Origin of the sequence: Cronobacter sp. EKM101R, assembly GCF_963888145.1 — a bacterium.
GTDB classification, from domain to species: domain Bacteria; phylum Pseudomonadota; class Gammaproteobacteria; order Enterobacterales; family Enterobacteriaceae; genus Cronobacter; species Cronobacter turicensis.
Genome location: NZ_CAWPHW010000012.1, coordinates 579,854 through 663,493 on the forward strand (window position 1 = coordinate 579,854; position 83,640 = coordinate 663,493).

The 83,640-nt window shown below is 56.7% G+C and carries 86 protein-coding genes and 2 pseudogenes (1 of these 88 running past the window's edge); 21 read left to right on the forward strand and 67 right to left on the reverse strand.

Going from position 1 to position 83,640, the window contains the following annotated elements; genetic code table 11:
- On the reverse strand, positions 1 to 2,328 hold the 5' portion of the coding sequence (gene hrpA, locus AACV31_RS11315) for an ATP-dependent RNA helicase HrpA (protein ID WP_165154204.1). The gene continues 1,578 nt to the left of window position 1, outside the view; only the first 2,328 of its 3,906 coding nucleotides appear in the window; its start codon is at positions 2,326 to 2,328; the stop codon falls past the left edge of the window.
- Positions 2,329 to 2,533: 205 nt separating this feature from the next.
- On the opposite strand from hrpA, the gene azoR reads away from it, so the two are divergent.
- Positions 2,534 to 3,139: an FMN-dependent NADH-azoreductase gene (gene azoR / locus AACV31_RS11320; RefSeq protein ID WP_105539278.1), complete on the forward strand. Its 606-nt coding sequence runs from the start codon at positions 2,534 to 2,536 to the stop codon at positions 3,137 to 3,139.
- A gap of 60 nt (positions 3,140 to 3,199) precedes the next feature.
- On the opposite strand, the gene AACV31_RS11325 is transcribed toward azoR, so the two are convergent.
- The 4 genes from AACV31_RS11325 to AACV31_RS11340 form a co-directional block, all read right to left on the reverse strand.
- Entirely contained in the window at positions 3,200 to 3,526 is a 327-nt protein-coding gene (locus AACV31_RS11325) for a hypothetical protein (RefSeq protein WP_075198694.1), read from the reverse strand.
- Positions 3,527 to 3,605: 79 nt separating this feature from the next.
- Positions 3,606 to 3,926, reverse strand: coding sequence for a YdbL family protein (locus tag AACV31_RS11330; protein ID WP_075198695.1), 321 nt, complete (start codon positions 3,924 to 3,926; stop codon positions 3,606 to 3,608).
- A gap of 12 nt (positions 3,927 to 3,938) precedes the next feature.
- Positions 3,939 to 4,130, reverse strand: a complete 192-nt coding sequence (locus AACV31_RS11335) for a YnbE family lipoprotein (RefSeq protein WP_075198696.1) — start codon at positions 4,128 to 4,130, stop codon at positions 3,939 to 3,941.
- Positions 4,127 to 6,769 carry a YdbH family protein gene (locus AACV31_RS11340; RefSeq protein ID WP_165154206.1) on the reverse strand — a complete coding sequence of 881 codons (2,643 nt, stop codon included), beginning with the start codon at positions 6,767 to 6,769 and terminating at the stop codon, positions 4,127 to 4,129. The genes AACV31_RS11335 and AACV31_RS11340 overlap by 4 nt, the downstream gene beginning before the upstream one ends.
- Before the next feature lie 211 nt (positions 6,770 to 6,980).
- Here AACV31_RS11340 and AACV31_RS11345 point away from each other — a divergent pair, with 211 nt between their 5' ends.
- Complete coding sequence (locus tag AACV31_RS11345; protein ID WP_165154208.1) at positions 6,981 to 7,970, forward strand: 2-hydroxyacid dehydrogenase; 990 nt, start codon at positions 6,981 to 6,983, stop codon at positions 7,968 to 7,970.
- A 53-nt stretch (positions 7,971 to 8,023) separates the two neighbouring features.
- On the forward strand, positions 8,024 to 8,446 hold the full coding sequence (gene hslJ / locus AACV31_RS11350) for a heat shock protein HslJ (protein ID WP_165154210.1): 423 nt from the start codon (positions 8,024 to 8,026) through the stop codon (positions 8,444 to 8,446).
- Here the strand turns inward: hslJ and AACV31_RS11355 are convergent, their stop codons facing one another.
- Positions 8,447 to 8,713, reverse strand: coding sequence for a putative hemolysin (locus AACV31_RS11355; protein ID WP_032804641.1), 267 nt, complete (start codon positions 8,711 to 8,713; stop codon positions 8,447 to 8,449). It lies immediately after the preceding gene.
- 278 nt (positions 8,714 to 8,991) lie between these two features.
- Between AACV31_RS11355 and nifJ the strand changes: the two genes are divergently transcribed.
- Positions 8,992 to 12,513, forward strand: coding sequence for a pyruvate:ferredoxin (flavodoxin) oxidoreductase (gene nifJ / locus AACV31_RS11360; protein WP_165154212.1), 3,522 nt, complete (start codon positions 8,992 to 8,994; stop codon positions 12,511 to 12,513).
- Between the two features lies 1 nt (position 12,514).
- On the opposite strand, the gene AACV31_RS11365 is transcribed toward nifJ, so the two are convergent.
- The 3 genes from AACV31_RS11365 to exaC all read right to left on the reverse strand — a co-directional run bounded on the left by AACV31_RS11365 (position 12,515) and on the right by exaC (position 16,494).
- The gene (locus tag AACV31_RS11365; protein ID WP_165154214.1) at positions 12,515 to 13,558 is read right to left on the reverse strand and encodes a hypothetical protein; all 1,044 of its coding nucleotides are present in this window, start codon (positions 13,556 to 13,558) and stop codon (positions 12,515 to 12,517) included.
- 351 nt (positions 13,559 to 13,909) lie between these two features.
- Complete coding sequence (adhP, locus tag AACV31_RS11370) at positions 13,910 to 14,941, reverse strand: alcohol dehydrogenase AdhP (RefSeq protein ID WP_165154216.1); 1,032 nt, start codon at positions 14,939 to 14,941, stop codon at positions 13,910 to 13,912.
- Between the two features lie 32 nt (positions 14,942 to 14,973).
- Positions 14,974 to 16,494: an acetaldehyde dehydrogenase ExaC gene (gene exaC, locus AACV31_RS11375; protein ID WP_165154218.1), complete on the reverse strand. Its 1,521-nt coding sequence runs from the start codon at positions 16,492 to 16,494 to the stop codon at positions 14,974 to 14,976.
- 270 nt (positions 16,495 to 16,764) lie between these two features.
- Here exaC and AACV31_RS11380 point away from each other — a divergent pair, with 270 nt between their 5' ends.
- Positions 16,765 to 18,570, forward strand: coding sequence for a sigma-54-dependent Fis family transcriptional regulator (locus AACV31_RS11380; protein WP_165154220.1), 1,806 nt, complete (start codon positions 16,765 to 16,767; stop codon positions 18,568 to 18,570).
- Here AACV31_RS11380 and AACV31_RS11385 read toward each other — a convergent pair.
- From AACV31_RS11385 to AACV31_RS11395, 3 genes are all read right to left on the reverse strand, one after another.
- Positions 18,551 to 19,621, reverse strand: coding sequence for a class I mannose-6-phosphate isomerase (locus AACV31_RS11385; RefSeq protein WP_165154222.1), 1,071 nt, complete (start codon positions 19,619 to 19,621; stop codon positions 18,551 to 18,553). The two genes, AACV31_RS11380 and AACV31_RS11385, sit on opposite strands and share 20 nt — an antisense overlap.
- Before the next feature lie 16 nt (positions 19,622 to 19,637).
- A complete protein-coding gene (locus AACV31_RS11390; protein ID WP_015741396.1) occupies positions 19,638 to 20,495 on the reverse strand; it encodes an SDR family oxidoreductase in 858 nt (285 codons plus the stop codon).
- Positions 20,496 to 20,903: 408 nt separating this feature from the next.
- Entirely contained in the window at positions 20,904 to 22,016 is a 1,113-nt protein-coding gene (locus AACV31_RS11395) for an endonuclease/exonuclease/phosphatase family protein (RefSeq protein ID WP_165154224.1), read from the reverse strand.
- Positions 22,017 to 22,299: 283 nt separating this feature from the next.
- Here AACV31_RS11395 and ttcA point away from each other — a divergent pair, with 283 nt between their 5' ends.
- Positions 22,300 to 23,232 carry a tRNA 2-thiocytidine(32) synthetase TtcA gene (gene ttcA, locus AACV31_RS11400; RefSeq protein ID WP_165154226.1) on the forward strand — a complete coding sequence of 311 codons (933 nt, stop codon included), beginning with the start codon at positions 22,300 to 22,302 and terminating at the stop codon, positions 23,230 to 23,232.
- Positions 23,233 to 23,271: 39 nt separating this feature from the next.
- Here ttcA and AACV31_RS11405 read toward each other — a convergent pair whose 3' ends face one another.
- From AACV31_RS11405 to AACV31_RS11420, 4 genes are all read right to left on the reverse strand, one after another.
- Positions 23,272 to 23,397: a hypothetical protein gene (locus AACV31_RS11405; protein ID WP_255491233.1), complete on the reverse strand. Its 126-nt coding sequence runs from the start codon at positions 23,395 to 23,397 to the stop codon at positions 23,272 to 23,274.
- Between the two features lie 338 nt (positions 23,398 to 23,735).
- Positions 23,736 to 24,719 carry a zinc transporter ZntB gene (gene zntB, locus AACV31_RS11410; RefSeq protein ID WP_075198708.1) on the reverse strand — a complete coding sequence of 328 codons (984 nt, stop codon included), beginning with the start codon at positions 24,717 to 24,719 and terminating at the stop codon, positions 23,736 to 23,738.
- 61 nt (positions 24,720 to 24,780) lie between these two features.
- Positions 24,781 to 24,984, reverse strand: coding sequence for a hypothetical protein (locus AACV31_RS11415; protein WP_165154228.1), 204 nt, complete (start codon positions 24,982 to 24,984; stop codon positions 24,781 to 24,783).
- A gap of 78 nt (positions 24,985 to 25,062) precedes the next feature.
- Positions 25,063 to 25,236, reverse strand: a complete 174-nt coding sequence (locus AACV31_RS11420; protein WP_007761753.1) for a GhoT/OrtT family toxin — start codon at positions 25,234 to 25,236, stop codon at positions 25,063 to 25,065.
- Positions 25,237 to 25,437: 201 nt separating this feature from the next.
- Between AACV31_RS11420 and AACV31_RS11425 the strand changes: the two genes are divergently transcribed.
- The 4 genes from AACV31_RS11425 (at position 25,438) to AACV31_RS11440 (ending at position 28,963) form a co-directional block, all read left to right on the forward strand.
- Complete coding sequence (locus tag AACV31_RS11425; protein ID WP_041923604.1) at positions 25,438 to 25,761, forward strand: hypothetical protein; 324 nt, start codon at positions 25,438 to 25,440, stop codon at positions 25,759 to 25,761.
- 73 nt (positions 25,762 to 25,834) lie between these two features.
- Entirely contained in the window at positions 25,835 to 26,026 is a 192-nt protein-coding gene (locus AACV31_RS11430; RefSeq protein WP_007761756.1) for a hypothetical protein, read from the forward strand.
- A 202-nt stretch (positions 26,027 to 26,228) separates the two neighbouring features.
- A complete protein-coding gene (locus AACV31_RS11435) occupies positions 26,229 to 27,980 on the forward strand; it encodes a sensor domain-containing diguanylate cyclase (RefSeq protein WP_105539111.1) in 1,752 nt (583 codons plus the stop codon).
- Between the two features lie 743 nt (positions 27,981 to 28,723).
- Entirely contained in the window at positions 28,724 to 28,963 is a 240-nt protein-coding gene (locus tag AACV31_RS11440; protein WP_007761764.1) for a general stress protein, read from the forward strand.
- Positions 28,964 to 29,101: 138 nt separating this feature from the next.
- Here AACV31_RS11440 and AACV31_RS11445 read toward each other — a convergent pair whose 3' ends face one another.
- Positions 29,102 to 29,368, reverse strand: a complete 267-nt coding sequence (locus AACV31_RS11445; RefSeq protein ID WP_007761774.1) for a hypothetical protein — start codon at positions 29,366 to 29,368, stop codon at positions 29,102 to 29,104.
- Between the two features lie 239 nt (positions 29,369 to 29,607).
- On the opposite strand from AACV31_RS11445, the gene AACV31_RS11450 reads away from it, so the two are divergent.
- A complete protein-coding gene (locus AACV31_RS11450; protein ID WP_165154230.1) occupies positions 29,608 to 30,189 on the forward strand; it encodes a hypothetical protein in 582 nt (193 codons plus the stop codon).
- On the opposite strand, the gene AACV31_RS11455 is transcribed toward AACV31_RS11450, so the two are convergent.
- Positions 30,165 to 31,745, reverse strand: coding sequence for an alpha/beta hydrolase-fold protein (locus tag AACV31_RS11455; RefSeq protein WP_165154342.1), 1,581 nt, complete (start codon positions 31,743 to 31,745; stop codon positions 30,165 to 30,167). The genes AACV31_RS11450 and AACV31_RS11455 overlap by 25 nt on opposite strands.
- A 175-nt stretch (positions 31,746 to 31,920) precedes the next feature.
- Here AACV31_RS11455 and AACV31_RS11460 point away from each other — a divergent pair, with 175 nt between their 5' ends.
- The 3 genes from AACV31_RS11460 (at position 31,921) to AACV31_RS11470 (ending at position 35,360) form a co-directional block, all read left to right on the forward strand.
- The gene (locus tag AACV31_RS11460) at positions 31,921 to 34,077 is read left to right on the forward strand and encodes a TonB-dependent siderophore receptor (protein WP_165154232.1); all 2,157 of its coding nucleotides are present in this window, start codon (positions 31,921 to 31,923) and stop codon (positions 34,075 to 34,077) included.
- A 389-nt stretch (positions 34,078 to 34,466) separates the two neighbouring features.
- Entirely contained in the window at positions 34,467 to 34,802 is a 336-nt protein-coding gene (locus AACV31_RS11465; protein WP_007761787.1) for an anti-adapter protein IraM, read from the forward strand.
- Between the two features lie 117 nt (positions 34,803 to 34,919).
- Positions 34,920 to 35,360 (forward strand): lysozyme inhibitor LprI family protein, encoded by a 441-nt coding sequence (locus AACV31_RS11470; protein ID WP_007761799.1) that lies wholly within the window; start codon positions 34,920 to 34,922, stop codon positions 35,358 to 35,360.
- 62 nt (positions 35,361 to 35,422) lie between these two features.
- On the opposite strand, the gene AACV31_RS11475 is transcribed toward AACV31_RS11470, so the two are convergent.
- On the reverse strand, positions 35,423 to 37,039 hold the full coding sequence (locus tag AACV31_RS11475) for a peptide ABC transporter substrate-binding protein (RefSeq protein ID WP_165154234.1): 1,617 nt from the start codon (positions 37,037 to 37,039) through the stop codon (positions 35,423 to 35,425).
- Between the two features lie 244 nt (positions 37,040 to 37,283).
- Here AACV31_RS11475 and mpaA point away from each other — a divergent pair, with 244 nt between their 5' ends.
- Positions 37,284 to 37,997: a murein tripeptide amidase MpaA gene (mpaA, locus tag AACV31_RS11480; protein WP_105596659.1), complete on the forward strand. Its 714-nt coding sequence runs from the start codon at positions 37,284 to 37,286 to the stop codon at positions 37,995 to 37,997.
- On the opposite strand, the gene ycjG is transcribed toward mpaA, so the two are convergent.
- Positions 37,979 to 38,977, reverse strand: coding sequence for an L-Ala-D/L-Glu epimerase (gene ycjG, locus AACV31_RS11485; RefSeq protein WP_165154236.1), 999 nt, complete (start codon positions 38,975 to 38,977; stop codon positions 37,979 to 37,981). The genes mpaA and ycjG overlap by 19 nt on opposite strands.
- Before the next feature lie 136 nt (positions 38,978 to 39,113).
- On the opposite strand from ycjG, the gene tpx reads away from it, so the two are divergent.
- The gene (tpx, locus tag AACV31_RS11490; protein ID WP_007761817.1) at positions 39,114 to 39,620 is read left to right on the forward strand and encodes a thiol peroxidase; all 507 of its coding nucleotides are present in this window, start codon (positions 39,114 to 39,116) and stop codon (positions 39,618 to 39,620) included.
- 50 nt (positions 39,621 to 39,670) lie between these two features.
- Here the strand turns inward: tpx and tyrR are convergent, their stop codons facing one another.
- The 3 genes from tyrR to AACV31_RS11505 all read right to left on the reverse strand — a co-directional run bounded on the left by tyrR (position 39,671) and on the right by AACV31_RS11505 (position 43,828).
- A complete protein-coding gene (gene tyrR, locus AACV31_RS11495) occupies positions 39,671 to 41,233 on the reverse strand; it encodes a transcriptional regulator TyrR (RefSeq protein WP_165154238.1) in 1,563 nt (520 codons plus the stop codon).
- A gap of 148 nt (positions 41,234 to 41,381) precedes the next feature.
- The gene (locus tag AACV31_RS11500; protein WP_165154240.1) at positions 41,382 to 42,431 is read right to left on the reverse strand and encodes a YcjF family protein; all 1,050 of its coding nucleotides are present in this window, start codon (positions 42,429 to 42,431) and stop codon (positions 41,382 to 41,384) included.
- Positions 42,428 to 43,828: a YcjX family protein gene (locus tag AACV31_RS11505; protein ID WP_370458087.1), complete on the reverse strand. Its 1,401-nt coding sequence runs from the start codon at positions 43,826 to 43,828 to the stop codon at positions 42,428 to 42,430. The genes AACV31_RS11500 and AACV31_RS11505 overlap by 4 nt, the downstream gene beginning before the upstream one ends.
- A 160-nt stretch (positions 43,829 to 43,988) precedes the next feature.
- Between AACV31_RS11505 and AACV31_RS11510 the strand changes: the two genes are divergently transcribed.
- The 3 genes from AACV31_RS11510 (at position 43,989) to AACV31_RS11515 (ending at position 46,179) form a co-directional block, all read left to right on the forward strand.
- Complete coding sequence (locus AACV31_RS11510) at positions 43,989 to 44,981, forward strand: LacI family DNA-binding transcriptional regulator (protein WP_165154242.1); 993 nt, start codon at positions 43,989 to 43,991, stop codon at positions 44,979 to 44,981.
- Between the two features lie 304 nt (positions 44,982 to 45,285).
- On the forward strand, positions 45,286 to 45,561 hold the full coding sequence (locus AACV31_RS23190) for a peptidoglycan-binding domain-containing protein (RefSeq protein WP_165154244.1): 276 nt from the start codon (positions 45,286 to 45,288) through the stop codon (positions 45,559 to 45,561).
- A 174-nt stretch (positions 45,562 to 45,735) separates the two neighbouring features.
- A complete protein-coding gene (locus AACV31_RS11515; RefSeq protein WP_165154246.1) occupies positions 45,736 to 46,179 on the forward strand; it encodes a lysozyme inhibitor LprI family protein in 444 nt (147 codons plus the stop codon).
- A gap of 56 nt (positions 46,180 to 46,235) precedes the next feature.
- Here the strand turns inward: AACV31_RS11515 and AACV31_RS11520 are convergent, their stop codons facing one another.
- The 20 genes and pseudogenes from AACV31_RS11520 to AACV31_RS11615 all read right to left on the reverse strand — a co-directional run bounded on the left by AACV31_RS11520 (position 46,236) and on the right by AACV31_RS11615 (position 65,128).
- Entirely contained in the window at positions 46,236 to 47,318 is a 1,083-nt protein-coding gene (locus AACV31_RS11520; protein WP_105582646.1) for an ABC transporter ATP-binding protein, read from the reverse strand.
- Positions 47,319 to 47,333: 15 nt separating this feature from the next.
- On the reverse strand, positions 47,334 to 48,011 hold the full coding sequence (gene pgmB / locus AACV31_RS11525) for a beta-phosphoglucomutase (protein WP_105538980.1): 678 nt from the start codon (positions 48,009 to 48,011) through the stop codon (positions 47,334 to 47,336).
- Positions 47,993 to 50,251, reverse strand: a complete 2,259-nt coding sequence (locus tag AACV31_RS11530; RefSeq protein ID WP_165154248.1) for a glycoside hydrolase family 65 protein — start codon at positions 50,249 to 50,251, stop codon at positions 47,993 to 47,995. The genes pgmB and AACV31_RS11530 overlap by 19 nt, the downstream gene beginning before the upstream one ends.
- Positions 50,248 to 51,300, reverse strand: a complete 1,053-nt coding sequence (locus AACV31_RS11535) for a Gfo/Idh/MocA family protein (protein ID WP_165154250.1) — start codon at positions 51,298 to 51,300, stop codon at positions 50,248 to 50,250. The genes AACV31_RS11530 and AACV31_RS11535 overlap by 4 nt, the downstream gene beginning before the upstream one ends.
- Positions 51,301 to 51,315: 15 nt before the next feature.
- A complete protein-coding gene (locus AACV31_RS11540) occupies positions 51,316 to 52,104 on the reverse strand; it encodes a sugar phosphate isomerase/epimerase family protein (RefSeq protein WP_165154252.1) in 789 nt (262 codons plus the stop codon).
- An 18-nt stretch (positions 52,105 to 52,122) separates the two neighbouring features.
- A complete protein-coding gene (locus AACV31_RS11545; RefSeq protein ID WP_165154254.1) occupies positions 52,123 to 53,172 on the reverse strand; it encodes a zinc-dependent alcohol dehydrogenase in 1,050 nt (349 codons plus the stop codon).
- A 25-nt stretch (positions 53,173 to 53,197) separates the two neighbouring features.
- Entirely contained in the window at positions 53,198 to 54,040 is an 843-nt protein-coding gene (locus AACV31_RS11550; protein ID WP_165154256.1) for a carbohydrate ABC transporter permease, read from the reverse strand.
- Positions 54,027 to 54,908, reverse strand: coding sequence for a carbohydrate ABC transporter permease (locus tag AACV31_RS11555; protein WP_165154258.1), 882 nt, complete (start codon positions 54,906 to 54,908; stop codon positions 54,027 to 54,029). The genes AACV31_RS11550 and AACV31_RS11555 overlap by 14 nt, the downstream gene beginning before the upstream one ends.
- A 23-nt stretch (positions 54,909 to 54,931) precedes the next feature.
- A complete protein-coding gene (locus AACV31_RS11560; RefSeq protein ID WP_165154260.1) occupies positions 54,932 to 56,224 on the reverse strand; it encodes an ABC transporter substrate-binding protein in 1,293 nt (430 codons plus the stop codon).
- Positions 56,225 to 56,235: 11 nt separating this feature from the next.
- Positions 56,236 to 57,228 (reverse strand): annotated as a pseudogene (locus tag AACV31_RS11565) (sugar phosphorylase); the annotation flags it as partial.
- A 377-nt stretch (positions 57,229 to 57,605) separates the two neighbouring features.
- Positions 57,606 to 58,187 carry a tail fiber assembly protein gene (locus AACV31_RS11570; protein ID WP_165154262.1) on the reverse strand — a complete coding sequence of 194 codons (582 nt, stop codon included), beginning with the start codon at positions 58,185 to 58,187 and terminating at the stop codon, positions 57,606 to 57,608.
- Positions 58,187 to 58,819, reverse strand: a pseudogene (locus AACV31_RS11575) (phage tail protein); the annotation flags it as partial. The gene AACV31_RS11570 and the pseudogene AACV31_RS11575, both read right to left, overlap by 1 nt.
- 422 nt (positions 58,820 to 59,241) lie before the next feature.
- Entirely contained in the window at positions 59,242 to 59,880 is a 639-nt protein-coding gene (locus tag AACV31_RS11580; protein WP_165154266.1) for a DUF2612 domain-containing protein, read from the reverse strand.
- A gap of 9 nt (positions 59,881 to 59,889) precedes the next feature.
- Positions 59,890 to 61,119 carry a baseplate J/gp47 family protein gene (locus AACV31_RS11585; RefSeq protein WP_165154268.1) on the reverse strand — a complete coding sequence of 410 codons (1,230 nt, stop codon included), beginning with the start codon at positions 61,117 to 61,119 and terminating at the stop codon, positions 59,890 to 59,892.
- Complete coding sequence (locus AACV31_RS11590) at positions 61,116 to 61,475, reverse strand: hypothetical protein (protein ID WP_165154270.1); 360 nt, start codon at positions 61,473 to 61,475, stop codon at positions 61,116 to 61,118. Before AACV31_RS11590 ends, AACV31_RS11585 begins: the two co-directional genes overlap by 4 nt.
- Positions 61,472 to 62,164, reverse strand: a complete 693-nt coding sequence (locus AACV31_RS11595; RefSeq protein WP_165154272.1) for a phage baseplate protein — start codon at positions 62,162 to 62,164, stop codon at positions 61,472 to 61,474. The genes AACV31_RS11590 and AACV31_RS11595 overlap by 4 nt, the downstream gene beginning before the upstream one ends.
- Positions 62,154 to 63,065, reverse strand: coding sequence for a hypothetical protein (locus AACV31_RS11600; protein WP_255491235.1), 912 nt, complete (start codon positions 63,063 to 63,065; stop codon positions 62,154 to 62,156). The genes AACV31_RS11595 and AACV31_RS11600 overlap by 11 nt, the downstream gene beginning before the upstream one ends.
- Positions 63,058 to 63,360 (reverse strand): phage baseplate plug family protein, encoded by a 303-nt coding sequence (locus AACV31_RS11605; RefSeq protein WP_165154274.1) that lies wholly within the window; start codon positions 63,358 to 63,360, stop codon positions 63,058 to 63,060. The genes AACV31_RS11600 and AACV31_RS11605 overlap by 8 nt, the downstream gene beginning before the upstream one ends.
- Positions 63,357 to 64,175 (reverse strand): hypothetical protein, encoded by an 819-nt coding sequence (locus AACV31_RS11610; RefSeq protein WP_165154276.1) that lies wholly within the window; start codon positions 64,173 to 64,175, stop codon positions 63,357 to 63,359. The genes AACV31_RS11605 and AACV31_RS11610 overlap by 4 nt, the downstream gene beginning before the upstream one ends.
- Before the next feature lie 113 nt (positions 64,176 to 64,288).
- Positions 64,289 to 65,128 carry a restriction endonuclease gene (locus AACV31_RS11615; RefSeq protein ID WP_165154278.1) on the reverse strand — a complete coding sequence of 280 codons (840 nt, stop codon included), beginning with the start codon at positions 65,126 to 65,128 and terminating at the stop codon, positions 64,289 to 64,291.
- A 193-nt stretch (positions 65,129 to 65,321) separates the two neighbouring features.
- Here AACV31_RS11615 and AACV31_RS11620 point away from each other — a divergent pair, with 193 nt between their 5' ends.
- Positions 65,322 to 65,900, forward strand: a complete 579-nt coding sequence (locus tag AACV31_RS11620; protein WP_165154280.1) for a hypothetical protein — start codon at positions 65,322 to 65,324, stop codon at positions 65,898 to 65,900.
- A 95-nt stretch (positions 65,901 to 65,995) separates the two neighbouring features.
- Here the strand turns inward: AACV31_RS11620 and AACV31_RS11625 are convergent, their stop codons facing one another.
- The 20 genes from AACV31_RS11625 to AACV31_RS11720 form a co-directional block, all read right to left on the reverse strand.
- Complete coding sequence (locus AACV31_RS11625) at positions 65,996 to 67,813, reverse strand: transglycosylase SLT domain-containing protein (protein WP_165154282.1); 1,818 nt, start codon at positions 67,811 to 67,813, stop codon at positions 65,996 to 65,998.
- A 2-nt stretch (positions 67,814 to 67,815) separates the two neighbouring features.
- The gene (locus AACV31_RS11630; RefSeq protein WP_165154284.1) at positions 67,816 to 68,013 is read right to left on the reverse strand and encodes a hypothetical protein; all 198 of its coding nucleotides are present in this window, start codon (positions 68,011 to 68,013) and stop codon (positions 67,816 to 67,818) included.
- Positions 68,014 to 68,024: 11 nt separating this feature from the next.
- Positions 68,025 to 68,432, reverse strand: a complete 408-nt coding sequence (locus AACV31_RS11635; RefSeq protein ID WP_165154286.1) for a hypothetical protein — start codon at positions 68,430 to 68,432, stop codon at positions 68,025 to 68,027.
- Positions 68,432 to 68,866 carry a phage tail fiber protein gene (locus AACV31_RS11640; RefSeq protein ID WP_165154288.1) on the reverse strand — a complete coding sequence of 145 codons (435 nt, stop codon included), beginning with the start codon at positions 68,864 to 68,866 and terminating at the stop codon, positions 68,432 to 68,434. The genes AACV31_RS11635 and AACV31_RS11640 overlap by 1 nt, the downstream gene beginning before the upstream one ends.
- Positions 68,867 to 68,876: 10 nt before the next feature.
- Entirely contained in the window at positions 68,877 to 70,367 is a 1,491-nt protein-coding gene (locus AACV31_RS11645) for a DUF3383 domain-containing protein (protein ID WP_165154290.1), read from the reverse strand.
- Positions 70,368 to 70,369: 2 nt separating this feature from the next.
- Complete coding sequence (locus AACV31_RS11650) at positions 70,370 to 70,879, reverse strand: phage neck terminator protein (RefSeq protein WP_255491236.1); 510 nt, start codon at positions 70,877 to 70,879, stop codon at positions 70,370 to 70,372.
- Positions 70,860 to 71,252 carry a hypothetical protein gene (locus AACV31_RS11655; RefSeq protein ID WP_255491237.1) on the reverse strand — a complete coding sequence of 131 codons (393 nt, stop codon included), beginning with the start codon at positions 71,250 to 71,252 and terminating at the stop codon, positions 70,860 to 70,862. The genes AACV31_RS11650 and AACV31_RS11655 overlap by 20 nt, the downstream gene beginning before the upstream one ends.
- On the reverse strand, positions 71,221 to 71,760 hold the full coding sequence (locus AACV31_RS11660; RefSeq protein ID WP_339379914.1) for a hypothetical protein: 540 nt from the start codon (positions 71,758 to 71,760) through the stop codon (positions 71,221 to 71,223). The genes AACV31_RS11655 and AACV31_RS11660 overlap by 32 nt, the downstream gene beginning before the upstream one ends.
- Positions 71,760 to 72,203, reverse strand: coding sequence for a DUF4054 domain-containing protein (locus tag AACV31_RS11665; protein WP_165154296.1), 444 nt, complete (start codon positions 72,201 to 72,203; stop codon positions 71,760 to 71,762). The genes AACV31_RS11660 and AACV31_RS11665 overlap by 1 nt, the downstream gene beginning before the upstream one ends.
- 2 nt (positions 72,204 to 72,205) lie before the next feature.
- Positions 72,206 to 72,547 carry a hypothetical protein gene (locus AACV31_RS11670; protein ID WP_165154298.1) on the reverse strand — a complete coding sequence of 114 codons (342 nt, stop codon included), beginning with the start codon at positions 72,545 to 72,547 and terminating at the stop codon, positions 72,206 to 72,208.
- A 3-nt stretch (positions 72,548 to 72,550) separates the two neighbouring features.
- Complete coding sequence (locus AACV31_RS11675; protein WP_165154300.1) at positions 72,551 to 73,585, reverse strand: DUF2184 domain-containing protein; 1,035 nt, start codon at positions 73,583 to 73,585, stop codon at positions 72,551 to 72,553.
- Positions 73,585 to 74,067: a structural cement protein Gp24 gene (locus AACV31_RS11680; protein WP_165154302.1), complete on the reverse strand. Its 483-nt coding sequence runs from the start codon at positions 74,065 to 74,067 to the stop codon at positions 73,585 to 73,587. Before AACV31_RS11680 ends, AACV31_RS11675 begins: the two co-directional genes overlap by 1 nt.
- A gap of 1 nt (position 74,068) precedes the next feature.
- On the reverse strand, positions 74,069 to 75,394 hold the full coding sequence (locus AACV31_RS11685) for a DUF2213 domain-containing protein (RefSeq protein ID WP_165154347.1): 1,326 nt from the start codon (positions 75,392 to 75,394) through the stop codon (positions 74,069 to 74,071).
- A 63-nt stretch (positions 75,395 to 75,457) separates the two neighbouring features.
- Complete coding sequence (locus AACV31_RS11690; protein ID WP_165154304.1) at positions 75,458 to 76,153, reverse strand: phage head morphogenesis protein; 696 nt, start codon at positions 76,151 to 76,153, stop codon at positions 75,458 to 75,460.
- A gap of 52 nt (positions 76,154 to 76,205) precedes the next feature.
- Positions 76,206 to 77,741: a DUF1073 domain-containing protein gene (locus AACV31_RS11695; protein ID WP_165154306.1), complete on the reverse strand. Its 1,536-nt coding sequence runs from the start codon at positions 77,739 to 77,741 to the stop codon at positions 76,206 to 76,208.
- Complete coding sequence (terL, locus tag AACV31_RS11700) at positions 77,742 to 79,400, reverse strand: phage terminase large subunit (RefSeq protein WP_165154308.1); 1,659 nt, start codon at positions 79,398 to 79,400, stop codon at positions 77,742 to 77,744.
- A gap of 4 nt (positions 79,401 to 79,404) precedes the next feature.
- The gene (locus AACV31_RS11705) at positions 79,405 to 79,890 is read right to left on the reverse strand and encodes a DUF2280 domain-containing protein (RefSeq protein ID WP_165154310.1); all 486 of its coding nucleotides are present in this window, start codon (positions 79,888 to 79,890) and stop codon (positions 79,405 to 79,407) included.
- A 31-nt stretch (positions 79,891 to 79,921) separates the two neighbouring features.
- Positions 79,922 to 80,578 (reverse strand): putative metallopeptidase, encoded by a 657-nt coding sequence (locus AACV31_RS11710; protein ID WP_221413622.1) that lies wholly within the window; start codon positions 80,576 to 80,578, stop codon positions 79,922 to 79,924.
- A gap of 217 nt (positions 80,579 to 80,795) precedes the next feature.
- Positions 80,796 to 81,338 (reverse strand): KilA-N domain-containing protein, encoded by a 543-nt coding sequence (locus AACV31_RS11715; protein ID WP_054628705.1) that lies wholly within the window; start codon positions 81,336 to 81,338, stop codon positions 80,796 to 80,798.
- Between the two features lie 177 nt (positions 81,339 to 81,515).
- Complete coding sequence (locus tag AACV31_RS11720; protein ID WP_165154312.1) at positions 81,516 to 81,710, reverse strand: hypothetical protein; 195 nt, start codon at positions 81,708 to 81,710, stop codon at positions 81,516 to 81,518.
- Positions 81,711 to 81,875: 165 nt separating this feature from the next.
- Here AACV31_RS11720 and AACV31_RS11725 point away from each other — a divergent pair, with 165 nt between their 5' ends.
- Positions 81,876 to 82,172 carry a hypothetical protein gene (locus AACV31_RS11725; RefSeq protein ID WP_165154314.1) on the forward strand — a complete coding sequence of 99 codons (297 nt, stop codon included), beginning with the start codon at positions 81,876 to 81,878 and terminating at the stop codon, positions 82,170 to 82,172.
- Between the two features lie 24 nt (positions 82,173 to 82,196).
- Here the strand turns inward: AACV31_RS11725 and AACV31_RS11730 are convergent, their stop codons facing one another.
- From AACV31_RS11730 to AACV31_RS11740, 4 genes are all read right to left on the reverse strand, one after another.
- Positions 82,197 to 82,412 (reverse strand): DUF1327 domain-containing protein, encoded by a 216-nt coding sequence (locus tag AACV31_RS11730; protein ID WP_255491238.1) that lies wholly within the window; start codon positions 82,410 to 82,412, stop codon positions 82,197 to 82,199.
- Positions 82,413 to 82,435: 23 nt separating this feature from the next.
- Positions 82,436 to 82,597 (reverse strand): lysis system i-spanin subunit Rz, encoded by a 162-nt coding sequence (locus AACV31_RS23195; protein ID WP_221413623.1) that lies wholly within the window; start codon positions 82,595 to 82,597, stop codon positions 82,436 to 82,438.
- A gap of 159 nt (positions 82,598 to 82,756) precedes the next feature.
- Complete coding sequence (locus tag AACV31_RS11735) at positions 82,757 to 82,993, reverse strand: hypothetical protein (RefSeq protein WP_165154316.1); 237 nt, start codon at positions 82,991 to 82,993, stop codon at positions 82,757 to 82,759.
- Positions 82,994 to 82,998: 5 nt separating this feature from the next.
- Positions 82,999 to 83,640, reverse strand: a 642-nt coding sequence (locus AACV31_RS11740; protein ID WP_339379744.1) for a DUF6645 domain-containing protein, incomplete at its 5' end; no start/stop codon positions are given.

Sequence of the window (83,640 nt, forward strand, 5' to 3'; positions counted from 1 at the left end):
CACTTCGGCGCGCAGCTTCTGGTTTTCGCGGAAAAAGGCGTGACGCGTCTGCCAGTCGCCTTCCACCAGCGCATGACGGATAAACAGCTCCCGGGAGAGCACAGGATCGATCTGGCTGTAGTTGACGCTGCGCGCGGCCACGATGGGCAGGCCGTAGAGCGTCACTTTCTCGCTCGCCATCACGGCGCCCTGCGCCCGCTCCCAGTGCGGCTCGCTGTATGAGCGCTTAATGAGGTGCTGCGCCACCGGTTCGATCCACTCTGGATCGATACGCGCCGCGATGCGGCCCCACAGCCGGCTGGTCTCCACCAGCTCCGCCACCATTGCCCACTTCGGCGGCTTTTTAAACAGTCCCGAGCCCGGGAAAATGGAGAACCGCGCGTTGCGCGCGCCGGTGTACTCCTGTTTATCGGCGTCTTTCATGCCGATGTGCGACAGCAGGCCGGTCAGCAGCGCCGTGTGCACCTCGCGGTAGCCCGCCGGTTCGCTGTTTACCGGAATGCCCAGCTCTTTCACCACCTGGCGCAGCTGGGTGTAGATATCCTGCCATTCGCGCACCCGCAGGTAATTAAGGTAATCGGTACGGCACAGACGGCGGAATTGATTGGACGAGAGCGCTTTCTGCTGCTCGCCGAGGTAGTTCCACAGGTTCACGAAGCCCAGGAAATCGGACTCTTTATCGTGGAAGCGGCGGTGTTTTTCATCCGACGCCTGCTGTTTATCGAGCGGACGCTCGCGCGGATCCTGAATCGACAGCGCCGAGGTGATGATCATCGCCTCGCGCACGCAGCCATGCTTTTGCGCCTCCAGCACCATGCGCGCGAGACGCGGGTCCACCGGCAGTTGCGACAGCTGACGGCCCAGCGGCGTCAGTTTATACACCGACGCCTGCGCGTCAGTCGTAATCGCGCCGAGCTCTTCCAGCAGGCGCACGCCGTCCTGAATGTTGCGCTTATCCGGCGCTTCGACAAACGGGAACGCCGCGATATCGCCAAGACCCAGCGCCGTCATTTGCAGAATAACGGACGCCAGGTTGGTGCGCAGGATTTCCGGGTCGGTAAATTCAGGGCGCGACAGGAAATCATCTTCCGAATAGAGACGAATACAGATGCCTTCCGAGACGCGCCCGCAGCGCCCTTTACGCTGGTTAGCGGAGGCCTGGGACACCGGCTCGATAGGCAGCCGCTGCACTTTGGTGCGGTAGCTGTAACGGCTGATGCGCGCCGTACCGGGGTCTATCACATATTTAATGCCCGGCACCGTCAGCGAGGTTTCCGCCACGTTGGTCGCCAGCACAATGCGTCGCCCCGAATGCGACTGGAACACCCGGTTCTGCTCGCTGTTTGAGAGGCGCGCATAGAGCGGCAGCACCTCGGTGTGCGGCAGGTTGAGCTTCATCAGGCCGTCGGCGGTGTCGCGAATTTCGCGCTCGCCGCTCATAAAAATCAGGATGTCGCCCGGCCCTTCGCGGCCCAGCTCTTCCACGGCGTCGAAAATCGCCTGTAACTGGTCGCGCTCGGTATCGTCCGCCTCTTCGACGATCGGGCGATAGCGCACCTCAACCGGATAAGTACGGCCGGAAACTTCGATAATCGGCGCGTTGTTGAAGTGGCGCGAGAAGCGTTCAGGATCGATGGTCGCCGACGTAATAATGATCTTCAGATCCGGGCGCTTTGGCAGCAGCTCGCGCAGATAGCCCAGCAGAAAATCGATGTTCAGGCTGCGCTCGTGCGCCTCATCGATAATGATGGTGTCGTACTGCATCAGCAGACGGTCCTGCTGGATCTCCGCCAGCAAAATACCGTCGGTCATCAGCTTGACCATGGTGTTGTCGCTGACGTGATCGCTGAAGCGCACTTTATAGCCCACGCAGCCGCCCGGCTCGGTGTGCAGCTCTTCGGCGATGCGGTTCGCGACGGTACGCGCCGCGAGACGGCGCGGCTGGGTGTGGCCGATAAGCCCTTTCACCCCGCGCCCCAGCTCCATGCAGATTTTCGGCAACTGGGTCGTTTTCCCGGAGCCGGTCTCCCCCGCCACGATAACGACCTGGTGGTCGCGCACGGCGTTAAGAATATCCTGCTTCTTCTGGCTGACCGGCAGGTTTTCCGGGTAAGTAATAGCCGGGCGCGCCGCTTCGCGCAGCAGGACTCTCCCTGCCGCCTCGCTCATCTCTTGAGAGAGCTGTTCGAAAAGCGCCTGCTGAGATTCAGTATTTTTAATCTTTTTGGCCCCGTGCAGGCGACGAGCGAAGCGGCTTTTATCGCGCAGCATCAGCGAGTCGAGACGTGACATCAGGGCGGAGAGGGTAATGTTTTGTTTTTCCATCATGGTGTTATGCGGCCTGTGCGCGGCCCGTTATAGCTAAAGGTTTCGTTAAGCGTAGAGTACCACACCGCTTCCTGGCGCGCCTTGTTCAAAAATTTAGAACATAGACTTCGATATATTGCGCTATCACTGTAATCGGTTTGTGAATACAGTTGTCGTCAAGCAACGGGGGCAACCGCCCTGACAACCAAATCAAAAGGAACATCCCATGAGCAAAGTACTCGTTCTGAAGTCCAGTATTCTGGCAGGTTACTCCCAGTCCAACCAGCTTTCCGACTACTTCGTGGATCAGTGGCGTGAAAAGCACAGCACGGATGAAATCACCGTGCGCGACCTGGCGGCAAACCCGGTGCCGGTACTGGATGGCGAACTGGTCGGCGCGCTGCGTCCGTCAGACGCGCCGCTGACCCCGCGTCAGCAGGACGCGCTGTCGCTCTCTGATGAACTGATTGCTGAGCTTAAGGCGCATGACGTCATTGTTATTGCGGCGCCGATGTACAATTTCAACATCCCGACCCAGCTCAAGAACTACTTTGACCTGGTAGCCCGCGCCGGCGTGACGTTCCGCTACACCGAGAAAGGCCCGGAAGGTCTGGTGACCGGCAAACGCGCTATCGTGCTGACCACCCGCGGCGGCATCCATAAAGATACCCCGACCGATCTCGTAACGCCGTACCTCTCCCTGTTCCTGGGCTTTATCGGCATCACCGACGTAAACGTCGTGTTTGCCGAAGGCGTGGCCTACGGCCCGGAAATGGCGACCAAAGCGCAGAGCGACGCCAAAGCCGCTATCGACGCGCTGGTCTCTGCGTAATCAGACAGCCAGACGAAAAAACCGCCCTTCGGGGCGGTTTTTTTATGGGCGAAAGCGGCGTTACGCTACAACCCACGGCGTTTCATCGAGCGCGAACACCAGCGTGTTATCGCGCACCTGGTAGGGAATGGTGTAGGTACGCGGATCGTGCATATTGCGATCGCAGCAGGGCTCGAAATAGTGCACCAGACAGCGGAACGTAAACGTGCTGTCGGTGATGTCGGTGACCTCAAACGACTCCGGCTGATACGCGTAGCGGATATCGTCCGGGTGCTCGGACATCACCAGCGATTTAAACAGCCCGGCGTTGGCGCGCAGCACCTGCGCGATAGCGGATAACGACGACGCCTGGTCGCCGTCCAGCGGCAGAGTATATTCAGTTGCCATAAGGTTTCTCCTGTAAAAACGTCTCCCGAGCGTGACACAGGCGCGCAGCCTCGTCTGTTACCCGTGGGGAGTAGCGCCGTTATTTTTTCATCCACCGGCCATTGATGCCGCGCACGTACTCGCCGGGTTTGCTGCGCGTCACCAGCTTCTGCCCCGCCATTTTAGCCACGGCATCGACCGGCAATCCGTTCTGTTGCGCCACCTCGCGGTAGCTTGCGGCGCGCGCCTGGTTAATGCGCGCCACCAGCGCCGCCGTCTCAGCATCCTGCGCCACCGGCGCGAGATAACCGGTGAGCGTTTCGCCCACCCGCCCCTGCGCGCGGGCCTCTTCCAGCGTCAGCGCATAACTGACGGGGCTTGCCAGCAACAGCGCCAGCATCACGACCAGCAGGCTTCTCATTGGCTCGCCTCCTCAGAAGAGATCGCTGCGGCTTTGCAGCAACGCTTCGACGTCTTTATCCACTTTAATATGGATATCGTGTTCAATTTTGACGTTCATATTAATGGTAATCGGCTCTTTCGGCGCCGCCACCTCAATGCGCGGCGTACAGCCGCCCAGCGCCAGCGGGATGAGGCCCGCCATCAGCGTGATGATGATTTTCATGGTTGTTCCTCGCAGGTCTTCCCTGACGTTGCCTTGCAGCGCGCGGCGGGGAGCGTCGCGTGTTGTTCAAGCCAGGACTGTAAATTGTCGCCGAAACGTAAACTGCGCCACAGCGTGAAAAGATTTTCCTGATGCTGATAGTTAAGCCGCACGCCGCTGGTTTTGCCGTCCACGTGGCTTTCGCCACGGAATTCCGAGCGCATGCGCAGCACGCCGAGATTATCAACATCCAGCCGCGTCCAGGAGCGGGAGATTTCCATATAGCGCAGCCAGTTGACCGCCGCCGCGGCCGCCGCGTTATCGCGCGCCATCGCGTCCGCCATCTCTTTATCCATGCGCAGCGTCAGCGGGCCGGGGCTGGTGAGCCAGCCGTCATGCACAATCCACTGCGGGTTATCGAGCCACAGCGGCAGCGCGCCGTTAATGGCCCCGGAGAGCGCCACCTGTTTGACGTTGGTCGCGGTGATGAGTTCGCTCGACGAGATATTTTCCAGACGCAACAGCCCGGCCGTGTGCTGCGGCAGGCGTAACTGCTGCATGCGGATTTTGCCGCCGAGCAGCGACGCGCTGACGTCGCTTAGCACCAGCGGATTTGCCTCGCTCCACGGGTAGCTGCCCTGGAGCGACGCCGTGATATCCCGCGCCGGCACCTGGCTTTGGATCTCCGCGATATTCAGGCGCACCGGCCCGCGCGTGCCAAACTGCCAGGTCGAATCGCGAAAGCGGAACGGCAGCACGAAGTCAACGCCGTTGAACTGGTTGTCTTTGGTCCAGGCGCTGCCCTGTTTCACCACGCCGTGGCCTCCCGCCTCGAAACCCTGGCCTGCAGCGGCGGAGAACGCCACCTGGGCGTAAAAGCCGCCGTCGCGCAGCAGCAGCTTCCAGTCTGGCGGCAGCAGCGGCTGGAATACGGCCAGCGGCTGCGGCGACCACCAGGCCTGACCGCGCAGCCGTTCGCCATCCCAGCGGCCATTGACGCGTACCGGCCCGATCTCGCCCGCGTGCAGGTCGCCTTTAAACTGAAACGCGCTCGGGTCGCGCCCCTGCACGCTAAAGTTGAGCGTCGACGGCGGCAGGCTGGCGCCGCTGGTAAAATGCGTCGTCCCGGCATCGAGCTTCAGCGCGCCCTCCAGCGCCTGGGCGGCGGCGCCCCGCGCCCAGCGCACCGGCGTGCTGAGCGCCAGTTGCGGGCGCTCGACCGTCATGCTGCCGTACTGCCATTGATCAAAACGCGTGTTGAGTTCGCTGAGCGTAACGACGTCGTCGCGCCACTCGCCGCGACCGCCAATCGACCAGCGCGATCGCATCGGTTCAAAGGTGCCGTTGCCCCAGTAGCGCCAGCGCCACAGGCCAGCGTCAGGCAGAAAATCCTCGGCGCGGCCATCGAGATGCAGCAGCATATCGCCCTGGCCGGGCTCGCTGGCGCGGGCGATGGCCTGTAAACGCCCGTCGATGCCTTTTTCCGTGACGGTGACGCCCGCGAGCGGCCAGCGGATCTCTTCGATATTCAGCGCATCAATGAGTCGCCCGCGCGAGCGCAGCAGCGCGCCCGGCATAAAATGCAGCTCCGGCGACAGCAACGGGCCGCGCAGCATGGCGGGCAAACCAGCGTAAATCGCCAGCGCGTCCTGTTTGGCCTCGCCGGTGATGCGCAGCGGCATCGCGCTTTCGCGCAGGCTCAGGGTGCCGGGGCCGAAGGTCAGCACCGCGTTGCCCTTCCCGGCGTTCCCCTGCGTCACCACATTTATGCGCCCGCTGACGCGCGCCGCGTCCAGCCCGCCGCGCCAGTTCTCCACACGCAGCGCGGATCGTCCGCTCAGCGGAAACCCCTGATACGGCCAGCGCCAGCGCCCGTCGCTGAAGGCGAATGAATCGTGGCCGGCCTGCCACGGGAGATCGAGCAGCGGATCGGGATCGTCCTGCGCGAAGACCAGCAGTTGCCCTTCGCCGCCGCGCCAGGTCACCTCGGCGCGGGCGTCATACGGCGCCCGGGGCAGCGAAAACCGCGCCTGCGCCTCGCCTTTGGTCGGAATGCCGTCCGGCATCAGCGCGAGCGTAAAATCGCCGAGCAGCGACACTGGCGGCTGGCCGTCAAAGAGCGCCAGACGCAGTTGTTCAACCTTCAGCGCCTGCCCTTCGAGACGCGCTTTGACCTCCAGCTTATCGCCGCTAAACGCCACCCTTTGCGCCTGGGGGCTCAGGCTCAACTGCAATGCGCCGACGTAATCAGGCAGGTCGGCGAGCGTAAGGCGCGCAATATCGACCTCGCTTTCCGGCAGCATCGCCTGCCACTGGGCGAGCGTGCGCGGCGCGCCGGGCGCGGGGGCGTCAGGGATGGCGCTAAAGCAGCCGGTGTTAAGAGCGAGCGCGTCAAGATGCAGCCGCCAGCGCGTCGGGTGGCTTAGCACCACGTTTTGCGCGTGAGCGAGTTCACAGTTACCTGCGAAATAACGCAGATCCGGCAGCACGATAGCGGAGCGGGTCAGGCGCGGGCGCTGCTCCAGCGCAATGCGCGTACCCTGCGGCAGCCAGACGCCCGCGAGCGTCGGCAGCCAGTAGCCTGCGGTTAAGAGCAGCGCCAGAGGAAGCAGCACAACCAGAAGTAATAAAGCGATGACGGCTCTGTATTTACCCTTCATGGGCCGTTAATATCCTGATTCAGCGAGAATTTATGCCGAAGAAAGCCGTTATTCTGACAGCTTTGCCGGGCGAGGTGAAGCCAGGGCGGCTCTGAAAGCATAGTTGACCTAGAATTAGAGGTAAGCAGCTGTTCGACAATTATTTTTTAAACTTTGTACGACATTTTTAATTATGCTAACGTGATCACAGCAAATCACTGGAGAAAGTCTTATGAAACTGGCGGTTTATAGCACAAAGCAGTACGACAAAAAGTATTTGCAGCATGTTAACCAGGATTATGGCTTCGATCTTGAATTTTATGACTTCCTGTTAACCGAGCGCACGGCGAAAACCGCGTTGAACTGTGACGGCGTCTGTATTTTCGTTAACGACGACGCCAGCCGCCCGGTGCTGGAAGAGCTGAAAAAGCATGGCGTGAAGTTTATCGCGCTGCGCTGCGCGGGCTTTAACAACGTCGATCTCGACGCCGCGAAAGAGCTGGGGATGAAAGTGGTGCGCGTGCCGGCTTATTCTCCCGAAGCCGTCGCTGAACATGCGGTAGGCATGATGATGTGTCTCAACCGCCGCATTCACCGCGCGTATCAACGCACCCGCGATGCTAACTTTAACCTTGAAGGGCTGACCGGTTTTACAATGTACGGCAAGACCGCAGGCGTTATCGGCACCGGTAAAATCGGCGTCGCGGCGCTGCGCATCCTGAAAGGCTTTGGCATGCGTCTGCTGGCGTTCGATCCGTACCCGAGCGCCGCCGCGCTGGAAATTGGCGTCGAATATGTCGACCTGCCGACCCTGCTGGCGCAATCCGATGTGATTAGCCTTCACTGCCCGCTGACCCCGGAAAACTATCACCTGCTTAACCAGAGCGCGTTTGAGCAGATGAAAGATGGCGTGATGATCATCAACACCAGTCGCGGCGCCCTGATCGATTCTCAGGCGGCGATCGAAGCGCTTAAATGCCAGAAAATCGGCGCGCTGGGCATGGACGTGTATGAAAACGAGCGCGATCTGTTCTTTGAAGATAAATCCAACGACGTGATTCAGGATGATGTGTTCCGCCGTCTCTCCGCCTGCCACAACGTGTTGTTCACCGGCCATCAGGCGTTCCTGACGGAAGAGGCGCTTATCAGCATTTCTGAAACTACGCTTGGCAATCTGCGCCAGCTGGAACAAGGCCAGCCTTGCCCTAACGAGCTGGTGTAACACCGCCGACGCGCCGCCTGGCGCGTCGCGTTTTTTTCCTCGGGGAGACGCCCATGAAAAACATCCTTTTCACGTTACTGGCGGCAATGACCCTCGCGGGCTGCCAGAGCGCCACCTCTTCGCACGTCACGCCTGACATGCTGCAACATCACCGCTACGTACTGCAAACCGTGAACGGCGCGCCGCTCGACGCCACGCGCCGTGTGCCTGAGCTGAGTTTTGGCGAGCAAATGCATGTCTCCGGCAGCATGTGTAACCGCTTTATGGGTCAGGGAGAGCTGCAGGGCGATACGCTGAAGGTGCAGGGGCTGGCGTCAACGCGGATGCTGTGCGCCGAGCCGCAGCTTAATGAACTGGATAAGCTGATAAATGAGATGTTAAGTCAGGGAGCGACGGTGAGCGTGGAGAAACAGCAACTCACCCTGAAATACCGCCAGTACAGTCTGGTCTATAAACTGGCGGATCTGATGTCGTAATCAGTACGCGGCGCACGCGCCAGAGGCGAGCGCCGCTTCGCTGCAGCGTTTGCCGTTGGGCAGTGCGCACATGCCGGTAGACGTGCCGTCAAGCTGGCGCGCGACCGACAGCGAGCCCCCGACCATCGCGCAGTTCGCCTGCCCTGCGCTCGACATCGCAGCCCGCATTCCCGGCGGCACATGGGCCGCGGTGGCCTGCTGAACGGGTTCGCTGCTGCATGCCGATAATAATAACGCGGCACATCCTACCCAAAACGCTGCTCGCATGTTTCTCCCCTTTCGTTGACAAGCAAAACCTGAGCATCATAGGCCGCCCGACGCGGCGCGTCGAGATTCCCGCTGCTGCTTTTTTGGACGAAGACACAATTTTTTGCGCTTTTCGGCGTTCTTCTCTTGATCCTGCGCATGAAATGATTCACCTGGCGAATAGTCAGTACACAAAAACGAAAATCCCGATCCCGGGGGTTTGCTAGAATTCCCTTATTACTACAGGGTCTGTCGCCCCCGCGCAGACCTGACAATGTTGCGCAATGTAAGGGTCTTTTATGATTACTACCGACGGCAACGGCGCAGTCGCTTCAGTCGCTTTTCGCACCAGTGAAGTTATCGCCATTTATCCCATCACGCCGAGCTCCACGATGGCGGAGCAGGCCGATGCCTGGGCCGGCAACGGGATGAAAAACGTCTGGGGCGACGTCCCGCGCGTGGTGGAGATGCAGTCCGAGGCGGGCGCTATCGCCACCGTCCACGGCGCGCTCCAGACGGGCGCCCTCTCCACCTCGTTTACCTCTTCCCAGGGCCTGCTGTTAATGATCCCGACGCTCTATAAGCTCGCCGGTCAGTTAACGCCCTTTGTGCTGCACGTGGCGGCGCGTACCGTCGCCACCCACGCGCTGTCGATTTTCGGCGATCATTCAGACGTCATGGCCGTGCGCCAGACCGGCTGCGCGATGCTGTGCGCCGCAAGCGTGCAGGAGGCGCAGGATTTCGCGCTGATTTCCCATATCGCCACGCTGAAAAGCCGCGTGCCGTTTATTCATTTTTTCGACGGGTTTCGCACCTCACACGAAATCAACAAAATCGCGCCGCTCGCCGATGACACGATCCGCGCCCTGCTGCCCCAGGCGGAGATTGACGCCCACCGCGCCCGCGCGCTCAACCCGGAACACCCGGTGATCCGCGGCACCTCCGCCAACCCGGATACCTATTTCCAGTCCCGCGAGGCAACCAACCCCTGGTATAACGCGGTCTATGACCATGTCGAACAGGCGATGAACGATTTCGCCGCCGCCACGGGCCGCCAGTACAGGCCGTTTGAGTATTACGGCCATCCGGAGGCCGAACGGGTGATTCTCCTGATGGGCTCCGCCAGCGGCACCTGCGAAGAAGTGGTGGATGAACTGCTCACGCGCGGCGAGAAAGTGGGCGTGCTGAAAGTGCGCCTGTTCCGCCCGTTCAGCGCGCATCACCTGCTGGCGGCGCTGCCGCAGAGCGCCCAGCGTATCGCGGTACTCGATCGCACCAAAGAGCCGGGCGCGCACGCGGAGCCGCTTTATCTGGATGTGATGACCTCGCTGGCGGAAGCCTTTAACCGCGGCGAGCGCGACAGCCTGCCGCGCGTCATCGGCGGGCGCTACGGACTCTCCTCTAAAGAATTTGGCCCGGACTGCGTGCTGGCGGTCTTTAATGAACTGAGCGCTGCCACGCCGAAACCGCGCTTTACCGTCGGTATTTACGATGACGTGACGCATCTCTCCCTGCCGCTGCCGGAAAATACGCTGCCTTCCCATGCGCGCCTGGAAGCGCTGTTTTACGGGCTGGGCAGCGACGGCAGCGTCTCGGCCACCAAGAACAACATTAAAATTATTGGTAACGCGACGCCGTGGTACGCACAGGGCTATTTCGTTTACGACTCCAAAAAGGCGGGCGGCCTGACCGTTTCCCACCTGCGCGTCAGCGAGCGGCCGATTAACTCCGCGTATCTGGTCAGCCAGGCGGATTTTGTCGGCTGTCATCAGTTGCAGTTTATCGATAAATACCCGATGGCCGAACGCCTGAAGCCTGGCGGCATTTTCCTGATTAACACGCCTTACGCCCCGGATGAGGTCTGGCACCAGTTGCCGCAGGAAGTTCAGGCGGCGCTGAATAACAAAAACGCGCGCGTCTTTGTGGTGAACGCCGCGAAAATCGCCCGCGAATGCCAGCTCGGTGCGCGTATCAACACCGTCATGCAGATGGCGTTTTTCCATCTGACGCAGATCCTGCCGGGCGACAGCGCCCTGCAGGCGCTCCAGGGCGCCATCGCCAAAAGCTACGGCAGCAAAGGCCAGGAGCTGGTGGAGCGTAACTGGCAGGCGCTGGCGCTGGCCCGCGAATCTCTCTTCGAAGTGGCGCGCCAGCCCGTCGATGAAAGCAGCCATGTGCGCCCGCCGGTGGTCTCCGACGCCGCGCCCGATTTTGTGAAAACCGTCACCGCCGCCATGCTGGCGGGCCTTGGCGATGCGCTGCCGGTCTCCGCGCTGCCCCCGGACGGCACCTGGCCGCTCGGCACGACCCAGTGGGAGAAACGCAACATCGCCGAGGCGATCCCCATCTGGAAAGAAGAGCTTTGCACTCAGTGCAATCACTGCGTCGCCGCCTGCCCGCACTCGGCTATCCGCGCCAAAGTGGTGGCCCCGGAAGCGCTCGCCGACGCGCCCGGCTCCCTCGCCGCGCTGGATGTGAAATCCCGCGATATGCGCGGCCAGAAATATGTGCTCCAGGTGGCCCCGGAAGACTGCACCGGCTGCAACCTGTGCGTCGAGGTCTGCCCGGCGAAAGACCGGCAGAACCCGGAAATCAAAGCGATCAATATGATGTCGCGCCTGGAGCATGTGGAGGAAGAGAAGCGCAACTACGATTTCTTCCTGAGCCTGCCGGAGATCGATCGCAGCACGCTGGAGCGTATCGACATTCGCACCTCGCAGCTCATCACGCCGCTGTTTGAATACTCCGGCGCGTGCTCCGGCTGTGGGGAAACGCCCTATATCAAGCTGCTGACCCAGCTTTACGGCGACCGTATGTTGATTGCCAACGCCACCGGCTGCTCGTCGATTTATGGCGGCAACCTGCCCTCGACGCCGTATACCACCGATGCCAATGGCCGCGGTCCGGCGTGGGCAAATTCGCTGTTTGAGGATAATGCGGAGTTTGGCCTCGGTTTTCGCTTAACGGTCGATCAGCATAAGGCCCGCGTGCAGCGTCTGCTGACGCAGTTTGCCGATACGCTCTCGCCCGCGCTGTTTGATGCGCTGCAAAGCGATGCAACGCCGCAGGCGCGTCGCGAACAGGTCGCCGAGCTGCGCCAGCAGTTACAGGGCGTGGAAGGCGCGCAACAGCTGCTCGCCGATGCCGACGCGCTGGTGGAGAAATCTATCTGGCTGATTGGCGGCGACGGCTGGGCGTATGACATCGGCTTTGGCGGCCTTGACCATGTGCTGAGCCTCACTGAGAACGTCAATATTCTGGTGCTTGATACGCAGTGTTACTCCAACACCGGCGGACAGGCGTCGAAAGCCACGCCGCTCGGCGCGGTGACGAAATTCGGCGAGCACGGCAAACGCAAGGCGCGTAAAGATCTGGGCGTGAGCATGATGATGTACGGTCATGTGTATGTGGCGCAGATTTCGCTTGGCGCGCAGCTTAACCAGACGGTGAAAGCGATTCAGGAGGCGGAAGCTTACCCCGGCCCGTCGCTGATTATTGCCTACAGCCCCTGCGAGGAGCATGGCTACGATCTGGCGCTGAGCCACGATCAGATGCGCCAGCTCACCGCGACGGGCTTCTGGCCGCTCTATCGCTTCGACCCGCGTCGCGCCGACGAAGGCAAGCTGCCGCTGTCGCTCGATTCTCGCCCGCCGTCAGACGCGCTGGCGGAAACCCTGCTCGCCGAGCAGCGCTTCCGCCGTCTCAACGCCCAGCAGCCGGAGGTGGCCGAACAGCTCTGGAAAGACGCCGCCGCCGATCTGCAAAAACGCTACGACTTCCTGGCGCAGCTCGCGGGCAAAGCCGAGAAAGTCAGCGAATAAGTTAGCGCGCCCCTTTAACGCCCCTGTTTTTTACAGGGGCATTTGCTCCCAGCTCCTCGCGGCTTAATACCCGGTACCACGTGAATTTATCGCCGGTGGTGCATTTCACCGCCACGCCGTGTAAATCCCCGTCCTTCAGAAAAAACCCACGATATTGATTTTCACCCACCGCTAAATAACGCGCTTTTTCACCAAGATCATAAATCGTCTGGTAGCGGTCGCCACAGCGGAACGTACTGCGCGTATCGAACTGATAAAAGGAATTTAATAGTGCCCCGCCGAGGGTGCGGGTATTAGCCATAATTAAACCGGGCATGACGCTGGCAAACGCCGCCACCAGTAATATCTGGCTGCCCATGGCAAGCGAGACGCGTTTTTTACGTCGCCGCAGGCTCGCTTCCATCAGGGCGGATACGAGCATAATTAATAAATAGGCGACGTTGAAGGCGATAAACGCGGCCATAAAGAGTGTGAGGCACCAGGTGGTATAGGGCATCTGCGCCGCTGAAATATCCCAGGATTCAAGCAGCACGGCGCTGGCCAACATCTTGCCGAAAAAGAGTACCAGCGCCAGTACCAGCGGCCAGGTTTTACCAAATATGGACGCGGCCTGCGGGCTTAAAACTGATGTACAAAGCAGATAAAAACGCACCAGGCAGAGGGCGCCGAACACGCAACAGGCCGCCACCAGTAACCAGACCACAGTGCCGTTGGCATGCGCGACCGCCAGCAGAAAGCCTGCCGAGAGCAACAGGGTCGTGGCCCTTGCCATCGATACCAGCGCTTTTACCTGGCTGTATGGCTGGCGCGGCAGGAAACGCGCCAGCCGCTTGCGCTCCTGCGCCTGGAAGGCTTTTCGTCCATGGTATTCGACGATATAGGCGCACACCCACAGCATGTTGAACCAGATGGCTGCGCCGACCAGCGACGGGTGATGGGTTTTATTCGCTATCGCGAGCAGAATGAGAGTGATGACCCAGTTAATACACCAGAAGAGAATAAGCGCGGGCAGCTGACGCGGCAGTTTATGCAATAAGCCGAACATGACCTTTCCTTAAGTCAGAAGATAACCCACCTTAATGAGAAATATTTTGGCCTGCAACCTGACCATAGGGTGTAATTCCGCAACGTAATTATTTTTTAAAACCGCCACAATGGCTGACAACCCCCTTAATGTTGGGGGCGCGCCTGGTATAATCTGAAGTTCAAATTCGCTATACTCCGCCGCCTGCCTGTAAGGGCTTCACGTAAACCCGGGGAAATAAGATGCATACTTTAGGGATGATTATTGGCGCGCTGCTGGTGGTTTTTATTGTTATGGCTGTCAAAAAGCGTAAGCGTTAATACCTCAGCATTGCCGCAAACAAAAAGCGCCGCCTCCCTGCGGCGCTTATTTTTACAGCGACATATCCACCACGATGCGGCCGGTGATTTTCCCGTTACGCATACGATCGAAAATATCGTTGATATTCTCCAGCGGCTCGACCGCAATTTCCGCCGCCACTTTGTTATGCCCGGCGAAATCGAGCGCCTCCTGCAAGTCTTTACGCGTACCGACAATCGAGCCGCGCACCGTCGTGCCGTCCAGCACCATATCGAAGATAGAGAGATCGAATTTGCCCGGCGGCAGGCCGTTTAATACCATGGTGCCGCCACGGCGCATCATCGTTGTGGCCTGCGCGAACGCTTTTGGCGAGACCGCCGTCACCAGCACGCCGTGCGCGCCGCCGAAGGTGTCATGGAAATAGCCGCCCGGATCGACTTCCAGCGCGTTGGCGACGACCTGCGCGCCGAGGCGTTTCGCGAACTCCAGCTTATCCTTGTCGATATCCACCGCCGCCACGTTCAGCCCCATGGCGTTGGCATACTGAATAGCCAGATGCCCTAACCCGCCAATACCGGAAATCACCACCCAGTCGCCCGGTTTGGTGTCGGTCATCTTCAGCCCTTTATAGACCGTGACGCCCGCGCAGAGAATTGGCGCAATGCTGGTGAATTCAACGTTATCCGGCAAGATGCCGACGTAATTGGCGTCCGCCAGGCAATACTCCGCAAAGGTGCCGTTCACCGAATACCCGGAGTTTTGCTGGCCGTGACAGAGCGTTTCCCAGCCGCTTAAGCAGTGTTCACAGTGGCCGCAGGCGGAATAGAGCCACGGCACGCCCACGCGATCGCCCTCTTTGATGTGCGTCACCCCCTGACCGACCGCCACGACATGGCCCACGCCTTCGTGCCCCGGAATAAACGGCGGGTTCGGTTTCACCGGCCAGTCGCCTTCCGCCGCGTGTAAATCGGTATGGCAGACGCCGGTCGCGGCGATTTTCACCAGCACTTTACCCGGCGTCACTTCCGGCACCAGCACTTCCTGGATCTCCAGCGGCTGCCCGAAGGCTTTTACCACTGCCGCTTTCATTTTCATCACTTTCATCAGTCACCTCGTTAACGGGTAGTTCGGATGGATCAGAAAAGGTTCAGAGGCTGGATGTCATAGCTGACCAGCAAATTTTTCACCTGCTGGTAATGCTCCAGCGCTTTCTTATGGGTTTCGCGGCCGATACCGGAATTTTTATAACCACCGAACGCGGCATGCGCCGGATAAAGGTGATAGCAGTTGGTCCAGACGCGGCCCGCTTTGATTTCGCGGCCCATACGCCAGGCAAGATTGGTGTCACGTGTCCACAGGCCCGCGCCAAGGCCAAATTCGGTGGCGTTCGCAAGCTTCAGCGCCTCATCGGCGTCTTTAAAGGTGGTGATACCGATAACCGGCCCGAAGATCTCTTCCTGGAAGAAGCGCATGTCGTTCTCGCCTTTAATCAGCGTCGGCTCAATGTAGAAGCCCTTCTCCAGCGCCGCGCCGTGGTTCAGACGCGAGCCGCCCGCGAGGATCTGGCCGCCCTCGCCGCGCGCGATATCGATGTACGAGAGAATTTTGTCGAACTGTTCCTGAGAGGCCTGTGCGCCAATCATGGTTTCAGTGTCATAGGGGTCGCCTTTACGAATGTTGGCCATACGCGCCAGCACACGCTCCATAAAGGGTTCGTAAATCGATTCCTGAATCAGGGCGCGGGAAGGACAGGTGCAGACTTCCCCCTGGTTAAAGAAGCCCAGAATCAGCCCTTCGGCCGCTTTTTCAATAAATTCAGGCTCTGCCTGCATGATGTCGGCAAAGTAAATATTAGGCGACTTTCCGCCGAGTTCGACGGTGCTGGGGATAATATTTTCCGCCGCGCAGGCCAGAATATGCCGTCCGACCGGCGTGGAGCCGGTAAACGCGATTTTCTCGATGCGTTTGCTGCGCGCCAGCGCCTCGCCCGCCTCCTGCCCGAACCCGTGCACCACGTTCACCACGCCCGGCGGCAGCAGATCGCCAATCAGCTCCATAAATACGGAAATGCCAAGCGGCGTCTGCTCCGCAGGTTTGAGCACCACGCAGTTGCCCGCCGCCAGCGCAGGCGCGAGTTTCCACGCCGCCATCAGGATCGGGAAGTTCCACGGGATTATCTGGCCGACCACGCCGAGCGGCTCGTAGATATGATAGGCGACGGTGTATTGATCGATTTCCGCCACGCTGCCCTCCTGGGCACGCAGACAACCGGCGAAGTAGCGGAAGTGGTCCACCGCCAGCGGAATATCGGCGTTCAGCGTTTCGCGGATGGGTTTGCCGTTGTCCCAGCTCTCGGTGAGCGCCAGCTGTTCGATATGGCCCGCCATGCGATCGGCGATGGCCAGCAGCAGGTTAGAGCGCTCCTGCACGCTGGTTTTGCCCCACGCGGGCGCCGCGGCATGGGCTGCATCCAGCGCGCGTTCGATGTCGGCGGCGCCTGAGCGCGGGAACTCCGCCACCACCGCGCCCGTCACCGGCGTGGTGTTAGTGAAATATTGACCTTCGACAGGCTCGACAAACTGACCGCCAATAAAGTTTCCATAACGCTGTTTAAAGCTAACGAGAGCACCAGGCTGACCGGGGTGAGCATATTTCATGGCAAATTCCTCAGTGTAGCGACAATCGGTTAAGCACAGTCTGCTGTGCGGCACACAGAGATAAGCAGTTCTTATGCCAGAGTGACGCAGCACGAAAGCATCTTTTAAAAATCAATGAAAAACAGAGGGTTGAAATTAATGAGTGCCGTGCGCTGGCGCGTCGTCGCGGCGTGTCGCACGGAAAATGTCGCGGAACTGTGTCATGTGTCGCAACACATGAGACACCAAAATGCTACATATTTGAAACATGTACACTTACCGGAGAACGCCATGCCGCACAGCGCCTCGTTGACCTCCGCAGGCTTAACGCCGTACTGCGACGAGCTGTCTTTTCCGTGTCTGCTGAACGACTCCTGGCTGCGCAGCCAGCGCTACGGGCTGACCCGCGACGACGACGCTACCTCGTTTGTGAGCCGCGCCCTGCTTGAAGAAGCGCGATCCCAGCACGGCTGGCTGCAACAGCTGGCCCGCCCGCTGATGCAGCGGCTCGGCGAAAGCCTTAACCGCGCGCCCTCTGTCGTGGTCGCCTCTGACGATACCGGCCTGGTGCTGGATACCTTCGGCAATAACCAGTTTCTGCATAAGGCGCAGCGCGTGGCGCTCGCGCCCGGCAATCTGTGGGGCGAACACGCGCGCGGTACCAACGCCATCGGCACCGCGCTGGCGCTGCATGCGCCGTGCGAAGTCCACGGCAGCCAGCATTTTCTCAATCAGAACGCCGGGCTTTACTGCTACGGCGTGCCGGTGTTTCGCCCGGACGGACAGATCGCGGGCGTGCTCGATCTCTCGACGCCCGCCCGTCAGCCGGTCGCGGAGGCAGGCCGTCTGATGCGCCAGGCCGTGCGCCAGCTGGAGCACGACTGGGTCATCGCGCAGCTCGACGCGCAGCAGTGGCTGCTGCGCCTGCACACCGATCCCGCCGCTCTCGGCTCAGCCCGGGAGCTGTTGCTGGCGTTCAGCGATAACCGGCTGGTAGCCGCCAATAAACTGGCGATGGATGAGTTCAAGCTTTCCACCGCGCATATCGGCACGCTCTCCCTCGACGCGCTGTTCCCGCAGGCGCTGCCCGCAGGCGATGACGACGCGCTTACCGCCATCAATCAGCGCCGCTACCACGCCCGCCGACAGCTTCCGGCGCGGCGCGTCTGGGCCGCGCATCCCGCGCTCGCGCAGGACGAAGAGAGCGGCGTTGAGACCGCCAAGGCGCTGCGCCTGCTGAACGCGGGCATCGCGCTGTGCATTACCGGCGAAACCGGCTGCGGTAAAGAGCACCTGAGCCGCCGCCTGCACCAGCAGAGCCAGTGGCGCGACGGCCCGTTCGTCGCCATTAACTGCGCCGCGCTGCCCGAGCAGCTGATTGAATCGGAGCTTTTCGGCTACCAGCCTGGCGCGTTCACCGGCGCCAGCAGCCGCGGGTATATCGGTAAAATCCGCGAAGCCGACGGCGGCGTGCTGTTTCTTGATGAAATCGGCGACATGCCGCTTGCGATGCAGACCCGCCTGTTGCGGGTGTTGCAGGAGAAAAAAGTGGTGCCGCTCGGCGGCACCCGCGCCGTGCCGGTGGCGTTTACGCTTATCTGCGCCACCCACCGCCCGCTGGACGAGATGGTGGCGCGCGGCGCGTTTCGCGAAGATCTCTTTTACCGTATTGAAGAGTACCGGCTGCGCATACCGCCGCTACGCGACTGGCCCGCGCTACCGCGCTTTGTACAGCGGTTGTGGCAGGAGCTGGGCGGCGCGCGGCGCGGCGTCACGCTCTCTGCTGAGTTGGTCGATCATATCGCGCGTCTCCCCTGGCCGGGGAATGTGCGTCAGCTCGCGAGCCTGCTGAAAGTGCTGCTGGCGCTGGCCGATGAGGGTGACGTTGTCACGTTACGCGATCTGCCGCCCCCCTACTGTTCCGTGGACGGACATAAAGAAACGGCGCAGCCTTCAGAGAACGCTGCGCCGGATGTGGACGCCGTATTACAAAGCGTGAATGGCAATATGAGCCTGGCAGCGCGTAAGCTTGGCGTCTCGCGCAGTACGCTCTACCGGCGGCTTGAGAAGCAGCGCGCTAGCGCAGACGCCCGCTGATATCGCCAAGCGCGTCGATGGCCGCCTGCGGGTAGCCTGCGGCGCGCAGCGGCGCGACAATCTCCTGCGCCAGATCCGGCACGTAACCCACCAGCAACTCCCCTTTGCCGCAAAACTCTGCCTCGCCGAGGGCGGCGGGCAGGATAACGCTCTGTGCGCGCGCAAGCGTCATCACCTCGCCATTCGGGGTGTGAAGGGTCACCGGCGCGCCGATATTGGTGACAATACGCACCGAGGAGAAGTGGTAGTCGTAGCAGGTGTCGAAGCGCCAGCGCTCCAGCGCGAAATAAGGCCCGGCGCAGCACAGCAAACGCTGAACGGCGGCGCACTCCTCCAGCACCAGCCCGCGCTGCGGCTGGGTCAGCAGTTCCGGACGCAACTCTTCCAGCAGTGTGTCGATGTTCCTGGCCTGCTCGTCAGGCGGTACCGGCGAGCCATCTTCCATATTCCACGGCATCGCGTGCTGCTGAATATCAGACGTCTGTTCTATTTCATAGATCAGCGTGTCCGGCCCGAAGGAGTGCAACTGCCCGCCCGGCACATAGATCGTATCGCCGGTTTTCAGCGGCAGGCGGTACATGACGCGGTCGTAATCGCCCGCCAGCAGCGCCTCGCGGATCGCCGCTTTTTTTACGCCGGTTTTGATACCGACAAGACAGGTGGCGCCCGGCGCCGCCCAGAGAATATGCCAGGCCTCGGTTTTACCGTTGGGCTGATTTTCCAGGCGCTGCGCCGTGTCGTCGTTCGCGTGCAGATGTACCGGCAGCATGCCGCTGCCGTCGATAAATTTGCTGAGTAGCGGAAAGTACGGGCCGCGCCAGCCAGGCGCGACCAGTTCATCGGGATAGCGCGTCGTCAGCTCACGCAGCGACATGCCAGCGAATTCGCCGTTGGTGACGGTCGCTATCATGCCGTCGACGTCACTGACCTCCCAGGCTTCAGCGATGCGCGAGTCCGGCAGCTCCGCCTTGCCAAGCTGCGTTTTAATGCGCGTGCCGCCGAAGATGTGGGTCGCGAGCGGCGTCGTCAGCGTAAGCGGATAGTTGAGCATCCCTCTCTCCTTTTTATCAGATAACCGCCTGGCCGCCCGTGACGGCAACAGTCGCGCCGGAGACATAGCTTGCCTCGTCGCTTGCCAGCATCACATAAACCGGCGCCAGTTCCGCTGGCTGACCGGCGCGCGCCAGCGGCACCTGGCTGCCAAACTCTTTGACCTGCTCCGGCGGCATGGTAGACGGGATTAGCGGCGTCCAGATGGGGCCCGGCGCGACGGCGTTCGCGCGAATGCCTTTTTCAGCCAGCAGCGCGGCCAGGCTGCCGGAGAAGTTCACGATCGCCGCTTTGGTGGCGGAATACGCGATAAGCTTGGGCTTCGGCTGGTCGGCGTTGACCGACGCGGTGTTAATGATGGAACCGCCCGCGGGCATATGCGGCACGGCCGCCTTGCAGATCCAGAACATGCCGTAGAGGTTGGTTTTCATGGTGCGGTCGAACTCTTCATCGCTGATTTCATCCAGCGAATCGCGGGTCATCTGGAAGGCCGCGTTGTTAACCACGATGTCGATTTTCCCGAATTCCTCGGCGGCTTTTTGCACCAGCGCGCGACAGTGGGCGGCGTCGGTGATATCGCCGGGCACCAGTATCGCTTTGCGGCCCGCTTCTTCCACCAGACGCGCGGTGTCTTTGGCATCGTCATGCTCATCAAGATAAGAAATCAGCACATCGGCCCCTTCACGGGCATACGCGATAGCGACCGCGCGGCCGATGCCAGAATCACCGCCGGTAATAATGGCGGCTTTACCGGAGAGGCGCCCGGAGCCTTTATAGCTCGTTTCGCCGTGATCGGGCTGCGGCTGCATCTTCGCGGTGCTGCCTGGGACATTCTGCTGCTGTTCAGGGAATGGCGGTTGTGGACGTGTCGTCATGGTTTGTACTCCTGTTTCTTTTCCTTTCGCGCCGGAACGTAAACAGCGCGAAAGACATCCGGGTTTCAGGAACCTGACGCTTATCAGCGCCAACGATAAAATCAGGTTTCAGTATAGTTGACGAGATATTTATGCAAGCGAAGCGGGAAACCAAACGGGTAAATTTTACCCGGCGCGGGCGATTATTCTGGTGGTGTGATGCTATGCGGATCGCGTTATTAGCGAGGCGGAGCCTGCAGGATAAAATTCATTTATTAACAAACAATTATAATTGATTAATTTGTCTATAACGCCGTGAAAAATATGACGCGCGGCGCGCCGGTTTTTATTATTTTTCACTGAATGAGAAAGCGCTGATAAATCCGGGCCGCGCGACGCTGCGTAGCCCGGTGTTTAAAAAAGCCGCGTTTAAATATTGAGATCCACCCAAAGTGCCGCGTGATCGGAACCAGCCTGCTGCGGCTTTTTCAGTTCCGGGTAAACGTCCCATTTAACGGGCCGTTCGCCGGGCCACATGCCCTTACGGATGACGCCGCCTGCGGTGACGCGCTCCCAGAGCGCGGGTGACAGCAGAATGTAATCGAGCTTGTTGTTTTTGGCGCTGTTGCCCCAGGTGCCGGGATACCCGCCGTTGTCAAAATCCGGGTGAGTAAAGGCGTCGCGCAGATCGGTCTCTTTCAGCAGCGGCGCCAGGGTATCGCTCTCCGGCGTGTCGTTGAAATCGCCCGCGATAGCAATAAACTGCTCGCCGGCGTCGCGGCGCGCCTTGTAGATGTCCGCCACCCGCTGCGCCTGCGCTTTGCGCCTCGCGTCGGACTCCGCTTTACCGCCGTAGCCTTTACTCTTCAGATGATTCACCATCACCCACAGCGTATCGCCGTTCGCCAGCGGCACTGAATATTCCGGGCAGTCGCGCGAAAAAATCAGCTGGCCGCGCGCGTCGCGATCGTCCACGTGGCTGCGCATCGGGCCGATGGGATACTCCGCGGCGGTAAGCAGGCCAACATCGATGCCGCGGCTGTCGTTGCCGTCGATGACCATCACATGACGAAACGGCTCGCCGCCGAGCGCCGCGATAATCTCCTGGTTAAACGCCGCCAGCGCCGGACGGCTCTCCGCCTCCACCACGGCCAGCACATCGGCGTTGAGATCGCTCATCACTTTCGCGGTGATGCGCATGGCGACTTCATCCACCGGCGAGTCGATAAGCTCAAGCGAACCGACCCAGTCGGCGCGACCGCTGGCGATAATCTCGATACCGCCGTCGCGCGGGCGCTTCAGGAGGTTGCCGCGGTTGCGGCGCAGGATGACAAACGGCCCGGTGTCGGATTTCTCAAGCCCGAGCGCCACCATCAGCTTCACCATCTCTTTCTTGCTGGCCTCGCTGTAGGTGATTTCGCCGAGCAACTCATTAAGCCGCGCGAATTTCTCCAGCACCGGCCGCCCCTGCGACCAGCTGCTTTGCGACATCACGCGCGCGCGATCAAACAGGTTTTCTACGTTATAAGACGCCAGACGCATAGCCCCTCCCGTTGTGGTTATCCCCCGCCGCAGTCTCCGAAGCCCGGCATCAGGTCTTTCTCAGTGTGGCAGCAAATTGTTACGGCTTCAAAACAGGCGCTACGGCGCAAAACGCGCTGGTATTCGTCGCCGTAATCCGTACCATACACGCCACGCACAGGAACACATTCGGGCCTGCTGGCGCCTGCGACGATCTCCGCCGTGCGCGGGCAGGCCAACGGTGAATACGCGCGCCGGGCAATCCGCCAGAGCGCGCCGCAACGCAGAACTGAGCCACTTTTAAATGTCTGAAATTCAAGAAATTAGCAAAAAAGAGCAGTACAACCTCAACAAATTGCAGAAGCGCCTGCGCCGCAATGTCGGCGAAGCTATCGCCGATTACAATATGATTGAAGAAGGCGACCGCATCATGGTTTGCCTCTCCGGCGGCAAAGACAGCTACACGATGCTTGAGATTTTGCGCAACTTACAGCAGAGCGCGCCGGTGAATTTCTCGCTGGTGGCGGTGAATCTCGACCAGAAACAGCCGGGTTTCCCGGAGCATATCCTGCCGGAATATCTGGCAGCCCTCGGCGTGGAATATAAAATCGTTGAGGAAAATACCTATGGGATCGTCAAAGAGAAGATCCCGGAAGGGAAAACCACCTGCTCGCTCTGCTCGCGCCTGCGTCGCGGCATTCTTTACCGCACCGCTAGTGAGCTTGGCGCGACCAAAATCGCGCTGGGTCATCACCGTGACGACATTCTGCAAACGCTGTTCCTGAATATGTTCTACGGCGGAAAAATGAAAGGCATGCCGCCGAAGCTGATGAGCGATGACGGTAAACATATCGTGATTCGCCCGCTCGCCTACTGCCGCGAAAAAGACATTGAACGTTTCTCGCAGGCGAAAGGCTTCCCGATTATTCCGTGCAACCTCTGCGGCTCACAGCCGAACCTGCAGCGCCAGGTGATCGCCGATATGCTGCGCGACTGGGATAAACGTTATCCGGGCCGTATCGAAACGATGTTCAGCGCGATGCAGAATGTCGTGCCGTCGCACCTGTGCGACACCGAACTGTTCGACTTCAAAGGCATTCATCACGGCTCTGAAGTGGTGAATGGCGGCGATCTGGCGTTTGACCGCGAAGAGATCCCGATGATGCCCGCGGGCTGGGCGCCGGAAGATGAAGAGGCACCGCCGATGCAGCGCCTCGATGTGCTCGAAATCAAATAAGCCTGATGCCCTCCCCGCGGAGGGCTTTTTTTTGCCTGCTTAACGCATGTGCGGCGGCGGATCGTCGATGGGACGCGGGTCCGGCGATGGCGGATCGGGAACTGGCTGCGGCGTCGGGATTGGGTCCGGCACGGGTACGGGATCGATGGGCACTGGATCGCTCATGGTCGTTTGATACAGATGATGCATCGTCGCTTCCTCTTTGATGGCAGATACGTTAAGCGTAGAAGATGCGTCACAGAAGGGAAAAGCGAGCCGCGGCGGCGGCACGTTAACATCAGCAGGCAAAAAAAAGCCGACTTAATTAAGTCGGCATCGTACGAATCAAATTGTGCTATGCAGTAATTCAAAAAAGGAAGTAAGACAATATGGAGCGCAACGCCCATCGCTTGACGTTGCATTCACCTGCGACAGGAATGATGCCGTGAAACGGCGTACCATTTCTTGATGTCGCTCAAACTCGTGAGGCTTTTTTGTTCACTTTGCACGCAAAAGGCGTTTTTTTACAACCATTTACTTCGATGTAACCACCACGTAACACCGCCAATCACCAGCACCAGCGCCACGCAGAAAACGCTAAAGCCCAGATGCCAGCCGCCGCCGGGAATGCCGCCAAGGTTGACGCCAAACAGCCCCGTAAGAAACGTACTGGGCAGAAAGACCATCGCCATCAACGACATCGTATAACTGCGGCGCGACAGCGACTCCTGCATCGTCTGGGAAATTTCATCGGCCATCACCGCGGTGCGCGCGATGCAGGCGTCGATTTCATCCAGCCCGCGACCAAGGCGGTCGGCGATATCCTGCATCCGGCGGCGCTGATCGTCATTCATCCAGCTAAATCGCTCGCTGGCGAGGCGTGAAAAGACATCGCGCTGCGGCGACATATAGCGACGCATGACAATCAACTGCTTGCGCAGCAGCGCCAGCACGCCGCGCGGCGGCACGATCTCTTCCAGCAGATTATCTTCCAGATCGATGATTTTATCGTGCAGCTCTTCGATAAATTCGCTGGCGTGATCGGTCAGCGCATCGCAGGCATCCACCAGCCAGCCGCCGACATCCGCCGGGCCGCTGCCCTCGTTCAGATCGTGAATGATATCGTCGAGCGCCAGCACCTTACGCTGGCGCGTGGAGACGATAAGCCGCTCGTCGATATAGAGCCGCATCGCCACCAGCTGGTCTGGCCGCTCGTCAGTGCTGCCGTTAATGCAGCGCAGCGTAATCAGCGTACCGTCGCCCATGCGCGTGACGCGCGGCCGCAGGCTCTCGCCCGCCAGCGCGTCGCGCACCATATTTGGCAGCAGCGGGGTCTCAGCGAGCCACTGCGCGCTTTCCTGATTGGCATAGTTCAGGTGCAGCCAGCAGGGATGGTCTTTATCGATAACGCAGTCATTCTGCAACGGCTTTACGCCGCCGTGACCGTCCAGCAGCCAGGCGATGACCGCATCCGGCACATTTACTTCAGAGCCTTTAATGGCCTCCATCGCGTCTCCTGATGTTCAGTTCGAATGAGGAAAGGCTGAACGCGCCAGCCCCTGCCCTGGCTTAACGGTTTTCCAGCGCGGCCTGAATGGCGTCAGCCAGTTCAGCCAGATGATGGCGGGTATATTCGATATCTTTGGCGAGCTTATCACGCCCTTCATAGTTATTCGGGGCCGCCACGGAGGCTTTGATAAGTTCAAGGGCGGCGTTCACCGCCAGCAGGCGTTTTTCCGCATCGCTGCGGGCGGCGTAATTTTCAGGCAGCATACTTCACTCCGGTGATTCAACTGGCTTTATGGTGATACATTGCACAGGAATTTCAAGCCGGAGCGATTCGGTTGCGGATTAAAACAGCGCTACCAGCAGGGCAACGGGAAAACTCATCGGCCAGGTCGCGCCAATAAGCGTTGCGCAGAGCAGCTTAATGCTGGTTTTGTCTTTCGCAATAAAAAAGGTAATGAGCGCCGCGATCGACGCCATGACGGCGTAAAACACGAGCATATGTTGATAGAGCGTCATGATGGCGTATCCATACTGAGAATGCGGTCGCAATATGCGATTTTTTATGACGCAGATCAAGTATCAGTAAAGGCCGCCGCGCAGAAAAACTTGATCTGCTTCACCTTAACCCCGCTGAAAACAAGGATGAATCAAATCCGCGCGTGATGTGTTAACGTCAGCCTATGCATAAATTTTACAACTCAGGGCCACTCTGTCGCAATGAGAACCACACGCGTTACGTTACGTCTTTCCCACGCTGTCAGCGACGTTATGCTTGATGACATTAAAGCCATTATTCCTGCGGATGCGCTTCAGGTCTTTACGAATCAACTGGATGAAACCCAGTACGCCACTCTGGAATGTCTTCAGACGGAACGGAACTGTTCGCTTATCGCCTCGGCGATTGTCGTCTGGCGCCAGCTCGGACACATCAAAAGCCTGATATACCGCAACGGCGACGTTCTGCGCGATGTCTCAGACGCCAGCCAGTTTCAGCTATTCACGATGCTGCGCGCGCCGCTGACGGTGCTGGCCATTCGCTGATCGCTTTCAGATAATTCTCAACTTTCCCTCTGCGCTGCCGATAACCTTCTGAAAATGGACGGGGAAGACGCTTATGCTGCCTGGAATACCCACGCTGGCGCTGGCCTTTACGGTCTGGCTGCTGATTTTTATCCCTTCTTATAAAATCGCCAGACGAGCAGGGTTCGGCTGGTCGATGGCGCTGCTATTAACGCTACCGGGCCTGAATATCGTCGCCTGGTGGTGTTTTGCCTGTATGAAGTGGCCAGCGCGCCGCTATTTCTGATTAACGTCTTGCGCGGTTTTTGCCGGGCGTTTTTTAACGCCCCGCCATGTCGTGCCCGCTGAATTTTTGGGTAAACGCCGCGCATAGCGTTAAAGCTCCGCGTCCCCTTGCCGATGATGCAGATAACCCAACGCCCGCGTTGACAGTAAAAGCCCGAGGCGTCCGCGCCACAAAAGAAGCCGTGCATAAAGGTAGCACCCCTATGTTTAGCCACATCGACAGAAAAGATGCCAGACGCATGGCAGCCCTGGATATGCTCCGGGGAAATCACGGGCACCAGGACCCGGTACTGCTGCAATTCGCGAGGCTCGCGAGTCTCGCGCTCGGCATTCCTGGCTGTTTTATCGCCGTGGTGGATAAAGCGGGCCTGCCGGTACACCTTGCGCACCCCGAACCGTTGCAGCTCGACGCGGCCGTACTGACACAGCCGCTGTGCGCGCACAACGAGCCGGTCTGGTGCTGCGATACAACGCTGGATACGCAGGCGAGTCAGCATCCGCTGGTCGTGGCCGCTCCTCACGTGCGGTTTTTCGCCTGCGCGCCGCTGCGCACGCGCGACGGCAGCCTGACCGGCACCCTCGGCATAACGGATACCGTGGCGCAGCCGTTTGATGATGAGCGCGCCCGGACGCTCACGCTTATCGCCGGGCTGACCGGAGCCTGGCTTGAAACCTTAAACGCGGTCGGTTTTTTAGATCCGGTCACCCGCCTGCCCAATCGCCAGAAACTGCTGGCCGATATGGAGCGGCTCGCCGCCAGCGGCAGCGCCGAGCGCTATACGCTGATGATTTTCGACTGCATCGACATGCCTTCCGCCTACGAGCTGGCGCGCTCGCTCGGCATGCCCGCGCTGGAGACGCTGCTTAACGATCTCGGCCCATTGCTGCGCATGAGGCTGCGGCTCAAAAACGACACCGTACTCTATAACGTGGCGACGGGCCGCTACGCGCTGCTGTTAAAAACGCGCAATCAAAAAGCTATTCGTCGTAACGCCGCGATACTGCCGCTGGTGAACGCGCGAATGCTGCAGGGCATTAATATCCGGCTGAATATTTTTGCTGGCGAAGTGGGCTGGCAGCCGGAGAAAACGACGCCCAACGAGGCGCTGCGTCGCGCCATCAGCGCGCTGCACGAGGCTATCTGGCTTAACAAACGCCATATGGTGTTTGACGCCGAACGCGATGAGAAACGCAACGTCGATTTCCAGTTGCTGCACGATCTCAGCGAGAGCATCGCCAAAAACCGCGGGCTTTATCTAATGTACCAGCCGAAAATCAAACTCAGCACCAATCGGGCCGTTGGTGCGGAGGCCCTGCTGCGCTGGCGTCACCCGACGCGCGGCGATATACCGCCGGGCGTGTTTATTCCTCTGGCGCAAAACACCAGCCTGATGGAAGAGATTACGCAGTGGGTGATAGGCGCCGCGCTGTTGCAACTGCAAAAGTGGCGCAAAGAAGGCATCAATTTGCCATTGTCGGTCAATATCAGCGTCAGCGATCTCTCGCGTACCGGTTTTGCCGACGCGCTGGAAGAGCGTGTTCTGCGTGCCGGACTCTCGACGAACGATATCCGGATCGAATGCCTGGAGACCGAAAAAGCGCTGGAAAGCGAAACCGCGCTCAACGAGATGGACATGCTGAAGCTGCGCGGGTTTAAGATCCTGCTCGATGACTTCGGCGCGGGCTACAGCAACATCAACTACCTGCGCCGCATCCCTATCGACATTATCAAGCTCGACCGCTCACTGACCTCAAGCATCGCCCAGGAGCGCAGCAGCCAGATTATCGTGCGTAACGTTATCCAGATGCTGAAAGAGCTCGATTACGTGGTGCTGGCCGAAGGCGTGGAGGATGCCGAAACCGCGCGTCTGCTGCTGGAGTTCGGCTGCGATGAAGCGCAGGGTTATTTTTTCTCGCGCCCGGTGGAGCCGGAATATATCGCACAGTGGATATAAATAACCTTTCTCCGGCGCGCTTAAACGCCGGAAAATCGTTTTCTGCGGTTTTGGTAAGCGCGGCTAATAACCCTTCTCTTTTGAGACTTATCATTAATACCCATACACTTTATGCTTTTGTATATTAATACACAGCTAAAACCGAGGCATTCCGGTAATACCCCAGAAAAAATCCGTGAAGTGAAAAATAATTTTGTACCGGGATATTTCCCCGTCTACGCTTATTTGCAGATCTTAGCAATGCGCTAAGGCTATCTTTGCCACCACCAGGGCATCAGGGGTTCAGGGATGAACCGCCTTTTTATGCGCTTTCTCACCTCCTGCGTTTTCTCATCACCCTCTCGCCCCTGTTGTCAGCGTCTGCTGTGCCGCCGCGCGGCCCTGCCCCCATGCTCAACGCTGGCGTCTCCTGGCTAAACATGCGCTATAAAAATACGTCAAAATATGTCTTGAGACTTCAGGATATTAATTTTATTGCCGGGGAAACATGATGACCAATAATTAAACTGCCGTCTCGTTCGCATCTTTATAAATTACCCCATTACGAGGGATTTACCGTGAAAAATAAGAACAAAAAAATCATAAAAAATTAACGGCAAAACAGTGGCTTTGTTTTGAAATTTTATTTTTTTCCGGCCGGAAACTTGCAGACCCAAAATACCTTATCTACAGTTATCAATACGTTTTCGACAGCAGTCACACACTGCTATAATAAGTACGACCAACAACATGAGGAGAAATATATGACTCAGCATCGTGGTGGTTCAGGTAACTTCGCAGAAGATCGTCAGCGCGCCTCTGACGCAGGCCAGAAAGGCGGGCAGCATAGCAGCGGTAATTTTAAAAACGATCCGCAGCGTGCCTCTGAAGCGGGCCAGAAAGGCGGCCAGCAAAGCGGGGGCAACTTTAAAAATGACCGCGAACGCGCCTCTGAAGCGGGGCGTAAAGGTGGTGAAAACAGCCACGGCGGCGGTCGTTCCTGATACGGGTTACAACCAGGCAAGTATAATGCCCTGCCAATAGCGCAGGCGCTGTAAGCCTTAAGACATTTTTGAACATCAGGAAATATAAAGGAGAGCGCTATGCTCTCCTTTTTTTATGGCGCTCGCCGGGCGGTGTAATTAACGCCGTTCGTGCGCCCGGCTGCTGAAAATATAGTTTTCCGCCGTTTCATCGGTAAGAAACACCTCCTGCGCTTCCCCGCTCGGCAATACAAAACAGACCTGCTCCCCCTGACGCAGCGCGGCAAAAGCGCTTATCTCCTGCGATTTATCAACCTCAAACGTTTTTACCGTTTCCCCGGTAACCGCATCGGGTTCACTCACGCTGTAGCTGGCGGTAAAATCCACTTCCGGGCGGTCTTTCAGATGCAGCTGGATAGAAGGCATATCGGCTCCCCGAGTGACTCAGACAGGCTAAGTGTAGCTTACGCCCGTTGTTCCTGCGGTTTGTGTATGGCACGCTATACCGACTTCACCAATAAAATTAAAGCGATACGAAACGCGGCCGATAACTGATATGCATGAAAGCAGTAACCTGCGGCTGGCACCTGTTACGCCACACCAGCCAACCATCACACCTGGAGCGAGGGTGCGTGTCATCGCGCTACAGGCAAAGGGAGAGTGAGATGAAGCGGTTCGGCATTCTGGCTGTTGCCGGGGCAGTGTTTTTGTTGCAAGGGTGTGATGCAGACAGCATCGACCAGGTCAAATCCCTTAGCGCCGGGGAGAGTTCAGTCGGTCAGGCCTTTGAAGCGCGCACCGATTGCGTGCAGGGCGCCTGGCGCAGTTTTGAAGACGCGGGCGGGCGCGACGTCGTGCTCTTTTCCTGCAAGCTGCCCGCGCCGGAGCTGGCTGAACTGACCGATAAATTCCGCGTGCACAGCAATCAGATGGTCGAGCAGAACACCACATCGCGCTGGCGCAAAACCCACCGTGACGATATCGCCCGCGTAATGAGCGAAATGAGTATTCGTGACGTGGAGCTGCTTTATGTGTGGCGTATCAAAGACGGCGCGGCGCCGCATCTGGCGGATGTCGAAGTCAAAGCCGCCACCACGTTTTCGAGCTTCAGTTACAGCGTCAGTCAACCCGACGCCTTTGTCGCGCTGGCTTACCGTGATCCCCTCCCCGACCTCTGGCCGCAGAGCCTGTTTCCTCAGCTCGATAAAAACGCGGGCCCGCTCTACCGCCAGCTCAGCGCGCTCTGATAGCCAGGTTTGCCAGGAAGGCGGGGAGTACCAGTAAGATCCTGTACGCCCTGCATCATCGCCTCACACCAGACGACATAATCGTGTCCGCCCGACCATGGGTGAAAGCTTGCTGTATACCCTTTCGTCCTGAGGACGTGTTCAAACGTCTGCGTGTTGCGATAGATCCCGCCATCCGGGCCCTGGGTTTCAAACCGCCCAGCCTGGAGCCAGAAGCGCACCGGATGATGTGGCGCGCGCTGGTACTCACGCGTCAGCCAGCCGGCAGGTTCGCCTTTCGGCGCCCACCAGTACGAGCCCGAGAGGCTCACAACGTTGCCGAACGTTGCCGGGTAGCGTAGCGCCAACCAGGACGCCGCCAGACCGCCATAGCTCGAACCTGCAATAATGGTGCGTTGTCCCTCAGGATGAATACCACGCGCATGAAGCCAGGGGAGCAATTCCAGCGCCATCATATCCGCGAACGCGCCGTTCGGCGGCAGCTCTTTGCCACGTCGGCTGGCGTCAAGACTGTCGACAAATACAACGTTAAGCGGCGGCAGGCGGTGCCCGGCAATAAGACTATCGATCACGGCAGCCAGCCGGTAGTCATCCTGGTATGTGTTGCCGTCTAATACCATGAGTGTCCAGTGCGCCTTAACCGCCGGGCGATAGATCTGAATATCGCGCCGGTTGCCGAGCCGAACGCTTGTGAAAGACTCACGCGTCAGCGTGCCGTGCCGCACGCCGCTAAGATCCGCAGACAGATCGCATTGACGTTCCCCGCCAAGGTCCAGCAGCGAATCCCGTCCCCATCGGTCATTATCGCCCGGCAGGAACTGCCGCGCGTTCAGCGGATCCGCCTGCGCGGTGACCAGAATAGCGCGCCGTTGCTCGCGCTTGCTGGCGTGAATATCGGGCACGTCCGGCGCAAGTTTGTATTGCATCAACGTGTCAGCAGGTACCACATAGCTGCGAAACCAGACATCCGACATCCCGAGCCGGAATAACGGGTCATGATCGCCTGCGGGCGATCCGAGAATGAAGACGTTCTGGCGCGCGCCGCGCCATAAAAACGTGACGCGCCGGTGATCATTATCGAATGGCTCCACGAGCGGCGTCCCGCGCGCAGCCATATCGCGCCAGAATTCATCCGTATCGCCACCCGCGTCCAGCTGCCGCGCCAGGCGTTGTAGCGTCGGGCTTACCGGTGCGAGCGTCTGCTGCCTTGCAAGAGGCACGGCCTCGCGAATCTGCCAGCGCATCGACCACGAATCGCCCTTGCGTCCCTCTAGCACTAGCGTGGACGCCTGCCGCACAGGCAGCGCAAACAGCAATGTATAGACGCCATCCGCCGGGCCGCGTTTCACAAGCTGACGCCAGCGCTGCTGGCGCGCATCAAGTAGCTGTGCGCTGCGCGTGCCGTAAAGCGTTGCCGTCACCACATTTTCACTTAGCACCGGCTGGGTGATGCAAACCCGTCCGCTGTGATCAAACGTGCCTGACAGATACCCTTCCGGCGCGGCGTGCAGGCAGGACGCCGCCACGCCAGGCGGTATGGTGGCCCCCAGCAGCATACCTGTTGCGAACGTGATTGCTTTCACTCGACTCTCCCTAAAAATTTGTTTACAACCTAATGCAAATGGTAATGATTTTCAATATCATCCAGCAATTAACGGGATCGCCTTTTACGCGTTGCCATGGTTTGCAGTGCAGCGCAGGTTAATGATGCAGACAAGGAAATAAACTTAAATGGTCTTAAAAAACAATACGATAATAACAGCCAGCATTCTCAGCCTCGCCACTGCCGGGGTATCCGGCGCGCTGGCGGCGCAACCGGGTGAAGAGACGATGGTAGTTACCAACGGCGTGGCGGAGGATCCCCACGCGCCGCTTGAAGGTATCGTCGCCACCCGCACGCTTTCCGCCACCAAAACCAGCGCCGAGTTAATCCGCACGCCGCAGTCGGTCTCGGTGATAACACGCGAACAAATGACCGCGCTTGGCGTCACGTCAGTGTCACAGGCGTTACGCTACAGCGCAGGCGCGTTTACCGAATACCGTGGCGGCTCCAACCGCAACGATGAAGTTTTCGTGCGCGGGTTTAGCTACGTGCCAAAGTTTCTCGACGGATTGAGTTTTGGCGCAACCGCCGGTTCACAAACTGGCGTGATTGACCCCTGGCTGCTGGAGCGCGTCGAACTGGTGCGCGGCCCGGCGTCAGTACTGTTTGGCCAGGTCAATCCTGGCGGGCTTATCAGCATGACAAGCAAACGCCCTTCCCCCGCGGCGACACAGCAGGTACAACTCCGTACCGGCAATAACCGACTGGCGGAGGCCGCTTTCGATACCGGCGGCGCGCTGGACGACGAGGGTCGCGTGCTATGGCGCCTCAATGGCCTTGGCCGCGCGCAACGCAACGAAATTGAAGATTATAAAGAATCGCGCATCGCGATTGCGCCCGCGCTCACCTGGTACCCGAACGATCAGACACGCTTTACGTTACTGACCAGTTATCAAAAAGATCCTGATGCAGGTTATCGCAACTTCCTGCCTGCCTACGGCACCGTGACAGCCACGCCTGAGGGGCGCGCCATCGCGCGCGGTTTCAACGTCAGCGATCCGGATTACGACACCTCGCGCCGTGAGCAAACCTCGGTGGGCTACGAGCTGGAGCATCAGCTCAACGATGCGCTTACCCTGCGCCAGAACGCCCGTTACAGCCATATCAGTCAGGAGTATCGCTATCTGGTTTATACCAACAGTGCCGCTGGCTCCACCGTGTTGCAGCGCCGCCCGCAGCACGAGCAGCGCGATACGCAAGAGTTAGGGCTGGATAACCAACTGGAGGCCCAGTTTGACACCGCTGATGTCGGCCATACGCTGTTGACCGGTTTTGACTACAAGCAGAGCCGCGATCATCAGCGCCTCGCGCGTGACAGTGGTTCTCGTTATGACCTGGACTGGACAAACCCGGTTTACGGTATTGATGTCAACGACAGCCAGTTGAAAATGATGACCAACGAGCAGCAGGACCTGGACCAAATGGGGCTCTATGTGCAGGATCAACTGAGCTGGAACCGCTGGGAGTTATTGCTGTCGGGGCGCTACGACATCTCAGAAGTGCGCACCACGGATCTTTTGCAACAGACCACGACCCGGCAGAACGATGATAAATTCACCTGGCGCACCGGCCTGCTCTACGCTTTTGATTTCGGGCTTTCGCCTTACATCAGCTACAGCACGTCGTTTGAGCCGAATCTGCAAACGAACCGCGCGCCCGGCATCGCGCCCTTCAAACCCATGGAAGGCAAGCAGACCGAGGTGGGCCTGAAATATCAACCGAGCCAGAGCGTGCTGCTGTCGCTCGCGCTGTATGATTTGAAGCAAACCAACGTGGCGACATACAACAGCGCGCTGGGCTATTTTGAAAACGCAGGCGAGGTGGAATCAAAAGGCGTTGAGACCGAGCTCTATGCTACGTTGTATGACCACCTCAACCTGATCGCGTCTTACACTTATACCGACGCGGAAAATGTCAGCACCACGGTGGCAGGGACGGAGGGGAAAACGCCGTCGCGTATCCCGGCGCATATGGCTTCGGCTTTTGCCAGCTACACGCTGCCAGGCGGCCCACTGAAAGGCCTGACCGCAGGTGCCGGCGTGCGCTATATTGGCACCAGCTACGGCGATGCCAAAAATACGTTTAAAGTTCCCGCAGTCGATCTCTATGACGCTATGCTGCGCTATGAGCTTGGCGAACTTAACAGCCAGTTGAAAGGCGCTGCTCTGCAAATCAACATCAATAATCTGGCGGATAAAAAATATGTTTCCGCCTGCGCGTCCGATACCACCTGTTTCTATGGTATAGGCCGCACAGCAACCGCAACCGTCAGTTACGCCTGGTAATTTGCGTATTTTATAAAACACCGGTCTGGGGAACCTTACCGGTGTTTTTTCACTGCGACAGCCAGCGGCCTGGCGCATTTTTCATTACGCCTGCCCCCCCTCTGGCTTCATTAATACACCCGACAACGATGGGTTCGGTAAGCATCACTCAATATCCTGCCCCCGTAATTATTGCAGGCAATAATAATCCGCGATATAGTTAATCAAGCAATTAAATTAAATAAAAGCAGCCTTACTCAGGCTGTAATAATAAGGCTTCTTTACCCTTTACTGCATAACCAGATATTTCTACCAAAAACTTTACTCAAAACACGTTAAAATAATGCAACTCGCATCAGTGATTGGATGCGCACGCAATTTTGTCACGTGAAACCATTCTGGAGGGTTTAATGAACTGGCGGGTGGTTGATTCTGTAGTAAGCACCGACACCAATTCTGTATTTAGCCTGATTTCCTCGCAACGCGCTTTCAAACTTATCCTGTGGTACAAAGCCACGTTTTATTTATCGCCAGGCGATAAGGTCTCTCTTAATGGCGAGGCGATCGTGGTGAATGATCACCCTGTTCAGATAACCCTGTACCGTACCACGTTTTATAATCCCCGTTTTTGGCAAACCATCGTTCACAGCAATACCCACTGCGCGGGCAACCATCAGCGAAGCGTGAGCCGCTGTATTTACCGGCGTAAATGTAAACTCCTCAATTGTCCGTTCCAGCGACACTGATCGTTAAGCCGTTTCGCATAGTATTTTCCAGACAGGCATGGTTCAATCTCACACCGACACGCCGCCCGGTGACGACGTGCCAGCGTCTTTTTATTTCACAAAAAGGAATGCATACCCGTGAAATACCTTCTGAATACTGCGCTGCTGGCGCTGCTGTTAAGCCCGCTTTGCGCGCAGGCGGATGAGATAACCCGCAGCGCGGCGGCGGATGCCTGTGGTCAACAGGCGGGCGAGAACGGCAGCGAGTGCCTCGAAGCGGCGGGCCTGGAATCTGATAACCAGCTTAAGCAGGCGTTTAACGCCAAAGTGACGGAGTTACAGAACTTTGACTATACCCGCTGGCCGCAGGGCGATGAGGCGCGGCGCACCCAGATGGTGGAAGCGCTGAAGCTAAGCCAGCAGCAGTGGACGGACGCCCGGGATGCTTTCTGTACGGCCGCGAGCGCCTCGGCCGCCGGTACGCCCTGGCTTGCCGCCCACGCGTTAAGCTGCGTGATTAATATGAACCAGCGCCGGGTGCAGGAGCTTGCGCTGATCCACCCGGAAGCGGAAAAGTAATGCGGCCCTGAAGCCTGAGGAGATATTTCCGGCGCCGCCGTTACGGCTGGCGCCGGGAAAGATCAATGCTTAAGGATATACATCGTGCGGCTGTAAGCCACGTCTTCCGGATTATTAATCGGATAACCTTTCAGCCACGGCTTAATTAACCGGCCATTGGTGTACTGATAAATCGGCGCAATCGGCGCCTGGGTTGAGATAATTCTCTCGGCGCTATTGTAATCGTCATTACGCGCTTTGGCGGAATTCTCCTGCGCGGCCTGTTGCAGCACTTTGTCGTAATCCGGATTGTTAAAACGCGCAATATTTCCGCTATGGGTGGATGTCAGCAGCGAAAGAAACGTTGACGGTTCGTTATAATCCCCCACCCAGGAGGCGCGGATCACATCGAAATTCCCGGTATTGCGACTGTCGATATACGTTTTCCACTCCTGGTTTTTCAGCTTCACCTCCACACCCAGATTCTTTTTCCACATCGACGCCACGGCGATGGCGATTTTCTGGTGGTTTTCAGACGTGTTATAGAGCAGCGTCAGGTTAAGCGGACGCGCCGGGCCGTAACCGGCCGCCTGCAGCAGCGTTTTCGCCTGGGCGTTAAGCTCCTGCTGGCTCACCTGCTCCCACGCCGACGGCGCGGGCGTAAAGCCTGCGGTCACGTCCGGCGTGAAGCGCCAGGCCGGTTTTTCGCCGGTGCCGAGCACTTTTTCGGCCATCAGACGGCGATCAATAGTCATACTGAGCGCCAGGCGTACGCGCGGGTCCGCTGTCGGGCCTTTCTGCGTGTTAAACGCATAGTAGTAGGTGCCCAGCTGCGGCGGCGTGAAGACCTGATCGGGGATCTCTTTTTTCAGCTTCTGGTAGAGGTTTTTCGGAAAGGACTCGGTGATATCGATGTCATTTGCGAGATAACGCTTGGTGGCGGCGGATTCCTGATTCACCGGTAAAAACGTCACCTGCGTCAGCACGGTTTTCGCGTTATCCCAGTAGTGCGTATTGGGCGTCAGCACCAGCTTTTCGTTGACCACGCGGTCTTTCAACACAAACGCCCCGTTACCCACCAGCTTGCCGGGGCGCGTCCAGTCGCCGCCCTGCTCCACACTGGCTTTCTGCACCGGGTAGAGCGCCGCGTTGGCGGCCAGCGACGGGAACCACGGCAGCGGCTTATCCAGCGTCACTTTCAGCGTATGCGCATCCACGGCGCTCACGCCAAGCTGCGTCGGAGCCTGTTTGCCGTCGATAATCGCCTGTGCATTCGCGAGGCCTGCCAGCGCAAAGAACCAGGCGAACGGCGAGGTGGTTTTCGGGTCGACCATGCGCTGCCAGCTGTAGACAAAATCCTGCGCCGTCACCGGCGTGCCGTCGGACCACCGGGCGTTGTCGCGAAGCGTAAACGTCCAGATGCGGTTGTCGTTCGTCTGCCACTGCGTGGCGACACCCGGCACCAGTTCGCCTTTTTCATTCTGATTGACCAGCCCTTCAAAGAGATCGCGCAACACCTGGATCTCCGGCAGCCCCACCGCTTTCGCCGGATCCAGCGAGGCGGGCTCGTCTTTCAGGTGGCGTACCAGCGTCTGGCGTTCGGCAAGCGCCGTGCCGGGCGGCACGTCGGCGGCAAACGCGCCGGTCAGCGCGGTCGCCACCCATAATGCGCTCAGGGTAAAGCTTACAGGAATTTTCATGAGGTCCTCGTTCTCGTGTCCCGCGCCGAACCGCTCTCTCCGGGCGCTGTCGGGGAATTATTTGTTGGATGAATATAAATTGCAAACCGCAGGCCGCGATTTTGCGCGCTGACCCCGCCTCAGATCAAAGCGTTAATGCCTGAACGTTTAAATAAAGCGCAATGTGTGAGTCACCGTCAGGCTGTTGAATTTCGGCGAAATGTCGTCAACACTCCTGTTATCTCCCTTTGATGGCGGCCCCCTTATGAATACGCTTCGACCACGCGCCCAGCGCGGCGCTTTAACTGACGACGCCCGGCGTTATGGCGAATCGGCGCTCGGCGCGCCGCTGCTCTGGTTTCCGGCGCCCGAGGCGCAGCGCGCGCCGGGTCTTATCATCGCAGGCACCCACGGCGATGAGAACGCGGCGCTGGTAACGCTCTCCTGCGCGCTGCGCACGCTTGCGCCCGCGCACCGGCGGCATCATGTGGTGCTGGCGGTCAATCCGGACGGCTGCCAGCTCGGCCTGCGCGCCAACGCCCGCGGGGTCGATCTCAATCGCAATTTTCCGGCGGCTAACTGGCAGCCAGGTGAAACCGTCTATCGATGGAACAGCGCCGCCGAAGCGCGCGACGTGACGCTCTCCACCGGCGAAAAGCCAGGCTCGGAGCCGGAAACCGCCGCGCTGTGCCAGTTAATTCATCAGCTGAAACCCGCCTGGGTGGTGTCGTTTCACGATCCGTTGGGCTGTATCGAAGATCCGCAGCAGACGCCGCTCGGCCGGTGGCTCGCGGACGCGTTTGGCTTGCCGCACGTCACCAGCGTCGGTTATGAAACGCCCGGCTCGTTCGGCAGCTGGTGCGCCGATCTGGGGTTAACGTGCATCACGGCTGAGTTTCCGGCCATCGCCGCCGACGACGCTACCGAGCGTTATCTGGCGGCGATGACCGCGCTGTTGCATTACGACGATGAAGGCTGAGGCCCGAAGTCCGGGTTGAGATAGAGCTGGCCGGGGGTAAAGCGTAAGGCGGGCTCGACATCCACCGCAAGCCAGGTGGGGCCGTCGAGATCGGTAAAGCGCATTTGCGGAATCAACGGCAGCGCGGCGCCGATGGCGCGTGAGGTACAGAGCATACAGCCGAGCATCAACCCAAATCCGTCTTCTGTGGCCTGACGGGCCAGCGCCAGCGCCTCGGTCAGACCGCCGGTTTTATCGAGCTTAATATTGATCATCTCGTAGCGTCCGGCGAGCGTCTTCAGGCTGCCGCGCGTGTGGCAACTCTCATCAGCGCAGATGGGCAGCGGGTGAATAAAGTTTTCCAGCGCCCGGTCGTCAGAGGCGGGCAGCGGCTGCTCCAGCATCTGCACGCCGAGATCCGCCAGCAGCTGACAGCGCGCCGCCAGCCCTTCCGCATGCCAGGATTCGTTGGCATCCACAATCAGCGTCGCGTCCGGCACCGCCCCGCGAATGGCCACCATCCGCTCGGTAATAAAGGTGTCGTCGAGTTTGATTTTCAGCAGCCGCGCGCCTTTTTCCCACAGGAGCGCGGCGTTGCTCGCCATCTGTTCCGGCGCGCCTAAGACGACCGTCTGAGCGGTGGTGTGCTGGTCCGGCAGCGTGACCTGTAAAAACGCCTCCAGCGTGTCGCCCGCCCGGCGCGCGTCGAGATCCCACAGCGCGCAGTCGACGGCGTTGCGCGCCGCCCCGGCAGGGAGCAGGCGCTGTAATCCCGCGCGATCGAGCCCGGCTTCAAGCTGCGGCACGATAGTCATGATTTGCGCCATCACCGAGGCCACGCTTTCACCGTAGCGCGGATAGGGCGTGCATTCGCCCACCGCCCTGACGCCCTCTTCTTCCAGCTCCACCACGACCACCACCGCTTCACTGCGGCTGCCGCGGGCAATCACAAACGGCGAATGGAGCGGCCAGGCTTCCTGATACACTTTTACGCTTCTCATTATTTTCCTCGCAACGGGCTTTGCCTCAGTATAGCGACTGGAAAGTTAGCCTGCCGGGACAGTTTTTTATATTCATCCACAGCGGGATCACATACACTAGCGGCGACGTTAACTATATGTAAACAGGAAGATAACTATGTCACAAATCGTCTATTTCCAGGGCAATCCGGTTTCCGTAGTGGGTCAGATCCCGCAGGCAGGCAGCAAAGCGGCGCCGTTCAGCCTGGTGGCAAAAGATCTGTCTGACGTTTCACTGAGCCAGTTTGCCGGTAAGCGTAAAGTACTGAACATTTTCCCGAGCATCGACACCGGCGTCTGCGCCGCGTCCGTGCGTAAATTCAACCAGCTGGCGACCGGGATGGAAAACACCGTCGTGCTGTGCATCTCCGCTGACCTGCCGTTCGCGCAGTCCCGTTTCTGCGGCGCGGAAGGCCTGAGCAATGTCATCACGCTCTCCACCCTGCGTAACCCGGAATTCGCGAAAGAATACGGCGTGGGCATTGAGGAAGGCGCGCTGAAAGGTCTGACCGCTCGCGCGGTGCTGGTGGTCAACGAGAACGACGACGTGGTCTTCAGCGAGCTGGTGAATGAAATCACCCACGAGCCGAACTACGACGCAGCGCTCGACGCGCTGAAAGCGTAAATCGTCTCTTAAAAAAAGCCTCCGCATGCGGAGGCTTTTTTGTTTGTGCGTTACTCTTCGCCCTTGCGCTGGCTCAAGCCATATTCGCGAAGCTTATTGGCGATGGCGGTATGCGAGACGCCCAGCCGTTTCGCGAGCTTACGGGTACTTGGATAACTGCGATAAAGCTGGGTCAACACTGAACGTTCGAAGCGGCGGGTGATATCGTCGAGCGAGCCTTCCATCGCCTCTTCGCCCACCGGCAGCGCGGCGGCGTCGAAATCCGGCAGCAGGATATCCTGCGGGCGCAGCTCATAGCCTTCGAGCTGAGTCAGCGCGCGGTAGACCGCGTTTTTCAGCTGGCGCACATTGCCCGGCCAGCCGTAGCGGGTCAACACCTGGCCGAGATCGCTGGCGAGTTTCGGGCGCGACACGCCCTGTTCATCGGCGAAGCGCGCCACGAACATTTCGGTCAGCGGCATGATGTCCTGCGGACGGTCGCGCAGCGGCGGCAGATTCAGCGTCAGTACGTTAAGGCGGTAATAGAGATCTTCGCGAAACGCGCCTTTTTGCACCAGCTCCACGAGGTTTTTCTGCGTCGCGCAGATGACGCGCACATCGACATGCACCTCATGCTCTTCGCCGACCCGACGGAACGTGCCGTCATTGAGAAAGCGCAGCAGTTTAGCCTGCATGCGCGGCGACATTTCGCCGATTTCATCCAGCAGCACCGAGCCGCCACTGGCCTGCTCGAAGAAGCCTTTTTTACCTTCATGGGCGTTGGCGTAAGCGCCTGGCGCGTGGCCAAACAGCTCGCTTTCCACCACATCTTCCGGAATCGACGCGCAGTTGAGCGCCAGATAGGGCTTATCAGCGCGCGGGCTTGCCAGATGACAGGCGTGAGCCAGCAGATCTTTACCGGTACCGGTATCCCCGGTGATAAGCAGCGGCGCATTCAGCATCGCCAGTTTACGCGCCTGATCCACCACCTGCTTCATGCGCGGGCTGACCGCGATGATATGGCTGAAGGCGTGCAGATCGAGACTGGTCAGGTTCTGAAGCTGGCGGCCCATGCGCACCGTGGAGCGCAGCATCGCGACCGCGCCGGTCAGGACGCTGGTGCCGCTCTCTTCTTCCAGATGCACCGGCGTAATTTCCAGCACAAAATCCTGGCCGTTAATCACCACGTGCTCGGTGTGCGACTCCACCGGGCTGCTCTCCAGCCAGCGCTGGAAATTAAAACCACTGATAAGGCTTGCGGCGTTATGGTTGCGCAGGCGCGCTTCATTCTGGCCGAACAGCGCGCAGCTCGCCGGGTTGGCGAGTTCGATTTTGCTTTTCATATCCACCGAAAACACCGGCTCCGGCAGCGCTTCCAGCAAGGCGCTCAGCGAACGATGCTCGCGTTCGGACGGCATCCACGGCACCGTGCGCACGTCGGTAACGCCGGGAATGCGGCGGATTTCCGCCATCAGGGTGCTGAAGGCGTTAAATTCCAGCGTGGAAAAATTGAGATAAATTCGCCCGATCGGGTCGATTTCGATACCGCGTAAATCGATACTGCGCAGCACCAGGAGATCGAGCAACTCACGGGTCAGACCGAGGCGGTCTTCACAAAACACTTCAAGACGCATGGCAGCACCTTCACGCATTGAGCCAACGAATGGCGAGATAATACTTCAGTTGCCGCAGCCGGGGGAGTGGTCTGTCAACAAAAATTGACAGAGTGCGGGAAAAAGCGGCGTCATGCTGTAAACCTGAGCAGGCATAACGCCGTTGCGGTCAGTCGTCGCGGTCGCGCTTCTGTTTTTGCAGCGTGGCTTTGACTTCACTCAGAAGCTGGCGGCGGAAATCGCCAAGGCGCGGCTTATCATCGTCGGTCCAGGGCAGCGGGCGGCACAATTCCATCGCCTTCACGCCAAGGCGCGCGGTCAACAGCCCGGCGCCCAGACCCTGCGCCACGCGGGCGGAGACGCGCGCGGCAAGATCCTGTGACATCCAGTCAAGTCCCACTTCGCGCACCATCTCGCTCGCGCCGGCGAAGGCCATATTGAGCAGCACCAGCCGGAACAGCCGAATACGGCTGTAATAGCCAAGCTCGATGCCGTAGACAGTCGCGATGCGGTTAACCAGGCGCAGGTTGCGCCAGGCGATAAACGCCATGTCCACCAGCGCCAGCGGGCTTACCGCAATCATCAGCGTCGATTCCGCCGCCGAGCGGCTGATGGCGCGCCGGGCCTGGAGATCCAGCACCGGCTGGACGATATGCGCGTAGAGCGTTACCACTTCACGATCGCTGTGGGTTTCATGAATGGCGGCATGCCAGCGCGCCAGCGCCGGATGCCCTTGGGTGAGCCCCGCCTGGCTTGCCAGTTTTTCGCAAAACGCGCGCGCCTTGCCGCTCCCGTGACTCGCCAGCAGTTCGCGCGCCTCGTCGCGCTCCTCGGCCCGTTCGCGCAAGCGATACAGCCGTCGCCACTCGCTCGCCAGCGCTCCGACGCCCGCCGCCACAATCAGCCCACCGGCGACGCAGCCGCCGAGCGCTATCCAGTCGCGCGTGTACCAGGCATTAGCCGCCCACTGGACGCCCTGCGCCACGACGCTCACACCAAACAGGCCAAGCCCGGCGACGACCATCCGCCGCCAGAGGCTGCGCCGGGGTTTCAGCGCATTTTCCACCACACGCTCGGGCGCATCGGCAGTCAGCGCCTCTTCTTCTACGGCCGGTATAAACGCCTGCGCCTCGTCAAACGCCTGCGTGGCGCGTAATGCCGGGCCCTCTTCCGGGTGCAGCGGCTCATCAAATTCGCGGCGCGGTTTAATGTCGCTCATCGCAGCTTATCTCCTGTTAAAAATTCCAGCACCGCGTCCAGGCGGATATGCGGCAGCGGTCGGTCAACGTCCATGACACGCGGGCGAAACGCCTCAAACTGAAAACCCTGCTGCTCCCAGAATGCACTGCCAGGCAGCCGCGCCGGTACATCGCCGGGGTAGATAGTCAGGGGCGCGCCGTCGCTTAAGCGATTACCGCGCAGCGCCGGCACGCTTTCGCCGTGGCTCTCCACCATGCCGCTTTCCGTCGCCTGTATTGAGGCGATGCCCATGCAGTCCATCTCGATGCCTTCAAACGCGGCGTTCTGCCACGCCTCCTGCACCAGTTGCGAGAGCAGCGACACCAGATTCGCATGCTGATCGTGGGTCACGTGATCCGCTTTGGTGGCGGCAAACAGCAGTTTGTCGATTACCGGCGAAAAGAGACGCCGGAACAGCGTGCGCTGGCCGTAATGAAAGCTTTGCATCAGCTGCGTCAGCGCCAGACGCATATCGTTAAACGCCTGCGGCCCGCTGTTGAGCGGCTGGAGGCAGTCCACCAGCACAATCTGACGATCGAAACGCACAAAGTGCTCCCGGTAGAAGCCTTTCACGACCTTTTCGCAGTAGTAGTGATAGCGCTCGCGCAGCATCCCGATATTGGTCTGTTTGCCCGCCTGCGCGAGCTTGGTCTCGCCCACATCATCGACGCCGGGCCACGGGAAGAATTGCAGCACCGGCGCGCCCGCCAGATCGCCCGGCAGTACAAAACGCCCTGGCTGGATAAAGTGCAGCCCTTCGCGTTTGCACTGCATCAGGTAGTCGGTCCAGGCCTCCGCTATCTCCGCCAGCCGTTTTTCATCGCCCGGCCCCAGCGGATCGAGCCCTTCGCACAGGCTGCGCCAGCGCTGCGCCCAGACCGCTCTGTCGCCCTGCAACAGGCCGGTCATCTGGCGCGACCAGCTCAGGTAGTCCTGCGCCAGCATGGGCAGATCGAGCAGCCATTCACCGGGGTAATCGACGATATCGAGATACAGCGTGGACGTATCTTTAAAGTGGCGCAGCAGTGATTCGCGCGAACGGTAGCGCAGCGCGAGGCGGATTTCGCTCACGCCGCGCGTGGGGGTCGGCCAGGCAGGCGGCGTGCCGTAAAGCTGCGCCAGCCCTTCGTCATAGGTAAAGCGCGCCACGCCCATATCCTGCTGCGGCACGCGACGCACGCCGAGCAGGCGTTCTTCGCGCACCGGCGAAAAGAGCGGCAGCCGCGCCCCGCTGTTGACGGAAAGTAGTTGATTCACCAGCGCGGTGATAAACGCGGTTTTCCCGCTGCGGCTAAGCCCGGTTACGGCGAGGCGCAAATGCCTGTCGACGCTGCGATTCATCAGCGCCTGCATTTCACTCTGAAGTTGTTTAATCATATCCCTGCCCGATGCGTTTATATCCTCTGATGATAACAGTAAGGCCCGGACGCGGCGATTCAAGCGCCGCTGACGCCGATTTACAAAAATGTGGCGCATGGACAGTACGTCGGGGCTTCAGTAAGATAATTTTGTCGAAGCGATGTGGTGGAGCACGGGAATGTCCCCAACCATTTACGATATTGCCCGCGTGGCGAAAGTGTCCAAATCAACGGTGTCGCGCGTGCTGAATAATCAGACCAATATTTCCGACGCGGCGCGCGAGCGGGTTTTAAAAGCCATAGAAGAATTACATTATCAGCCCAATAAAATGGCGCGCGCGCTAACCTCTTCCGGTTTTGACGCGATTATGGTGATATCCACGCGCTCGACGAAAACCACGGCCGGTAATCCTTTTTTCTCTGAAGTGCTGCACGCGATAATGGCGCGTGCGGAAGAAACGGGTTTTGACGTTATTCTCCAGACGTCACGTAACAGCGAAGATGATTTACAGAAATGCCTGACGCGCATTCATCAGAAGATGATTAAAGGCATTATTATGCTGAGCGCGCCAGCGGACGAAACCTTTTTCGCAAAGCTTGATGAATGCGGTATTCCGGTTGTGGTTATAGGTAACGTCGCGGGGAATTATCAGCATATCGCGTCGGTCGATACCGATAATTATCACGACAGCATCGCGCTGACCGATACGCTTATCGAGAGAGGTTGCCGGCGCATCGCCTGCCTGCACGCGCCGCTGGATTACCATGTCTCGGTCGACCGGCTGGCCGGGTTTCGCGCAAGCCTCGCGAAGCATCAGTTGGCTGACGATGCCGCGTTGCTCGTGGACGGCGGCTACACCCAGGAGAGCGCGCTCGACGCGGCGCGCCGCCTGCTGGCGCTGCCCGAACCGCCCGATGCGGTTTTCGCCACCGACAGCCTGAAACTGATGAGCATTTACCGTGCCGCCGCCGAGCGCGGCATCGCGATCCCGGATGCGCTGACGGTCGTCGGCTATAGCAACGAAACGCTCTCTTTCCTGCTCGCTCCGCCGCCCGGCGGTATTAACGTTCCCACCCGGCAATTAGGCGATGTCAGTAGCGCGCTGCTTTTCGCCCGCATTAACGGTGAGCCGATTCCGGCCCGTACATTAATACCCACCACGATTATTTAAAAAATAAGCTCCGCCTGACGCGGAGCTTATTCTCAATAAAAATACATTGTCCGCATGTCGTAAATAAAGCCAAGCTATGTCATTGAACATCGCACATTAAAGGCATCTGAATAAAAGGCATTTTATTTACATCATATTGTATTCATCATTTTGTTGAATTGCTAAAAGTCAAAATCCTAATTTTATATCACTCTCTTGCCTGAACGCCATTAAACAGCAAAATGGAAAATAATCAGACCTGTTGAAATTTTTATTTTTCAGTTAATGAACTTGAAATTTAATTTTTACTTTTAAGGAGAGTGAAATGCGACAAAGGACAAGTCATAGCCCCAGGATTTTCAGGATTAAGCAATCTGTAGGCCTGTGTGGCAAAAATGATCCTCAGGATATAAAAATACTTCAACGCCAAATTATCGGCGCCGGTTATTCATTCATTACAGGCAGACCGTTGCGCCCGACCGGAATGTGTGATGCTGATACGGTAGAAGCGATTCGCTGGTATCAACGACTCCTGAATATGTCATCCTCGGGCTTGATTAATGCTACTGATATCAACAACAAGTCAACTTGTTCACCTTAATCTGGCTGCAAATTTTTTGGACACGATTTATAAAGGCAATGTAAACGCGGGAAAAATGATAGATATTATGGCTCAGGGCGGCACTAATAAAGAGATTACTGATTTTATCAAAAACGATCCAGCTTTAAGAAGCGATCAGCGAAGAACAGTCATCAGAGTAAGGTACTTAGAATAATGAAAATCGCATTTCTTGTTTCGATATTATTAATTACCTCAATGCCCGCTTGTGCCGTGGCCTCAACAAGTATTACGATAAATAAATCTGTATCTCAGTGTATTGCGCGTTATGGTGAGAAAAACGTCGAATGTCTTGAATCACTCAATGACGAGTCTAAAAGAGAACTTAATACGGCTGTAAAAGAAAAAGTCAAAGACATCGCGACTTATGATTATGAACGATGGTGGATGGGAAACGCAGCGCAAAGAGAAAATATGCTGGAGACATTTAAGAAGTCACAGCAGGAATGGGTAAAATATCGCGATGATTACTGCACAACCGCGGTGACAGCCGGACAAAGCTCCCCTTATTTCGGGGCCTACTGGACAAGCTGCATCCTCAATATGAACAAGAGGCGCATCGAAGAGATTGTTATGACCAAAACGATGATTTCTGACTAATTCGCTGAAATAATAAGCTCCGCCTGACGCGGAGCTTATTCTTATCGATATAACACTCAGACTATCGCAGTTTCCGTTTCGCTGTCGAAGACGTGGCATTTATTCATATCGAAAGCCAGCTGAATGCGCTGTTCGGCATGATAATCTTTATCCGCGCCTGCGCGCACCACCATTTCATGTCCGCCTACGGTGGCATAAAGCATAAATTCCGCGCCGGTTAATTCCGCAACGGTAATTTTCGCCTCAGTGGTTTCCTCGCCTGTGGCGCCGGGGAAAATATCCTCGGGGCGAATGCCTAATACCACGGCTTTACGCTGATAGCCGCTGTCATTAAGGCGCGCGAGTTTATCCGCTGGCAGCGGCAGTTTCAGCGTTTCCGTCACGAAATACTCACCGTCGAGCGCCCCGCGAATAAAATTCATCGCGGGCGAGCCGATAAAACCGGCCACAAACATATTCGCCGGATGGTTATAAACCTCTTTCGGCGCGCCGACCTGTTGCACAATGCCGTCTTTCATAATGACAATCCGCGTCGCCATCGTCATCGCTTCGGTCTGATCGTGGGTCACGTAGATCATGGTGGTGTTAAGCTTCTGGTGCAGCTTGCTAATTTCCGCGCGCATCTGGACGCGCAGTTTGGCGTCGAGGTTCGAGAGCGGTTCATCCATCAGGAATACGCCCGCCTCGCGGACAATGGCGCGCCCCAGCGCCACGCGCTGGCGCTGGCCGCCGGAAAGCGCGCCCGGTTTGCGCTTCAGGTACTCTTTCAGCCCGAGGATCTGCGCCGCCCAGGCGACGCGCTCTTCGATAACCTCCGGCGCCACCTTCTGCATTTTCAGCCCGAACGCCATGTTGTCATAGACCGTCATATGCGGATACAGCGCGTAGTTCTGAAAAACCATCGCGATATTGCGCGCTTTGGCGGGCACATCGTTCATACGCACGCCGTCAATCAGCAGATCGCCGCCGCTGATGGCCTCCAGGCCCGCGATCATTCGCAGCGTGGTGGATTTGCCGCAGCCTGACGGCCCGACGAAAACAATAAACTCTTTATCGGCAATTTCCAGATTGAAGTCTTTGACGACATGAACCTGGTTGTCATAAATCTTCTGAATGTGTTGTAAAGAGAGTTGAGCCATAACCTGTCCTTATTGTCAGCGCGCCGTAGCGTGCCGTTGTTGATTCCAGAGGGCATGCAGCCGCGGCCAGGTGAGCTGCGCGGTGTTATCGAGCCGCAACGGCGCGCCGCAAAGCCCTTCGCCAATGCCCACGGCCGTCATGCCGCAGGCGTTGATAGCGTCAATGCCTGCCTGGGCATCCTCCACCCCGATACACCGCGCGGGCGCCACGCCAAGCCCCGCGCAGGCGGCGAGGAAAATTTCCGGGTCGGGCTTGGAGTGCGTAAGACGGGCGGCATCGGCGCAGAAGTCGAACTCACCGGCAAGCCCCAGCGCCTGCAAAATCGCTGGCGCATTGAGCGACACCGACGCCAGCCCGATACGGATGCCCCGCTCGCGAAGCGACGCCAGCAGCGACGCGATGCCAGGCAAGACCGACTGCGGCGTCAGCGTGCGTAACGATTCGACGTAAAGCGCGTTTTTGCGCGCCGCGAGCGCCGCTTTTTCCGCCTCGCTGAATGCTCCGCTTTTGCCGCCCCAGGCGAGAATGCGCTCCAGCGAGCCCATCCGGCTGATGCCCTTAAGCTGTTGGTTAAACTGCTCGTCAATAGCAATGCCTGTCTGCGCCGCCACCTCGCGCCAGGCTACAAAATGCAGATGGGCGGTATCGGTAATGACGCCGTCGAGATCGAAAATCACTGCATCCGGTTGCATGTTGCCTCCTTGCCTACGTCCGCAGACAGAGAGAATGTCTGCTCACCTTCCACGTCCACCGCTGTGCCGTTGATAAACAGCCTTACTGCGCCATCGCTTCTGACCGTCAGCGCATCGTGGGTTATCACCAGATGGAGCTGTCGCCCCTGCCAGCAGAAGGGAAACGCCATTCGACGCCACTGCCGTGGAAGTGACGGTGTCACGTGGAGTTCCCCCGCTTTCACGCTGATACCGGCAAACCCCTGCACCGCGCCGAGCCAGATAGCGCCCGTCGCCGCCGCATGAATACCGTCATCGCTACTGTGCGGCGCGTCGCCGAGATCGATGTCGCAACCCGCGCGCCAGAAGCGATACGCCTCATCGCGTCGCCCACAGCGCGCCGCCACGATGCCGTGAATGGCTTTGCTGAGCGATGAGTCATGAATGGTGCGCGGCTCGTAGTAGTCAAGATTCGCGGCAGCGGTCGCGTTATCGAACCGCCACGGCAGCATGTAGAGCAGCATCACGACATCCGCCTGCTTGAGGATCTGCATCTCGTTGACTTCCGCCCGCGAGTAGTCGAGCAGCACCGACTGGCTGCCCGCGCTTGCGCGGTAGCGCGTGAGATCGATCGTCGGCTTACTGAAGAACGTTTCGTCCTGCGGGATCACGCCGTCAGCACGCGCGACGGGCAGATACAGCCGCGCGAGGAAGTCTTCGCACTGCGCGGTAAACGCGTCGTCCGGCACGCCGAGTCGTCGGCGATTCTCCCGCGCCAGCGCGACGTTGTAGTGCGCCAGATAACTGGTGTAAGCGTTGTTATTGATGTGCTCGGTGTATTCGTCAGGGCCAATCACATCGTGCAGCTCCAGCCGCCCGTTAACGTTCTTCGCGCGGCTCAGCCAGAAGCGCGCAGTTTCTTCCAGCAGTGCGCGGCCTTCTTTCGCCATAAAAGCGTCGTCGCCCGTCGCCTGCCAATATGCCGCCACCGCCCAGGCGATATCCGCCACCAGATGATGCTCAGCAAGCGCAGACGCCACCTTCTGGCGCAGCCCGGTGCGAATGTTGATCGCCGCGAATTCCGGCGTCTCTTCCTCGCCGCTGCGCGCGCTCTCCCACGGGAACAGCGCCCCTTGCCAGCCGCCGCGCGCGGCTTTGCGCTTCGCACCGGCGAGATTCAGCCAGCGATAGCGCAGAAGCTGACGCGCGACCGGCGGCGCGGCATGCAGATGAAACGGCAGCAGGAACACTTCGGTATCCCAGAACACATGCCCTTTGTAGCCTTCTCCTGTCAGACCTTTGGCCGCGATGCTGCTGCGCTCGTCGTGGCGCGGCGTCATGGCGTGCAGGTGATACAGCGCGAAATCGAGCGCCTGTTGATCCGCCTCGTTTTCACTGTCGACCTCGACGCGCGCGTGGCGCCACCAGACGCGACGGGCTTCTGAAGACTCCGCCAGCAGCGCGTCATAACCCGCGGTTGCGCATTCACGCAGCGCCCCCAACGCCACGGTGGCCGCGTCGTCATCCGGCGCGTCGGGCGACACGCTGACCCAGGCGCATTTTTCCAGCGTGAAGCATTCGCCTTTCGCGAGCATCTGCTGGCTGTGCTGCAACAGGCGACGGTTTTTGGCCGAAAAGCTGACCTGCGCCTGAGAGCTCACCCGGCAGGCGCAGCCCAGCGTTACGTCCGAGGCGTTATTCAGCGTGCGATAGCGCCCCTGGAGATAACAGTTGTCAAACACGCGCAGTTCGCGCTCCGCCAGGTGCTGACGCCCGCTGTTGGTCTGCGTGGCGTCGATGCCGGTCGCCACCCGCACCGTGACCGCGCCGTCGAGCGGGGTGATCGTAAGCCGCAGGCAGAACAGTCCGCGCCGCGCCGCCGAGACAAAACGCGTGCTTGCGATCGTAAATCGCTGACCTTGCGCAGAACGCCACTCGACGATGCGCGTAAGCTCCCCGCTCGCAAAGCACAGCTCACGTCGATAGCTCAGGATCTCGCCGCCCAGCAGGCTGAAAATCTCGCCGTTAAGCTCGATGTCCATCCCGACCAGATCCGGCAGATTGACCAGCTCCGTGGTTTCGCCCTCGCCTGCCCGGTGGTAAAGCCCGGCGAAAAACATGCCGCGCGTCTGGGTGGCGTAGGCCTCTTCATGGGTGGCGCGCACGCCCAGCGCGCCGTTGCCGGCGGCCATCAGCGTGGCGTATTTATTATGGTAATGCGGGTCGAAGCGCGCTTCGACCAGCGTGGTTAACGGATTCATAGCTCGACACACTTCCCTGTTTCTGCCGCCTGATAGATGGCCGCCACCAGCCGCTGGATCTGCCAGCCCTGGTCGCCGTCGGCAACCGTCGCGGGTTTGCCCTGCACGCGGTCGAGAAACGCCTCCATGCTGCGCTGGTGGCGCTGCTCGTCGGCTTTTTCACGCTGCATCAGCGTCAGCAGTTCGCCGTCGCAATCCTGGTAGATATGCGCCGGAAAGAGCGTGGCACCCGCTTTATCGCCGCAGAACTCGACGTTCATCAGCGACTGTGGCGCGATGTTGAGCGCAAACGAGGTTTCAAGCCGCAGGATGTTGCCGCCGGTAAATTCCAGCGTGGCGAACAGCGCGTCCTCTACCGTGTACTGTTGCGGATCCCAGCGGCCAAACTGACCGCTGCTTTTGGTCGTGCCGAGCTTCTGGAACGTATGCGCCGTGACGCGCGATACCTGCGGAAACCCGAGTACGAACAGCGCGGCGTCGAGCATATGAATGCCGATGTCGATAAGCGGCCCGCCGCCCTGTAGCGTTTTATTAGTAAACACGCCCCAGCCTGGCACGCCGCAGCGCCGCAGCGCCCGCGCATTGGTGACATACACGTCGCCGAGCGTGCCGAGCGCCACCTGCTCGCGCAGCAGTTGGGTATCGCGCGCGAAGCGGTGGTGGAAATCGTAGGCCAGCACGGTGCCAGCGCGCCGTGCCGCCTGCCGCATCTCATCGGCCTGTTCGGGCGTCATGGCGGGCGGCTTTTCGCACATCACATGACAGCCCGCCGCCAGCGCCTGCATTACATGCTCATGATGAAAGCGGTTTGGCGAGCAGACGCTGACGATATCGGGACGCGCTTCAGACAGCAGCGTGGCGACATCCGCGAAAACGTGCCTGATGGCGTGGCGTTCTGCGAACGCCTGCGCCTGTTCAGGGCGGCTGTCACAGACAGCCACCAGTTGCACCTCTTCGCGCGTGCGGTAAAACGAGGCATGGACTTTATCCGCCACCTGACCGGCGCCGATAATGGCGACCTTCAGGGGCGAGGCTTGATGAGCACTCATTTCGCACGCCGCCTCTTAGCACTGACGCAGGAAATCGAGCGACTGCCGGTAGGCCAGCGCCGGGTCGTCCGCCCGGATACGGCACTCATAGACGATGTAGCCGTCGTAGCCGTCAGCGCGCAGTTGGTCGAACGCCGCGTGGAAATCGATAGCCCCGCTGCCCGGCTGATAGCGGTGATTGTCCGCAATGTGGACGTGCCCTAAGAGATCGCGGTTATCGTGGAAGGCCCTGCACAGGTTATCTTCCTCGATATTCATGTGGTAAAAATCGCCGATGATTTTTACGTGCTTCAGACCGCCCTCGACGATATAGCGCCGCGCGTCGGCGAGCGTGTTGATCATGTGATCCTGATAGCGGTTAAGCGGCTCAAGGAAGACGGTAGTGCCGGTGCGCGCCGCCACCTCGTCGAGATAGCGCAGCGAATCGCTGACCGCTTTTCTGTCGCCCGCGAGGCTGCGCGGCGATTTCATCGGCGGCAGGCGGAAAGTGAACATGCCCCAGGCGGCAGGCACGACAATCCCTTTGCCGCCCACCTCCGCCAGCGCCTCCAGAATACGGGTGATCTGTGAAAGCCCGTTCAGGCGGCGCTCTTCGATAAAGTCGCCAATCCAGCCGTCGTAGCCGCCGCAGGCGGTCGTCACCGGCAGGCCGGTCTCCTGAATGGCGGCTTTGACCTCCGCGAGGTTATCCACCAGCAGCTTGCCGTCTATCTCATAGCCATCAAAGCCCATCGCTTTGATGTAACGGAATTTCTCCAGAATATTTTCCGGGAAAAAGGCCTGATTTTGCGTTGCGATTTTCATACGTATTTCATCCATGAATTAAAAAGTGACGCCCATTTTGATGCTGAGTTCCGGCTGCTTATCGACATACTTCATGTAGCTCTCCGCGCTCTGCGCGAAAGGCACCACCGGATCAATCAGATCCTCGCAGTTGAGATAGCCGTTCATCAGCAGCGTCCAGCAGGTCTCTTCGATACGCTTGCGGCTCCAGCGCGGGTAGTCCGGGTTCGGCTCGCTGCACGCGCGGGAAAAGACAATTTTCGCGTTGTTAAAGTGCGCTTCGCGTCCGAAGTTGAGGCTGGTAAACGGCTTGGCGAACGCCACATAAGAAATCGTGCCGCCGTAGGCGATGCCGCGCAGCGCGGCCTGGAGCGCGTCGGCATTGCCGCTGGTTTCGATAATGACGTCAGCACCCTGCTTGCCAGTGAGCTTTTTGATTTCCAGCCCGATATCCGCGCCAATCGGGTCAAAGGTGTAGTCCGCGCCGTGGCGGCGGGCAATCGCACAGCGGTGTTCGATAGGATCGACGCCGATGACGACCGACGCGCCTGCTTTTTTCGCCAGCTGCACGGCGATCTGCCCGATAGCGCCAAGACCCACCACCACCACGAAATCGCCGACGCGCACGTTACCATCGCGCACGCCGCTCATGGCGAACTGCGCCGGGTCGTAGCAGACGGCGTTTTTCCAGCTCCCGCCCTGCGGCACTTTACGCAGCTTGTAGTTATCCACGGCGTTGACGATGACGGTTTCCATCAGCGGACCATAGGTGCACACCGTATCGCCCACGGCATAGCCGGTGACGCTTGCGCCGCGCTCGATAATCTCGCCCACCACCATATTGCCGAGCTGGAATTTGCCGAACTCAATCCCGCGCGGCGCGCCTTCCGGACGCGGCGTAAAGAGCTGCCACTCGCTGGAAAATTCTTCATCGATAAACGGACTCGCCGCGCGAAAATCCACCACTTCAGTGCCATGTTTCGGCGCGCCGTAGCGCACGCGGATTTTCACTTCGTTCTCCGCGACCGCACGGTCCTGATACTCCACCAGCGCGGCCACGCGCGGCGCCTGAGCTACTAATTTTTTCATTACTTTCTCCCTGAAAATGACCCGGTCAGCCCTTCACGCCGCCGTCGGTCAACCCACTTTTTATGAAACGTTCGGAAAGCGCATACATCACGACCACTGGCAGCGCCGTCACCAGCGAGGCCGCCATCATGCGTCCCCAGATGTAGTCCGGCGTGCTGAAGAGCGTGTTAAGCCCGACAGGCAGCGTGAAGTTCGATGCGCTGGAAAGGAAAATCGAGGCGAAGAGGTAGTCGTTCCACGCCACCATAAAGCAGTAGACAAACACCGAGACCAGCCCTGAGACCGCCAGCGGCACGGTAATGCGAAAGATGATTTGCAGTCGGTTTAAGCCATCCATCATCGCCGCCTCTTCGATCTCATCCGGAATGGTGTCGAAGTAGCTTTTCAGCATGAACACGGCGGTGGGCAGCGTCTGGGTCACCATGGTGACGATAATGGCGAGCTGCGTGTCGTAGATGCCGAGCGCGGTGATGATTTTGAACAGCGGCACCACCAGCAGGATGCCGGAGAACATATACACCGTGTAAAAGCTGGCGTTGATGGTCATCCGGCCCTTGAAACGCAGCTTTGACAGCGCGTATGCCCCGAGAATGCCGATAAACACCGCGACGCCGGACGACACCACCGATACCACCAGGCTGTTGCGAAAATAGGTGACGAACGGAAAGATCAGCGGGTTAAAAATGTCGACATAATGCGCGAGCGTCCCGTGCTGCGGGAACAGCGTCGGATGCAGCGAAATCGCCTCTTTCGGGCTTTTGAACGACGTCATCAGCATGACGAAAAAAGGAAACAGCGTCACAATCAGGAACAGCGCCAGCCCGAGATAAAACCCGATGCGCCGCATAAGACGTTTATTTGTTGCCATGGAGATTCACCCGCTTTCTGGTAATCAGGATCACTGCGAAAATGATGATGAACAGCACGACGGAGATCGCCGCCGCTTTGCCGAGGTCGTTGAACGCAAAGGCGGTTTTGTAGAGATAGACGCCCAGGATATCGACTTTGGTGGTCAGCAGATAAACGTCGGCGAACATGTAGAACATCCAGATAGTGCGCAGCGTCACCACGGTCGCCAGCACCGGCATAATGGCGGGCAGCGTCACGATGCGAAACCGCTGCCAGGCGCTGGCGCCGTCCATTTCCGCCGCCTCGTAGAGCGATTTGTCGATAGTCTGCAAAATCGCCAGAAACGAGATAAAGGCGTAGGGGAAGTAGCGCCAGACGGCGAACAGCACTACCAGCGCGAAGCTGCTGGCGGGGTTGTCGAACCACAGCGGCGCCTGATCGTAGAGATGCAGCAGATCGCCCGCCACCCAGTTCACGACGCCGTAGCCGTTGTTAAACATATATTTCCAGGCGAACACCAGCGAAATTGACGGCGTGACATAGGAGAGGATCACCAGCGAGCGCGCGGTTTTGCGAAAGCGGAATTCGCGGTTAAAGAAAATCGCCACCGCCAGCCCCAGCGCGGTACTGCCCGCCACCACCAGCGCCGTATACCAGCAGGTCATCCAGAGTGAGTGCCAGAAGCCCGGATCGCTGAGGATTTTGAGGTAGTTCTCAAGCCCGGAGAACTGCGACGGCAGACGCGGGTTGAGCGGTAAGCGTAAAAAACTGATTTCGATATTCGACAGCATTGGCCAGGCCACCAGGCCGCCCAGCAACAGCAGGCTGGGGGCCAGGAGCAGCATGGCGAATGGCATATCAGAACGACCTGAAGTTAACTTCTTCATGAGAGCCATTTCCTGCGTCGGGTTTACGGTCTGGCGACCAGTTCATCGAGGCGTTTTTGCCCGTTGACGAGCGCCGCTTCCGGCGACTTGCCGCCGACCGTGACGCTGTTGACCATGTCGTTAATCACGCCGGAGCCGGTCACGTCGCCCATGCGGGTGAAGTTTTTATCGCCGACCGAGCCGAAAACCTGGACGTTGGGGAATTGCGCGATGAGCTCGCGGGTCAGACTGCCAAACGCTTTAATCACCGGATTCTGTTGATAGACCGGGGTGTCCACCACCGCCTTGTTCACCGGCAGCGCCGCGCCCGGCGACATCAGCACCCAGTCGGCGGCGTTTTCCGCCTGCTCCATAAAGACCACGAATTTCTTCGCCGCCGCCGTCTCCTCTTCACGTTGCCCGGCCGTAATGGTGAGCGAGGTCAGCATGCCGTAAGCGGCGGATGATTTTTTGGTCGGCACGATGAACCCGAGATCCTGCGGGTCGCCCTCTTTAAACACGGCGGGCAGGATGTAGGTGGAATAGATAGCCATCGGCGCAGTGCCGTTCATAAAGGCGTCTTTGATTTCCATGACGTCGTTCGAGCCGGGCATGGAGAGCGCGGCGAGTTCGCGGTAGTACTCCAGCGCCTCGCGCATTTCGGGCGTGTTGAGCGTGATGTTGCCGCTGGCGTCAAAGGCGTTCGCGCCGTTGGAGAGCGCAAACTGCGAAAACGCCTGCTCCGTCATCACGCTCTCGGCGGTCGGCAGCGCGATGCCATATTTTTTCTCGGACGGTTTATTGAGAAGCGTCGCGGCATTCAGCAGTGACTGCCAGTCCTGCGGCGCGCCGAGGCCTACCTCCGCCAGACGCGATTTCCGGTACCAGACGCCGCCAAGCCAGGCGCTGATGGGCACGCCGGTCCAGGCTGTGCCGTCTTCGGTACGCACGATACGCAACACGCCGTCAAAGAACTGGTTCTCTCCCACCTGCGCCACCGCGGCTTTGATGGCGTCGCGATCGAGCAACTGCTCTTTGTCCATGACTTTGGCGTAGTCGTGGCTGATTTCAATCACCTCAGGGAGCGCGCCGGAACGGGCGAGCGTGGTGACTTTGGTGTTATAGGCATCTTCTTCGACAGGCACCTGTTTGACGGTGATCCCGGGATTCGCTTTTTCAAAGCGCTCGATAAGGCGCGTAATCACCGCCTGGCGCTCCTGCTCCACCGACGAATGCATAAATTCGATGGCGACATTCTCTTTTTTATTATCGTCACAGCCTGACATCAGGGCGCAGGCAACCAGTGCTGAAACCAGCACAATATTATTGTTTCGCATATTCAGTCCTTTCAGGCTTTACTAAGCCACATTGCTTGCCAGGGGGCGAGAGTGAGCGAGGCGGTATTTATTGTCGTTCTGGAAATTACGTCACAACAGCCAGACGCGTCATAAGAAATAACCTGCCATTGATCGCTGAGATTAAATAGCGCAGCGACCGACTCGCCATTTCCCGCGGTGCGGATAATCTCCAGCACTTCGTCATTGATACAGCGGGCGGTAAAGGCGCTGTCAGGATGAAACGCGGCGTGCTGGCGGCGACGCGTAATTAATTCGCCAAGCTGTTTCCAGGTGTCGTGACGTAAATTCCCTTCGGTCTGTAACGCTGCCATTATTTCCGCCTCGGTATATTTCTGCCGGTTAATGGCGCGGTTATATCCGAGACGCGCAACGCCCTCTTCATCATTACGCGCGCCGAGAATACTTTGAATATAAATCGCCGGGACGCCCGGGAAAGTTAATAACAGCGCGTGGGCCAGCAGGAAACGCGCAAGGCGCGTCGCGTCGCTGTCATGTCGCGCACTGAGCGCATCCATATAGGTGACGTTGATTTCATACGGGCTGCGGGTGCCGTCCGGGTTATTCTTCCAGTTAACGCGCGCGCCTTCGGCCTGGAGATCGTCTACCAGCCGTAAAATATCAGCTTCGGGGAGGATCCCGCGCAGCGGGTTAAGCCCGATGCCGTCATGCGAGGCCAGGAAATTAAACCAGGTGGTGTCGCCCACGCGCGCCTCGCTTAACCCCTGCGCCCACTGGCAGAGCGTGCGGGCATTCCGGGTATGAATAGCGTGGAGCACCAGCGGCGGCAACGGGAACTGATAGACCATCTGCGCTTCATCGAAACCGTTGCCGAGGTACGCGATATTGTCTTTATGCGGCACGTTGGTTTCGGTGATGATCACGGTGCCCGGGGCGACCACATCGGCAATAGCGCGAAACAGCTTCACTAACAGGTGTGTTTTTTCCAGATGGATGCAGCTCGTTCCGGGTGTTTTCCACATAAACAAAGAAATAAAAAATAAAAAACTTACAAATCAATTGGTTATACGATTTTCAGCTTAATTTTTATACTACCTACCACCATCAAATGAAACGATGCACGACTAAAAATATCAATAACTTAGCGCTTCGTTTCGAATGACCTTTTTTCCTGTCATAACCCTGCTCATGCGGTTTGATAGCGAATCGACAGGCCGATAATTGACAAAATGGTGAGATTGCGCGATGAGGACCAGCCCCGCTGCAATCGGGGCTTCGTTTTTAGCTAAAAACGCCGTAAACCCTCGCCCAATGCGGGCGGGAAACAGTCACGGCGTAAAGGATGTCAAATGATTTTATCCCGAACAAAATGCCCGCCACAGGCAGGCATGAAATACAGAGGTTAAACGATGGGTCTGGCAGGCCAGTCAATATCCGGCGCATCAGAAGGATTTACGCGGTGGAGCAACACGCGATATCTTCGCCAGGCCGCCAGGTCAGCAATTTCGGTTTCGGTCGCTATCCCGAGTTCAACCGCATCCTGAAGTGGCGCAATTCTCTCGGCCGCATACGTCAGCATACTGTTTTTCTGATTACTTGCTTCAGATATGATAAACGCATTTTTTGCCTCTTTATCATCAACCCATTTTTGTCCGTTCCATTTCTTAAAATCTCCAGACGGACTCAGAGCCGTAGTATTTTCTGGCAGGTCGCCTAACTCAGAAATAAAAACAGCATCTCCCGTATCCGTGTTATACACAGTCATCCCTCGGTGATCCTGAATTAATGACCATTTATTTTTATCCTCATCAAAAACTGCAACATATCCATCAGTAGCCTGCGGTGGCTCAATGTCAGTACAGTATGCAGGTAATCCTGTGTGTGGCGGAATATACGCATCGCTTGCGCCAATATATTCAAATGAATGCGAACTGTAGTTGTACACAGTAATTGTCCGAGCCACTTCAGTCATTTTAAACGTCATTATGCGAGCCTCACGATATAATTAAATGCGATGTTTTTTACTGTGTTCTCTGTATTCCCGGATGCATTAATACTCAATGTATGCGAGTGAGCACCTAATGCAAGAGTATGTGTATGAGCTCCCACCGCAAGGGTATGCGTATGCGAGCCGATGGCAACGGTATGCGCATGATTACCGCTGGATGCGGTAGATGTATCTTGCGATTTTGGATTTAGCACAACTTTATAATTATTCCCACCCGACCCGGAGCCACCGTTATTCCCGTCAATGGAAAATCTTGAATATGTATGCGTATGCGCGCCAGTAGTGTTGGTCGTTTTTGTACCATAATCAAACGCAGAAGTGGTTTTTTTGCCGTAGTCAAAAGATGATGTGCTTTTGGTTCCGAGATCAGTGGATGCGACCGTTCCTGTATGGGTGTGTGATTTGATACCATCAGACTCGGCACTTAACACCTGGCGACCACTTGCGGGCTTCCCTTTTATTGTCTGGCCCCGCATGTCGGGGATAATTCCATTCGGGTATGCAAGGGCAAGCTTCGGATATTGCGCTCTGTTAAACGTCTGTCCCTGCATCAGGGCATATCCTGCTGGCAACGTGTCGGATGGCCAAGGAACTGGTACGCCAACAGGCAGCAGGGTATCTGTGGGCTCGGTATAGGTGCGCAAATTCACCCAGCCGCCGCCTGAGACGTTCGGGTTAGACTCATTATTGTCCTGAGTGTTGATATAAATGCTGTCTCCGTCATCACTGATTAATAACGCTCCTGCGGGGTATCCACCGATAGCCGAGGAGAAATCCCCATCATAGGTATTCAGAGCTCCCGCACTGTTCCAGCGGCACAGCGCTGACAGTTCATACAAAATCTGGTTCATGTCCCGGCCTTTTGGTGGAAGCCCACCTGCGGCCTTCGGGATCATCGTGATAGGTGGAAATCCCAGCTCGTATGAAGCAGCATTATCCCCTGGCTGAGCGACGGGTAAAAGCGATTCACGCTGGCCGTTTTCGCCAAACGGAACCGGCTGTTTCGTTGGTGCATCAGTTCTTTTCATGGTCAGTCTCTGCAAAAAGTACCGTCATTAAAAGGGTAAGCATCCGGCGTAAAGCCAAAAAATGGAGTAACAATCTGATGTACCTTAACCATCACCCCGCCTGGTACCGGAATAACGTCATAATTGGTCAAAATGTTTTTTTCATAAGGAGCAAGCTCAAATTCAAAAATAAGTCCCAGCGTCATGTCCCGATAATTTGAGCAATATGCCCTTCCCCGTCGATAAAAAAGCATTTTAAGGAAAACGTTAATTTCAGGAATAGTAGCAACGCTCAGATTAGAAAAAGCCTTGCAGAGAATTAGCGTTCTGTAAGCATCATCACCCAGGCGCACATTTGTGGTTTCCTGAATGCCGCTGAAAAATGGCGCATCGTCGAATGGTAGTGGGTAGTCTGGATTGGCTCCATTAGCCTCACCAAATCCGAACGATTCATTTTCTGTCGGGGCAATAACGTAGCGACTGACGCCCACAATTTTCCCCCACATATCAAGTCCAAATGGCCCACAGGTGGTTAAATCCCACACATCTGAGATAAATTCCTCGGTAAATTCATCAATACAGACAGCCTGACAGAATGTGTCAATAACTGATAAAAGATTTTTGCTCGCAGAATATTGCGTGAGTACTGTATCTTTCCACATTCATTCACCTCATATCAGAGAAACGCTGATATCTGCGTCCTGAATAGTAGGCACCTGGTCAATTCCGGGCGTTACCGCCTGGCTGAACGTTGAGCCATCCAGCGAAATCTCCAGCGACAATATACCGACCGTATCCGGAGAGATGGAAATAACCGGCGCATAATATTTCCCGGCGTTAATTGTTGCCCCTATTCTGGCCTTGCCGATCCCCTCATATCCGCCATTAAAAACCTGCGCAATAGTTTTATGCACCTGCACGGCAATGTCGCTGGGAGGATTGAGTGATTTATCGATACTCACTCTGAAATAAACACGCGTGGGCGTCGCTTTCTGCCACTGCATATCGTAGGAAGGGTAAGGCGGCTGATAATTTGTGCTGTCATAAACAGTGTAACTGGTGTTACCGTTCATGTTTGCCCCGGGGTTATACGTCCGGAAGATGGCTTCTGCAACATCCGCATCCTCGCCACCATAGACGCAGGCATAAACGGAATGCGGCAGCACCGGAAAATTTGTTGTACCCACCGTTACCGTCTCACCGGTACGGTTCGACCAGACATAAGCATCCAGCACCCCGTCCGTCTCCAGCAATGCGGCCAGCATGGAGCCATCCTGATTACGGCTGTTTCGTGCGACAGACTTTCGGCGGCGGGTTTCAAACGCTATGCGCGATTCGACATCCACGCCGACAACACCCGGACTGGCGTTACTGACCGCATCCCAGCCTGGCACTGCGCGGTAAATCTGGTTTAAGGTACCTGCGGCGCACGGAATGGGGCCGGTTGTCTGGTTAACGAACTGGACATCAACCGAACCTGATGCGGGGATTACCGCATCATCAATCGACTGGTAGATATAACCAGCCTCATCACTCGCTGTGCTGCCCGCCGGAATGAGGGTGCCCACTTTGCCAATGCAGGTCGCAGTCACAACCGTTCCCTGCGCGGAAATGCGATCCATAAAGTAGATTCGCCCGATGCCATCCTGCATTCGCCCGGTTGAAAAGTCGGGGTTAATCTGGTTAAACAGGCACAGCAGCTTGTCGTAAACCTGCGCAATAATCTCGGTGTCAGACTGCGCAATCTGCCCCTGCGGCGAACTTAAAGACTGACTGGCCCCGCCGCCGAGTGCCGCGCTCATGTCAGTAAGCCGCCCCGACAGCACATCAGCGATATCGGGCACTGACAACCCGTTTTCCGTCACCATTACGTCCGGCACGGCCGTTTTAATCGTCGTCACAGTGTCACCCCTGCTGTATTCCCGTTCCTGTCAGTGACGCGAACAGTGCCGCGTATCCTGCGGGTGTTTTTATCGAAAAATACGGAGGCGAGCGCCTTTTCCACCACCGGCAGCCTCCGCGCTTCATCCTGCATTTTCTGCGCGATAAAGCCGGGTGATGGTCGCCTGCCAAGCACATCCATCTTCCATGGGATGCCGAGAGTGTTGTCGTACCAGCACTCCCCGGAGAACACCAGGCAGGCGCTCGCGACGTCCTGTGCAACCGCCAGGGAATCAGCAGCAACGGCAATATTGCCGTTCCCGTCCAGTGTTAAATCCCACGTTGACGGGTCAAGCTGCATGGTTTTGTAGGTCATGTCGGTTTGTCCGTCGGTTCAGAGTTAATCGTTGAATTCCCGCTCTGCACACCACGAACCGGGTGGGCGTGGGAGTCGTAGTTATCGCGGAGCGCCTTAAGCGTGCTGCTCTGCTGCCCGGCGTTATCAATGATATCGCCGCTCACTTTCAGAAGCGGGGTGTTGATATTCATGCCGTCGGGTGCATTGATATTTGCTGATGAGCAGTTGATATTCACCGGGTTCGGCGTGGTGATATTTATCGCCCCGTCAGCAAACTCGATAAACTGCGTTGGTTGCGCGTTAAGCACGCCGCCGAGGTAAATGGCATCAGATTTACTGTGGCGACGTCGGCTACCGGGAATCGACGCCTTAAGGTTTGCGCGGACCAGCGACGTGTCACGGTCACACACCGCAATCAGGCCGATATCCCCCGCAACAGGGTTCATGATAACGGCGCTGTCTCCGCGCTGTAGTCGCCAGACGGGAAGGTCATATAACGTGGAGTTGGGGATCATCGCCCCGCTCCGGTCTGTACGCGTCAGCAGCGGCAACACGTCGACAACCAGGTCAGGCGCCTCACCCCGTACCGCTACCACCTTCGCCAGCTCAATAAAGAAACAGCCGGACAGGAGCATTTCAAATGTGTACTCCAGCGACTGCGCCTCGCTGGTCTGGGCTCCGGTCGGGGTATACAGATTACGATCCATGCTTCTGTGCCTCCGCCTGTTGTGCCTTTCGATGCGCAGCCCTCTCCTCCGGCGTCCTGTACGCGACGCAGACAGAATGCCATGAGCCACCCGGCACCCACGATGACAGCTCATGCCGGACGGAGGTCAGTTCATACGTGCCGTCTGCGTGCGGGAGGCCGGTTTTAATCTCGATATAGCGCCCAATCACCAACAGCGATGAGTACTGCGTCTGGAACATCAGTCCGCCGTTTGAAAACACCGGATACCCAATCAGCCCGTAATCCTTCGAGATAAGCGGCACCACGGCGTCGCGTTTTTCCGACGACGGCCAGAACTCAATTTTATCGGGCGGGGAAACGGACATCGCGATGCTGTAATCGGCGCAAATCCGATAAAGCTGGTCGAATACGCTGCCCGAAAAATGCGGACTTCCCGATGTTGTCATGCCGCCCAGGCCGTTGAATACCGCGTTATATCCCGCACTGGTACAAATCGCGCTGAGAACGTCTTCAATACGCTGCGGGCCACTGGCCGAGAACGGGCTGGCAATCCTGTTCTGTAACTCAACCGTTGCAGAGGCGGTTATCGTCAGGTGGGTTTCTGGTGCGGCCCCCATATCAGCTATGGATGAGGTCATCACCCCGGCGAAAACCTGCACATCGTCAGCGAAGATTTCAACATCCATGCTCTGCCCTTCAGGCCTGGAAACAATGCCATCTGCCCGACCGGACAAATTAGCCAGGAGTTCCAGCCCCAGCCCGTAGAGCGATATTTCTGCGGTAGCCGCTCCCCGCCCCACTACGGAATTCAGTGACGCCGTGGCCTTGATGTTGCTGATGGAGATCCGGTTGTTACCCCTGGCGTCAAAGGCTGACGCTTTGTTGATAAAATCAAACCGGAGGCTGTGCTGTTTATACAAGGTCGCTCTCCTCCAGGTAGTACAGTACGAAACGACGCCCCAGACCGTCCCACGACGGATCTGCCTGCCCCTCGTTATCAATGAACACCAGGTCACCACGAAATCCGAGATACCCGTACCGGACAATTCTGTTGCCGAACAGGCAGGGGACGCCCTGAACAACAGGTACGCCGTTTACCCTGAGATCCGCGTAAAGAAAACTGCGGCGCTGGATTAACCTGATTTCGCATTGCTGACCTGCCAAATCCACGGCAATGACCTGCGATTTTTTAGGAAGGATAGAGACGGTAATCATGTGGTGTTCCTGGAAATGTTTTTCGCCATGTCCGCAGCTTTCTGCGCAGCGCTGTCAGCGATATCCCGTGCCGGTTTTGAGACGGTATCAAGTGCACTCTGAAAGCTGGTTTTTATCGTCTTACCTACATTGCCAGCCACGTCACCCAGAGCCGATTTCAGAGAATCCCAGGACTTGCTCAGCTCATCGACGGTTGATGGCGTGCCTCCTCCTTTTGTTGCAGGAGCCCCAAGCCCCGTTTGCCCGTTTGATTTCGCGTCATCGGTCGGTTTCTCTCTCGACTGCGCGCCTGACAGGGTGACCTCCATCTGCTGTATCACTTCCTGAAAATCCAGATAGACCGTCAACAGTGTTACGCCTTTTTGTGAGTTCACCTCGTAGTAGTGATCCACCAGGTCGAAGCTGCGCAGCGTCTCTTTTGGCGTCTCGATGTCATAGGTGTTTGCCGAGGCGAGCATCGTTTTTATGGTGTCCAGCGCCGCGCTCTGGCTGGTAAACGTGAGATCAAAAATATTGGGGATGTTGCCGGAAAAACCCGTCAGGCCGTTGATGAGAATGGTGCACCGCACCCGCGCAGGCTCCCGCACCTTATTAATGGCCTGATATTGCCCCTCCTCAACCGGAGCCGTTGTAATCTGCGCCCGCCCGTTCGGCTGTATTGATGCCATCCCGCTAAACTCAAGCGCTATCTCGTGAGTCTTGCTGTCGCGGATCACGTACTGAGGATGCAGGACACTGTCGATTATCGAGAGTGGCGAGCCCCCGCCGATGGCGTTGAAGATTTCGGCTGTATTAACGTCGATTATGTTGCTCATGCGATTACCAATAAAAAACCCGCCGAAGCGGGTACTGATGACGGCTTAGATTTTTTGATAAGATCAGTATGCGATATATTCTGCGTACTTATTAGTTTTACAGACTGGCTTACTTAGAGAGCCAACCCTTCTATTTTTTCATCCAGATTATATAAATCTGTATGGTGCAACAACAGCACGCCTTGTGACTTCGCCAAAGAGCGCGCAGCAGGTGTATAAGTAGAGTTAGTAACTACAGCACACGCATCAGCATGATAGTACACCTTACCCGATGTAACTTCCTGCACAGCTTTATTTCCTACCGGGTTCGAATATTTTTTACACTGAATGGCAATGGTGAAATTATCCTTTTCCGCTATTACATCCACTCCTTGATCGCCTGACAACTTAGTCACCCTCGCCTTCCAACCACAGGATTCAAGTATATCCGCGCATAGTATCTCATATTCCGCAGGGGTTATATTATCATCGTAGTTGAGATGTTGTATTGCCTTATTTTCACCCACATACTCGTCCACAATGGCATCTATATAATTGCTGTATCCCGATAACGTCAAACCATAATAATACCTGCTGGTGACAGGATGATAGTCGAGTTTTTTTAAAAATCGCCCCTTTTCCTTCTCCCATGGTTCGTTATTTGTATAACCATAATCATCTTTTACAATGAGTTGTTTTTTCTTTCGTGCCAAAACATGCACATGAGGCATTATGCTGTTCTTGAAACATAAAAAGTCTTTTTCGATCGACTGCGCCTTAATTTTATCACGCCAAGAATCGAACAGTGTTTTTAACAGTAACACAACAATTAAGGCTACAATTATAACAAGTGCGAATTTGGCAACCACATCTCCATTGAGACTTTGTACCCAATTGCTTATCCAGTTGTACCCCGCAACTATCAAAACAATCATAATAATAAAACCGTCGCCCTTTTTGCTACGACGCCCCATAATGCGCTCTCTCCCTTTCAATATCCGTTGCATGCCTATCAAAAACTATGCAGAGGTGCTATGAATTCAAAAGAGAAGAATGTATTCCAAGCCTCTATTTGCAGTCAACCTGTATGTATATACATTGGTTGACGCTTTTTCCTTGTAAAGTCATACTGCATCGACAATATTTTTCAAAATGTTTGAGGTAAAAATGAAAAGGTGGATTTGTTTAGTAGCATTGTTAATTCCCTTTATCACCAATGCTGAATATCAGGAGGTTATTGATAGTCGCGTAACCGTACCGGGCGGTAAAGAAGTTTACTTTGTGGCAGTACCCTCTCATTTTAAAGACAGTGAGAATGACAGCGTCATTTACCACTCCGTCATATATCACGAAGACCTTTCCTCATTTACAAAAAGCATTTTACTTAACCCCAAAGTAGATCCGGATCCCAAAAAAACATTGGTGGGGTTCAGCAGTTTAAAACTATCACCTGACGCAAAAACCTTATATTTCGAATCAGCGGCATGGGCAACCTCTTCAGCGATTCATGCAATGAATTTAAAAAATAAAGAAATAAAATACATTACAGACGGTAGTTTAACTTGCGTTGTGGGAGCAGGTGAGTATCAGGGACACTTGATAGTAAGTAGGCATCAATATTTTGTTCAAGGGGGATCATATGATGATTACTGGCTGTATTCTCCGAGCGGGAAAAAGATCGGTCGTGTAGCTAGTGAAAATGCAACAAAGGTTGATCTGTTGAAGCTATGTACCTCTCTCTCTTAATTAAATCAAAGGTTCGTAGGCCGACATTTCTTCCACTTTTTTGTACGTTCTGTTTGGTTTTTCATTGTAGGAGAGAGCTCTCCTACAATGAGGATTCAACGCACGCCGCTCGAAAACGCCTGGTTAGTTGTAGCGCGCCGAACCTGATCGTTCACGCTTTGGGTAAGCGCGTCCACCGACTGAGGGTTACTTTGCACGACTACCGTTCCGATATGCGTGCTGTTACTCTGGCTGTTATTCACGTTTGACGCCATTCCGGCGGGTTTATCAGCCAGAGCCTGTTGGTATTGATAATATGCCATGGTGTCATCATCCTTTACGCCAAGTAACGTGCGTATTTTTTGCGTGTACTCCCGCGTTTCCTTAGGTAAGGTACTCCAATATTTTGACGATGGAGAGTTAAAGCCGGTTGGTGAAATGTATGTCAGATAGTGATCAACTTTTCCTATTCCCCAGTTATACGCCATCAGGGCATGGTTAACATTCCCCTTATAATGCTTCAGCAACCTGTGCAGATACTTTTTTGCCGCGGCACGTGCTTTTTGCTCGTCGAGACGCTCATCAACCTGATCGTCCACCCGAAGGCCAAGCTCAATCGCCGTGTCCTCCATAAACTGATATGGTCCGACAGCACCTTTCGGGCTGTAGAGATATTTGCCGTCAGCTGACTCAACTTTCCTGATAGCATCCAGTAAAGCCTCATCATCAACCGATTTGACCCCCTCCGCACCACCAGGAATATCAGGCTGAATATTATGACCAAATACCGTTCCCGACTTGCGCCCCAGATCGGTATCAATGCCGATGTAACGGGCAGCATCCCCCAGGTTTCGTTTTAAATAATCCCAGGAACCATGCGCGCTGACATCAATATTCTCCCGATCATTATAAAGATAGGTGCCGTAAGCAATCAGACCGGCAAGCCATGGGGGAACAATTCCGCCCGTTGCCCTGCTTCCCACATATGCCGCCGCGAGTATTTTCAGGGCATTCTCCGCCCCACCGACGGCTTCAGTAAAAGCCTTAACCTTATCCCCAGCGTTTTCAAAAAAGTCTTCGATTTTTCCGTGATTCTCACTAATCCACTTACTAAATGCCTTCATTCCATCAATGGCATCCTGCGAGAATGCCATAGCAAGATCCTGCTTCAGCCTGGAAAGTTCAGCATCAAGCTCACCAAGCGTTGCAACGACATTTTCCTGCTCTTTAACCTGCTGCGCAGTGATGTTCGACTTTTTCGTCTCAGAATCGACAAGCCGCTTAAGCTCACCAGATTTTATTTTGGCGGCATCAGACGGGTCGAAACCCGCCGAGGCCATCACCTGCATCAGGTTTTCCTGAGAGTGCGTCTTGCTGTACCGCGTAAACTCGGCAAGCGCCTTACTCGGATCCCCCAGATTATTGATGTTCAGACCCGTTCTGGCCCCGAGCGTCAGTAAGTTCTGCGACGCCCCGGTCAGGCCGCCCATAACGGTTGGGTCTGCGATGTTCGCCAGGGCCATCCGGGCATTGCCGGATGCCGCGATAAATGGGTCGGCGTTTAACCCGGCCTGCTTAAACCCTCGTTGCACACCAAACATCTTATTGACATCAGAACCGAAAAATTTCGCCTGCTGACTGGCCCTTACAATCTCGTTGGCCGTGGAGGTAAAAAGCTGCTTAATGCCATACAGCCCCGCCCCAATCCCGAGGAATCCCGCCGCGGCTGTATACACGTTGCGAAACGAAGTCGTGGCAGTTTTGGCGAATTTCTCCATCTCCCGCCGCTGTTTCTCCAGCTCTCTCTCACGCTCCTTTTCTGCACGCGCAAGCTCCCTGTTGAGTTTGCTGACCTCATCCTTAACCTTGCGCTTACCGTTCAGAAATTCATCGGCCTTTATGGTTACTTTGTAGGCCAGCTCGTTGATGATCATCGCTACTCCTGATGTTTCTGCCATACCCGCCGGTTAAACGCCTCCACCGAGATAATTTCCAGCAGGTTGTACATATCCCGTACAGACAGGCTGTTCTGCAACTCTGAGTACGAGGCCTTTCCTGAACAGATGATGGCGTTTATCGCCGGGGGGATGTTGACGGGGCTAACGAGTTTTGCCGGTAGAGTCTCCCCTTCCATGAAGGGGTACCTCACTCTCCGGCGATGGTTAAAAAATCGAAATTAATTTTAAACACCTCATCCATCAGGTTGCGGATAGTGGAAACCTCCTCAAAATCGATAGGTTTCACCTCACGCACCTGGCAGTTTCCTTCATGCGTGATAACGATCTGCACGGTAGACATCAGGCGCTCTTTGAGTTGCCGGGCCACCGCTGGCGGTGCAGAGGAGAGGACGTTGAGCCCGAGTGTCGCCAGGCCGGCACATCCCATGGCAATCACATCAGCAGGAATGCCAGAGAAATTCGCCTCCCCCATGGCGCGGAACAAATCCTGCGCCAGTTCTTCAGCATCCCACGCGGACATTTCGGTGATGATGAATTCTTTACCCTTGTCGCGGTTGTTCTCTTCAACCACAAACGGGATCTCTTTACGCGCCATCAGATTGCACTCCTTACTGCTGATTCAAAATGAAATACCGCCGGACGCGGTTGCAGGATGCGACGGCCAGGTGGTACAGGCGTCCAGCTATAAAGCACGCCGTTCACGAAGTTCCACTTCGCACCAAGCGCCGGAACGGCCAGCACGGCGTTACACTGAAACGCTGAAATCGCGGCACGTTCAGCCGCGTACCAGTCATCAATCAAGGAACCGGCCGTCGATGTGGGCATCAGGTTTATCGTGAATTCCGTCGGGTTAAAAATGAAACCCGCATGATATTTCCCGTCGGCTGACATCATGTCTTCTTTGTTCTGCAACGCCCCGGTTTCAAACATGTTGTCCGCGGCGTAGTCATCCACGTCAAACCCGCCGGGGTAATACGCCGGAACGATAATGCGCAGCTTTGAGTTGGCACTGGTGATATCGATAGGCATGTTGTCGTCCTTACAGAATTGCAGTTGAAGCCATCGAGATGGACTGAATAAGCTGCCCGTCCACGTAGTAGAAGATGACGCCTTTCAGGTCGCGCTCAATGCGTGCCGCACCATTCTGCGTCGGGATGAACAGGAACCATCCCTGAGAATAGAGCGTTGAGGAGATATCTTTCCCGGTCGTGTTGTTAACGATACGCACCAGGGCCTTATCCAACACCACACCGCGCTGAATGGCACCGAAGTTAAGTGCCTGCTCTGCTACATCAATGACAGCAGCGGATACGGCGCTGTAGCCTGTGGTATTGAACGGGTACGACTGGTTACTGGTGAACAGGTTTGCAAAAGCTCCGACCAGCCCGGCATTAATCCAGACCTGATTGATAAAACTGTCCAGCCACAAAAACTTACCGGTAATTGCGCCATCAGAAGCGTACTGAGCCATCGTCTTGTTCAGGCCGTATGCGCCATAAAAATTATATCCATTGGATTTCAGCGCCTTTGCGGTAGCCAGATCACTGACATTCGGCGCAAGGCCCGGGAACCCACGGAACTTGAACGAAACGCGACCATTCATCCGGGAAAAATCCACGGATGCGGCATAAGCAAGCGCTGTCACGCTATACAGGTAAGAGCCATACACCGGAAAAATGTTTTCATAGCCGTTTGCCACAACAACCTGTTGAACGAAACAGCTGGCATTGTTCGCCACAGTGGCTGCCTTCGAGTCATCGTGAACCACGTAGCCAAACCGGTTTTTGCTGCTACTGGCCCATGCGCATAATTCAGCTTTCTGTTCGTCAGCCAGCTCAACCAGGGAGTTAAACAATATCCAGTTCTGGTTCGTGTTGATGATGTTGTTCATCGTATCGGTCAGCGTCACCGCGGCGGAACCCGGCGACACGGTTGCGGCGGTATCCTTCGTCAGCGCAAGCCCGGTGGCCAGCGCCCCGGCAACGGCGAGAGACACTTCACTGTCAGCGCCATCTGTCACCGAGCGGATAATGAAGCGACTTGCCAGCGGCAGCCATTCGACCGAAACCTTGTCCGCGCCGATCCCCAGCTCCAGTTTTTCCGCAACATCAGAGAAGCTGGTCGCCTTTGACAGGTCAACCGATGAACTGGTGACAGATACACCATCAACAAACAGGGTAATAGTGCCTGCCGGGATAGCCTGAAGCGTGGCCAGCGTCACCCCTTTCAGGCTGCCGGACAGGAGATAACCGGCCACAGCTGAGTCCACCACGCGATACATCAGCAGCTCTCCGGGCGTGACGGATGCGTTTTCATAACCGTTAAAATACTGCTGCGCAGCGAGGAATTCTTTTGTGGTACTCCCCATCAGCGCAGAAACATCAGCGTCGGTGTAAAAAGACACTACCTGCCCAACGGGAATGAGTTCATTGTCGGTCAGCATCAGACCGTTAGCGTCGACCGCAGAGCCCGCGGGCGTAACAACGTTGGGGGTGATGCTGAAATCCGCAGATAAAGGGATTGTTTCCATGGTCAGTTATCCACCATTTCAGTTGAAATTTCTGCTTTGTCGAAATAATCCTGCGGCAGGGAGATGGTAATGTGTGCCTGCAGGGAGAGTGTGAGGACGTAGCGCTCCTCCCACTGCTCTTCGGCATTAATCATCGGAGCCTGGATGGCCGGAGACGAATAAAGCGGGGCGAGTCGGGCATCCAGGCTTTTAATTTTGTTCCAGGCGTAATCACTGGCAAACGTGGTTTCCACCGCGACGGCCCTGTCACCAGCGTTATCACCGTAGATATCCACCTGAATATCGACCTGCCTTACCTCGGTGTACCCCATCGTGCTGGTCGACGCGTCGCCGGTGTCACCGGGCACTTCCCTCGTCGTGGAAAGCCGCGAGAGGCGCAGCGGCGTAAGCACGCAGAATTTCCCCTTCGGCATGGGCACCCTGTTCGCCTGCGCCCGAGTGCAGGTACCGGCAACAGGCTCAAGGTAATCGGCCAGCACATCGATGATGTTATCAATCGTGAAGTCGTTCATTGCGCACCTGCAACACAACGATAAGTCGACACCAGTCTGGCCAGAGCTCCACCGGTTCGACGACAAGCCACTGCTCACCGTTGATGATGAAAATGTCGCCCCCCTTCTCCAGCTCACGCTGCACACTGAAATAGTTGCCGTTCACGTAAATGACTTTTGCCAGCCCCTGGATATTCAGGCCATCAACGTGCTGGATATCACCTCGACTGAGAGGCTGGAGCTGAACCGTAACCTTCTGGTCTGGCAAGTAGGAAGGAACTGGTTTTCTTCCCGGCCCGATGGTTTCCCCGGCGTATTTTTTCAGGATGGCCTGGACGTCCGGGTTGACGCGCTGAATAGCGCTATTCGCTATCTGTCGAAGATTCAATGTCACTCACCTCGTAATCCACGGAACGCTGCATATGCCCCGTCCAGATAAGCGGCTTACTGTGGTTGCCGCTAGCCCTTACACCGTTTCTGACGTCTTCCCGTGCTTTCAGAACATCAGCGAAGGTCATGCCGTCACGCATGGGGAACCGGTCGCGCAGCAACAGGGTAACCGGGCTTAACGGCGGTGACTCCAGCGAACCAATTGAGCGCTGAATGTCGTCCACGATGGTCATGCCGAGTACGTCCAGTACTGCATCGACATTCCCGCCATGCGCCTTCATTAGCGCCTCGCACCGCTCCGCCCACTCGTCAGACTTCTCAGCAATCGCATTGCGGAAGAACGGCCGCGGCGGGCTGCCGCTTCTCGGGTTGCCAAACTCGTTTGACGCAGCCACCATCGCTACGGAGGTGCCGTCCGGATAAGTGGCTCCACGAAGAAAACCAACCTTTAACTGCTTTGATGACAGTTGAAGCTCAACGTCATCCAGAAAGTTCATCACCTTATCCATCATCACCTCCGCCAGCCGTAACGCCGGTAGTAATGCGTGGGATACCCCGATGGAGACGAGCCAGGGTGGTAGCGAAACGTGCGGTATTTCGCTGTGGCGTTCCAGTACGCGGCACCGAACGGCGTCTGGAGATACCACCACGAGGCAGCACTTGTCGGCACATCTCCCGTCGACACCGACACGGAGCCTTCGGATGCACTGGCGACACGGCCCACCAGTCCGGATGCGCCTTTACCACCGGCACCGCCGTTAAGCTCTGCGAGATGCGCTACCAGCATATTCAGCAATACAGCCCGCTCAGCGATATCCTGAACGGGGCTGCAGTCGGTGTTATCGAGGAGGGTCGTTGCCTCGACGAAATACGCATTCAGCAGCGGGTCACATACCCTGCTGAACTGCGGGTAGCGCTCACAGAACGCCTCAATGTCAAAAGTAACGACCGCCATCATCAGCCCCTCGCCTTCATCGCCTCTTCGTCTTTCACCACACCGTCAACAGGTTTGTCCTGCGGCAGACCTTCCAGCCCCGTTTTCACTTTGGCGTTTTCTTTAGCCTTATCCCGTGCGCTGTTGGCTTTCGCCTGGGCAAAAACCAGCTCGTTTTTTACGTAAGGCTGATCTTTGTGAACAGCGAGCCATTTTTCAAAGGCGTCTTTATCGACGCCATCAGTCAGGCCATAGCCGCCAATCACATTAGATGTGTTAGCGCCATTTAGCGTGACCCTGTACCCCCCCTGCTCAACAATCAGACCATTGGGCAGTTTGCACCCGACAACGACAGTTTCCGCCATGACTTAAACCCCCAGCATGCTGGCAATCGCCAGCGGTTGACGAATGATAGCGCCCCAGGTGCCGCCGGATTTTTTCTGCTTCCAGCTTGACTCACCGACAACCACAGCATGAGCGCGCATCTTTTCAGTGAACGCTGCATAGGCGGTGTCCGTTTCACCGAGCTTTTCGGCAATGAGCTGCACCATTTCCCCGGACTCCGTGGAATACTCCACCGCAGTAACGACGCGGAGGTTAGGGAAGTTTTTCTTCAGCTGATCCGTCACGTTGACGTTGTACATATTGGTCTTGGTGAGGTTGACTTCTGACGTCGGCGACATGCACAGCTTCATCGCGGCATCACGCTCGATCAGGCCTTTGGTCTGTGCCACAAGTTGACCGAACAGCTTCACGATGTCGTCGTAAACCGCCTGACCATCTTTGCCGGACCACTTCACCTCACCGTCAGTATCGAGCGGGCTTGGCGTAATCGACGCAGGCAGCGACGGGTCATTCAGCAGCCCGAAATTTTGCAGCCCCTGAATGCCGTAGAAGTAAGACTTGTTCTGGAACTTGTTCAGCGTCAGCGCTGAAGCCACATTGAGCTCAGCCGCATAGCCGATACGCGCAGCGCCGTACATATCCAGCTCGCGCTCCCCCCAGCGGGTATGGGTCTGGTAGTGATACGACTGGCGTGGCACCCAGTTGACGTTCGCAGCCGTCATGCCATTGTTGTTGAAGTCACCGTAAGAACTGGTTTCACCCGTGCTTTCCACAATCGGGAATTGTGCGGTCAGCGTGGTCCAGTCGCCCTTTTTGACCTCGCCAATAATTTCTGCGGCTTTCATCGGGGTTACAAGAACACGGATAAGCTCCGGATCAACGTAGTTGGTGAAATATGCCGGGATGCCGGAGTTACCCGTGGTTACCATTGTCGGCTGGGCGTCCATCGCCAGTGCATAATTCTCTGCAAACTCTGGTTTCAGGTAATCTCTAGCACCCGGCAGGATGATGCCGTATCGACCGCTTGCGGCCGCGTAGTGTTGCTGAAACTTATTCATTAATGACTCCACGTACTGATTTTGACCAGCTCACCCGCATCGCAGGTGCTCCCGGCGAAAAACGGCGTTTCGACAGCCCCGGCGACGGTTGCGCCTGCTGCGCCGGTTTTGATGGTGCCGTCGGCCAGGACAGCAAAGATTTTTTGCCCGCGGGTGGCCGCGGTTGCGGTTCGCGCCCAGAAGTCACCCGCCACCATCAGGGTCACTTCACGGCCCGGCTGGATGAGCATGGACGCTGCGCCGAGCCAGTCCACAATGGACGCCTGCCCGTCACGGTGCACAAAACCTGCTGGCGCACCGGTGCCGGTATTGGAGGCCACGCCATCCGTCACCCATGCAAAGCGCGCGACGGTCAGACCGTCATTGCCCGCCACCAGCGCCCCCTCATCAGCAAGAAACGTCGCGTAGGGGTTGGTGCTCGCAAACCCCCCTTCGATACCGGGAGACGGGCATTGATTAATTGTTCTCTGGAAACCAGTCATATCAGAAACCTCGTTTCAGTTTGCCAGCGGTCGGATACATCTTCTCGAAGTCGCTGACCAATGCAGAATCCTGTGCAATAACAGGCCGCTTGTTCTCTTTCTGGCTGATAGCCATTTTCACAAGAGACGGGAACGCAGACGGATGCACGCCTTCGATATCCACGCCAGCCTGCTCAAGTGCAGTGCGATAGACATCTTCAGCAGAGTCCATGGCCACCACATCGCCAATCAGCGGGCGAACAGCCTGCTCTGCCTCACGAACGGCGCGGAAGTTTGCCGCCGCCTTTTTAGTGGCCGCCTCAGTGGCGAGTTTGATGGCAGCATCCATTGCGGGCTTATCCACTTTGTCTTTGTCGTCCTTCTCTTCTTTGTCGTCGCTGCCTTCGTCCATCGCAGCCGCCGGTGCCAGCGATTCGGCAATGCGGGCAATGATTTCTTCGGATACACCTGCATCACGCAGCAGCGAGAGAATGACCTCATTGTCACCATCAGCGGTAATTTCCACCCTTTCCTCCGGCTCCACGGCTTCCTCAGAGTCTCTGATGATTTCCACCAGCTCTTCCGGTTCAATTTCCATGTCTGCGGCGAGGCGGGGTTTGCAGAGTGCAGCCACAGCCTGAGCTATCGCGTTGGGCGATTTGTTGGCATTCAGGATGGCGGTGAGTTCTTTGGGCGCGGCATCCTGAGCCAGACGCGGCTTCAGGTACGCTCCCAGCGCGGCACGAATGGCGACGCCTTTGCGGTCTAACTTCATGTATTTAAGCTCCTGTGGGAGTGAATCCCCGACGACAACGTCGGGGCCTGCGCGGCCGTTTTCGACCAGGGCAACGTGGTTTCCGACGATATCGCGCATAACGCCATCGAATTCCTCGCCGTCTGGTGATTTGCCGGGGGTCATGTCGGCGACGTACTGATACGACGACGACAGTTCTTTCTGCTCTCCGGTTTCAATACCTGCGATGGCGGAGTTGTCCCAGATGGACAGGCCGTTGGTCAGGTATGTGCCGTCAAAGGCGGCGCTGGAGTGCGTTGAGCCCACGCGATATTCACGCGGCGGGTCGCCGGGAAAGTCGGGGGTGTGAATACAGAGAATCGGGATATTGTTGAAGGTGTCAGCGGCTTTCTTTAACTCTTCGGGATCGCGGTACAGCCGGTATATTTTGTCGGCCTCCAGCCCCAGCGCTTCCCAATTCGGAATCTCCCTGCCGTAATAGGGGCAGACGTTCGCCTTACTGATGTTGCTTATCTCAACCTGAAGCCTGCCAACGTCATCAAGTTTACGCACCGAGGCGCGGTCAAACGCCAGGTGCTCAGTTGCTGCTCTCATTGTGTTTCTCGGATTCCAGGCAATAAAAAAGGCCGCCCTGGCGACCTGTTCGTCTTTTACCACTTAACCTTTCTTCTTGAGGTCCAGAACCGGGCTCCACGTACAGCGACAGTTGATTTCCTCGCCTGGCATCACCCACTTGCCATCCAGCTTTATCCCCTTGCTGAGGTCAAATTCCTCCCCGTCAGCTTTCAGGTGTGACGGACGAGGATTTTTGCCAGCGTGAGAATGCCGCCAGATGCCCCTGGTGATGCCGAGTGACCGCTGACGCGCGGCCTGCATGACAGATGTGGCCTTATTGTTCTGGTCACGGGCGATGAGTGCTGCACGCCGCCGGGTGATGCCGTATCGCTTTTGCAATTCATCGGTCAGATAGCCGAGGTCACGCCCACGCGCCACCGACCGCATCACCAGCCCTTCCACTTCGGTGAAATACTTCTCCGGGATGGAGCGAATCAGTCCGACGTTCTCTGTGATGGTTGCCTGTAGCGCGTTATTCATTGGCGCGGTCATTTTGAATTCGACCGTGAATCCGGCGGTTTCCAGCGCGTTATGCAGCGACACATCAGCATTTTCCAGCACGTCGCCTGCAAATCGCGCCGCCAGTTTTTGCGCGATGCTGTCGAACAATTTTTCCCAGCGTCTTGCCAGATTTCGGACGGCATTACGCATCACTACTGCCGGAGAGGCATCCATCGCCACCGCAGCCCCGCTCGCCCTGTAATTTGCCGTCAGCCACCAGACAACGGACTTCTGCATCTGCTGTATCTGCCTGTCGAGCTGCCTGCGATACCACACCTCAATACCGGCATTAGGACGAATGGCTCTCAGCGTTTGCGGCGTCGACTTCCTCTTCCTGGAGGTCATCGTCTTCGTAGTCGTCTTCGATTTCGATGTCATCACTTAAGTCCAGTGCGTGATAGTGACTGTCGGGGTCATTGGCGATTTTCTCCCTGACTTCGTTATTTGTCAGGGCTCCAAGCGTGGCGTAAACCGCGTCAGTGTCGGCATCCATCTTGCGAATCTCTGCGCGCTCTTTCTCGCTCATCTCGTAAAGCGGCTCGAACTCGAAGTAGATGTCCGGGTCGATGTCGCCAAACTCAGAGAGCTGAATGATGTCCAGCACGCGCTTGAGGTTATCTTTGAAGATGGATTGCTGCAGGGCGTGAATGTAGTCGTAGAAGACGCGAATCTCGCCCTCAGATGAGGCGTTGAGGCCGCTAGGAGTAATGCCTGCGTATTTAACCAAAGGTTCGCTAGAAGGAACGCATAGCTGCTCAAATGCCTGAGCCTGAAGTGCATCAAGGCCACCCAATGGCGCGCTTATGAACTCTGCTTTCTCTGGCTGGGCTGGGTCGTTATCTACAGCAAAAGCGCCCCTGTTGTCTCTGCACTGGTTAAACATCTGAAGGCGGTTGATAAGAGATTCCGCGCCCCCACCTTGAAGCACCGTGCTCATGTTTGTTGAAAGCACAGGAATAGTGAAGGAATGAATCAGGTCGCTAATACTGTCTCTTGTTCTCAGCCAGTTATTGACGTATGGCTCTGCAATCTGCGTCAGACTTAGCCCACGGAAGTTATAAGCCGCCTTAAGCAGGTCAGGCACCTCGCGCGATACGAAGTCCAGCATTCGGCTTGCATTGACCGTCTTAGCCATTACAAACCATTCGGTTGGCTTGTAGAAGTCAGGACTCAATGGGTTGTCGGTGTTGTAGACGCCCGGATAAGTCCAGACCGGCTCAATGACCGTGAAGCCGTTCAGCGATCCCTTCGTGATCTTCTTGTCGGAGATAAACAGCTTCGACTGCAGCTCCACGGCATCTGTCCAGGCTGACGCCCCTTTTGCCGTCTTCACGTCGATGTAAATCTGCCCGCCACCGAAGTATCCGTCGTGCTCTGCAGCCTCTCGGAATTTCTCCTTAACGCGGAATTTCTCCATCGCTGCATAGAGTTGACGAACGCGCTCGGCCTTGTCGTCATCACCAACCGTCTTGAGCTTCACCCACTTGCGGGTCATCTCTTCGGCAATGGTGCCGACCATCTTGCGATATTCCGGCTTCTGCGCCAGCGTGGCGAGATACGGATAACCAGGGAAGCTGTCAGGGTAGCCGTAGGCATATCCCGCATAAGCGCCGTTGAGAGCGTCATACGGCGTTGAGTCCATGGCGAGAATGCCCTTCTCGATGCCCTCGGGGATAACGCCTTTTGGCGGCACGTACTGCGAGAACTCTCTCGGCGGCTTCGGTGTGATTGCAGCTACCGATTCAGCCCTAATTTTCATCTGCGCCTTTTCAGGCTCTTTCACCGGCTCAGGCGCGGCGACTTGTTTCTTTTTAAACGGCCACACTTAAATTCTCCTGAGTTGGCTCGGGTCGATAACCATCGGCTGGCGACCAGAAATAAGGTTGTCGTCAATGGCGTCCATCCAGGTGTCAAGAATGTCGTCGTTGTCGTGGCTGTCATCCGCCGAGAACGCTGCACATTCAGTCATTGCCGTCATCACCCACGAGGTATCACCAGCAACCGTACCGTTTGCGTAAAATGTGTGGGTAACCGGCGCACCGTTGCTGTCATGAGTGGCGGGAACGAACACCTTGCCCGTTTTAATCTGCGGGACAACATTCAGGCAGCGAACCAGTTTGTTCTGGCCCGTACCGCGGGGGATTTCTTTCACTGGAATATTTTTTCGCTTCCTGAGCGTGGTGATAAGGCCCTGTCCGGCCTGCTTCTCCTCAATAGCCATGTGACGCAGTGGCATAACGCGAAGCGATCCGCTGGCACTCCATTTTGTCCAGACTTCCTCGGCCTTCTTCAGCAGATCCTCCGGGTCCCAGCGGCCACGCACCACATCAATAATGTAGAGATTTCCGTCCACGCCCATTCCCACCAGCGTGAAAACGGTGTAATCGAGCCAGTCCTCTACCTTGCCGCTGTTGGTATCGACGTAAACGGCACGGTGAGTGAGTTCTGGTAATGTGGTATAGGTCTTGAACCAGTCGGTTTCGATGATCCCACCGGTAAGCGCCATGGGCTCCTGCTGATACTGCGAGAGAAACGTGTACCTGTCCCGATCCCATAAAGCGACCAGGTCATTCACGTCCTCCATCTGTGGCCAGTAAGACCAGTACCGCGTTCCGGATACCTCCACCGATTCGGTGTCTTTAACCGTTTCCCAGCACAACGAGCGCCACGGCTCATCCAGCGACGCAATGAATTTTTCGTCAATCAGCGCGGGGATTGCCACGTGATGGAAGTTGAGCCCCATTCCGCCAGACAGCATGAAGCCTGTGGCGTCGTCCGTGTGCAGGCGCTGTTGAATGCTCACAAATGGCGTAGGGTGTTCTTTCGACTTGTCTCCACGGCGAGAGCGGATGGTATTGACCAGCAGTGAGTTAGCACTGTTCCTCTTCGTCTCGCTAAGCATATCAACAGGCTTGTTGTAATCATCCAGCATCACTATGCCGGAGAAATCAGGCCCGTAATGCCCGCCGCGACCGCCGGTGATTTGCCCGTTACTGGAACGCGATACCGTCTGCCCGACAGAACGCCCCCGCTCATCTTTAATCTCCCACTCTTCTGCCTGATTAACACCGAATGTGCAGGGCCAGAATTCCTGATACTCCCGGCTGGCGATAATGTCTCGGGTGCGGCGTGAGTTTCGCTTAACCAGCGTGTCAGCAAAGGAAATGTTCAGGTTGCGGAAGCGCCTCAGTTTCCCTTCCTGTACCAGCGCGTTAACGTATGCCGGAAGATGGATTGAGAAAAATTCTGTTTTGGTGCCCCCTGGCGGAATATTAATAATGAGGTTCCGGGGCTCCAACCTTCCCGCAATCAGGTCATCAATTTTCGATGCCATCAGGCGGTGATGCCAGTTAACGAGAAGGCGATCTCCCTGAATAAGCTCAAACCAAAGCCGGGTGAAGTTGAGAAAAGATCGGGTGGACTTTGAACGAAGTACGACACGCTCAGGGAATGACAAATCATCCCATTCGATAATTTCGCTCATAGGATCAGTCCAGGTCTTTTATTTTGCTCTCCAGCATTTTTTGTGCGGCGGCGTAGTGATCAGGGGTGTAATTCATCACTTCCATAGCTCCTCCGTTTGGCCCGGAGTGCTCAAATTTATGCTTGTTGGTGTATGCGTCTCCGCATTCTTTCGCGGCCTGCTCGATTATTTCCGTAGCCAGAGCAATATTCCGCATTTTCTCTGCTTTGTTCATCATTCGGTCGAGCGCGCGAAGACGATACGCTTTGTTGGCGATCGGGATATCGGATATCTCGGTCTGAAAGCGCTCGCGGGCTTCGTGGAACAGAGCAACCCATTTCTGCGCCAGCGTCTTGCCACTAGCCTTTGTCGGGTCGTGAGATTCAACCTGCTGGCGGCTTATCGTAAGGCCGAAAGCTTCCTGGACAGACTCAACTACCCGTGACGGCGTGTCATAGCATGCGAGAGCCTGAACAATGAAGGCTTTCACCTCAGGTTTTAGTGCAGCCATAAATCACCACTCGTCATATTCAGTCCAATACTCAAGCCAGTTTCAGCATACATGTCCCGCACGCTCTGGCGATATCAAGATGCGCAACCTCAGCCGGTCTGTTTGCCGCATCAACCAATTTCTGAACGTCTTTACTGGCACCGTATCGACGTACAACACCAGTGAACTCTTCGACGTCATGCCCACGAAGCGTCAGCACCGGCTGCCCGGTCTCTTTATTGAACTTCGGCGCGCCAAATTCATCGGTGGCCTGGGTAATGTGGTACAGCTCATGTTCCACCAACGCGCAAAATTCAAGGTCATTACATTGTGCACAGTAATCAGCAGCAAGTGTGATGATGAACTTCGGAATGCAACCGAACCATTCATGCATCTGCTGTTCCATTCTGGCCTTCTGCCATCCACCAGCACGCATCATCACCCGCTCCGCCTGCCCCAAAACCGTGCGTCCTTTCTTCGTGAAGCCCTGCTGGGCCCACAGAAAAGCAATCTCCGCATGGGCTAAATGAGAGTGATCCGGGTTATGAATGTGACCAGATTCAGAAATGATATTCCGGTATATCCAGTCATTGACACCATCTGCCGGAATCAGACGATTGTATGGATGGAATGCCTCTATAAAGTTTTCTGCCGCACGGGGTCTTGAATCACTGGCTAACAACTCATTTCTTTCGGTGAGATTTGCCATTACGTTCCACTCCCGCAGCATTAATCACATGGTGTTCACCATTACCGGGCCCACTCAGTGAATGGACGCTGTAATGCGCCGTCTTTCCGGCTGTCCGCATGAGCCACCAGTGAGGATAAGGCGCGGAGCCAACTGATGCTCATGCTACGGGTGTTATTTGCCCCACCGCCCGCTGGGGTAATCGCTATTAACTGCCGCCGTTGCTCTTCCCCATTCGTCATTTGGGAAGTCCGGGTATGGTTATCTGAAGTTGACTGGCCAGTGCGTTAATTTCCGACAGCAGAGCCGGCTTCGTATATCGCCAACTTGCGAGACCGGACCCACAGTAACTTGCCATGTCTTTCTTCTGGTCAAACTCATGGCACTTCATGTTGAGCTGAGCGCTCAGGCTGTTGCGACGTTGAAGTTCGCCAGTAAAGAAATCATCCAGAACCGTATAGACTCCCACTTCGAATGCAGGGTCAATGTACGATGCGTACTTGTAGGCAATGAAACGGTTTGCAAAGGTTCCACCGCCATTACCACGGGTAGATTCTAAATGTATGCCGGGGCTACATTTGGCTAACTCATTGATAAATGCTTGCACGCCGTCAGCCTGGAGAAAGTTTGCCGGCCTGATGCTGTCGATTGCTCTTCCGCCAAGAAAGGCTGCGTCACCTTTATTAGCGCGGTCTCTTGCAACCTTCCAGATATCGGTAAGACATACCAGCCCGTCATCATTCACTCTTACTGGTTCATTGAATAACGTGATGCTTTTCATGGTCGATTACCTTTTAGAAAGTTGAGCCTGTTCGCACAGAAAAGCCGCCCCGAGATGGTCGCCACCATATACGGCAGTTCTCAGGCTCAGCTTTCTGAAAGACTCGGGAATGTTATGCGCTGCGACGCGCGTTTTACTGCGGACATAAAAAAGCCCCGCTTTATTGCGAGGCCATTGTTAACCATGTGATACTCTCTTTACCGTCTGGCTGATGCCGTATTTCGCTATGAATGCAGCCACCTTTGGAAAATCCGGCTCGCATCGCATCAGAATACAGAATTGCGTCAGCATCCTGATGTAGAGCGACACCCACCATCTGGTCTTAACCTCAACCGACAGCCCAAACATCTCTACTGCCTCTTTCTCAGCCATAAATCTCCGCACTCCACGCGCATTGTTGTAGCAACTGTTTATATATCAGGGTTTTGCCTTACATTACCCCTGGCTAAAGTAAGAGTTCAGCCCGCCAGTGGTGGGACACTGGCGAACATCAGCGCAGGGGGATGGCTGTTTACCTCTGATTAAGGAAAGGAAATTATGAACGGTATAGATCCATTTAAACCAGTCAGCAAACAGCTTGATGTTGTATTACCGCAACTAATAAAGCACAGCGAGCTTTTTGATAAAGTGTTGCCTTTTTATATTGCCGTTACAGCAAAATTATCAGGCAAAACAAGACAGGATGTTTTCGAATATAACATGCGTGCTTTAGAAACAATTTTTGGGTCTGAAAAAGCAGGGAAATCACCCAAGGAACTGGCTGAATCCGAGTTTGCCTATATAACAAACGCAAGAGCATCTGAAATTTTTGACAAATTGCCAGACGTCGAATAATTCCTAAGCGGCAGTAATGCCGCTTTATATTTTTTCAGCCAACTCCCTGAAAAACAGTTTAGCCTTCTCTACCGCTTTAGCTTCATAAGCGTCCAGCGTTTCGCCTTCCTGACGTTCGAGGTTAATGTGAAGATCAAGGATATGCCCATAAGCACGTTCTTTGTCCTGCAATGCTAATATTACCGATACCTTATCCTCAAGATTATGCGTTCCTTGTACAACCAACTCATAGTTTCCCATTATCTTATTCCTCATTACGAAAATTATTGAACCAGGCACTGCGTTCGGATGTAGTCCTGCATGCCCGATATGATTCTGCGTGCGTCGGCGATCCGATCGAGGAGGGTGTAATAATTCCATTGAGCGGAGCCAGTAAGTCGGGGGCTGGCTCCATCATCCATGCTGGAGGATTTACCCGCTGGCATGTCGGGTCTCAATAGATTTAATCTTCTGTTCCAGTTGTTCAATGCGATGCTCTAAAGTCATAGAAACCTCTCATCACTTATGACGTACCAGGCGTTCTTTCGTAGTTGACGCCCAACTTGATCTTATACGCGGCCTGCTCAGCGGTTACTCCCGAAGCTTTAATTTCCGAAGCTGAGTACAACAAGTTCATTTGGCGTAACGAAGCTTTTCACCCAGATGGAGGCGGGTGGCAAAACGCCCGCTTCTGAAACTACCACCCAGGGCGTGTCATCATCAGGCCGGGCCGGGCTGTCACAAATCGCCACTTTTCCGTATCGGGACTGAATAAAAACAGACTCCGAACCCGTGGTGATCTGCTGCCACTCATCCGTTAAGGTGATTTTTCTGGTCGCCATCGTACTTACTCACTTACTGTTCGGGAGAAATTTCCACTGGCCGCCACCCACGTCCTGCCTTCAACACCTGACTGAACCAGCTGACCACTGCCGGTAAGCATGAACGCAGATGGCAGAGCATCGCTGTTACCGGGCACCTTCAACAACACGTTGTTATTCGCAGGTTTCACCATTACCGGCGCACCGCTGTTCACAATGTCTATGGTGTTTCCTGCGCTTATCGCTGCATCAGGCAATATCACCCTCCCGCCTGTATGCTGTTCAGAAAAATACACATAGCCCGAAGTGTCTTCATCACTGATGGTCACGGTACCGTTATCACGGCATACATACATGGTGAATGAAGCGAACTCTGTCACGTAGGTTACACCTGTTGTGATGTCTGTAAGGGTTAACTGGTTCTCCTGGGTTACTGCCCGACTCCAGGTCATGTTAAAGGGCGTAAGGGCCGTACCGTCATAGTGCGGCGTAATGCTGATACTGTTCCCTCCCGGAAAATCAAAAATCAGCTCATGCCACTCATTATCAAACGGCCCCAGGTCACAGATTTTCTGTAAGGAACCGGTATGTCTGGACAGAATGATATTCCGGTTACTGTCAGTGGTCACGGTACAGGACACAACGAACGGAGCCGCCCCTGACAGGGT

What these genes read in the sequence shown, in the direction of transcription:
- AACV31_RS11720 (WP_165154312.1), bottom strand. Translation starts at nt 81,710, where the DNA reads ATGGCTGAGAAAGAGGCAGTAGAGATGTTTGGGCTGTCGGTTGAGGTT.
- AACV31_RS11455 (WP_165154342.1), bottom strand. Translation starts at nt 31,745, where the DNA reads ATGCTGCTGGGGGCCACCATACCGCCTGGCGTGGCGGCGTCCTGCCTG.
- AACV31_RS11610 (WP_165154276.1), bottom strand. Translation starts at nt 64,175, where the DNA reads ATGAGCAACATAATCGACGTTAATACAGCCGAAATCTTCAACGCCATC.
- AACV31_RS11420 (WP_007761753.1), bottom strand. Translation starts at nt 25,236, where the DNA reads ATGACGCTCTATCAACATATGCTCGTGTTTTACGCCGTCATGGCGTCG.
- AACV31_RS11345 (WP_165154208.1), top strand. Translation starts at nt 6,981, where the DNA reads ATGAAACTGGCGGTTTATAGCACAAAGCAGTACGACAAAAAGTATTTG.
- AACV31_RS11670 (WP_165154298.1), bottom strand. Translation starts at nt 72,547, where the DNA reads ATGGCGGAAACTGTCGTTGTCGGGTGCAAACTGCCCAATGGTCTGATT.
- AACV31_RS11390 (WP_015741396.1), bottom strand. Translation starts at nt 20,495, where the DNA reads ATGACGACACGTCCACAACCGCCATTCCCTGAACAGCAGCAGAATGTC.
- ttcA (WP_165154226.1), top strand. Translation starts at nt 22,300, where the DNA reads ATGTCTGAAATTCAAGAAATTAGCAAAAAAGAGCAGTACAACCTCAAC.
- AACV31_RS11510 (WP_165154242.1), top strand. Translation starts at nt 43,989, where the DNA reads ATGTCCCCAACCATTTACGATATTGCCCGCGTGGCGAAAGTGTCCAAA.
- azoR (WP_105539278.1), top strand. Translation starts at nt 2,534, where the DNA reads ATGAGCAAAGTACTCGTTCTGAAGTCCAGTATTCTGGCAGGTTACTCC.
- AACV31_RS11535 (WP_165154250.1), bottom strand. Translation starts at nt 51,300, where the DNA reads ATGAGTGCTCATCAAGCCTCGCCCCTGAAGGTCGCCATTATCGGCGCC.
- AACV31_RS11645 (WP_165154290.1), bottom strand. Translation starts at nt 70,367, where the DNA reads ATGGAAACAATCCCTTTATCTGCGGATTTCAGCATCACCCCCAACGTT.
- AACV31_RS11570 (WP_165154262.1), bottom strand. Translation starts at nt 58,187, where the DNA reads ATGACGTTTAAAATGACTGAAGTGGCTCGGACAATTACTGTGTACAAC.
- AACV31_RS11680 (WP_165154302.1), bottom strand. Translation starts at nt 74,067, where the DNA reads ATGACTGGTTTCCAGAGAACAATTAATCAATGCCCGTCTCCCGGTATC.
- mpaA (WP_105596659.1), top strand. Translation starts at nt 37,284, where the DNA reads ATGAATACGCTTCGACCACGCGCCCAGCGCGGCGCTTTAACTGACGAC.
- adhP (WP_165154216.1), bottom strand. Translation starts at nt 14,941, where the DNA reads ATGAAAGTGATGAAAATGAAAGCGGCAGTGGTAAAAGCCTTCGGGCAG.
- AACV31_RS11460 (WP_165154232.1), top strand. Translation starts at nt 31,921, where the DNA reads ATGGTCTTAAAAAACAATACGATAATAACAGCCAGCATTCTCAGCCTC.
- AACV31_RS23195 (WP_221413623.1), bottom strand. Translation starts at nt 82,597, where the DNA reads ATGCCAGCGGGTAAATCCTCCAGCATGGATGATGGAGCCAGCCCCCGA.
- AACV31_RS11635 (WP_165154286.1), bottom strand. Translation starts at nt 68,432, where the DNA reads ATGGCGCGTAAAGAGATCCCGTTTGTGGTTGAAGAGAACAACCGCGAC.
- AACV31_RS11640 (WP_165154288.1), bottom strand. Translation starts at nt 68,866, where the DNA reads ATGCCTATCGATATCACCAGTGCCAACTCAAAGCTGCGCATTATCGTT.
- AACV31_RS11555 (WP_165154258.1), bottom strand. Translation starts at nt 54,908, where the DNA reads ATGAAGAAGTTAACTTCAGGTCGTTCTGATATGCCATTCGCCATGCTG.
- AACV31_RS11435 (WP_105539111.1), top strand. Translation starts at nt 26,229, where the DNA reads ATGTTTAGCCACATCGACAGAAAAGATGCCAGACGCATGGCAGCCCTG.
- AACV31_RS11715 (WP_054628705.1), bottom strand. Translation starts at nt 81,338, where the DNA reads ATGAAAAGCATCACGTTATTCAATGAACCAGTAAGAGTGAATGATGAC.
- AACV31_RS11515 (WP_165154246.1), top strand. Translation starts at nt 45,736, where the DNA reads ATGAAAATCGCATTTCTTGTTTCGATATTATTAATTACCTCAATGCCC.
- AACV31_RS11560 (WP_165154260.1), bottom strand. Translation starts at nt 56,224, where the DNA reads ATGCGAAACAATAATATTGTGCTGGTTTCAGCACTGGTTGCCTGCGCC.
- exaC (WP_165154218.1), bottom strand. Translation starts at nt 16,494, where the DNA reads ATGAAATATGCTCACCCCGGTCAGCCTGGTGCTCTCGTTAGCTTTAAA.
- AACV31_RS11530 (WP_165154248.1), bottom strand. Translation starts at nt 50,251, where the DNA reads ATGAATCCGTTAACCACGCTGGTCGAAGCGCGCTTCGACCCGCATTAC.
- nifJ (WP_165154212.1), top strand. Translation starts at nt 8,992, where the DNA reads ATGATTACTACCGACGGCAACGGCGCAGTCGCTTCAGTCGCTTTTCGC.
- AACV31_RS11425 (WP_041923604.1), top strand. Translation starts at nt 25,438, where the DNA reads ATGAGAACCACACGCGTTACGTTACGTCTTTCCCACGCTGTCAGCGAC.
- AACV31_RS11735 (WP_165154316.1), bottom strand. Translation starts at nt 82,993, where the DNA reads ATGGCGACCAGAAAAATCACCTTAACGGATGAGTGGCAGCAGATCACC.
- ycjG (WP_165154236.1), bottom strand. Translation starts at nt 38,977, where the DNA reads ATGAGAAGCGTAAAAGTGTATCAGGAAGCCTGGCCGCTCCATTCGCCG.
- AACV31_RS11550 (WP_165154256.1), bottom strand. Translation starts at nt 54,040, where the DNA reads ATGGCAACAAATAAACGTCTTATGCGGCGCATCGGGTTTTATCTCGGG.
- AACV31_RS11615 (WP_165154278.1), bottom strand. Translation starts at nt 65,128, where the DNA reads ATGGGGCGTCGTAGCAAAAAGGGCGACGGTTTTATTATTATGATTGTT.
- AACV31_RS11430 (WP_007761756.1), top strand. Translation starts at nt 25,835, where the DNA reads ATGCTGCCTGGAATACCCACGCTGGCGCTGGCCTTTACGGTCTGGCTG.
- AACV31_RS11355 (WP_032804641.1), bottom strand. Translation starts at nt 8,713, where the DNA reads ATGCGAGCAGCGTTTTGGGTAGGATGTGCCGCGTTATTATTATCGGCA.
- AACV31_RS11330 (WP_075198695.1), bottom strand. Translation starts at nt 3,926, where the DNA reads ATGAGAAGCCTGCTGGTCGTGATGCTGGCGCTGTTGCTGGCAAGCCCC.
- AACV31_RS11595 (WP_165154272.1), bottom strand. Translation starts at nt 62,164, where the DNA reads ATGGATCGTAATCTGTATACCCCGACCGGAGCCCAGACCAGCGAGGCG.
- AACV31_RS11590 (WP_165154270.1), bottom strand. Translation starts at nt 61,475, where the DNA reads ATGACCTACAAAACCATGCAGCTTGACCCGTCAACGTGGGATTTAACA.
- zntB (WP_075198708.1), bottom strand. Translation starts at nt 24,719, where the DNA reads ATGGAGGCCATTAAAGGCTCTGAAGTAAATGTGCCGGATGCGGTCATC.
- AACV31_RS11500 (WP_165154240.1), bottom strand. Translation starts at nt 42,431, where the DNA reads ATGAGCGACATTAAACCGCGCCGCGAATTTGATGAGCCGCTGCACCCG.
- AACV31_RS11730 (WP_255491238.1), bottom strand. Translation starts at nt 82,412, where the DNA reads ATGGGAAACTATGAGTTGGTTGTACAAGGAACGCATAATCTTGAGGAT.
- AACV31_RS11445 (WP_007761774.1), bottom strand. Translation starts at nt 29,368, where the DNA reads ATGCCTTCTATCCAGCTGCATCTGAAAGACCGCCCGGAAGTGGATTTT.
- hslJ (WP_165154210.1), top strand. Translation starts at nt 8,024, where the DNA reads ATGAAAAACATCCTTTTCACGTTACTGGCGGCAATGACCCTCGCGGGC.
- AACV31_RS11630 (WP_165154284.1), bottom strand. Translation starts at nt 68,013, where the DNA reads ATGGAAGGGGAGACTCTACCGGCAAAACTCGTTAGCCCCGTCAACATC.
- AACV31_RS11380 (WP_165154220.1), top strand. Translation starts at nt 16,765, where the DNA reads ATGCCGCACAGCGCCTCGTTGACCTCCGCAGGCTTAACGCCGTACTGC.
- AACV31_RS11385 (WP_165154222.1), bottom strand. Translation starts at nt 19,621, where the DNA reads ATGCTCAACTATCCGCTTACGCTGACGACGCCGCTCGCGACCCACATC.
- AACV31_RS11365 (WP_165154214.1), bottom strand. Translation starts at nt 13,558, where the DNA reads ATGTTCGGCTTATTGCATAAACTGCCGCGTCAGCTGCCCGCGCTTATT.
- AACV31_RS11580 (WP_165154266.1), bottom strand. Translation starts at nt 59,880, where the DNA reads ATGTGGAAAGATACAGTACTCACGCAATATTCTGCGAGCAAAAATCTT.
- AACV31_RS11725 (WP_165154314.1), top strand. Translation starts at nt 81,876, where the DNA reads ATGAACGGTATAGATCCATTTAAACCAGTCAGCAAACAGCTTGATGTT.
- AACV31_RS11440 (WP_007761764.1), top strand. Translation starts at nt 28,724, where the DNA reads ATGACTCAGCATCGTGGTGGTTCAGGTAACTTCGCAGAAGATCGTCAG.
- AACV31_RS11665 (WP_165154296.1), bottom strand. Translation starts at nt 72,203, where the DNA reads ATGGCGGTCGTTACTTTTGACATTGAGGCGTTCTGTGAGCGCTACCCG.
- terL (WP_165154308.1), bottom strand. Translation starts at nt 79,400, where the DNA reads ATGAGCGAAATTATCGAATGGGATGATTTGTCATTCCCTGAGCGTGTC.
- AACV31_RS11710 (WP_221413622.1), bottom strand. Translation starts at nt 80,578, where the DNA reads ATGGCAAATCTCACCGAAAGAAATGAGTTGTTAGCCAGTGATTCAAGA.
- tpx (WP_007761817.1), top strand. Translation starts at nt 39,114, where the DNA reads ATGTCACAAATCGTCTATTTCCAGGGCAATCCGGTTTCCGTAGTGGGT.
- pgmB (WP_105538980.1), bottom strand. Translation starts at nt 48,011, where the DNA reads ATGCAACCGGATGCAGTGATTTTCGATCTCGACGGCGTCATTACCGAT.
- AACV31_RS11325 (WP_075198694.1), bottom strand. Translation starts at nt 3,526, where the DNA reads ATGGCAACTGAATATACTCTGCCGCTGGACGGCGACCAGGCGTCGTCG.
- AACV31_RS11475 (WP_165154234.1), bottom strand. Translation starts at nt 37,039, where the DNA reads ATGAAAATTCCTGTAAGCTTTACCCTGAGCGCATTATGGGTGGCGACC.
- AACV31_RS11545 (WP_165154254.1), bottom strand. Translation starts at nt 53,172, where the DNA reads ATGAAAAAATTAGTAGCTCAGGCGCCGCGCGTGGCCGCGCTGGTGGAG.
- AACV31_RS11705 (WP_165154310.1), bottom strand. Translation starts at nt 79,890, where the DNA reads ATGGCTGCACTAAAACCTGAGGTGAAAGCCTTCATTGTTCAGGCTCTC.
- AACV31_RS11660 (WP_339379914.1), bottom strand. Translation starts at nt 71,760, where the DNA reads ATGATGGATAAGGTGATGAACTTTCTGGATGACGTTGAGCTTCAACTG.
- AACV31_RS11520 (WP_105582646.1), bottom strand. Translation starts at nt 47,318, where the DNA reads ATGGCTCAACTCTCTTTACAACACATTCAGAAGATTTATGACAACCAG.
- AACV31_RS11620 (WP_165154280.1), top strand. Translation starts at nt 65,322, where the DNA reads ATGAAAAGGTGGATTTGTTTAGTAGCATTGTTAATTCCCTTTATCACC.
- AACV31_RS11395 (WP_165154224.1), bottom strand. Translation starts at nt 22,016, where the DNA reads ATGCGTCTGGCGTCTTATAACGTAGAAAACCTGTTTGATCGCGCGCGC.
- AACV31_RS11465 (WP_007761787.1), top strand. Translation starts at nt 34,467, where the DNA reads ATGAACTGGCGGGTGGTTGATTCTGTAGTAAGCACCGACACCAATTCT.
- AACV31_RS11605 (WP_165154274.1), bottom strand. Translation starts at nt 63,360, where the DNA reads ATGATTACCGTCTCTATCCTTCCTAAAAAATCGCAGGTCATTGCCGTG.
- AACV31_RS11690 (WP_165154304.1), bottom strand. Translation starts at nt 76,153, where the DNA reads ATGCAGAAGTCCGTTGTCTGGTGGCTGACGGCAAATTACAGGGCGAGC.
- AACV31_RS11685 (WP_165154347.1), bottom strand. Translation starts at nt 75,394, where the DNA reads ATGAGAGCAGCAACTGAGCACCTGGCGTTTGACCGCGCCTCGGTGCGT.
- AACV31_RS11405 (WP_255491233.1), bottom strand. Translation starts at nt 23,397, where the DNA reads ATGAGCGATCCAGTGCCCATCGATCCCGTACCCGTGCCGGACCCAATC.
- tyrR (WP_165154238.1), bottom strand. Translation starts at nt 41,233, where the DNA reads ATGCGTCTTGAAGTGTTTTGTGAAGACCGCCTCGGTCTGACCCGTGAG.
- AACV31_RS11450 (WP_165154230.1), top strand. Translation starts at nt 29,608, where the DNA reads ATGAAGCGGTTCGGCATTCTGGCTGTTGCCGGGGCAGTGTTTTTGTTG.
- AACV31_RS11675 (WP_165154300.1), bottom strand. Translation starts at nt 73,585, where the DNA reads ATGAATAAGTTTCAGCAACACTACGCGGCCGCAAGCGGTCGATACGGC.
- AACV31_RS11650 (WP_255491236.1), bottom strand. Translation starts at nt 70,879, where the DNA reads ATGAACGACTTCACGATTGATAACATCATCGATGTGCTGGCCGATTAC.
- AACV31_RS11415 (WP_165154228.1), bottom strand. Translation starts at nt 24,984, where the DNA reads ATGCTGCCTGAAAATTACGCCGCCCGCAGCGATGCGGAAAAACGCCTG.
- AACV31_RS11335 (WP_075198696.1), bottom strand. Translation starts at nt 4,130, where the DNA reads ATGAAAATCATCATCACGCTGATGGCGGGCCTCATCCCGCTGGCGCTG.
- AACV31_RS11625 (WP_165154282.1), bottom strand. Translation starts at nt 67,813, where the DNA reads ATGATCATCAACGAGCTGGCCTACAAAGTAACCATAAAGGCCGATGAA.
- AACV31_RS11340 (WP_165154206.1), bottom strand. Translation starts at nt 6,769, where the DNA reads ATGAAGGGTAAATACAGAGCCGTCATCGCTTTATTACTTCTGGTTGTG.
- AACV31_RS11505 (WP_370458087.1), bottom strand. Translation starts at nt 43,828, where the DNA reads ATGATTAAACAACTTCAGAGTGAAATGCAGGCGCTGATGAATCGCAGC.
- AACV31_RS11540 (WP_165154252.1), bottom strand. Translation starts at nt 52,104, where the DNA reads ATGAAAATCGCAACGCAAAATCAGGCCTTTTTCCCGGAAAATATTCTG.
- AACV31_RS23190 (WP_165154244.1), top strand. Translation starts at nt 45,286, where the DNA reads ATGCGACAAAGGACAAGTCATAGCCCCAGGATTTTCAGGATTAAGCAA.